Annotated in this window: 93 protein-coding genes and 1 riboswitch; of the genes, 72 read left to right on the forward strand and 21 right to left on the reverse strand. The window is 55.3% G+C overall.

What is annotated here, in order from left to right:
- Positions 1-103 precede the first annotated feature (103 nt).
- The 5 genes from J2Z70_RS19395 (at position 104) to J2Z70_RS19415 (ending at position 5,002) form a co-directional block, all read left to right on the forward strand.
- Positions 104-559 carry a chemotaxis protein CheX gene (locus tag J2Z70_RS19395; protein ID WP_036727095.1) on the forward strand — a complete coding sequence of 152 codons (456 nt, stop codon included), beginning with the start codon at positions 104-106 and terminating at the stop codon, positions 557-559.
- A 28-nt stretch (positions 560-587) separates the two neighbouring features.
- Positions 588-1,364, forward strand: coding sequence for an SDR family NAD(P)-dependent oxidoreductase (locus J2Z70_RS19400; RefSeq protein ID WP_209875965.1), 777 nt, complete (start codon positions 588-590; stop codon positions 1,362-1,364).
- Positions 1,365-1,549: 185 nt separating this feature from the next.
- Positions 1,550-3,037: a DEAD/DEAH box helicase gene (locus tag J2Z70_RS19405; RefSeq protein WP_209875967.1), complete on the forward strand. Its 1,488-nt coding sequence runs from the start codon at positions 1,550-1,552 to the stop codon at positions 3,035-3,037.
- Complete coding sequence (locus J2Z70_RS19410; RefSeq protein ID WP_209875969.1) at positions 3,034-3,780, forward strand: ABC transporter ATP-binding protein; 747 nt, start codon at positions 3,034-3,036, stop codon at positions 3,778-3,780. The genes J2Z70_RS19405 and J2Z70_RS19410 overlap by 4 nt, the downstream gene beginning before the upstream one ends.
- A gap of 1 nt (position 3,781) precedes the next feature.
- Positions 3,782-5,002 carry an ABC transporter permease gene (locus J2Z70_RS19415; protein WP_209875978.1) on the forward strand — a complete coding sequence of 407 codons (1,221 nt, stop codon included), beginning with the start codon at positions 3,782-3,784 and terminating at the stop codon, positions 5,000-5,002.
- Positions 5,003-5,213: 211 nt separating this feature from the next.
- On the opposite strand, the gene J2Z70_RS19420 is transcribed toward J2Z70_RS19415, so the two are convergent.
- Together J2Z70_RS19420 and J2Z70_RS19425 are read right to left on the reverse strand one after the other, a co-directional pair.
- Positions 5,214-5,327 (reverse strand): YjcZ family sporulation protein, encoded by a 114-nt coding sequence (locus tag J2Z70_RS19420; protein WP_209875980.1) that lies wholly within the window; start codon positions 5,325-5,327, stop codon positions 5,214-5,216.
- 152 nt (positions 5,328-5,479) lie between these two features.
- The gene (locus J2Z70_RS19425) at positions 5,480-6,781 is read right to left on the reverse strand and encodes an aminotransferase class I/II-fold pyridoxal phosphate-dependent enzyme (protein WP_209875982.1); all 1,302 of its coding nucleotides are present in this window, start codon (positions 6,779-6,781) and stop codon (positions 5,480-5,482) included.
- A 224-nt stretch (positions 6,782-7,005) separates the two neighbouring features.
- Between J2Z70_RS19425 and J2Z70_RS19430 the strand changes: the two genes are divergently transcribed.
- The 3 genes from J2Z70_RS19430 to J2Z70_RS19440 all read left to right on the forward strand — a co-directional run bounded on the left by J2Z70_RS19430 (position 7,006) and on the right by J2Z70_RS19440 (position 9,133).
- On the forward strand, positions 7,006-7,791 hold the full coding sequence (locus J2Z70_RS19430; protein ID WP_036727103.1) for a helix-turn-helix domain-containing protein: 786 nt from the start codon (positions 7,006-7,008) through the stop codon (positions 7,789-7,791).
- A gap of 412 nt (positions 7,792-8,203) precedes the next feature.
- Entirely contained in the window at positions 8,204-8,953 is a 750-nt protein-coding gene (gene gpmA, locus J2Z70_RS19435; RefSeq protein WP_209875984.1) for a 2,3-diphosphoglycerate-dependent phosphoglycerate mutase, read from the forward strand.
- A 36-nt stretch (positions 8,954-8,989) separates the two neighbouring features.
- Positions 8,990-9,133: a DUF2569 family protein gene (locus J2Z70_RS19440; RefSeq protein ID WP_342593033.1), complete on the forward strand. Its 144-nt coding sequence runs from the start codon at positions 8,990-8,992 to the stop codon at positions 9,131-9,133.
- Positions 9,134-9,306: 173 nt separating this feature from the next.
- Here J2Z70_RS19440 and asd read toward each other — a convergent pair whose 3' ends face one another.
- Together asd and J2Z70_RS19450 are read right to left on the reverse strand one after the other, a co-directional pair.
- Entirely contained in the window at positions 9,307-10,098 is a 792-nt protein-coding gene (asd, locus tag J2Z70_RS19445; RefSeq protein ID WP_036727108.1) for an archaetidylserine decarboxylase, read from the reverse strand.
- 90 nt (positions 10,099-10,188) lie between these two features.
- The gene (locus tag J2Z70_RS19450; RefSeq protein ID WP_209875988.1) at positions 10,189-11,286 is read right to left on the reverse strand and encodes a YheC/YheD family endospore coat-associated protein; all 1,098 of its coding nucleotides are present in this window, start codon (positions 11,284-11,286) and stop codon (positions 10,189-10,191) included.
- A 220-nt stretch (positions 11,287-11,506) separates the two neighbouring features.
- Here J2Z70_RS19450 and J2Z70_RS33905 point away from each other — a divergent pair, with 220 nt between their 5' ends.
- The 5 genes from J2Z70_RS33905 (at position 11,507) to J2Z70_RS19475 (ending at position 20,322) form a co-directional block, all read left to right on the forward strand.
- Complete coding sequence (locus J2Z70_RS33905) at positions 11,507-16,621, forward strand: WIAG-tail domain (protein ID WP_209875990.1); 5,115 nt, start codon at positions 11,507-11,509, stop codon at positions 16,619-16,621.
- Positions 16,622-16,974: 353 nt separating this feature from the next.
- A complete protein-coding gene (locus tag J2Z70_RS19460) occupies positions 16,975-17,820 on the forward strand; it encodes a glycosyltransferase family 2 protein (RefSeq protein WP_245368360.1) in 846 nt (281 codons plus the stop codon).
- Entirely contained in the window at positions 17,817-18,809 is a 993-nt protein-coding gene (locus J2Z70_RS19465; protein ID WP_245368361.1) for a glycosyltransferase family 2 protein, read from the forward strand. Before J2Z70_RS19460 ends, J2Z70_RS19465 begins: the two co-directional genes overlap by 4 nt.
- On the forward strand, positions 18,806-19,543 hold the full coding sequence (locus J2Z70_RS19470) for a glycosyltransferase family 2 protein (RefSeq protein WP_209875994.1): 738 nt from the start codon (positions 18,806-18,808) through the stop codon (positions 19,541-19,543). Before J2Z70_RS19465 ends, J2Z70_RS19470 begins: the two co-directional genes overlap by 4 nt.
- A gap of 47 nt (positions 19,544-19,590) precedes the next feature.
- Positions 19,591-20,322: a sugar phosphate nucleotidyltransferase gene (locus J2Z70_RS19475; RefSeq protein ID WP_036727118.1), complete on the forward strand. Its 732-nt coding sequence runs from the start codon at positions 19,591-19,593 to the stop codon at positions 20,320-20,322.
- A 687-nt stretch (positions 20,323-21,009) separates the two neighbouring features.
- On the opposite strand, the gene J2Z70_RS19480 is transcribed toward J2Z70_RS19475, so the two are convergent.
- Positions 21,010-21,534, reverse strand: a complete 525-nt coding sequence (locus J2Z70_RS19480; RefSeq protein WP_209875996.1) for a GNAT family N-acetyltransferase — start codon at positions 21,532-21,534, stop codon at positions 21,010-21,012.
- A 272-nt stretch (positions 21,535-21,806) separates the two neighbouring features.
- Here J2Z70_RS19480 and J2Z70_RS19485 point away from each other — a divergent pair, with 272 nt between their 5' ends.
- The 9 genes from J2Z70_RS19485 (at position 21,807) to J2Z70_RS19525 (ending at position 29,454) form a co-directional block, all read left to right on the forward strand.
- Positions 21,807-22,100, forward strand: coding sequence for a nucleoside-diphosphate sugar epimerase (locus J2Z70_RS19485; RefSeq protein ID WP_081751236.1), 294 nt, complete (start codon positions 21,807-21,809; stop codon positions 22,098-22,100).
- Positions 22,101-22,133: 33 nt separating this feature from the next.
- A complete protein-coding gene (locus J2Z70_RS19490) occupies positions 22,134-22,469 on the forward strand; it encodes an alpha-helical endospore appendage domain-containing protein (protein ID WP_036727122.1) in 336 nt (111 codons plus the stop codon).
- Positions 22,466-22,753: a hypothetical protein gene (locus tag J2Z70_RS19495; RefSeq protein ID WP_036701531.1), complete on the forward strand. Its 288-nt coding sequence runs from the start codon at positions 22,466-22,468 to the stop codon at positions 22,751-22,753. Before J2Z70_RS19490 ends, J2Z70_RS19495 begins: the two co-directional genes overlap by 4 nt.
- A gap of 19 nt (positions 22,754-22,772) precedes the next feature.
- Positions 22,773-23,162 carry a FliH/SctL family protein gene (locus J2Z70_RS19500; RefSeq protein WP_209875998.1) on the forward strand — a complete coding sequence of 130 codons (390 nt, stop codon included), beginning with the start codon at positions 22,773-22,775 and terminating at the stop codon, positions 23,160-23,162.
- 189 nt (positions 23,163-23,351) lie between these two features.
- Positions 23,352-23,879, forward strand: a complete 528-nt coding sequence (locus tag J2Z70_RS19505) for a GNAT family N-acetyltransferase (RefSeq protein WP_245368362.1) — start codon at positions 23,352-23,354, stop codon at positions 23,877-23,879.
- A gap of 156 nt (positions 23,880-24,035) precedes the next feature.
- Positions 24,036-24,134: riboswitch (purine riboswitch) on the forward strand.
- Between the two features lie 61 nt (positions 24,135-24,195).
- A complete protein-coding gene (locus tag J2Z70_RS19510; RefSeq protein WP_209876000.1) occupies positions 24,196-25,533 on the forward strand; it encodes a 5'-deoxyadenosine deaminase in 1,338 nt (445 codons plus the stop codon).
- A gap of 310 nt (positions 25,534-25,843) precedes the next feature.
- Positions 25,844-27,742, forward strand: coding sequence for an LTA synthase family protein (locus tag J2Z70_RS19515; RefSeq protein WP_209876002.1), 1,899 nt, complete (start codon positions 25,844-25,846; stop codon positions 27,740-27,742).
- A gap of 9 nt (positions 27,743-27,751) precedes the next feature.
- On the forward strand, positions 27,752-29,164 hold the full coding sequence (gene wsfD / locus J2Z70_RS19520; protein ID WP_209876004.1) for a glycan biosynthesis hexose transferase WsfD: 1,413 nt from the start codon (positions 27,752-27,754) through the stop codon (positions 29,162-29,164).
- A gap of 116 nt (positions 29,165-29,280) precedes the next feature.
- A complete protein-coding gene (locus J2Z70_RS19525; RefSeq protein WP_076082320.1) occupies positions 29,281-29,454 on the forward strand; it encodes an aspartyl-phosphate phosphatase Spo0E family protein in 174 nt (57 codons plus the stop codon).
- A gap of 154 nt (positions 29,455-29,608) precedes the next feature.
- Here J2Z70_RS19525 and J2Z70_RS19530 read toward each other — a convergent pair whose 3' ends face one another.
- Positions 29,609-30,385, reverse strand: coding sequence for an AAA family ATPase (locus J2Z70_RS19530; protein ID WP_209876006.1), 777 nt, complete (start codon positions 30,383-30,385; stop codon positions 29,609-29,611).
- A gap of 253 nt (positions 30,386-30,638) precedes the next feature.
- Here J2Z70_RS19530 and J2Z70_RS19535 point away from each other — a divergent pair, with 253 nt between their 5' ends.
- From J2Z70_RS19535 to J2Z70_RS19585, 11 genes are all read left to right on the forward strand, one after another.
- Positions 30,639-31,736: a CgeB family protein gene (locus J2Z70_RS19535; RefSeq protein ID WP_425355120.1), complete on the forward strand. Its 1,098-nt coding sequence runs from the start codon at positions 30,639-30,641 to the stop codon at positions 31,734-31,736.
- A gap of 32 nt (positions 31,737-31,768) precedes the next feature.
- Entirely contained in the window at positions 31,769-32,902 is a 1,134-nt protein-coding gene (locus J2Z70_RS19540) for a CgeB family protein (RefSeq protein WP_209876010.1), read from the forward strand.
- 197 nt (positions 32,903-33,099) lie between these two features.
- Positions 33,100-34,638, forward strand: coding sequence for a glycosyltransferase family 4 protein (locus J2Z70_RS19545; RefSeq protein WP_209876012.1), 1,539 nt, complete (start codon positions 33,100-33,102; stop codon positions 34,636-34,638).
- 51 nt (positions 34,639-34,689) lie between these two features.
- Positions 34,690-35,784: a non-hydrolyzing UDP-N-acetylglucosamine 2-epimerase gene (gene wecB / locus J2Z70_RS19550; RefSeq protein ID WP_036727134.1), complete on the forward strand. Its 1,095-nt coding sequence runs from the start codon at positions 34,690-34,692 to the stop codon at positions 35,782-35,784.
- Positions 35,774-36,760 carry a polysaccharide biosynthesis protein gene (locus J2Z70_RS19555; protein ID WP_036727136.1) on the forward strand — a complete coding sequence of 329 codons (987 nt, stop codon included), beginning with the start codon at positions 35,774-35,776 and terminating at the stop codon, positions 36,758-36,760. The genes wecB and J2Z70_RS19555 overlap by 11 nt, the downstream gene beginning before the upstream one ends.
- Entirely contained in the window at positions 36,757-37,596 is an 840-nt protein-coding gene (locus J2Z70_RS19560; protein WP_036727137.1) for a dTDP-4-dehydrorhamnose reductase family protein, read from the forward strand. The genes J2Z70_RS19555 and J2Z70_RS19560 overlap by 4 nt, the downstream gene beginning before the upstream one ends.
- Positions 37,593-38,588: an NAD-dependent epimerase/dehydratase family protein gene (locus J2Z70_RS19565; protein WP_209876014.1), complete on the forward strand. Its 996-nt coding sequence runs from the start codon at positions 37,593-37,595 to the stop codon at positions 38,586-38,588. The genes J2Z70_RS19560 and J2Z70_RS19565 overlap by 4 nt, the downstream gene beginning before the upstream one ends.
- Entirely contained in the window at positions 38,585-39,301 is a 717-nt protein-coding gene (locus J2Z70_RS19570) for a glycosyltransferase (RefSeq protein ID WP_036727141.1), read from the forward strand. The genes J2Z70_RS19565 and J2Z70_RS19570 overlap by 4 nt, the downstream gene beginning before the upstream one ends.
- A gap of 73 nt (positions 39,302-39,374) precedes the next feature.
- Positions 39,375-39,950, forward strand: coding sequence for a class I SAM-dependent methyltransferase (locus tag J2Z70_RS19575; protein ID WP_076082334.1), 576 nt, complete (start codon positions 39,375-39,377; stop codon positions 39,948-39,950).
- A 25-nt stretch (positions 39,951-39,975) separates the two neighbouring features.
- Positions 39,976-40,698, forward strand: coding sequence for a glycosyltransferase family 2 protein (locus tag J2Z70_RS19580; RefSeq protein WP_209876015.1), 723 nt, complete (start codon positions 39,976-39,978; stop codon positions 40,696-40,698).
- Positions 40,695-41,738 (forward strand): glycosyltransferase family 4 protein, encoded by a 1,044-nt coding sequence (locus J2Z70_RS19585; protein WP_209876017.1) that lies wholly within the window; start codon positions 40,695-40,697, stop codon positions 41,736-41,738. The genes J2Z70_RS19580 and J2Z70_RS19585 overlap by 4 nt, the downstream gene beginning before the upstream one ends.
- Positions 41,739-41,850: 112 nt before the next feature.
- Here J2Z70_RS19585 and J2Z70_RS19590 read toward each other — a convergent pair whose 3' ends face one another.
- Entirely contained in the window at positions 41,851-42,921 is a 1,071-nt protein-coding gene (locus tag J2Z70_RS19590; RefSeq protein ID WP_209876019.1) for a glycosyltransferase family 4 protein, read from the reverse strand.
- A gap of 216 nt (positions 42,922-43,137) precedes the next feature.
- On the opposite strand from J2Z70_RS19590, the gene J2Z70_RS19595 reads away from it, so the two are divergent.
- Positions 43,138-43,854: a YhcN/YlaJ family sporulation lipoprotein gene (locus tag J2Z70_RS19595; RefSeq protein WP_209876021.1), complete on the forward strand. Its 717-nt coding sequence runs from the start codon at positions 43,138-43,140 to the stop codon at positions 43,852-43,854.
- A gap of 193 nt (positions 43,855-44,047) precedes the next feature.
- Here the strand turns inward: J2Z70_RS19595 and nagA are convergent, their stop codons facing one another.
- The 8 genes from nagA to J2Z70_RS19635 form a co-directional block, all read right to left on the reverse strand.
- Positions 44,048-45,241 (reverse strand): N-acetylglucosamine-6-phosphate deacetylase, encoded by a 1,194-nt coding sequence (nagA, locus tag J2Z70_RS19600; RefSeq protein ID WP_209876029.1) that lies wholly within the window; start codon positions 45,239-45,241, stop codon positions 44,048-44,050.
- Positions 45,229-45,957, reverse strand: coding sequence for a glucosamine-6-phosphate deaminase (gene nagB, locus J2Z70_RS19605; protein ID WP_209876031.1), 729 nt, complete (start codon positions 45,955-45,957; stop codon positions 45,229-45,231). The genes nagA and nagB overlap by 13 nt, the downstream gene beginning before the upstream one ends.
- Positions 45,957-46,835, reverse strand: a complete 879-nt coding sequence (locus J2Z70_RS19610) for a MurR/RpiR family transcriptional regulator (RefSeq protein WP_209876033.1) — start codon at positions 46,833-46,835, stop codon at positions 45,957-45,959. The genes nagB and J2Z70_RS19610 overlap by 1 nt, the downstream gene beginning before the upstream one ends.
- A gap of 723 nt (positions 46,836-47,558) precedes the next feature.
- Positions 47,559-49,385, reverse strand: coding sequence for an FTR1 family iron permease (locus J2Z70_RS19615; protein ID WP_209876106.1), 1,827 nt, complete (start codon positions 49,383-49,385; stop codon positions 47,559-47,561).
- A gap of 80 nt (positions 49,386-49,465) precedes the next feature.
- The gene (locus tag J2Z70_RS19620; RefSeq protein WP_209876035.1) at positions 49,466-49,732 is read right to left on the reverse strand and encodes a hypothetical protein; all 267 of its coding nucleotides are present in this window, start codon (positions 49,730-49,732) and stop codon (positions 49,466-49,468) included.
- 49 nt (positions 49,733-49,781) lie between these two features.
- The gene (efeB, locus tag J2Z70_RS19625) at positions 49,782-51,131 is read right to left on the reverse strand and encodes an iron uptake transporter deferrochelatase/peroxidase subunit (RefSeq protein WP_209876037.1); all 1,350 of its coding nucleotides are present in this window, start codon (positions 51,129-51,131) and stop codon (positions 49,782-49,784) included.
- A gap of 4 nt (positions 51,132-51,135) precedes the next feature.
- A complete protein-coding gene (gene efeO, locus J2Z70_RS19630) occupies positions 51,136-52,050 on the reverse strand; it encodes an iron uptake system protein EfeO (protein WP_209876039.1) in 915 nt (304 codons plus the stop codon).
- Between the two features lie 201 nt (positions 52,051-52,251).
- Complete coding sequence (locus J2Z70_RS19635) at positions 52,252-53,229, reverse strand: LacI family DNA-binding transcriptional regulator (protein WP_209876041.1); 978 nt, start codon at positions 53,227-53,229, stop codon at positions 52,252-52,254.
- A gap of 481 nt (positions 53,230-53,710) precedes the next feature.
- Here J2Z70_RS19635 and J2Z70_RS19640 point away from each other — a divergent pair, with 481 nt between their 5' ends.
- From J2Z70_RS19640 to J2Z70_RS19690, 11 genes are all read left to right on the forward strand, one after another.
- Positions 53,711-53,935, forward strand: a complete 225-nt coding sequence (locus J2Z70_RS19640) for a helix-turn-helix domain-containing protein (RefSeq protein WP_019908812.1) — start codon at positions 53,711-53,713, stop codon at positions 53,933-53,935.
- Between the two features lie 163 nt (positions 53,936-54,098).
- Complete coding sequence (locus J2Z70_RS19645) at positions 54,099-54,347, forward strand: hypothetical protein (protein ID WP_036723516.1); 249 nt, start codon at positions 54,099-54,101, stop codon at positions 54,345-54,347.
- A complete protein-coding gene (locus J2Z70_RS19650) occupies positions 54,344-54,571 on the forward strand; it encodes a pepsin/retropepsin-like aspartic protease family protein (protein WP_209876043.1) in 228 nt (75 codons plus the stop codon). The genes J2Z70_RS19645 and J2Z70_RS19650 overlap by 4 nt, the downstream gene beginning before the upstream one ends.
- Positions 54,572-54,779: 208 nt before the next feature.
- Entirely contained in the window at positions 54,780-55,769 is a 990-nt protein-coding gene (locus J2Z70_RS19655) for a LacI family DNA-binding transcriptional regulator (protein ID WP_036723514.1), read from the forward strand.
- Between the two features lie 20 nt (positions 55,770-55,789).
- Positions 55,790-56,779 (forward strand): N-acetylglucosamine kinase, encoded by a 990-nt coding sequence (locus J2Z70_RS19660; RefSeq protein WP_209876045.1) that lies wholly within the window; start codon positions 55,790-55,792, stop codon positions 56,777-56,779.
- Positions 56,764-58,062: a 6-phospho-beta-glucosidase gene (locus J2Z70_RS19665; RefSeq protein WP_209876047.1), complete on the forward strand. Its 1,299-nt coding sequence runs from the start codon at positions 56,764-56,766 to the stop codon at positions 58,060-58,062. Before J2Z70_RS19660 ends, J2Z70_RS19665 begins: the two co-directional genes overlap by 16 nt.
- Before the next feature lie 24 nt (positions 58,063-58,086).
- Positions 58,087-59,013 carry an ABC transporter permease gene (locus tag J2Z70_RS19670; RefSeq protein ID WP_209876049.1) on the forward strand — a complete coding sequence of 309 codons (927 nt, stop codon included), beginning with the start codon at positions 58,087-58,089 and terminating at the stop codon, positions 59,011-59,013.
- Positions 59,014-59,056: 43 nt separating this feature from the next.
- A complete protein-coding gene (locus J2Z70_RS19675) occupies positions 59,057-59,947 on the forward strand; it encodes a carbohydrate ABC transporter permease (protein ID WP_036723509.1) in 891 nt (296 codons plus the stop codon).
- A 34-nt stretch (positions 59,948-59,981) separates the two neighbouring features.
- Positions 59,982-61,628, forward strand: a complete 1,647-nt coding sequence (locus J2Z70_RS19680; protein ID WP_209876052.1) for an extracellular solute-binding protein — start codon at positions 59,982-59,984, stop codon at positions 61,626-61,628.
- Between the two features lie 50 nt (positions 61,629-61,678).
- Entirely contained in the window at positions 61,679-63,418 is a 1,740-nt protein-coding gene (locus J2Z70_RS19685) for a family 10 glycosylhydrolase (protein WP_209876054.1), read from the forward strand.
- Between the two features lie 64 nt (positions 63,419-63,482).
- Positions 63,483-65,207 (forward strand): protein O-GlcNAcase, encoded by a 1,725-nt coding sequence (locus J2Z70_RS19690; protein ID WP_209876056.1) that lies wholly within the window; start codon positions 63,483-63,485, stop codon positions 65,205-65,207.
- Between the two features lie 406 nt (positions 65,208-65,613).
- Here the strand turns inward: J2Z70_RS19690 and J2Z70_RS19695 are convergent, their stop codons facing one another.
- Positions 65,614-66,162 (reverse strand): NAD(P)H-dependent oxidoreductase, encoded by a 549-nt coding sequence (locus J2Z70_RS19695; protein ID WP_209876058.1) that lies wholly within the window; start codon positions 66,160-66,162, stop codon positions 65,614-65,616.
- Between the two features lie 220 nt (positions 66,163-66,382).
- On the opposite strand from J2Z70_RS19695, the gene J2Z70_RS19700 reads away from it, so the two are divergent.
- From J2Z70_RS19700 to J2Z70_RS19710, 3 genes are read left to right on the forward strand one after another with little or no spacing between them, the layout of a single operon-like run.
- Entirely contained in the window at positions 66,383-66,739 is a 357-nt protein-coding gene (locus J2Z70_RS19700; protein ID WP_209876059.1) for a winged helix-turn-helix transcriptional regulator, read from the forward strand.
- A 59-nt stretch (positions 66,740-66,798) separates the two neighbouring features.
- Entirely contained in the window at positions 66,799-67,221 is a 423-nt protein-coding gene (locus J2Z70_RS19705; RefSeq protein ID WP_036723521.1) for a MarR family winged helix-turn-helix transcriptional regulator, read from the forward strand.
- A gap of 51 nt (positions 67,222-67,272) precedes the next feature.
- Positions 67,273-68,109, forward strand: a complete 837-nt coding sequence (locus J2Z70_RS19710) for an alpha/beta hydrolase family protein (RefSeq protein WP_209876061.1) — start codon at positions 67,273-67,275, stop codon at positions 68,107-68,109.
- 113 nt (positions 68,110-68,222) lie between these two features.
- Here the strand turns inward: J2Z70_RS19710 and J2Z70_RS19715 are convergent, their stop codons facing one another.
- Both J2Z70_RS19715 and J2Z70_RS19720 read right to left on the reverse strand, forming a co-directional pair.
- Positions 68,223-68,408 carry a hypothetical protein gene (locus tag J2Z70_RS19715; protein ID WP_036723496.1) on the reverse strand — a complete coding sequence of 62 codons (186 nt, stop codon included), beginning with the start codon at positions 68,406-68,408 and terminating at the stop codon, positions 68,223-68,225.
- A gap of 252 nt (positions 68,409-68,660) precedes the next feature.
- Positions 68,661-69,227: a DUF1640 domain-containing protein gene (locus J2Z70_RS19720; protein WP_209876063.1), complete on the reverse strand. Its 567-nt coding sequence runs from the start codon at positions 69,225-69,227 to the stop codon at positions 68,661-68,663.
- 255 nt (positions 69,228-69,482) lie between these two features.
- Here J2Z70_RS19720 and J2Z70_RS19725 point away from each other — a divergent pair, with 255 nt between their 5' ends.
- From J2Z70_RS19725 to J2Z70_RS19735, 3 genes are read left to right on the forward strand one after another with little or no spacing between them, the layout of a single operon-like run.
- Complete coding sequence (locus tag J2Z70_RS19725) at positions 69,483-70,481, forward strand: ABC transporter substrate-binding protein (protein WP_209876065.1); 999 nt, start codon at positions 69,483-69,485, stop codon at positions 70,479-70,481.
- Positions 70,462-71,244 (forward strand): ABC transporter ATP-binding protein, encoded by a 783-nt coding sequence (locus J2Z70_RS19730; protein WP_209876067.1) that lies wholly within the window; start codon positions 70,462-70,464, stop codon positions 71,242-71,244. Before J2Z70_RS19725 ends, J2Z70_RS19730 begins: the two co-directional genes overlap by 20 nt.
- A complete protein-coding gene (locus J2Z70_RS19735) occupies positions 71,238-71,990 on the forward strand; it encodes an ABC transporter permease (protein WP_209876069.1) in 753 nt (250 codons plus the stop codon). The genes J2Z70_RS19730 and J2Z70_RS19735 overlap by 7 nt, the downstream gene beginning before the upstream one ends.
- Positions 71,991-72,098: 108 nt before the next feature.
- On the opposite strand, the gene J2Z70_RS19740 is transcribed toward J2Z70_RS19735, so the two are convergent.
- On the reverse strand, positions 72,099-72,926 hold the full coding sequence (locus J2Z70_RS19740) for a TerC family protein (RefSeq protein WP_076083072.1): 828 nt from the start codon (positions 72,924-72,926) through the stop codon (positions 72,099-72,101).
- A 569-nt stretch (positions 72,927-73,495) separates the two neighbouring features.
- Here J2Z70_RS19740 and nifB point away from each other — a divergent pair.
- From nifB to J2Z70_RS19820, 17 genes are all read left to right on the forward strand, one after another.
- On the forward strand, positions 73,496-74,863 hold the full coding sequence (nifB, locus tag J2Z70_RS19745) for a nitrogenase cofactor biosynthesis protein NifB (protein WP_209876071.1): 1,368 nt from the start codon (positions 73,496-73,498) through the stop codon (positions 74,861-74,863).
- A gap of 6 nt (positions 74,864-74,869) precedes the next feature.
- Complete coding sequence (gene nifH / locus J2Z70_RS19750) at positions 74,870-75,736, forward strand: nitrogenase iron protein (protein WP_209876073.1); 867 nt, start codon at positions 74,870-74,872, stop codon at positions 75,734-75,736.
- 33 nt (positions 75,737-75,769) lie between these two features.
- A complete protein-coding gene (nifD, locus tag J2Z70_RS19755) occupies positions 75,770-77,227 on the forward strand; it encodes a nitrogenase molybdenum-iron protein alpha chain (protein WP_209876074.1) in 1,458 nt (485 codons plus the stop codon).
- The gene (nifK, locus tag J2Z70_RS19760; protein ID WP_209876075.1) at positions 77,224-78,783 is read left to right on the forward strand and encodes a nitrogenase molybdenum-iron protein subunit beta; all 1,560 of its coding nucleotides are present in this window, start codon (positions 77,224-77,226) and stop codon (positions 78,781-78,783) included. Before nifD ends, nifK begins: the two co-directional genes overlap by 4 nt.
- 88 nt (positions 78,784-78,871) lie before the next feature.
- Positions 78,872-80,236 carry a nitrogenase iron-molybdenum cofactor biosynthesis protein NifE gene (nifE, locus tag J2Z70_RS19765; protein WP_209876076.1) on the forward strand — a complete coding sequence of 455 codons (1,365 nt, stop codon included), beginning with the start codon at positions 78,872-78,874 and terminating at the stop codon, positions 80,234-80,236.
- On the forward strand, positions 80,226-81,554 hold the full coding sequence (nifN, locus tag J2Z70_RS19770) for a nitrogenase iron-molybdenum cofactor biosynthesis protein NifN (RefSeq protein WP_209876077.1): 1,329 nt from the start codon (positions 80,226-80,228) through the stop codon (positions 81,552-81,554). Before nifE ends, nifN begins: the two co-directional genes overlap by 11 nt.
- Positions 81,529-81,939, forward strand: a complete 411-nt coding sequence (gene nifX / locus J2Z70_RS19775; protein ID WP_209876078.1) for a nitrogen fixation protein NifX — start codon at positions 81,529-81,531, stop codon at positions 81,937-81,939. The genes nifN and nifX overlap by 26 nt, the downstream gene beginning before the upstream one ends.
- Entirely contained in the window at positions 81,923-82,489 is a 567-nt protein-coding gene (locus J2Z70_RS19780) for a DUF269 domain-containing protein (protein WP_209876079.1), read from the forward strand. The genes nifX and J2Z70_RS19780 overlap by 17 nt, the downstream gene beginning before the upstream one ends.
- Positions 82,490-82,544: 55 nt before the next feature.
- Positions 82,545-83,297, forward strand: a complete 753-nt coding sequence (locus J2Z70_RS19785; protein WP_209876081.1) for a HesA/MoeB/ThiF family protein — start codon at positions 82,545-82,547, stop codon at positions 83,295-83,297.
- On the forward strand, positions 83,294-84,436 hold the full coding sequence (locus J2Z70_RS19790) for a homocitrate synthase/isopropylmalate synthase family protein (RefSeq protein ID WP_209876083.1): 1,143 nt from the start codon (positions 83,294-83,296) through the stop codon (positions 84,434-84,436). Before J2Z70_RS19785 ends, J2Z70_RS19790 begins: the two co-directional genes overlap by 4 nt.
- Before the next feature lie 393 nt (positions 84,437-84,829).
- The gene (locus J2Z70_RS19795) at positions 84,830-85,600 is read left to right on the forward strand and encodes a Cof-type HAD-IIB family hydrolase (RefSeq protein WP_245368363.1); all 771 of its coding nucleotides are present in this window, start codon (positions 84,830-84,832) and stop codon (positions 85,598-85,600) included.
- 378 nt (positions 85,601-85,978) lie between these two features.
- Positions 85,979-87,280, forward strand: a complete 1,302-nt coding sequence (locus tag J2Z70_RS19800) for a BclA C-terminal domain-containing protein (RefSeq protein WP_209876086.1) — start codon at positions 85,979-85,981, stop codon at positions 87,278-87,280.
- Positions 87,281-87,533: 253 nt separating this feature from the next.
- Complete coding sequence (locus tag J2Z70_RS19805) at positions 87,534-89,249, forward strand: glycoside hydrolase family 13 protein (protein WP_209876087.1); 1,716 nt, start codon at positions 87,534-87,536, stop codon at positions 89,247-89,249.
- A 110-nt stretch (positions 89,250-89,359) separates the two neighbouring features.
- A complete protein-coding gene (locus J2Z70_RS33705) occupies positions 89,360-89,488 on the forward strand; it encodes a hypothetical protein (protein ID WP_281068231.1) in 129 nt (42 codons plus the stop codon).
- A gap of 303 nt (positions 89,489-89,791) precedes the next feature.
- The gene (locus tag J2Z70_RS19810) at positions 89,792-90,529 is read left to right on the forward strand and encodes a class I SAM-dependent methyltransferase (protein WP_209876089.1); all 738 of its coding nucleotides are present in this window, start codon (positions 89,792-89,794) and stop codon (positions 90,527-90,529) included.
- A gap of 41 nt (positions 90,530-90,570) precedes the next feature.
- On the forward strand, positions 90,571-91,566 hold the full coding sequence (locus tag J2Z70_RS19815; RefSeq protein ID WP_342593034.1) for an MBL fold metallo-hydrolase: 996 nt from the start codon (positions 90,571-90,573) through the stop codon (positions 91,564-91,566).
- A gap of 946 nt (positions 91,567-92,512) precedes the next feature.
- On the forward strand, positions 92,513-93,097 hold the full coding sequence (locus J2Z70_RS19820; RefSeq protein WP_245368364.1) for a TetR/AcrR family transcriptional regulator: 585 nt from the start codon (positions 92,513-92,515) through the stop codon (positions 93,095-93,097).
- 40 nt (positions 93,098-93,137) lie between these two features.
- Here the strand turns inward: J2Z70_RS19820 and J2Z70_RS19825 are convergent, their stop codons facing one another.
- Together J2Z70_RS19825 and J2Z70_RS19830 are read right to left on the reverse strand one after the other, a co-directional pair.
- Positions 93,138-94,064, reverse strand: a complete 927-nt coding sequence (locus J2Z70_RS19825; RefSeq protein WP_209876093.1) for a prolipoprotein diacylglyceryl transferase — start codon at positions 94,062-94,064, stop codon at positions 93,138-93,140.
- A 42-nt stretch (positions 94,065-94,106) separates the two neighbouring features.
- Complete coding sequence (locus J2Z70_RS19830; protein ID WP_209876095.1) at positions 94,107-94,706, reverse strand: phosphatidylglycerophosphatase A family protein; 600 nt, start codon at positions 94,704-94,706, stop codon at positions 94,107-94,109.
- A 264-nt stretch (positions 94,707-94,970) separates the two neighbouring features.
- On the opposite strand from J2Z70_RS19830, the gene J2Z70_RS19835 reads away from it, so the two are divergent.
- From J2Z70_RS19835 to J2Z70_RS19850, 4 genes are all read left to right on the forward strand, one after another.
- A complete protein-coding gene (locus J2Z70_RS19835; protein ID WP_036726066.1) occupies positions 94,971-96,092 on the forward strand; it encodes a GerMN domain-containing protein in 1,122 nt (373 codons plus the stop codon).
- Between the two features lie 191 nt (positions 96,093-96,283).
- Complete coding sequence (rph, locus tag J2Z70_RS19840) at positions 96,284-97,042, forward strand: ribonuclease PH (RefSeq protein WP_076083128.1); 759 nt, start codon at positions 96,284-96,286, stop codon at positions 97,040-97,042.
- Position 97,043: 1 nt separating this feature from the next.
- A complete protein-coding gene (locus J2Z70_RS19845) occupies positions 97,044-97,685 on the forward strand; it encodes an XTP/dITP diphosphatase (protein ID WP_036726063.1) in 642 nt (213 codons plus the stop codon).
- Between the two features lie 482 nt (positions 97,686-98,167).
- The gene (locus J2Z70_RS19850; RefSeq protein ID WP_281068232.1) at positions 98,168-100,120 is read left to right on the forward strand and encodes a glycosyl hydrolase family 18 protein; all 1,953 of its coding nucleotides are present in this window, start codon (positions 98,168-98,170) and stop codon (positions 100,118-100,120) included.
- Positions 100,121-100,345 lie beyond the last annotated feature (225 nt).

Genomic DNA, 100,345 nt, shown 5'->3' on the forward strand with positions numbered 1-100,345 from the left:
ATTAATTTTTGGTGAATAATGCCGATATATGAAGTATAATAAATTTTATTGCTTAGGACTTTTGGTATATGACTAAAGACTGGTCGAGGGGGACAGCACTTTCATGAAAGCAGAAGTAATCAATCCGTTTTTAGAGTCTGCGCGCATTGTAATTGAACAGGTGATCCAAGTCTCGCCGTCCACCGGTATGCTGGGGATTAAGGATATTGAACTGATCGATAATCATATATGGATTCAAGTGGGAATGACAGGTCAGCTCAGCGGGAATATTATCTTCGGGATTGCCGAACCGGTAGCACTTAAGATGGTGTCGGCCATGATGGGCGGTTATGTGATAACAGAGATGGATGAGATGGGCCAGAGCGCCATTTCTGAGCTGGGTAATATGATCAGCGGCAATGCCAGTACTATTCTCTCCAATCAAGGGGTATCGGTAGACATTACCCCGCCGAAGCTGATGAAGTCCGAGGGTATGTCCATCCTGCCGCGCAAAGCATTGAGTATTCCTCTTCTGATGGAAGGCATCGGGGAGCTTGATATTCAGGTTATGATCTCTTAGGCAAATAATCGGGAGTTGAACCTATTCCATGGCAGTACAAGGCAAGATTGTGGTGATTACAGGAGCTTCCAGCGGGATTGGAGCGCTTACGGCACAGATGCTCAGCGAGCGTGGGGCGGTTCCCGTTCTGCTGGCCAGGTCCAGGGACAAGCTGCAGGCTGTTGCGGCGGGCATTCAGGGGGAGCATGGGCTGTTCGTCTGTGATGTGACCGATGAAACGGCAGTTAAGCATACCTTTGCGGAGATCCTGGAGCAATACGGCAGAATTGACATTCTGCTCAATAATGCCGGTTACGGCAAGTTTGCGGCTTTTACAGAGATGGAGTCTGAAGAGTTCGCCGACATGATGGATGTTAACTATATGGGAATTGTGCGCTGCACCAAGGCTGTCGTTCCTCATATGCTTACACGCGGCAGCGGTCAGATCGTGAATGTGGCTTCCATGGCCGGCAAAATCGGAACCGCACGCTCAGTGTCCTACACGGCCACCAAGCATGCCGTTCTCGGCTTCACCAATGCGCTCCGCCAGGAGCTTCGCAAGAGCGGTATTATTGTCTCGGCTGTGAACCCTGGACCTATCGCCACCGAATTCTTCAAGACCGCCGACCCTTCAGGAAATTATGAACGAAGCGTAAGCCGGATCATGATGACGCCGCAGCATGTGTCCGCGAAGATCGTCAAGCTGATGGACAAGGGCAAAGAGGAAGTGGATCTGCCCGGTCTGGCGGGCTTCGGCATCCGGCTCTATGGCCTGTTCCCGCGGCTGGCAGACAAGCTGACCTATAACCTGATGAACAGAAAATGACCAGAGAAGTATAGGTCATAGTTACCGTCTGTGGCGTGAACGGCTTGTCCCCCTTTGGTATACAGGATGGTATGACCGTGTTAAATACGGCCCCAACTTAGATTTTATGGCCTTCCATTTGGTGGAGAGGCCTTTTTGGCATATAATGAACATATTATCTTAAGTGAAAAGGATGAAACCCTATTATGAATAAAGCTTCTTTTGCGGCTATCGGCATCCAGGAAGACCTTGCTGCCCGATTGTCTGAATTCGGCATCACCGAACCATCCCCTGTACAGGAGCAGACGATTCCGCTTCTGCTGGAAGGAAGAGATGTTCTGGCCGCATCCCAGACAGGAACAGGCAAGACACTGGCTTATCTGCTGCCGCTGCTGCAAGGGATTAACCCGGACTCGAAATCGGTGCAAAAGCTGGTGCTGGCCCCAACCCAGGAGCTGGCGATGCAAATTCTCCGTGAAGCGGAGCGCTACGGGGCACACCGGGGCATCCGGGCCATGGGACTGATCGGCGGGGCGGCGATCAAGCGCCAGATTGACAAGCTGCGGGAGCATCCGCATCTGGTGGTAGGCACCCCGGGACGCATACGTGAGCTGATCGGGCTGCGCAAGCTCAAGATGCACGAGGTGAGCACGATTATTCTCGATGAGGCAGATCAGATGTTCCAGCTTAGCGGTGCAGGCGAAGTGACGAAGATCGTCAGCAGTGCGCTGCGTACGCGGCAGCTGGTCATGCTGTCAGCCACCATTGGACCGGAGACCCGTCTGCTGGCGAACCGGGAAATGAAGAATCCGGCGGAGGTGGGCATTGATCCGGAGATGATGACCGCAGCGAGCCTGGAGCATCACTATGTGGTGTGCGAGGAGCGGAACAAGATCGATATGCTGCGCCGGGTCATCCGCCACTACAAGCCGGAGCGGGCGATTGTGTTCGTGAACGCTACAGACGATATCGCAGAGGTGACCGCGAAGCTGAACCATCTGGGGCTTCCGGCTGCTGCGCTCTATGGAGATGCGGACAAGGTGACGCGCGCAAACGTGCTGACCCGCTTCCGGGACGGCAAGCTCAAGGTGCTGGTCGCCAGTGACGTAGCGGCACGGGGCCTGGACATTGAGAATCTGACGCTTGTCGTCAGCTTCGATCCGGCCTTTGACTCTGAGCACTATGTCCACCGTGCCGGACGGACCGGGCGCATGGGCAAACGCGGCTTATCCGTAACGATCGTTACGGAGCAGCAGACGTTCATCATGCGCAAATTCGCCCGCGAGCTGGATATCCAGCTGGACGAGCGGGCCATGGCCTTCGGCAAGGCGCTGGCGGAAGGCGAGCGCAGTGATTTAGGCGGCGGGGGCGGGAACGCCCGCCGCGAAAGCGTTGCCCCGCGCGGCGGCATTGCAGCGCGCACCGGCAAGCCGCAGGTGCGGACCTCGGCGGCTGGAACAGCAGCCGGAGGGACGGGCGGCGACGCGCCGGCAGGCCAGCCGGGCGCAGCGGCTGGCGGCAGTGGCGTTACGGCGCGGCGCGAGCAGCACCGGCCGGGAGTGAGCGCCGGCACGCGCAGCGCGGCGGGGCCCGGGGGCAAGGCCCGCAGCCAGGCGGAGCGGGATAAGAACCGCAAGAATAAGGGAGCCCCGAAATGGCTCAAGAACAAAACCCCGAGAGGTGACGGTCAATGAATACAGCTTCCGTATTGGAAATTACGGGCCTCAGCGGAGGCTACAGCCTGAACAAGCCGGTGCTGCATGACATCGGCCTGCAGGTGCAGCCCGGTGAGATGGTTGGGTTAATCGGACTGAACGGTGCGGGCAAAAGCACCACCATGAAGCATATCCTGGGGCTGATGTCCCCGCATAAGGGTGAGATTACGGTACAAGGGAAGACGCGCAGCAGCGATCCCGAGAGCTACCACAGTGCGTTGTCCTTCGTGCCGGAGTCCCCTCTGCTCTATGAGGAAATGACGGTTCGTGAGCATGTGGAATTCACTGCCAGAGCGTATGGTGTGGAACGCAGTGATTATGAATCACGCACCAGCCAGCTGGCTGCACTCTTCAATATGGAGGACAAGATGGATACCTTGTCCTCCCATCTGTCCAAAGGTATGAAGCAGAAGGTGATGATTATGTGCGCGTTCGTAGCGCGCCCGGCCCTGTATGTCATCGACGAGCCGTTCCTCGGCCTTGACCCGCTGGGTATCCGCTCCCTGCTGGATTTCATGCTGGACCTGAAGAAGTCCGGAGCTTCAATTCTGCTCAGCTCGCATATCCTCTCCACGATCGAGAACTATTGTGACCGGTTCATTGTGCTGCACGGCGGTAAGGTGATCGCGGAGGGAACCCTCGCCGAGATGACCGCGAAGGCCGGGCGGCAGGGCTTGAATTTGGAGCAGCTGTTCTACGAGCTGGTTCAAGGAGGGAAATGATATGGATTTGAAGGAGCTGCGCCGGCAGCGGCGCAGCCGGTTCACAGGCAGCCTGATTCCTTATGTCGGATATATCATTCAGAGCGGGGTAGCCATGGTATTCCTGCTGGTATTGATTATGTTCTCCGCTTGGTATACAGCGCTGCTGCGCGATATTCCGCCTGGCGTACCGATCCGCTGGATTATGTTCGTCCTGCTGGTGCCTGCGGCGGTGCACAGCAGCTTCCGGACGTATCTGCAGACCCCGGATACGATCTTCCTGCTGCCGCAGGGCCACCGGATGAGAGAGTATTTCGCCCCGTCCTGGGTCAGCGGCAATGTGTGGAAGATTCTGCGCCTGGCCTTTATCCTCATTACATTATGGCCGCTGTACATACGCACCGAGGAGTCACCCCGGGGGCTGCTGGCTACCCTGCTGGTGCTCATTCTGGTCAAGCTGTTATCCAGCTACGGGTTATGGCGGGAGACGGCGATGCTCTCCCGCCCCGCTGCGGCTGGCTATAACCTGCTGCGCTGGGCGGTCGGCGGTCTAATGGTCGGGGCATGGCTATGGCAGCCGTCCATGCGCGCCCTGATCTTCATCCTGATTCTGGCCGCAGCCTATGCGGCCGCGCTGGCCGTTCCCGGACGGCATGCTGTTCCGTGGGAACGCCTGATCACCATGGAGAAGAACCAGGGGACCCGGGCGCTGATGGTCCTCAGCTGGTTCGTCGATGTTCCGGGACGCGAGCAGCGGGTCTATGCCCGCCGTTATCTGTCACGTTGGGGCAGCGGCCTGAGTTGGCAGCGGGATTCAGCCTACCGGTTCCTCTTGACCAAAAGCTTCGCCCGGGGTGACGTCTTCGGCATCGTCCTGCGGATGGCTGTGCTGGATCTGTTCCTGGTGTGGATGATGAAGGACAGCTATCTCGGCAGCGGCATCTATGTATTCTTCCTCTTCCTGATGGGCATTCAGCTGACGGCGCTGCGCAAGCTGCACAGCGAATCGTTCTGGCTGACCGTCTACCCGCTGCCGGAGGGCAGCAAGGGCAAGGGAACGATCCAGTTTGTATTCCGGGCCCATCTGGTCCTGGCGCTGCTGACCGGATTGCCGCTCCTGCTTCAGTTAGGGCAGCGCCCGCTGGAAGTGCTGGCGACCTTCGCCTGCGGATTCCTGCTGGCGTATCTGTTCAAGGCCAACTCCACCCGCAAGGAAGCGCGTATGGATGAAGACGACCTGTAGAACAGATTGCAGCAGCCGACAAGGCGTACCCGCAAGCGGGTGTGCTTATCACAAATGGCCTCAGACTCTCGCGGATGCGGAGTCTGGGGCCATTTTTAGAAGATAAGAATGTATAAAAGGGAATTCCCTCTTCATATCAGGTGGAGCAGGGAATGCTATAACACGTGGATCGGAGAGAGCACGCAGCTCCCTCCAGGGGACTCACTCCCTGTTAGACAAAGAGTGAACGGCTGATGATGACCAGCAGGATAAAGAGAACCAGGATCGCTCCAGTGCTTGTGAACCCGCCGCCGTATCCGTATCCGCCTCTAACTTCTTCGCTCATGTTCATTCCCCTTTCGCGTGTGAGTTGTTGTACTTGAGTACATCGTATTGTATGTGCGGAGGGCAGAACGTGTATAGGCCAATGCCGTAGCACCGGACAAAAAAATCAGCCCCGGCCTTCCGGGGCTGACGCAGGTATGCACAGGCGGATGATCAGGCCTTCTCCAAATCACGGATGCCCGCATAGACCAGATCGAACAGATCTTCCAGCTGATCCTCCTCGATACAGGAAAAGGCAATGCGCAGGTCGCTCTCGCCAAGGGCGATGGTGCCCAGGCCGTAGGTGTGAATCAGGTGAAGCCGCAGATCCTCCGCAGAGACAGTAAAGAGCTTCAGGCACATGAAGTAACCGGAGTTGAACGGATAATACGTCCATACATCATCGCCGTATTTACCGCTGTCCAGCAGTGCCTTCACTTTGTTGGCCCGGCCTTTCATGATGAGGAATTTCTCTTCCTTCTGGGCTGAGAATTCCGGCGCCTTCAGCGCGTCCAGCACGAAGGTCTGCGACGGATGCGCGCCGCTGGAGATGGTGGCCCGGATAATGCCCAGGGTTTTTTGTTCCAGCGCAGCCAGCAGCTCCTTGTTCTCCGAAGCGTAGGTGATGAAGCCGACGCGGAAGCCCCAGACGAATTCTTCTTTGGTGGCTCCGTCAATCTTGACCGCCAGCACGCGCGGATGCAGATTCGCCAGCTTGCCGAACAGGGATTCCTTGAGTGAATCCTCGAAAAAAAGTCCGAAATAAGCGTCATCGCTGACCACTACCACATTAACGCCTTCTTCGGCAGCACGCAGGATAGCGGCAACAATGGCCTCGCCTTCTGCAAGGCCTGGCGTATATCCGGTTGGATTATTCGGGAAGTTAAGGAGGACGATGGCTTTGCCGCGGTCCTTCTGGGCCAGCAGGGCATCCAGCAGCCCTTCGCTGTTGAAGCTCATGTCCTCCGTGAAGAGCGGGTAATTCACGGTTTCAGTCTGGCGGCGGATGCCGAAGGTCAGCTCGTAATTCTCCCAGTTTTTGTCCGGATAAATGACGGCATCCCCTTGCTCTGCGAACAGATCGGCAACGATGCTAAGCCCGTGGGTCAGCGCATTCGTGACGATTGGATTACTGAAGGACTTGCCTTCAAGCGACGGATTCTCCCGCAGCATCTTCTCCCGCCAGACAGAGCGAAGCTCAGGCTTGCCTGCTGGAGGTGCATAGCTGTACAGGTCCTTGGGGCTGAAGGCGGAGAGCTTATCCTGGATTACGCCAAGGTGCATCGGCAACCCGTTCTCGGTAGCAATGCCGATGGTGGCGTTATACTTTTTAGCATGAGCCGTTGCCTCTGCGGATTGGCTCAGAATCCCCTCTTTGGGAAAATAAATCGCTTTACCGAGACCAGAGAGCATATTGTACACATGTTCATTGCCTGCCTTGATGCTGTCATTCAATTGTCCAGCCAGTGGATTCATCAGTTTCATCCTTCCGGTATTCTTCTGGGATATATACGCTAACATTGCCTAACATTATAACACCGTGGATTGCCCCCGTCACTTAGGAATGCTGCGTTTTCATAAATAGTTTTGGAAACGAAGCGGCGTCCCGTCCCCATGCGCAGCCCAGAAGATGTACAAATGGGAACCGGACAAGGTATTATGAAAAGTAAGCTTACGCTATATCTATAGGAGGGAATCATATGCTGCATGCATCGCCATCCTCTTTTGTAATCCTCCCGGCTCTGGCGAAGATTGTCTGTGAACCGGGCTGGAAGTGGCAAAAAAGAGAGAAGCCGCTGCAAAATTACGATTTATTCTACGTCTGGAGCGGGGAGGGGACTGTTGTGCGCGGAGGAGTGCCCTATCAGGTAGGGAAGGGAAGCTGCTTCCTGTTCCGCCCGGGGGATTATACCAGCGCCACACATAATCCGCAAAAGCCGCTTGTGCTTACATATATTCATTTCGATGTTGCCGAAGAGGTGACCGAGGTGCCGGCGTTCTACCACGAGCTAAGTGAGACGGTGGAATTCGAGCATCTGCTGGCCCGTTATGTCCGGCTGTTCCTGGTGCAGACCTACGCTGCGGAGGAGGAGGGCCGTCTGATTCTGAAGCAGCTCATGATTCATCTGCTGCGGCAGGATCAGGCAAGGCCGGTCGAGCGCCATGTCAGCAACCAGCTGGCGGAGGTGATCCACGAGGTCGCCAACTATGTCAGCCAGCATCCCGGGGCGGCGCACCGGGTAGAGGATCTGGCCGCCCGTGCAGGGCTGTCCCCGCGTTATTTCTCGATCAAGTTCAAGGAGATCACCGGCTCCTCGGTCCAGTCCTATGTGATTCGCGCACGGATCGAACGGGCTCAGCATCTGCTGCTGTATGCGGGCATGAACGTCACGGAGGTGGCGGATGCGCTCGGCTACCGGGACATCTTCTTTTTCAGCCGCCAGTTCAAACAGCATACCGGGAAGAGCCCATCGGAGATTCGCTGAAGCGGCGGGATGTATCGTGCTGAGTGTGTTATAGGTACTTCGGGTGCTAGATGTGCCATGCGTGCCATGTGTGCTATGTGTGCCATGTGTGCCATGCGTGTGTGCCATGTGTGCCATGTGTGCTGTGCGTGCCATCCGTGCTATGCGGACCGTGAGGACCTTAATTTGCGAAAAAGGCACTTATTCTGCCCGCTGCGGACTCAGGGGCCGTTATTATGCAGATTGGGGCCGAAATGTAGGCGTATGGGCTAACTTAAGAGCATCTGAGTCCGCTTGCCCTGCGTGATCTGGCAGAATAGCTGAAATAGCGGCCCCCCAGTCCGCAAGGCAGGCCTGAAGTTGAAGCGGACACTGCGCTGTGACAAAATAAAGGGAAGCACAGCAAAATATACACGGGAGAAGGAGAATACTTATGTACGAAATAGTCCTGATACGGCATGGAGAGAGTGAATACAACCGGCAGAATCTGTTTACGGGCTGGAGTGATCCTGATCTGACGGAGAAGGGTGTTGAAGAGGCGAAGAAGGCGGGCAAGCTGCTGAAGGATGCCGGATATACCTTCGATCTGGCATTCGCCTCGGTGCTGAAGCGTTCGATCAAGACGCTGAACTATATCCTGGATGAGATGGATCTCCTGTGGATTCCGGTGCAGAAATCCTGGAAGCTCAATGAGCGCCATTACGGTGCATTGCAGGGCCTCAGCAAAAGTGAAACCGCCCTTCAATACGGTGAGGAGCAGCTCCATATCTGGCGGCGCAGCCTCTCGGTCCGCCCTCCGATGCTGAAGCCGGATGATCCGCGTTATGCCAGACATGATATCCGCTACAAGGAAGTGCGTCCGGGTGACATCCCGCGCGGCGAGAGCCTGGAGGATACCGTGCACCGGGTTGGAGATTTCTGGACCAACCGGATTGTGCCGCTCATCCGCAAGAAGGAGCGGGTTCTGATCTCGGCGCACGGCAACACGCTGCGGGCCCTGATCAAGTATATGGAGGATATCGACGAGACCGCGCTGCTGGATCTCAATATCCCGACCGGCGTTCCGCTGGTCTACAAGCTCGACGACGATGTGAAGCCGATCAGCCGCTTCTACCTCGGTGAACCGGAAGAGGTGCAGCAGAAAGCCCGCGAGGTGGCGAATCAGAGTAAGGTTACGGAGTAACCGGAGCGGCGCTGTGCCCAGCTTAGCATTGATTATGTGCTCGTGATGAATATTCCTGTTGCCAGTGAGCTGGAGGATGGAAGCAGTATGCGTGATCTGATTAGAGCGTTATTCACCTGTGTGATATGGACAGCCTACTTCCGGAAATCGGAGCGCGTAAGATACACCTTTATCCGGTAAAAAAGCCTGGCGAACGCAACCTATGCGCTAATCCGGAAGCTTCATTTAGAGTTCAAAAAAACCCGTCCAAGGTACACAAATTCGTGTCCTTAGGCGGGTTTTGTGCTGTGCGGAAAGTGTAATCCTGTCCTATTATCAGTTGTGACGTTCGTGCAGGATCAGGTCCGGCAGAACTAGACCGGCCGCCGCATCTCTCCCAGCAGCTCGCCCATCTTCACCTTCGTATCCGGGGCCAGCCCGGGGCGCGGGGTGAAGGTGCCGCTCTCCATCAGCAGGACTACCGTGGAACCGAATTCGAAATATGCCAGGTCGTCGCCGCGCTGCCATTCTCTGGCTGCCTCATCGGTGTAGCGGATACTGCTCACATTCATTGCGCCTACCTTGACCACGGCGGTCTCGCCATAGCTGCCGGCTATATAAGTAATCAGCCGTTCGTTACGGCTCAGGACACTCTTCATATGGCGCATGCCGAAATCATTCACGGGGTAAGCCCGTCCGCGGATATAATCGCTCTCCCTCAGCTGTCCGGTTAACGGGGAGTGAATCCGGTGATAATCGGTAGGGCTTAAGTAGAGAACGAAATAATAGCCTTTCTTGTACAGTTCGAGGTGTGGCGAGTGATTAAGCAAATCCTCCAGCGTATAATCCTGCCCCTTCACATTCATTATCGTGCCGCAGTTGATTTCGCCCATTGCCGTAATCATCGCATCTACAGGACTGGCTACGGCATGCTCACCGCTGGCCACCGGGCGCATTCCCGGCTTCAGGCGGCGGCTGAAGAATTCATTCAGTGTACGGTATTCTCCGGCAGCCTTCTCCGCCTCGGCGGCAGGAATCTGATAGGAACGAATAAATACCGGAATCATAAGGCGGCTGAGTCTGCTGTGGGATAAAGCCCCCATCAACCTGGAAAGCCATCTGTGCGAGGATAGCTCGGTCATCAGCCGCAGCAATTGTTTAACCATGCCCATCTCCCTTCCATCATGCAGCAGTGTTATCCTGTGCCAAGGGACTCCACCCGCTCTGCATTATATTGACATAGAATAGGAGACAAATCAATAAGAGTTCATTCTTAATGCTTCTTCGTACAGATATCTGGCATAGCCCATAGGCTGGCGGTAGCTGTCTTTCCATACCCCGCGCAGTCCGGCCTTCTGGAAGCCGTAACGCTGGTCGCGCCCGTTGCATTCAATGAAATACAGCTGTCCGTGCTTCGTGACACCGATGTCCAGACCGATATCGGCCAGCCCCGGCAGACTCTTCTCCAGCTCACGGGCGAGGGCGAGACTGAGTGAGAGGACGGACATACGGATTCTGGCTGCCTCTTCTCCAGGGAATGCCTGCTCCAGGGCAAAAGAGGATTTCAGGGCTTCGCCTCCTCTGGCAATGTTCGATACAAAGCCGCCTGGAGCGGCGAGCTTGGCGAACAGGCCGGTGACCTGCCACGCTCCGCCCCAGCCCCGCTGTACCGTAACACGCAGGTCAAAGGGGCGTCCGTTAATCTCTGCCAGCGGAATCCGTTCCTGGACCAGATAGGGCACAGAAGAGAGCCGGGCGCGGAGGACACGGGGAAGGGCGTCCGGGTTAACGGATCTGCTAACCTTGCGTCTTGAGCCAGAGAGAGAGTAGCTCCAGAGCCAGCGCCCTTCGCCGCTGCGGGTGAGCCGCATCACGCCGTTACCCACGCTGCCCCGGCAAGGCTTGAGGATCAGATCCGGGTAGCGGTTCATCATCTCCCTCAGGCCGGAGAGTCCGCTTGCAGTGACCGGCAGATAAGCTTGCAGTTCGCGGCTGCGCTCCAGCAGGCCGTGAATCTGATCCTTGCCGTAGCGGTTGCAGCTGTTATAGACCTGAATTCCTTGCCGGAGCAGGCGCTCGACTCCAGTGCTGCGGGGATCATAGATTGCCCGGTTGTGGATGACCTCCGGCGTAGGGACGATTTGTCTGCGGTAGCCTTGCAGACCTTTCTTCATATAGACACTGCTGAAGCCGGACGCTACGTCGATGTCGGACAGCTTCACAAAGCAAGGGGTTAATCCGTATGCAGCGGCGGCCTCTTCATAGTTGGCCAGAGATTCCTGTCCGGTTTTTAACCGGGGAACGCCCCCGTGCATAGCGGCATTTAGCAGTATCCCAACGAGCTTTTGCCCCATGTTCGTTCCTCCTGTTATCTTGAAGTACTTCCCGGCTGTTTTTATGTCTCCTGTCATTGTATGTATGTACGTGCCCGTAAGGGTTGGACGGATGCGCGGCGGCAGATGCCCTTTTTTGAAAGGAGAAGATTGGATTACCGGCTAGGGGAAGGGTGTCATCCGCCCATGCTGCTGCATATGATGCCTAGAAGATACAATAGATGGAAGGAGGAGACTGCTTGTGAAGAGTCCCAAACGAAAACAGCAGCGCAGTTCCAAAAGACCGCTCTATTACGTGGATAATCCCGATACGACTGAACTTAGCATGTTGGACAGCAGTCCCAAAACACAAAAAAACCAGGAACTGGAATGGGTGGAAGTGGCAGAGGGGGAAGACCTTGCCCTGCAGGTGAGCGGGGTGGAGATGCTGGAAGTGACCGCGCCGCTCCAGCAGACTGTGCCTGCACCGGAGGGGAATCAGGGAACGGTGACGGAAGAGGAGCGCCAGCAGGAAGGCCCTGCTGCCCTGCTAGAAGCGGAGGTAACAGCTCCACCGGAAAAAGAACGCCTGCAGCCCGTATACACCGATGATCTGTCCGATGGCGCCGTCACCGGTGCCAAGATTGCTCCACGGACCATTGACGGGTCCAGGCTAAAGCATGGCATCATCGGCACACCCTGGCTGCAGGACTATGCAGTGCAGAGCATCAACCTTGCGGACCGGGCGGTTACCTCCTCGAAGATAGCGCCGGAGTCCGTTACCGGTGAGCATCTGGCGGAGAGCAGTGTCAGCGGGGGCAAGCTGCTGGATCACTCCATCGGCGGCGAGAAGCTGAAGGATGGCAGCGTCGGTCCGGAGAAGCTGGCAGACCGGATGATCAGCGGAGGACATATTGCCGATGGTGCCATCAGCAGCCGGCATCTCAGTGAGTTCATTATCACAGCGGAGCTGCTGGATGATGGGGCAGTGACTGGTGAGAAGATTCTCAGCAGCAGTATTGACAGCCGCCATCTCAGTAACGGCAGTATTGACCGCTCTAAGCTGGCTGACGAAGCGGTGTCCGCCGACAAAATTGCCGATGGCGAGATCAGCGGTGTCAAGCTGGGTGATGCAGTGATCGAGAGCCGTCATGTGGGGGAAGGCGTCATTACCGCGAGGCATCTGGCCCCGGGTGCCATTGGACGGGAACAGCTGGCGGCGCGCCTGATCGGCAAGGACCAGCTTCAGCCCGGTATTATTGAGAGCGGGCATCTCGCAGATGGGGCAACCGGGTCCCGGCAGATCGCGGCGAAAGCTATCCGCAGCCAGCACATTAACCCGGAGAGCATCCATGCCGACCATATTGCCGAAGGTGAAGTTGGCAGCCGTCATCTGGCGGACCGCAGCATTTCTTTTGTGAAGCTGGCGGACGGCGCGGTAGGAACTGCACAGCTGATAGAGCAGGCGGTCACCTCTTCCAAAATTGCGGATCAGAGCATTCTCGCCCATAAGCTGGCTGACGAAGCCGTGATGACGCGCCATATTGCGAAATCTGCCGTGCGCAGTGCGCAGATTGCCGCGCAGGCTGTCACTTCGGCTCATCTGCAGCGCGAAGCCGTGGATAATTCTCATCTGGCTGCAGAATCTGTAGGCTCTACCCAGCTGCAGGAGCATTCCGTCCTGACCGGCCATCTGGCCAAAGGGGCAGTTACGGAAGAACAACTGGGGTATGAATCCGTTACAGGAGAGCATATTAGCCCCCAGAGTATTACCGCAGCCAAGCTGGCGGACGGCAGCATCATTACCGCCAAGCTGGCCATGGGCGCGGTCGGGAGTACGATTCTGGCAAAAGAAGCGGTCAGCGGTGAGCATATTGCGGTCTGCGCCGTGGAGGAGAAGCACCTGGCGGATGGCAGCATCAGCGGGCGGGTGCTGCAGGAGGAGGCTGTAGACGCCAGTCATCTGGCATCCGGCGCCATCGAACGCCGGCATCTGGGAGACAGCAGTGTGACTTCATCCGCGCTGCAATCCGGTTCGGTAACGGCAGATAAGCTGTCCTCCGGTGCCGTCAAGGAGGCCCATCTCACTGCTGCGATTGTACAGCCACATCATTTGGCCGACTATGCCGTCACTTCGCTGAAGCTATCGCCGGAGAGTGTCTCAACGGATAAACTCGGTGATCTGGCCGTCACTTCAATTAAGCTGGCGGACGGCAGTGTAAGCGCGGAGAAGCTGGCATCCTCAGCAGTGCAGACTGAGCATCTGTCGGCAGGCGCGGTCGGCCCGGATTCGCTTAAGGATACGTCTGTGCAAGGCAGACATTTGGCGGCTGGCAGCGTGGGCGGAGCACATATCCGGCCGATGTCGATCGGCAACGGACATCTTATTCCAAGCTCTGTCTCATCGATCCAGATTCAGGATGGCAGCATCAGCGGCACCAAGCTGGCCGAGGGGGCGGTAGCTTCCCGTCATCTCACTCCTGGCAGTGTAGGCGGAAGCGAGCTGGCTGAGGCCTCAGTGGAAGGGCGGCATCTCGCGGATGGTGGCATTAGCCTGGCGCATCTGGCAGATGAGGTCCGCAGTGCAGACCTGCTGCCCGACGGAAGCATTGGCGCAGAGAAGCTGGCAGCGGGTGCTGTAGAGTCGGTTCACTTGGCTGAAGCGAGTGTTCAGGCCGTTCATTTGGCGCAGGCAGCGGTGGAAGCCCGGCATATCGGTGCCGGAGAGATTACGCTGGCCCATCTGGCCAAAGAGACACGCAGCGCGGATCTTCTGCCGGATGGCAGCATCGCAGGCAGCAAGCTGGGGGCAGGTGTGGTAGGGGCCTTCCATTTGGCTGCAGGCAGTGTGTATGGCGGCCACCTGGCTGCGGATGCAGTAAGCAGCCGGCATATACGCGCCGGCAGCATTCAGCTCAGTCATCTGGCTTCCGATACGCGGGGCGCGGACCTGCTGCCGGATGGCTGCATAGGCGGAAGTAAGCTGGCTGAAGGCGCAGTGGATTCGCAGCATCTCCAGCCGCAGAGTGTGGACGCAGAGCATCTTGCTGGCGGAGTAATTCAGGAGCGTCATCTCGGGGCGGGAATTATCCGCCTGACGCATTTGGCTGAGGAAACGAGGAGTGCGGAGCTGCTGCCGGATGGCAGTATAGGTGGAAGCAAGCTGGCTGAAGGCGCAGTGGATTCGCAGCATCTCCAGCCGCAGAGCGTGGACGCAGAGCATCTTGCAGACAGAGTAATTCAGGAGCGTCATTTGGGCTCAGGGATTATCCGGCTGGCGCATCTGGCTGAGGAGACGAAGAGTGCGGACCTGCTGCCGGATGGCAGTATAGGTGGAAGCAAGCTGGCCGAAGGCGCAGTGGATTCGCAGCATCTTCAGCCGCAGAGCGTGGACGCAGAGCATCTTGCCGGTAGAGCTATCCAGGAGCATCACTTGGGCTCAGGAATTATCCGGCTGGCGCATCTCGCGGAGGAAACCAGAAGTGCAGAGCTGCTGCCGGATGGCAGTATAGGTGGAAGCAAGCTGGTTGAAGGCGCAGTGGGTTCGCAGCATCTCCAGCCGCAGAGCGTGAACGCAGAACATCTTGCAGGCGGAGTAATCCGGGATCGCCATTTGGGGCCGGGAATTATCCGGCTGGCGCATCTCGCGGAGGAAACTAGAAGTGCGGAGCTGCTGCCGGATGGCAGTATTAGTGGAAGCAAGCTGGCCGCGGGTTCTGTGGGCTCTATCCATTTGGCTTCCGGCAGCATCTACGGAGGTCACCTGGCGCCTGAAGCCGTGGATAGCTGTCATATCCGTCCCGGCAGCATCGGCCTGGAGCATCTGGCCCAGGATGCCCGGACCTCCGAGCTTTTGCAGGATGACAGTATTACAGGGGGGAAGATTGCTCCTCACAGCATTGGAACCAGGCATCTGGCGGAAGGGGCAGTGGGAAGCTCAGAGCTTCAGGATGAGGCGGTGGATGGTTCCAAAATCTCTTCCTTTGCCATTCAGTCCCGGCATCTGGAAGAAGACAGCGTGCAGAGCTACCACATTGTTCAGAATGCGGTGAGCGGGGATCATCTGGCGCCTGATTCAGTGGATAGCAGCCATCTCCGCGCGGGCAGCATCCAGCGTGAGCATCTGGCCGAGAATACGCTGACCTCCGAGCTGCTGGGTGAGGGCAGCATAGACGGCAGTAAGCTGGCGCCAGGAGCGGTGGGCTCTAATCATCTGGCTCCGGGCAGTATCTACGGAGGCCATCTGGCTCCCGGAATCGTTGACGGACGCCATATCCGTCCTGGTAGTATAGGCCTCGAGCATCTGGCCGGGGATGCGCTGACCTCCGAGCTGCTCCCGGACCATAGTGTTACCGGAGCAAAGCTTGCGCTTCACAGCGTCGGCACCGGGAATTTGGCTGAAGGTGCGGTAGGCAGCACTGAGCTGCAGGATGAGGCGGTGAAGGCTGCCAAAATCGCTTCCTTTGCCGTCCAGTCCCGGCATCTGGAAGAAGACAGCATCCAGAGTCATCATATTGCTCAGGGTGTAGTGAACGGAGATCATCTGGCGCCTGATTCAGTGGATAGCAGCCATCTCCGCACGGGCAGCATCCGGCGTGAGCATCTGGCCGAGAACACGCTGACCTCCGAGCTGCTGGGTGAGGGCAGCATAGACAGCAGCAAGCTGGCGCCAGGAGCGGTGGGGCCTAATCATCTGGCTCCGGGCAGCATTTACGGCGGCCATCTGGCTCCCGGAATCGTTGACGGACGCCATATCCGTCCTGGTAGTATAGGCCTTGAGCATCTGGCCGGGGATGCGCTGACCTCCGAGCTGCTCCCGGACCATAGTGTGAACGGAGCGAAGCTTGCGATTCACAGCGTCGGCACCGGCCATCTGGCTGAAGGTGCGGTAGGCAGCACTGAACTGCAGGATGAGGCGGTGAAGGCTGCCAAAATCGCTCCCTTTGCCGTCCAGTCCCGGCATCTGGAAGAAGACAGTATCCAGAGCCATCATATTGCTCAGGGTGCAGTGAACGGGGATCATCTGGCGCCCGGATCAGTCAATGCGGAGCATCTGTCCTTCCATCCGGTGCAGAGTGTCGGGAACCGCGAGGTTTTGCAGCAGTTCGGGATGACGGCGTTCATGTTCAATGGTGAGGCGGAGAGTGTGGAGGTGACGGTTTCTTTTGACGAGAGCTTCGGCCATACCGGCTATGTGCTGGTTGCCATGGCTAACCAGCCGTACTTCCATGCCTCGCTTAAGAACAGAACGGGCGGAGGAGCGACGATTGAGGTGGTACGGCTGCGCGAGACCCAGCATTTCTATGGCGTGCTGTCGTGGATTGCGCTCGGCACTCCGCTGGTCAAACCTGCTGTGGAGCATCGTGCTTTTGATTGATTGAGGGCAGAATAGATTGTACATGAGGCGCAGCCGTGGGTTGCGCCTTTTGTGCATGATTACGCCAGCATTTATAGGCTTCACGCTATTCATTTCTGCTAATTGTACAAGCAGGGAGGCCGGGAGAAGTGTTGTAGCTGCTTTAATATACTCCTGTTGCTGATGATCGGAAGTGTGCCTCCTCCTGTAAGCGCTCTCCTGTGGTGGCCTATTGCCGGGTGGAGGCGCATAGCGGCATTTGTCCAATTATCTGCGCTCAGGGAGACACTTGCCGTTACCGGGGGTGGCGGGATACATAGACTATGGTGTAACCCTCAGCCCGGGAGCAGCTCTGTGAAGGAAGGTGGATGAGCATGAAAAGAAAAGGAGCATCTGCCCGCCGCACGGGGCGGCGGGCAACCCGGACAACACGGCGGCCGGTGGCAAGGCCGGTACGGCGTGCTGCACTGCCGCCTGCGGTGAATCATCCGCAGCCTGAGGTGTCGGTTATTATTCCGGCCATGAATGAGGCGGCGACGATTGCCGCAGTGATTGCCGGAGCCAGAGGCGTTCATCCCCGCTGTGAGGTTATTGTGATTGTTAACGGTTCTGCGGATCAGACCGCAGATATTGCGCGCTCCTGCGGAGCTAACGTAATTGTGTATGAACAGCCGCTCGGACACGATGTCGGGCGAAGCGTAGGCGCGGAGGCGGCAAAGGGAGCGGTTCTGCTGTTCACAGACGGGGATCTGGTGATCCCCGCCTCGCAGCTGCGTCCCTTCGTAAACGCGGTCAGCGGCGGAGCGGATCTGGCCTTGAATGATTATTCCGGCCCGGTCCGCAGCAGATTTCCGCATCCGGTGGTGTTATCCAAGCATGTGCTGAATCTTCTGCTCGGAAGGTCTGAGCTGAAGGGCTGCTCCTTGACCGCCGTTCCTCATGCGATTAGCCGCAGGGCGCTAGATGTTCTGGGCAGCGGTCTGCTGTCGAGGCCGCCGCTCGCACATGCGCAGGCAGTACTGGAGGGTCTGGTTGTGACGGCGGTGCATAACGTGCCTGTGGGCAGGATGAATGCGGTCCGCCGGAAGCACAGCGGCAGTGATCTTCTGCAGGAGGCTATCCTCAGAGACCACCTGGATGCTGTAGCAATGGTGCTGGAACGCAAGGGCGGCCGGGCTGGCTTCGGGGACGGCATCCGGCGAAGGGAGATGGTGAGATGATGGGAGCGCGGGAAGTATCCGTCAGCGGCCGGTCTTCAGCGGGGCGTACTGCTCCTGGAAGCAGCGGCTCTACAGGCCGCTCCGCCAGACGCAGCGCAGTAGTGCGTGGAGGCGCAGCTAAGCGGCGGTCCGCGAAGCGCCGCAACAAGCCTGCGGCGGCGGGCCCTGGCCTCTCCCGGTCCAAGCGGAAGCCCGCTTCCGGGCGTAGGGGCCTGTCCCTGCCGGCATCTCAGGGTTCGCTGTCGGTCATTATCTCGGCCAGGAATGAGGAGCAGACGTTGCCGAAGCTGTTGGAGCAGGTGGAACGCCTGAAGCCGCAAGAAATTATTGTTGTGCTCAATGGATGTAATGACCGCAGCTTTCAGCGGACCCGGCTATGTGCTCAGGCAAGTATAGTGTACATTCCGGAATCTGCCGGACATGATGTGGGACGTTCTCTTGGCGCCAAGCTTAGCCGGGGAGATATCCTGTTGTTTCTGGACGGCGATATGGTGATCTCCGCCGGACAGCTGTCCTCTTTTGTGGCTGCGGTGGACCGGGGGGTGGATGTGGCGCTCAATGACCTTGATCCGCTGCTGCCGCCCTTCGGGCTAAGTGATGCGGTTACTCGCTGCAAGCTCTACCTGAATCAGGTTCTGGGCCGCCCTGATCTTGGAGCAAGCTCCATGACGGCGGTTCCGCATGCCTTATCCCGCCGGGCGCTGGAGAGAATCGGCTACCGTGAGCTGATGGTGCCGCCTCGGGCGCTGGCGCTCTCCATTCTGGGCCGCCTGCGGGTGGAGAAGGCCGGAGGGGTGAATGTGATCAAGCAGAACCGGCTGCGCCAGGGCAACACGGGTGCCGGGAATGCTATGGAGCAGCTGATTGCCGGTGATCACGCGGAAGCCCTGGTCTGTGTGATTGCCCACCAGCAGAGCAGCGGGCAGCTGTCGGCCGATAATTTGCTGGAGCACCGCCGGCAGATTGCCGCCTGGAGGAACGCGTTATGACAATGACGAGCATTATTATTCCTACGTATAACAGGCTTGGGCTGCTGCGTTCCTGCGTCGAATCGATCAGAGCGCATACCCGGTCAGCCTATGAGATTATTGTAGTGGACAATGCCTCGGATGATGGTACCGAAGCCTATTGCCGTGCCAGCAAGCTGAAGTTCATTTCCCTCCCGGAGAACCGCGGTTTTCCGCTGGCCTGCAATATTGGGCTTCAGCTGGCTGCGGGGGAGGAGCTGCTGCTGCTGAACAATGACGTCATTGTGTCGCAAGGCTGGCTGGATAATCTGAAGAGCGCTTTGTACAGTGCCTCCGATATAGGAATTGTCGGACCGGTGACGAATTATGCCAGCGGACGGCAGCAGGTACAGACCGGCTATACCGATATTGCAGGGTTCCATGCCGAGGCGCTCCGGGCCAATATTCCTGATGCAGCGAAGTGGGTGGAGACCCGAAGGCTTGTAGGTCTGTGCTTTTTATTCAAAAGACAGCTTATGGACGCGATCGGCCTGCTCGATGAACGATTCTCGCCGGGCCATTATGAGGATGACGATTACTGCTACCGTGCCCGGCTGAAGGGATACCGGCTGCTGATTGCCGGAGATTGCCTGGTTCATCATGAAGGCAGCGCCAGCTTCAAGGAGGTCTATTCCGCCTCATTGCAGGAGCTGGTGGAGCGCAACCGCAGGTTTTTTATAGAGAAGTGGCAAGTGGACCCGGCGCAGTTCATCTGAGGCCGCTGGCCGAAGGCAAAAGACGTAGAGAAAGAGGAGGAACGTAAGTGAAAGGAGTCATACTGGCAGGCGGAACAGGAACAAGGCTATACCCGCTCACCCGGCTGATGAACAAACATTTGCTTCCGGTCGGCAAATACCCTATGGTGTGCTACGGGATTGAGCGGCTGCGCCAGGGGGGGATCACCGATATTCTCCTGGTCATCAGCAAACAGTCCGCAGGACAGTACACTGACTTTTTGGGCAGCGGCGCTGAATTTGGCGTATCCCTGACTTACAAAATCCAGGAGGCGGCAGGCGGCATCGCGGAAGCGCTGGAGCTGGCGGAAGGATTCATCCTGCCGGGGGAACGGTTTGTCGTGCTGCTGGGGGATAATCTGTTCAAGGATAGTCTGGAGCCTTACGTGAAGAGTTATCTGCAGCAGCCGGCGGGGACCGCGAAGGTGCTCCTGAAGCCTGTGGAGGATGCGCGCAGATACGGGGTTCCGGTGTTTGACAGCGCCGATGCCTCCCTGATAGCTTACATTGAAGAGAAGCCGGAGCAGCCGAAGACGAAATTCTGTGTCACAGGCATATATATGTACGATGAAGCAGTATTCGATATCATCCGTCGGATTTCGCCTTCCAGAAGGGGCGAGCTGGAGATTACCGATGTGAACAACCTGTATGCTGTAGAGCGCAAGCTAAGCTATGATGTGCTGCAAGGCTGGTGGAGTGACGCGGGAACCTTCCAGTCTCTGCGCGAAGCCGGAGATAAGCTGAGAGATACGCTGCCCTGAGGGGCGGCGTTTTTTTGGTAGGTGAGGGCGATTATTGAACGCGGTGGAAGGGGGGAGAGCGGGTGAGAGGGAGAGGGAAGAGTAATTAGTTGGTCTACATAGGAAGAGGAAGAGGAAGAGGAAGAGGAAGAGGAAGAGGATTGAAGGAAACTTGAGTGGTAAAAGGTAACTAAAGGGACAAATCCCATAGAATTCGCCGGAAGTGGGCTGGCGGCTGGAAGGAGAGGGATAAATCCCTCTGAATTCACCAAAAGTCGGTGCTGGGCTAAAATGAAGAGCATAAATGCCCCTGAATCGGGTAAAAGTCGGCGTTCGACAGAAATGAAGAGCATAAATGCCCCTGAATCGGGTAAAAGTCGGCGTTCGGCAGAAATGAAGAGCATAAATGCCCCTGAATCGGGCAAAAAGTCGGCGCTGGGCTAAAATGAAGAGCACAAATGCCCCTGAATCCGCCGAAAGCGGGCGCAGGGGTCGAAAGTCGGTTCTAACTCCCCCGGCGTGCAGTGCAGCCGTTTCAGCTTGCAGCCTTTTACTTAACCCCCGTAGCATACAGCCCTGGGTTTATAGTCTCCAGCATGCAGCCTTCAACTTATCGCCCATAGTCCGCAGCTTATCGCCTCAGCATGAGCCCCGGCATATCGCCCTTAGCATGCAGCCCCCAGCTTGACAGCCACCACCTCATCACCATCAGTCACTGGCTGGCGGAGCGATTCTCCACCAGAACAAATCCTCGGTCTCGCGGTACAGCTCTGCACCCAGGTGCTGCAGGACACGGTGGGAGGCGAGGTTGTCCTTCTCGGTATCTGCAATGACCCAGCGTGCGCCGGGATGGCTGAAGATCCAGGCGGTGATCTGCCGCAGCGCTTCTGTGGCATAGCCCTGGCCCCGGTATCTCTCGTCCAGGACATAACCAACGATGACCTCCCCTTGCTCGTTCGGGCGGCCTTTGAGAATCAGGAAGCCGATGAGCTGCCGCTGCTCCCGGTGGATGATGGCCCACATGGTCAGCCAGCAGTAATTCTCTTCATCCTGTAGTACCTTCGCATGCCTGACCCGCATCGCATAGCGCATCTCTTCATCATCCATCAGGGTTGCGGTTGCCGTCACGTTCAGGCCCAGCGCCTGCTCCAGCCCGGCGTAATCCGCTAAGGCTAACGCCAGCTCGGATGCGCTCAGAGGAGATAGGTCCAGGTGTTCACCTGTAAGTTTCATAGATTGCCTCCAGTTCTAATCCGGGTACATAGATGCGGACATACACCATTAGGAAGTATTTTCAGCCAAGCATAGTCTGCCATCCTGTTCCTTGTCAATATGCTCCAGCTTGCAGCCTTCTCCGTACCTTGAAGCGGAAGCGGACACGGGGATTCGAACGTTGAAATTAATGGTCATCTTGCGGCATGTCCCAGCCCAACTTGCGGCGCTTCTCCGGCACCGTCAAGGCGGATGCCGCATATGCTGTAGCAGGGCGTTTGAGCAAAGGAGACATGAAGGTGCAGAGTAAAATTACAAAAGTCCTGCAGCACATGGCCCATACGCACGAACAAATGGCACGGATTCTCGACGCCGAACGCCACGTAGCCGTCCGTATGTCGCAAATAGTTCACGATCTGCCGGATGCGGACCCTGATTTCGGCGGATTCAGTGGGCTGGTGGAAAGCTCAGGCCAAGTCAACAAAAATATCATTGCTTATCTCAATGCACTTGCTGATCTTGAAGAGGCGATGGCTGAGGGAGTAGGCAGGGTCATCAAGGAATTAAACGGTCAGGAAGAAGAGTAAGGGTAACGTGTAACCTGAGCAAGGAGGCGGAGGATGAGCAGAGAAAAGGCATATCTGCAAATGCTGGAGTCGACCGCTGCCATCCAGTGGAACATCGCGATGATTCTCGAGGCCAAAGCGGTGGAAGCGGAAAAAGTGAAGCAGTGGACCCATCATCATATCCACGCTAGAGCGTTCGACTCCCACGAAGACCAGTTGAAGGAATCCATCTCTATTCACGAGGTAATCGTGGAAATGGTAGAGGGGCTGACGAAGCTGGAGAACGGGCTGTACAGCAATCTGAAGGCGGTGCTGGGCAGCGGGGAAGACGAGGGCGGCGATTTCGGCGGGGATGGCGAGGGCTTCAGCTTCGGGGACGACAGCAAATGAGCGGCGGGCTGCTCTCCGAACACGCCGTCAAGCTGGAGATGATCCGCTCGATCGCCCGCAGCCAGGCAGCGCTTGCAGCCATCCTCGAGAGTATTGCTGAAGTGACGGGGCAATCGGAGCTGACAGCCCGCAAGCTGAGCGACAATATCAGGATTCTTAGCGGGTACCAGAGTTCGATGTGCCGGATGATATCCGGTATTTCGCTGCATGAGCCCAAAGAAGGAGTGCCTGCAGCCCCCTGGCTGAGCAAGGTCTGCTCAGAGGGGACCGCCAGAAGTAGATGAAGTACAGGAGGCGTAGATGATGAAGAGAAAGAGACTGGGCAAGCTTGGTTCCACGGGCAAGGGCAAGAGACGCAGACCGCTGCTGTCGCGGAAGACACGGATACGCAAAGGTCCCGGACGCAAATCGCGCAAGGGTCTGCCCGGTAAGCCGGGGAAGAAATCCCTGCAGCTGCGCAAAAAAAGAAGGCTACGCCGCCGGTTACGCAGGGTGCGCGCTGTGCAGGTCATACCGGTAATCGAAACACCATTGGTGCCGCAGGTGATTCCGCTCCCCCCGGAGCTGGGCGTCCCGCCGGAACTGCCGCCGGGAGACGCCTATCAGCAGGGCTACACCGAAGCATACAACGTGGGGTTCGACGCCGGTTTCGCCAAGGGCTTCGAGGACGGGCATAAGCTGGAGCTTGGCTGACAGAGCCGCAGGAACAGCAGCGGACCAGGGCTGCGGTTATATAGGGGCTGGCGCATATTGCGCCGCCCCTATAGCACATGGGGAACTTTGGGATAAGGCGGGCTCTCGGAATTTCCGGCCGGATATGGTAGACTTCTTAACAGAATCTTTACCGGGAACACTATTCAGGCAGGAAAGCGGGGAACACACATGATGGGTAATGAGATACGAAGAGCGCGGAGTGAGGAAATCCAGGAGATCATGAATCTGATTGCCGAATGTGTACAAGTTATGCAGGCAGGCGGAAGCGATCAATGGGATGAAGGGTACCCTAACCGGGAAGTCATTAGTGAAGATATCGGTAAGGGCACCTTATTTGTCTGCCTGGAGCATGAGGCGATTGCCGGGATTCTTGTGCTGGATGAGAACCAGGCGGAGCAATATGCAGGCATTGAATGGGAACAGCAGCAGGGGCCGCATCTGATCATGCACCGGCTCGCGGTACATCCCGAGATTCAGGGCAGAGGGATTGCCCGGCGGCTGATCGCCTTTGCCGAGGAATTCGCCCGCAGCAGCGGGTATAGAAGCATCCGGCTTGATACATATGCGAAGAATGACAGGGTGCTTAAGCTGTATCCTTCGCTCGGGTACTCGCAGAGAGGCGAAATTTGTTTTCCCGGCCGTACCGCTGCTTTTCCGGTGTTTGAGAAGGTGCTGCCAGAGAATATGGAGAGATAATTTCCGCTCAAGTGAGTTAACATTACATTGAAGTCTGGATTTCTATTCTGGAAATGTTAATTCATGTCCTAAACTCACTTTATCGAATAATAATGTTAGATTTAATAACTCTTATTGACATGAAAGTTGTCTTTGAATTATGATGGGATTATTCATAAGTAATTGAATAGTCCTTTTCGTATATCCTTAATAATTGGTTTAAGGGTCTCTACCGGGAACCGTAAATTTCTGGCTACGAAAATATGCTGAGGCATATTTTTGTGGCCTTTTTGTGTTACAGGCAGCCGGATATCAACAAGACTAGGGGGAGAAGACAATGGCGAATATCCTGATCAAGCATGCGGAGATTATTACGATGAACAAGCAGGAGGACATTATATATGGCGATATCCGTATCAAGGGCGATCTGATTGTGGAGATTGGCACCGGCCTTGAAGGGAATGGGGATGAACTTGTCATAGACGCTAAGAACCGGACGGTTATCCCCGGCTTTATCCAGACGCATATTCATCTGTGCCAGACGCTGTTCCGCGGCAAAGGGGATGATCTGGAGCTGATGGACTGGCTGCGCAAGCGGATCTGGCCGCTGGAGGCGGCGCATGACGAGGAGTCACTGTACTATTCTGCCATGCTCGGCATTGGGGAATTAATCACCAGCGGCACAACGACCATCGTGGATATGGAGACGGTACATCATACGGATTATGCCTTCCAGGCGATTGCGAAGAGCGGTATCCGCGCGTTGTCAGGGAAGGTCATGATGGACCGGAAGAACCCCGATGCACCGGCGGCCCTGCAGGAGGAGACGGCGGCTTCGCTGCAGGAGAGTGTGGATCTGCTGGAGAAATGGAACGGATATGCGAATGGCCGGATTCAGTATGCTTTTTCCCCGAGGTTTGTCATATCTTGTACGGAGCCGCTGCTGCGGGAGGTGCAGAGCCTTTCGGCCCGTTACGGGGTGAAGGTGCATACCCATGCTTCCGAGAATCTCGGCGAGATCGAGCTTGTGCAGGCGATGACCGGTATGCGCAATGTCGTCTATCTGGATCACCTGGGGCTGGCTAACGAACGTCTGATTCTGGCTCACTGTGTCTGGCTGGATGAGCAGGAAAAGCGGATTCTGCGGGACCGCGGTGTTCATGTCAGCCACTGTCCGGGCTCGAACCTCAAGCTGGCCTCCGGCATTGCTGATACGCCTGGTATGTTACATGACCATATTCACCTCAGCCTGGGTGCAGACGGCGCGCCCTGCAACAATAACCTGGATATGTTCAACGAGATGCGTCTGGCAGCAGTCATCCAAAAGCCCGCGCATGGCCCGACTACGATGGATGCCCGGAGCGTCTTTCGGATGGCGACCATCGGGGGGGCGAAGGCGGTCGGGATGGAGGATCAGATCGGCAGCATCGAGGTCGGCAAGAAGGCAGATCTGGCTATCCTTAACCTCTATAATTTCCATACCTTCCCCTCCTATGATGTGGACCCGATCTCGCGGATTGTCTACTCGGCCACCCGTGCCGATGTGGAGACAACGATGGTTGACGGTGAGATTCTTATGCACACAGGGCTGCTGAAGACCATCGACAAGGAAGTCGTGCTCCATGAAGCGAACCTTTCGATTAAAAGATTACTGGGCAGCGCGCGGCTATCCTGAGCGGTAGGGGCTCCACGCCAGTTGTTCCGGACAAACTGACTATAGTGACCGGAGGCATGATTGCAGCCTGGACCAGAAGCATCTCAGATTCAAACTGTATCCTTGCAGGGGACTTCGCGCCTCTGCTTTTTTTTGTCCTAGTAAGGATAATAACCATAATGAACCTTTTCTCCCGCTCAGTTGTTTAATAGGGTGGCCCTCTTTTGATTCCCTTTACAAGTATTGCTATACTAGAGCAACGTGAGCTTTTTACAGAAATAAGGAATTAATTTTAAACCACTATTAATGAAGAGAGTAAGAGGGGATGGCAATGAGAGAGGGCAAACCTGCGTCTGCGCAGGCGCATTTCTATATCGTGGCGGGACTGCTGTGGCTGAAACTGCTGCTGCTGAGAGGGCTGTTCTTTGACCGGATTGCCTGGGAGTGGATCGCTGCGGATCTGGCGCCGGTGCTCCTGCTGCTGGGTGTGCTGGCTGTAATTACGCCTCGGCGGATGAGAAAAGGGGTCTTCTGGACCTTCAATGGCTTATTGTCGCTGCTGCTCTTCGCGGCCAGTGTGTACTTCAATCACTTCGGCTCGGTGCCTACCTATCTGGCGCTCTATGAGCTGAACCAGGTCTTTCAGGTAAAAGAGAGTGTGGAATCTACGATTGAGTGGGTCGATTATCTGTTTTTTGCCGATCTGCTGATAGTGATAATTTATTCGCTCTTCCGCAGATGGAAAAGAGGCCCTATGCGCTGGCAGCGGGGCAGCCAGCCTGCACGCAGATCCCGGAGCATCTATCTGGTGCTGCTGCTGGTGGCAATCATAGGGGGCGGCTCGCTGTCGGCGTATTCGATTCATTCGGCCCGGGGAATTACCAATGAGCTGGTTCAGGCGGAGACGGCCGGATTCCTGAATTATGAAGTGGTGGCAGCGATCAAGGCCCGGGAGGATAACGGCCTCATCGGGACCGGTGATATTCAGGAGACGATAGCCAAGGTGAAGTCACTGGAGGCTACTTATCCATACAAGGCTGTGACAGGCGGACTGCCAGAGCATTTCGGATCGCAAAAAGGGAAAAACGTCATCATCATCCAACTGGAGGCGTTCCAGAATTTCCCGCTGCATCAGTCACTGGAGGGTCAGGAGCTGACCCCGGTGCTGAATGGTCTGGCCGGAGAGGGCTTCTATTTCCCGCATGTGTATCAGCAGGTAGGTCCGGGCAATACCTCGGATGCGGAATTCATAAGCAACACCTCGATTTATCCGATCGCTTCGCTGGCCATGTCCACAGGCTTCGGGGACCGGGAGCTGCCGGGACTGCCGCGGCTTTTGCGGGATAAGGGGTATGAGGCGTACACGTTCCATGTGAATAAGGTCGGCTTCTGGAACCGGAATGAGCTGTATCCGGCGCTTGGCTTCAACGGCTACTATGACAAAGGTTCCTTCAAGAATGACCATTTCAATTCGTTCGGAGCTTCCGATGAGCAGCTCTATGCTACTGCCGTGGAGAAGCTGGCGGTGCTGCATCAGAAGGGTACGCCTTTCTACGCCCAGCTGGTGACGGCCTCCAGCCATCATCCGTTCAAGGTGCCGGACAGCTTCCGCCGCATTCAGGTGCCGGACAAGCTCCAGGGCACGATGCTGGGCGATTATCTGAGCGCGGTGAACTATACGGATTATGCGATAGGCACACTGATTGACGGATTGAAGCAGCAGGGGATGTGGGAGGATACCGTGCTGGTGCTGTACGGTGACCATTTCGGCCTGCAGCCGAAGGACGTCCCGGCGGAGCAGGTGGAGGACGCGCTGGGCATCAAGTATGATGACCGGATCAGCCGGTTCAACATTCCGCTCCTGATCCACGTGCCCGGTATGAAGCAGGGACAGGTTGTGGAGCGGACCGGCGGACAGCTGGATGTGCTGCCGACGGTAGCCAATCTGCTCGGGGTATCGCTGAAGGACGAAGGGTTCACGGCGTTCGGGCATGATTTGCTGAATGTGGACCGTAATGTGGTGGGCATGCGCTATTATTTGCCGACAGGCTCATTTTTCAATGATGAAGTATTGTTTGTGCCCGGTAAGAGCTTCTCGGACGGTGAGGCGGTCTCGCTGGATACGCATGAGCCGGTGAAGGATTTCAGTGCCTATCAGAGCGATTACGACTATATCCTGAAGCTGATGGGCTTATCTGACGAATATGTGAAGCTGCTTCCGCAGCGTTAGGAGAATGTTATGAAAAGACTATGGAAACCCGAATACCTCATCTCGCTGGCCGGCGCTGTGCTGATCCTCTATCTGTTGTTCGTGCGGCCCTTCACAGGCGTTGCCGATAACGGCGATTTTTTGCGGATGATGAATACGGTCGGACTGAATTATTTTGATGCCGGGGAGGACTATGCCGACCGCTTCTTCAGCTACAGTCATTCTAAGTTTGCTTATGATGATCTGTTCAAGGGCTTCTACCCGTCCTCGCAAATTTTGCTGGTGCTGGTGCCAAGGCTGCTTGCGGGCTTATTTCACGGCAGCTACTTCGATATCCGTCTTCTGGCAGTGGTATATGCAGTGCTGCTGCTGGCTGCCACGTGGATGATCGTCAAGCTGGGTGCGAAGAGCTCCTATGCCACGGGCCTGCTGCTGGGTGCGGGAATGCTGTTTGTGTTCTACGATATCGGCTATCTGGCTTATTTCAACTCTCTGTTCGGCGAACCCGTGTCGATGGTCTTCATGCTGCTTACGTTCGCGCTGGGTCTGAGGCTTACCGGGCAGGAGCAGCCGTCCTCCAAAGGACTTACGCTGTTCTTCATTGCTGTGCTGTTCCTGATCTGCTCCAAAATCCAGAATGCCCCGGTCGGCCTCGCCTTCGCGCTGATCTTCCTGCGCCTGCGGACGCTGAATGGAACAGGCAGCTGGCGCAAGCTGGCGCTAAGTCTTGCGGTAGCTACGGCGCTGGTATCGGTGATTATGTATGTGGCGGCGCCGAAGGAGCTTAAGCATATCAACCTGTATCAGACGGTGTTCTTCGGCATACTGAACGAATCTCCGGATGTGCGCGGCGATCTGCGCGACCTGGGACTGCCGGAGCGCCTCGAGGTACTGGCGGGGACGAATTATTTCCAGGGGGATACGGCGATCAAGCAGGATGATCCATCGCTGGGTCCGGATTTCTATGACCGTGTCTCGCATAAGGATGTGCTTTTCTTTTATATGAAGCATCCCGGCCGGTTAATAGAGAATATGAAGTATGCGGCTGCTAACAGCATGTCCATCCGTCCCTACTATCTCGGAAGCTATGAGAAAAGCGAAGGCAAGCCTGCGGGCGCGGTAGCAGGAATGTACAGCGGGTGGAGCGAGCTCAAGAACAAGCATCTGCCCCATTCCCTCGGATTCCTGGTTATTTTCTATCTGGTGTATTACGCCGGAGTGTTCTACCAATACTTCCGTACGAAGGAGATGGCGGGGCGGATTGCCGGAGAATTGATGATGCTGCTGGGACTGATCGGCCTGTTCTCGTTCCTGGTTCCGATTCTCGGTGACGGGCGCGCGGATATCGGCAAGCATCTGTTCCTGTTCAATGTCTGCTTCGATATGATGGCGGTAGCGATGCTGGGCTGGACGCTGCATAAGCTGACGAAGCTGCTGAAATAACTTATCATGTCAAACCCTTAATTGACCCCTAGCGGATTATAGAATACAATGTGTTTGGAACTTTAGTAAAAGAGTGGAAATGGCTTGATACAGCCTCATCCTATAAGGGGGCCGCTATGGGGAATGACGAATACAAGGACAAGATTGAACAGGCAAGACAGGAACTGAACAAACTGGCCTTGGAGTACGGGATGCAGGATGTCCGGGTACTCCGCCAATCGGTGAAGCTGGATGCGCTCCTGAATGAATACAGTGATTGTAATACGGAGAAAGATGATCAGCTTTATTAGAGAAATACAGAGCAGCTATGCAAATACAAGAGACACTTTGACGGTTAACGCCGCGGAGTGTCTTTTTTTAAAATTTAAGCGTTTATATGTTTCAATCCTAACGTTCTCGCTGAAACGAATGCCGTTCTTAACAGGACGGCCGAGCCGTTTCTGCTTATAAGGGATCAGGCTCATCGCCCAGCAGCTCGCGGAGCATCTTCTCCCGGTTGGTCATGAAGGCGCGGGTGACTGTGTAATGATCCGTGTCTTCCAGCGCAACAGGCGTGATACTCTCTCCCTTCAGCAGAAGAATCTCTGCACCCGGATAGGACATCAGAATGGGGGAGTGGGTGGCGATGATGAACTGGGAATTCTGCGCAGCCAGCTCATGCATCCGCGCCAGCAGTGACATCTGCCGCAGGGGAGACAAAGCGGCTTCGGGCTCGTCCAGAATATAGATGCCCTGTCCGCCAAAGCGGTGAACGAATGTGGAGAAGAAGGATTCTCCATGCGACTGCTCATGCAGCGAGCTTCCTCCATAGGAGTCTTTAATCCGGTTCCCCGCGCCCGGCTCCTCATCCAGCTCATCGATATAAGAAGCCACATTGTAGTAGCTCTCCGCACGCAGGAAAAAGCCGTCCTTCGGCCGCTTCACCCCTTTGGCAATCCGCAAATATTCGTAGAGACTGGAATGCGAGGCGCGGGTATTAAACGAGAAATTCAGCGTCCCCCCTTCCGGATTGAACCCCCAGGCAGCAGCAATGCCCTCTAACAAGGTAGACTTCCCGCTACCGTTCTCTCCTACCAGAAAAGTGACCTGCTTCTGAAAAGCAAGCCGGTCCAGGGTGCGTACCACCGGCAGATTAAAAGGATAGCTTCCAAAGGAAGGGACTGCATCGCGCAGCAGCTCGACATGGCGCAGATACAGCATAGGGCCATAGATGGAACTCATATCTTAGTGCCTCCTCAGTAGGTGTTTCCCTAATTGTAGATGATTCCCGTTGTCCCCGCAAAGTACCTGAACAAGCATCGGAGTACAGAGCATGCACTCATGGACAAGAGTGGACGGATTCTGTAGAGGTTCGGGCCAAGCGGGCGAAAGACCGGGGGCATATGCCAATTTCGGTGTGATACAGACAGATGTCCATGAGGCGGATGCTGACTCCGCATATAGTACTACTGTCTTGAGAATATAACGGGGCAGGGTGAAGGCCGTGAAAACAAAAAAGAGAGGCGGGCTTCCACAGGATTACCGGGATGGCTATCTGCAAGGGTACCATCTCGGCCTGTGCGAAGCCGTGAAGCGCCTGAATACCCTTGAAGTGGGGGAATGTCAGCCGTTAAAACTGATGTATGTTCCCCAGGGGTTTCAGGCGATCGATGCGGGAGTCGCAGAAGCGCTGCGGCTGCTGGTAAGCGAGCTGATCATCTGTCCTCCGGAAACTATGCTGGAGGTGGCATCGCGCGAATTGCCTGAGGCGGTGCTGGTGATGAACGGGCTGCATGTATTTCCGGAGAATCATCTGGAACAAATTATGGAAATAAGACAGCTGGGTATCCCGGCGGCGATCTGGTTTGTGGATGATCCTTATTTCACCGAGGATACATCCGTCATCTGCCGGCATTACGATTATGTGTTCACGCATGAACTGGGCTGTGTGGAATTCTACCGTTCGCTGGGGACGGCGTCTGTGCACTACCTTCCGCTGTGCGTCAACCCCCAGATGTTCTACCCGCGCCACACCGGACCGCAATATCACTATGATGTCGTGTTCATCGGCAACGCCTTCCGCAACCGTACGGAGCTGTTCGATGAACTGGTCCCCTTCCTGCGGGGAAAGAAGGTGCTCATCGCCGGCGGATTCTGGGAGCGGCTGGCCCACTTCGAGGAGCTGTCTCCGTACATCCGAGAGGGCTTCATCCCGCCGGAGGAGACCGCCAATTATTACAGCGGCGCGAAGCTGGTCATTAATATCCACCGGCCCTGGGAGGGAGGGATGGACAACCGGAATACGTTCCAGCTTCCGTCCCTCTCCATTAATCCCCGGACCTATGAGATCAGCGCCTGCGGGACGATGCAGCTGACCGATATCCGGCAGGATCTGGATATCCACTACAAGCCGGGCCGGGATCTGGAGACCTTCGCTTCTGCCGATGAGCTGAAGCGCAAAATTGATTATTACCTGAAGCACGACAAGGAGCGCCGGCAGTATGCGCTGCGGGGACTGCAGACCACGCTGCGCCGGCATACCTTTACTTCGCGTCTGCCTCATTTACTGGGTGTTCTTACTTCAAGAGGGTGAATTTCATTATGGATCAAAAGGAGCGAATACTCATGAACAACGAATTTATTATGCCTGCCCCGCCGTTGCCGAGAACCCCTGCGGAGGAAGAGAAGCTGCGGGGACGTCTGACCGGCTTCAAGGGAGGCTATGACGAAGGATATCTGCGGGGACGCCTGGCTGTTCTGGACGGACGCCCGGAGGAGCCGCAGCCGGTAAGGAATATCCATGTGATGTACGTGGCCTCGGGCAAAGGGTATCCGTACTCTCCGATTGATGATGCTGTGCTCTTCGCGCTGCAAAGACTGACCACTCACGTGACGATTACCGATGTGCGCCAGAATCTGGTAGAGCTGGCTTCTGCCCAGCGTCCCGACCTCGTGCTTGTGCTGGATGGCCTGGATTTGCCCCTGGAGCAGGTGGCTATTCTGCGCGGTCAGGGCATCAAGACCGCGATCTGGCTGACCGATGATCCGTATTACACCGATTTCACAATGAAGATTGTGCCTCACTATGACTATGTATTCACACTGGAGCGTAATTGCGTAGAGATCTACCGCGGCCTTGGCTGCACGGAGGTCCACTATCTGCCCTTTGCTGCACACCGTGAGCATTACCGTCCGACTACCGGACGCTCGCCGGTCAGCCGGGATGTCAGCTTCATCGGGTCTGCCTACTGGAACCGGATTAATTTCTTCCGCGATATTATGCCGGAGCTGATGAGCTATAACACGGTCATTAACGGAATCTGGTGGGACCGGTTGCCGGAAGCACCGCTCTATGGCGACCGGATTGAGATCGGCAAATGGATGTCCCCCCAGGAGACGGCTGTAGCCTACAGCGGCTCAAAGATTGTGATCAACCTTCACCGCTCGCATATCGACGATGCCGTCAACAATAACACGCTGTATATTCCGGCCGTATCGCCGAATCCGCGCACGTTCGAGATTGCTGCCAGCGGAACGCTGCAGCTCTGCGATGCCCGTGATGATCTCGGCTCCTTCTACAAGGTGGGCGAAGAGATCGACACCTTCTCCGGCCCCCGCGAGCTGATGGACAAAATCCAGTACTATCTGACGCACGAGGAAGAGCGCCGGGAGATGTCCCTCCGCGCCTTCGAACGGACACTGAGGGATCATACGTATACCAGACGTCTGAGCCAGCTGCTTAGGGTTATTTACGGGTAAGCCAGCAGGGCAATCGTAGAACAGGCTGTCAGCAAAATGTGCGTATCACAGGGGACAGGTGTCGTGCCGGCATCTGTGCCTCCTCAATATACTGGAGTACCGGGCAGAGATGTTAGCCTGTCAGCTAATATACCCGTCCCAAGCAGGAGCACTGCTGAGTGATAACAGATTGTGTGCATTCAAAATTTAGGAGGTGAATGGCTGCTCCACAGCCCTTCGCAGGGGAGCGCCGAGACACCATGGCCGACAAAGCGACGATCGTCCTCTTTTCCCATGTCTCCAACACGCGCAGTATTACGGGTGCGGAGAAGCTGCTGTTATTCTTCAGCCGGGAGCTGTCTCCTTACTTCAATTGTATCCTCGTAGCCCCGCAGGACGGGAAGCTGACACAGCTGGCCCGGAGCTACGGCCTTCAAGTCCGGCTGATGTCTATTCCGCTGGTCTATGGAGTGTACACCCCCTATGCCGGTCTTCCGGCAGATATCCGCAAGCTGCAGGAGGGCCGGGAATATCATGAGCTGACTCACTGGCTTGCGGAGCTCCGTCCGTCCTTCGTGATCACCAGCACCTGTGTGCATGCCCTGCCGCCCATCGCGGCGAAGTCACTGGGCATACCGGTGATCTGGAAGATCTCGGAGACCATTACAGACAACGAGTTCACCCCGATCAGCGTAGAGCTGATCCACAACAACAGCGATGAGATTCTGGCGATTTCACAGACAGCAGCAGCGTGCTTCCCCGAGGAGATCCGTGATAGCAAGGTGACCCAGCTTCCTCCGTCATGGAGTGACGCGGATTTGATGTTCGAGGCCTGGAGCAAGCTGCGCGGGGAACGGCGGAGTGAGCTGAAGATCGCCCCGGGGGACCCGCTGATTGGCTATGTCTCTTCCTTCATTAATAAGGAGAAGGGGCTGGAGCATTTCGTCAAGATGGCAGTTCTGGTGCATGAGCAGCATCCGGCTGCCCGCTACCTCGTAGTGGGGACTCCCGGGGATAAAAGCTACTATGAGCGCTGTGTCCGCAAGGTGAAGCTGGAGGGTCTGACCTCACGCTTCCGGTTTGTCGGGTACGAAGAATGTCTGCCGGCTGCTTACTGCGCGATGGATCTGCTTGTTGTCCCCAGCCTGATCCGGGAAGGCTTCGGCATGACGGCCCTGGAGGGCTATGCCTTCAGCAAGCCGGTTGTCGCTTATGATTCCGGCGGCCTGCGGGAGATTCTGGACGCCGCAGGCTGCGGCGAGCTGCTAGTGCCTGCGGGAGATATGGATGCGCTGGCCGGGCGGGTGAACGCGCTGCTGGCCGACCAGGCGATGGCGGCCGGCATTGGCCGGCAGGCGCGGGAACGCATCGAGGCCGTCTACGGCCCGGCGGCTTACCGCGTCCGGCTGCAAGGCTTAGCGGAGAGGTGGCATCTCCGCTACTGCCTCCAGCCGCCGCAGCTCATCGGCGGCCCGGAAGTCCCGCCCGCAGCAGCGCCGGCGGGCGGAAAGAGCGCCCCCGCGGCACAGCCGACGCGGGGCAAGACCGGGCGCCGCGCCGCACGGCTGCGGGCCGCGAAGCTGCGGCGCGGCAGGCTGCGCCGCGCCAAGTCCCGGAGCGGCGCGGCGGGAACGCGCCCGCGCCGCAAGAAGCGCGCGGCAGGCTCCGCGCGCCGTCGGGCCAGCAGCGGCGGCAAGAAGCGCCGCGCGGGCCAGGCCGGAAGCCGCCGGAGCAAGCGGCGGCGTAAGGCATCCTGAGCAGCCTGCCCGGTTCCTAAGGGCAGGCCATAATCAAAGGGGAGTGAACCCATGAAGATCATGACGATTTTGGGCACGCGGCCCGAGATCATCCGCCTTAGCGTTATCATTCCGCTGCTGGACCGGTATGCGGAGCGGCATGTGCTGGTGCATACGGGACAGAATTTCACGGCCAGCCTCAGCGGGGTATTCTTCGCTGAGCTGGGACTCCGCGCACCGGACTACGTGCTGCAGGATAAGCAGGCCGGACTCGGGGGTCAGCTGGCCGCCATGTTCGGCAGTCTGGAGAGCATTCTGCTTCAAGAGCAGCCGGACCGCGTGCTGCTGCTGGGGGATACCAACAGTGCGCTATGTGCCATTCTGGCTGAGCGGATGGGCATTCCTGTGGTGCATATGGAAGCAGGCAACCGCTGTTACGATCTGAAAGTGCCGGAGGAGAAAAACCGCCGTGTCATAGATGCCGTCTCCACCATAAATATGCCCTATACCCAGCAGAGTAAGAGACATCTGCTCAGCGAAGGGTTCCCCAGCCAGCGTATCGTGTTAACCGGCAACCCCATCCATGAGGTGATTACGCATTACGAAGAGCAGATCGCGGCCAGTGACATCCTGTCCCGGCTGAAGCTTGAAGCCGGCCGGTATCTGCTGGTAACAGCCCACCGGGCCGAGAATGTCGATGATCCGGAGTCGCTGCTCCAGATTATGTCCGGGCTCAACCTGGTGGCTGAGCATTTGGGACTCCGCCTGATCTGCAGCATCCATCCCCGTACACGCTCCAAGCTTACGGAGCAGTTCCCGCTGAGTATGAACCCGCTGGTGGAGTTTCACGAACCTTTCGGATTTTTTGACTTTGTTCATCTGGAACGCTATGCCCTGTGCGCCATTACCGACAGCGGCACCGTTCAAGAAGAATGTTGCCTGATGGGAGTGCCTACGGTGACCATACGCCGGACGACAGAACGCCCGGAAACTATCGATTGCGGAAGTAATGTAGTGTCCGGGGTAGAACAGAACAGCATTCTGCGCTGCACCGTGCTGATGACGTCGCTTAAGCCCGATTGGGAGGCGCCGGAAGGGTATCTTGCCCAAGGTGTCTCGGTAAAGGTAGTTAAATTTCTGCTTGGAGGGAACCTGCATGTTCAATAATAAACGGATTCTGGTTACAGGCGGTACCGGTTCCTGGGGGCATGAGCTGATCCGGCAGCTGCTGCCGCAGCATCCCAAAGAAATCATCGTATTCTCCCGCAGTGAGTCTGCACAGGTAGCCATGAGCCGTGAATTTGAAGATAAGCATCTCAGCTTCATCATCGGCGATATCCGTGACAAGGATGCGCTGGTGGCTGCCTGCCGCGGTGTGGATTATGTCTTCCATCTGGCCGCGCTCAAGCATGTACCCGTCTGCGAGGACCAGCCGTACGAGGCGCTCAAGACGAATGTGGTTGGCACACAAAATGTCATCGAAGCCGCGATTGCCAACAATGTGGAGAAGGCGATTTACATTTCTACCGACAAGGCGGCCAATCCGTCGAACTTCTACGGTATGACCAAGGCCATCGGTGAGAAGCTGTTCGTCTATGCCAATCTGATCGGCTCAGGCACCAAGTTTGTTACGGTGCGCGGAGGCAATGTGCTGGGTACGAACGGCAGCGTGGTCCATCTGTTCATGAAGCAGATCAAGGACAAGGGACAGGTAAAGATTACGGATATGAACATGACCCGGTTTTTTTTCACCCTGCGCGATGCCATTACCCTGCTGTTCAAGGCTTCCGATGTCAGTATCGGCGGAGAGATCTTTGTCATGACCATGCCGACCTGCCGGATCGTGGATTTGGCCGATGTGCTGATTGAAGCTTCCGGCCGGACGGATGTCAGTATGATCGAGACCGGCATCCGCCCGGGTGAGAAAATCCATGAGATCCTGATGAGCGATTTCGAGAGCCTGACTACGGTGGTCTACGATGAGCAGTACCTGGTTATTCTGCCCACACTCGATATGCCGGAGCTGAAGGAGCATTACCGTCACTTCCCCCATGTGTCCTTCAGCAGCTTCAGCTCGGAGAATCATCTGATGGAGCAGGCTGAAATCAAAGATATCCTGATCCGGGGAGGGTTCCTCCAGTGAAGCTCCTGATTCTCGGCGGAAATGGTATGGCAGGTCATATGCTGGCGGAGTATTTTCGCCGCCAGGGCAAGCACCACATCTTCCATACAACCCGGGATAAGAAGGATCTTGGAGGGTTGTATGTAGACGCCGACGACATCGCCGGTGTAGAAAAGCTGGTTGAAATCGTCTCCCCCCATTGCATTATTAATGCGATGGGGGTACTCAATCAATTCGCCGAACGGGACCGGATCGGCGCGTATCATGTCAACGGATTTCTGCCCCACCGCCTGCGGCGGGCAGCGGACCAGATTCATGCCCGGCTCATCCATATCAGCTCCGACTGCGTGTTCGAAGGAACACGCGGCGGATATACGGAGGAGGATGCCGCGGATGGAACCTCGGTCTACGCCCTCACCAAGAGTCTTGGAGAAGTGCGCGATCCCGGACATCTCACGATCCGTACCTCTATTATCGGGCCCGAGATCCGCTCCGGCGGAATCGGCCTCATGGAATGGTTTCTGGCCCAGAAAGGCCGGGTAACCGGATATGAATGCGTGATGTGGAATGGAGTCACCACCCTGGAGCTGGCCAAAGCCATCGATTCCCTGCTGGACTCGGATCTCTCCGGGCTGATTCATCTGGCCCACCCGCAGCCCGTAAGCAAATATCAGCTGCTGCAGATGATGCAGACCGCATTTCATAAAGAGGATGTTGAGATCATCCCGCAGCAGACGCCGGTTCAGGACCGGACGCTGATCAGCACGAGAAGCGATGTCACGATTGAGCTGCCTTCCTATCCCCGGATGCTTAGCGAGCTTGCCGACTTTATGCGCAGCTCAGAGCTGCTGACATGAGCGGGCGGCGTCTCCTTATTACCGGAGCTTCCGGCTTTACCGGCAGGCATGCCGTGGCCTACTTTGCCGCCGGAGGAGCGGAGGTGACTGCTGTAGTCCGACGCAAGCCAGCTGCGGAGTTGTTCCCGGACGGCGTTCAGCAGTATGTCTGTGACCTGGGGGACCGCAGGGCTGTGGCGGCAATGATTGGAGCGGTGAAGCCGGATCAGGTGCTGCACCTGGCAGGCAAGAATTCGGTCCCGGAGTCCTGGAGGGACCCGCTGCTCTACATGGAGACCAATGTAATGGCTACTCTATATTTGCTTGAGGCGCTGCGTGTCCAGCCGGCCAGCCGTATTCTGGTGGCCGGCTCCCGGCTTAAGTATAGACCGGGTGCGGCAGACCCGCCCCATCCCTATAGCCTTAGCAAGACGCTGGAGGAGCTGGTATCGCTGGCCTGGGCAACGCTGTTTGCACAGCCGGTGCTGATGGCGGAGCCCTCGAACCTGATTGGTCCGGGTCCGTCCACCGGCTTCTGTTCCCTGCTGGCACAGCATATTGTGCGCAGTGAAGCAGCAGCTGTAACCGGATCGGCTGCACCTGCTGCGTTTCGGCTCTCCTCGCGCCATGCGCTGCGTGACTTTCTGGATGTGCGTGATGCGGTCAGGGCCTATGGCTTCATTCTGGATTCGGGCGAGACAGGAAGGATCTACCGCATTGATTCCGGGACAGAGCGGGAGCTGGGGGAGGTTGCGGCGAAGCTGCTGGCCCATGCGGCAGCTCCGGTTGCGATGGACTGGGGCCCGCAGGAGGAGCACAGTCGGGGCAATCCTTCCCCGACACCTGCCGTTCCGGCGAAGCCTCCAATTGAATCTGCTGATAGTAAGGTACCGCCTGAAGAATCGGGGGACTATGCTGTTATTTCCGGCTGGATGCCGGAGATTGCGCTGGACCGTTCGCTGGCGGATATTATCGGCTATACAAGGGCCGGTAAGGAAGGAAGGTTGTTATGAAGCCCAGAGTATCCGTAGTTATTCCTTTTTACAATTGCCCTTATATTGAGCAGGCGCTGCAGAGCGCCATAAGCCAATCCTGGCAGCCTTATGAGATTATCGTAGTGGATGACGGTTCAACTCTGCATGCAGAGCGGATTACCCCTTATCTGCCCTACATTCACTATCTGGGCAAGGCCAACGGCGGCACCGCTTCGGCACTTAACCACGGTATTGCGCATGCCACGGGAGATTACGTAGTCTGGCTCAGCTCGGATGATATGTTCTATCGTGACAAGATCAATAATCAGGTTCTGTTCATGGAACAGAACCGTTTGCTGATCTCGTACACCAACTTCAATTACATTAACGGAAACTCGCAGGCTATGGAGCTGAATGCTGCGGCCGTATTCCCGAACCAGCTTGAATATCTGCGCTGCTTCCTGTACGGCAATCCTATCAACGGCTGTACGGTGATGTTCAAGCGGGAGATCTTCGGAGCCATCGGAATGTTCGATGAAGCACTGCCGTATACCCATGATTATGATCTGTGGTACCGGGCGATTCTGAACGGTTATGCACCGGTGATGCTGAACCAGTCCTTGACGGCTTACCGCCGGCATGAGGGAATGGGCACGCTCAGACACTACGATGTCATTATGGCCGAGGCTGCAGCAACCAGTGCCCGTTATCACGCTCCCTTAAGCGCCCTGATTGCTTCCATGGGCGGCTAGCTGCCGGAGCGCGCATAGCCGGCACTGCAGCACAGCCCAAGACCAAGCAACTAACGCTTAGGAGGGAGAGCATATGTACCGGGAAATTGAAGTGAAAGACTTCCTGCCGGTCCTGCTGGAGCAGCTGAAATTCTCCGAGAGTATTCTGGATATCGGCAGCGGTACCGGTACGCTGCTGGAGCGGTATGAGGCCGCTGTAGTGCTGGGGCTGGATATCCACAGGCCTTATCTGCTGCACCGCAAATACAAGTCCCCTCATATCATTCCGGTTCATGCCGATGCCGGCCATATCGATAAGCTGTTCCTGCCGGGAACCTTCTCTGCGGTCACTCTGATCGATTCTCTGGAGCATTTTTCGATGAGTGAAGGCATAGAGCTGCTGCGTAAGGCGGAGCTTATCGCTGCGAACCGTGTCATCGTATTTACACCACGGGGCTTCTTCCCGCAGGAGGGGAAGGACCATTTCAATCTGCATGGGGAGTATTACCAGAAGCACTGGAGCGGCTGGGAGCCTGAGGACTTCCTGAAGCTGGGCTACGCTGTAACCGTACTGAAGGGATTTCACCATGCGGAGAATCCTTCATTCCGGGAAGCCTTCGGTGAGAATCACGCGCCGCTGGACGCCCTGCTCGCCTGCAAGACAGTATAAATGAACTCAGGGAGGAGGCCGGGGCATGAATCAGAAGACCAAGGTCTCGGTGGTGATTCCGTTCTATAATTGTCCCTACGTGCATCTGGCGGTTGAGAGCGTGCTGGCCCAGAGCTACGCGGATATCGAGCTGATCGTGGTGGATGACGGTTCCACACTCCATACGGAGAAGCTTGAAGCCTATAAGAGCCGGATCGTGTATGTCCGCAAGACCAACGGAGGAACCGGCTCGGCGCTCAATAGGGGAATTGAGGTGGCAAACGGAGCTTATTTTGCCTGGTTAAGCGCGGACGATCTGTTCCATCCCGATAAAATCAGACGGCAAATAGAAGTCATCCGCAGCTCGGGAACCTCCTTCAATCATACGGCTTACTACTATATTAATGAGCACGGGCAACGGTTTCAGGACATCGTCCGGATGCCGGCCTGCAGCAGGCCGGCCCTCATTCAGACCATGATGTCCAGCTGTCCGGTTAACGGCAGCACGGTGCTGTTTGATATGGAGATCCTCTCCAGGGTGGGAGGATTTAATGAGAGCCTCCTGTATACACAGGATTATGATATGTGGCTGCGGATTCTTCCGCATTATGAGTGGTCTTATATAGAAGAGCCGCTGCTGGATTACCGTGTGCATAATGAGATGGGCTCGGTCCTGCACAGCGAGGCGCAGAACCGGGAGATTGCAAGGGTGCAGTTCATGCACAGGGGCAAGCTAACGCAGCTGCTGAGAAAGGAGACAAGGAATTGAGACTGACCTTCCCGGTTCTGACCTTATCCAGAGGCGGCGCGCAGCGGATGATAACTGAGCTGGCTAACCGTCTGGCTGAAATTGGCCATGAGGTCGTTGTTCTTTTGCCCAGCCATGGCTTTGTTGAATATGAGATGAAATGTCCGATTATCACTGCGCCCGCTCCGGTGCTTACCGAAGATGATTTTCCCTATGGGGATGTAATTATCTCCAATTATTATACAACCGTTCCGGTTGCCGAGCGGGCCAGCCGGCAGGGCAAAGGGCTGCATATCCGGCTGGCCTTATGCTATGAGCCGAATTTCTTGCCGGATAATAACCAGTCGTTCGCTTCCTACAGCATTACCCGCAACCTGCTTCTGCTGTCCCGCTGGCAGCAGGAGGTCATACGGATCAATCACGGCATTAAGGGCAGAATTGTTCCGGTCGGCGTTGCTCCGGATTTCAAGAATACGCATTTACGCGACAACGCAGACTGGCCGCTGATCGTCTCGGCCATCATGCGGCGTCCGGAGGGCGGATTCTCCGGCCACCGGGAACAGGAATACCTGATTCAGCAGCTCGATATGGTCAAGCGGCTTCATCCAGAGGTGGAGATCTATATCATAACTCCCCCTGCTGAATATGCCGCTTCTGATAGTCTGCAGGCCTTGCTTAACACCGGGCGTTATCAGCTTCGGACACCCGGCAATGACAACGAGCTGGCTTATCATTACAATGAGACAGATATTTTTGTCAGCGCAAGTACTAATGATGCCGGTTCGTTGCCGGGGCTGGAGGCGATGCGCTGCGGTGCCGCACTGGTTACCGTATATTCAGGGGGGAATCTTGAATACTGCGCACACGGGCAGAACTGTCTGATGTCATACCGTCATGAGAACCGTCTTGCTGCGGATATAGTGACGCTGATTGAGGACCGAGAGCTTCGACAGCGTCTGGCCGCCAGGGGAGAGCAGGATTCACTGCAGTTTACCTGGGAGAGAAGCGTGCAGATTTTCCAGGCCGAGTTGTTCGAGATGGTGTCCAGACAAGGCGTGTGATGCCTCCAGGCAGAACGCCCAACACAGAGAAACCTTCAACCCCCGGCTGGCGCTGGGGATTGAAGGTTTCTTTTGGCCTGCAGATAGGATATATGAAGCTTGCTTGCAATAGTTAGAAGATAGAGAAGGAGTTCATCATCTCGCGGAAGGAATGTGCGTATTGATCGAATCCGAAATGCGTAACCATATGCTGACGGCCCTGATAGCAGATGGCTTCACGCAGCGCAGTGTTATTCATCAGCTCAAGTCCTTCGTTCACGGCAGCCTCCACATTGCCAAGCGGATAGAATTTGCCGGTAATATTATGGGTGATGAAGGATCTGACTCCGTCGGAATCCGTACTGAGTACCGGACAGGAGCAGCAGACAGCCTCAGCTACAGCATATCCGAAGCCTTCTGTGACTGAGCTGGACAGCAGGAAGCCTCCTGAAGCGGCAATCGATGAATAATAGACAGGCATCATCTGGTTAGGCATGTTCGTGAACACATTCAGCCGGTCATTCAGGCCAAGGGCATGCAGCTCTTCATTGAATGCCGCCTTCTGGTCATCTGAGGCCAAGCTCGGATCATGGAACATCCAGAGATGAAGGTTAGGCCTCTGTTTGCGGATATGATAGGCAATCTTCAGGTACTCGCTCCAGTTCTTGTTGGGCTCCAGCCGCCCTACCCAGGCGATAACAGGATCAACGGGCGCTTCGGCTGGGATATAGCGGAATCCTTGTACATCCACGAGGTTCGGAATAACATAGCGCTGTAGCCAGGGGCAGATCTCGATAAACAGCTCCAGTAAATGATCGGTGGGGGGAATCAGTACGGCATTGCAGAAGGCTTGGAGATAAGGCACGGACTCTATAATCACGTTACGTGCTTCGCTTCGTGTTCCCAGACCCTGGGACTCGTAGATCAGGATGCCGCCATACCCCAGCCGGCGCAGGCGTTCGAGCAGCAGATAATCGGAGGTTACGATAATGGCGTCATAATGATGGGTATTCAGTACCGTTCTGATCTCTTCATCCTGGTTCGTGACAAATACCGGGAAGCTTACACTATTGTGGGTGCCGGACCCCGGCATGAGATAGAGCACATGGCATTCGATGCCGTTCTTCTGAAGGCTCTCACACCGCAGTCTGTTCAGGGTCTCAACCCCGCCGCTCGGTACATAAAACGTAAATAGAATTCTCAAGCTTACCCCTCCTGATCTGGACTCTCGCGGAGAAACACAGTCTGCTGTTATATAAGATACGCCGGAGTTCTCTTACATGTGACTGTGGAGGCGGCTCTGCCAAATCCTTTCTGGATAACCGGACAGCGGAGGAGCCATGCTAAGGGTTGTCACACTACACTACATTATTCTGTGATGGGGGATGAAGGAATGTTGCGATCAAAATTAGGCTTGTCCGTGTCTGCAGCCTTGCTGCTCGGCACCATAAGTATGACCGGCTGCGGTGCCGGCCATTCGGCAGATAGCGGCAATATGCAGACGAAAAGTGTACGGGGGACAGACGGGCGAATCCACGTGAACTCCGCACGGGACATGAACCGTGACGATGACTTCGGCAGCATGGAGATGAGCAAGGAATTGGCTGACCGTGTTGCGGCGATGCGGGAAGTCCGTTCGGCTAACGTTATTATGGTTGGCAGAAGCGCTTATGTCGCTGTAATGCTGGAGGATGCTTCGGGCAAGGTCCACACCCGGAGTACCACCCGTGAGAAAGCTACCGGAAGAGGAACTGCTGCGGGGGTGCCGGGAATGACGGGAACAGGCGGCTCCATGGCCGGCATTCCGGGAAGTCTGACAGGCACTGGAACCATTGGCGGTACAGGTATGGCAGCTCCCGAAGATTATCCGGGGAACGGCAATAACGGGCTGATGTCCAGAAGCAGTATGGGGGAGGATAAAGACATACTTCCCGGGGAGATCAAGAACAAAATCGCCGCAGAGGTTAAAAAAGGCAACACATACGTCAGCAATGTCTATGTCTCGGCGAACCCGGATTTCGTGGAACGGGCCGATTATTATGCCCGGGAATTCCGTGCCGGACATCCGCTCAGAGGCTTCGCGAATGAATTCCGCATCATGGCGGAACGGATTTTCCCTGCGCGCAGCGGACAGTAAGCAGGCGCTACAGCATAGTGCCTTGAATGAAGATAGTATTCCAGAGGGATATGAGGCTTATTCAAATGACGGCACAGCAGGGCAAAAGTGAATGACGACAGGCGCAAACAATGCAGCCCTCTCACCCGGAAAGCCGGGTAAGAGGGCTGCATTGTTTGCGTTTATATGAATACGAAGCTGTGTCTTATCCGGATCAGGCCTCCAGCTTGCGTCCGCCGATCCATACACAGCGCAGGTTCAGGTCTTGATCCAGCTGCAGAATATCGCCGCGCTTCCCTGCCTCAAGCGTTCCGATAGACCGCTGCATGCCGAGCGACAGCGCCGGATTAAGGCTGGCAGCCTGTGAGGCTTCCAGCAGGCTGAGACCAACCTCCTGAACCAGATAACGGAACCCGCTAATCATCGTCAGTGTGCTGCCGGCCAGCGCTTCGGGGTGCTCCTTCAGCGTGGCTATGCCGTCCTTGACGATCACAGGCAGATCACCGATGGCATATTCTCCGTCGCTGAGTCCGGTTGCTGACATGGCATCTGTGATCAGCAGCAGATTATGATTGTTTTTGAGCCGGGTAATGAGGCTGATGGCTGCCGGATGAACATGGATACCGTCGGCAATCACCTCAGCTCTGATCCGGGGATCAAACAGGACGGCACCGGCCGTTCCCGGCTTGCGGTGATGCAGCGGTGTCATGGCATTGAACATGTGCACCGCATGGTTCAGCCCGGCATCTGCAGCGGTAATCACCTGCTCGAATGTGGCATCTGTGTGGCCGAGCGCAGCCGTAATGCCATGCTTGCGCAGCCACTGGATAGCTTCCAGGGCAGCTTCACGCTCAGGAGCCAGGGTGACCTGACGGATCATTCCCGGATACTTGTCCTCCCATTCCTCCAGCCATTCTATATTAGCCGGAACAATGTGCTCAGGATTCTGCGCTCCTGGCCATCTCACGCTGATGAACGGCCCCTCCAGATGTACACCCGCCAGCCTTGCATAAGGCATGCCGCCTTCACGGGAACGATAAGCATCCACCTCAGCTAACACCTGATCGATGTCTGCCTTGGCAGCCGTCATGGTTGTAGCAAGCATAGAGGTCGTCCCGTGTGAGGCATGGAACCGTGTGATATCGTCAAGCGCATCTGCATCGCTGTACATGAAGTCATGTCCGGCTCCGCCGTGCACATGCACATCGACGAATCCGGGGATCAGCAGACCTTGCGGCTCCCGGGTGACTGTCTGCCAGCTCTCATAGGCTGCGGGCAGCCAGGAGGCTTCCCCGGCATATTGAATCAAGCCGTCCGCTACGGCAATTACACCCTGCTCGGTGATTCCGTCAGGAGTCAGCACCTTGCCGTACAACAATTCTCCGTGCGCACCGTTTATTTCAGCCATTTCGCGGCTCCTTCATCCAGCAGGACGACCACATTTGGGTGGCTCTGCAGCAGCGAGGCGGGACACTGGGTAGTGATTGGGCCCTCCAGCGCATTTTTAACCGCTTCCGCCTTCTCTTCCCCGCGGACAAGCAGTACAATCTGCTTCGCCTTAAGAATTCCGCCGATGCCCATTGTTACCGCCTGACGCGGCACATCCTCTACACGCTCGAAGAAGCGGGCGTTGGCTTCCAGGGTCTCTTCCAGCAGATCGACCACATGTGTTCCGCTGCTCAGGCTGGCATCCGGCTCGTTGAAGCCGATATGGCCATTGCTGCCGATGCCGAGGATCTGCAGATCCACCGGACCGTTATCCTCCAGCAGCTTGTCATACGCACGGCATTCAGCCTCCAGATCCGGGGCATTCCCGTTAGGGACATGGGTGCGGGCCAGATCGATATCAATGTGATTGAACAGATGCTCATTCATGAAGCTCCGGTAGCTCTGTGGATGATCCACAGGCAGTCCGACATATTCGTCCAGATTGTAGGATGATGCCTTGGCGAAGCTGACATTGCCCTTGCGGTGCATCTCCACCAGCTTCTCGTATACCCCGACAGGGGAGCTTCCGGTAGCCAGTCCCAGAACGGCTCTGGGATTGCTCTGCAGCAGACTGGCGATCAGGTTAGCTCCTGTGGCTGCGAAATCTTCTTCATGCTGAAATTTCAAAATGTTCATTAGATTTGACCTCCCCGTTTATGACGGTAATGTTGGACGTTCAGATAAGATTGCTCCAGCTTGGGGATGAAATCTCCAAACCGGGTACTGACCATGCCGGTGAAAAGAATATCGATAATGTGCAGCTGTGCGATCCGTGAGGCCATATCACCGCGCCGCATGCCCTGCTCAAGAGACGAGGAGAACAGCGGAATATCAGCGAGTGTAGCGAGAGTACTGCTTCCGTATGAGGTTAACGACACCGTGGCTGCGCCGCTTGCGGCCGCACAGGTTAAGGCATCCACCGTCTCCGGGGTCTCTCCTGAATAAGAGACTGCGAAGGCTACATCGCCGGAAGAGAGTGAGGAAGCGGAAGTAATCTGCATATGGGAATCGGCAAAAGCGGTACAGTTCACACCGATACGGATCAGCTTCTGATAGAAATCCTGGGCTACGATGGATGAGGTTGCCATCCCGTACAGATCAACCCGCTGCGCCCGGCACAGCAGATCAATGACCTGCTGCAGCCGGCTCAGATCCAGCAGCGAGGTGGTATCCCGGATCGAGGCCAGGTGGTTGGCCTGCATGGCCTCTACAATGAATTGCAGCGGATTGCCGGCCACGATGTCCTGATAAGAGGAACTGCCGGTCTCCGGCGAGCCATCGCTATGCGCCAGCTCAGCCGCCAGCTTGAGCTTGAAATCGGGATACCCCTTGAAGTGCAGCGCTTTGCAGAACCGCGTAATCGTCGCTGTGCTGATGCCGCATTCCTCCGCCAGCTCGGTGATGCCCATATGGACAATCTCCCCGGGCGAGGCCAGAATACGCTCAGCCAGCTTGCGTTCCATTTGCGACAGCTTGGGCTTGTCATGCTCCAGAGCATGCAGAATGGGAGACAAGCGTTCACCTTCTTTTCTATAGATTCAGATTCATGTAGCTTTCTCTACTAATAAGATGTACATGTAGAATGAATACTTAATCTGGCCGAATGCACCGCTTTCTGAAATTATTTTACACAATACATATGTTTATTAAGAAAATTATTTTCATACTCAGGATAAAACAAATTGCGGAAGGTTGCAATAGGCAGTTTGGTTTAAGGCTGATCTGGGGCTGAATTAAGGGGGAGGGAGGTGGATTTTGGATAAAGTATGTATATAATTGCGGCCCAAATGTATGTGGAAAACAACATACATTGTGCTAACGCGTAGGCACATGGGCCAAATGCGAATGTATGTGGAAAACAGCATACATTGTGCTGACGCGTAGGCACATAGGCCAAATGTATGTCGAAAACAACATACATTGTGCTGACGCGTAGACACATGGGCCAAATGTATGTGGAAAACAACATACATTGTGCTGACGCGCAGGCACATGGGCCAAATGTATGTGGAAAACAACATACATTGTGCTGACGCGCAGGTAATCCTATATGGTCCTTTTCTGCACTTGCACGCTCAGCGATTAGTGTTTGACACGGCATTCAACTTCTGTTGATTCTTTAATCTGAACTTGTAAATATTCCTTACAAGTTCGGATTAGGGCAGAGATACAAAAAGCTGCAATCTGCGTGTTTGAAGGCACACGCACAGATTGCAGCTTTTATATTATTAGTATGTTTATTTAGTGATCCCGTTGGCAGCCTTTGTCTTGTTGACTCTACGTCTGCTGCGCAGCAGCTCCCAGAGGATGAAGACGAGGACAAGCAGCTGCGGGATGGTGGTCTCCCAGGTCGGATACATGCCAAGCCAGCCGATGGAAGGCAGACTGTGGCCGTTATGGGCGGGCAGCTTGCCGGCGATCTGCAAGGCGTGAAGGCTCTCCCCGAGGAAGCGGAACACCAGATAGTAGATCAGCACTGTAGCAGCGCGGAAGAAGGCGGCAACCGGCAATCTGGCGCTCAGTGCAATCATGGCATAGCCGAGGATAATCAGGATCACAAGGGCACTGCCAATCCCGAGCAGCAGTTGAGAGGTATCAATGGCCGGTGCCATTCCTGCGTAGAAAATCGTAGTCTCGGCCCCTTCGCGCAAAATGGCCAGCGCAGCGATGAAGAACAGGTACCACAGATTGCCTTTGGCCAGAGCGCCCTGCATCTGGCGGTCCACATATTTATTCCAGGCTGCCGTGCTGGATTTCCCATGCAGCCAGCGGCCGACGGTGAGCATCATGACCACAGCGACGAGGCCGGTGATGCCTTCGATCAGCTCGCGTGCGCCGCCGGAGGCGGCTTGGGAGAGGGAATAGGTCAGCAATACGGCGAGGCCGATGCTTGCAGCCAGACCTGCCGCTGCGCCGGACCAGACCCAGCGGCGGGCCGCCGGTACTGCTTCACGGCGCAGATAGGCAAGCAGGGCGGCGAGTACAAGAATCGCCTCCAGCCCCTCGCGCAGCAGAATGAGTGCCGCATCCCATGCGGTATAAGTCTGTTCCCCGGCCAGCGGCGTCAGCTCAGAGAGCATTGTGTCCATAAGCGATAGCGCTTGGTCCAGCTTCGGAGGGCTGGAGAGCAGATAACCGGTGACGGCGGTGCTCGTGTTCTCGATGCTGGCATAGACCTTGGGTGAGGCCAGCTGGACCTGGCCTTCGGCCGAAGGCCAGGCAGCGATGAACTGTTCCATTATATCTGCAGCTGCTGCGCTGTCGCTGGCCTGGGCAGAGGCGGAAGCTTGCTTCAGATAGCTGATCAGCCCTTCAATGGAAGCCGGCTCCGCTGGCGCGCCACCGGTATCGACGGCTTTGCCTTCGCTGTAGCCGGACAGCAGCGTCACCAGCGCTTCCGCTTCCGCCTGCGCGGCCTCTCCGCGGACCGGCTCTGCCTGCAGCGCAATGCGCAGCAGGCTCATCTTCGTCTCCAGCAAGCCGTAGACGGCGGGATTGTCCGCCCGGATGCCTCGTTCCACTGGCGTCCAGCCGTTCACCACGGCGCGGTAGGCTTCCGCCGCCGCGGCCCAGTCGGCGCTGCGCGCCGCATCCCGCGTGCGCTCTGCCGCGGGCAGCAGCTTCGCCGCCGCTGCGCGTCCGGCGGCGCCCGTGTCACCGCCGCCTTCGCCTGCGGCGGCGGTGACGAACGCGTCCACGCTGCGGGCGAGCGTGGACAGGGCCGCCTTGGCGGGCGCTCCGCCGCCGCCCGCCAAGGCTTCCGCCGCGGCGGCCAGCGCGGCGTCCACCTCAGCAGCCGGACCGGCGAGTGCCGGGTCCGGCTTGCTCCCGTTCGCGCTGCGCCACAGCGCCGCGAACGATTCAACATCGGCCGCCGCCGCCTCCCAGCGGCTCTGGCCGGCCTCGACCAGCGCGCTGCCTACAGGCGGCAGCAGCTCATCCAGCGGCGCGCCTGACGCAGAAGCCGGCGCGCCGGGGAGCAGCACAAGCAGGCAGAGGAGCAGCAGCGCTGCCCTGATCGGCCGCCATGGACTCTGTGTAACCGTGATCATCATCGGGATCATTCCCTTCAAGTTTAGCGAGGAGGGGTCACTTGCAACGGACTCAGCTGCGCTTATTTTAGTAATATTAACGTTTCTGCAAGTTAAACGGACTCAGTGGAGCTTATGTACAAATAATTGGGAGGAAAACGCCCGCTGTAGCGGAAATAAGCGCCGTGCAGTCCGTTGGAGTAGCTGAATATGCTCGAAAAGAGAAAATAAAGGCCTCTCAGTCCATAACGATCAGCTACCTGTCCGTCCTCTCCGGTCCCCGAATCGCCGCAGCTCCGGTCCCCGAATCGCCGCAGCTCCGGTCCCCGAATCGCCGCAGCTCCGGTCCCCGAATCGCCGTTGCGCTTTCGGCCTCGCAATCCCCATAGCTCCTGCTTCCTCAGCGTCACCGGTCACAGCCTAGGCATTTCATCCCTCGAGCAGCAGCTCCCCGATATATCCGCCTTCCCGTACACCCGGGAAGCAGGCGAAGACGGCGCTGCCGGTGTGAACCATGTATTCATTCAGCCGGTCATTCTTCGCAAGGCGCTGCTGGATGCTGACGAACTGCTTCATCAGATCCTTTTGGAAGCTGATGAACACCAGACCGGCATCAAGCTGTCCGGTCTTGAGATCCATGCCGCTGGAATAGGAGTAGGAGCGGCGCAGAATCTTGACCGAGCCGTCCCCATGAGCGAGGGCGGAATGGGAATCCGGCGGAATGACGGGCTTGCCGCTGGCATCGGCTGCTGCCAGATTCAGCTCGGCGAATTCATCTCCGGCTCCAATCGGTGCACCGCTCTGCCGGTGCCGCCCGAAGGTGGCTTCCTGATCGCTCAGCGAGGAGCGGTCCCAGACCTCAATACGGAACCGTACGCGGCGCACCGCAAGATAGGTGCCCCCGTTCATCCAGGCCGGGCCATCGGCGCTGCCGCTCCAGACGATATTTCGCATCTGCGTCTCATCGGTGACGTCCGGATTCCCCGTGCCGTCCTTGAAGCCAAGCAGATTACGCGGGGTGCCGCCTGACGGATCGGCGCTGCCGCTGCGCTGGAAGCCTTCCTGGGTCCAGCGCAGCACCGCCGTACCCCTGGCGATACGGGCGAGATTGCGGATGGCATGGAACGCCACCTGCATATCGTCCGCGCAGGCCTGCACACAGAGATCGCCGCCGCACCACTGCGGCTCCAGGCTGTCTCCTGGGAATGCCGGGAGCTCGGTGAAGGAGGCGGGCCGTTTGCCGGAGAGGCCGAAGCGGCTGTCGAACAGGGCCGGACCTGCCCCGAAGGTAAGCGTGCACCCCGAAGGGGTGAGGCCGTCCGCCTCGCCGGTGTCAGTAGGCGGGAGATTGGGCTTGTCGTTCGCCGTGCCGATCATCGTACCCGAGGTCAGGGCAGCAGCGGCGGCAGTCCAGTCCTCCAGCAGTTTTTTCAGATCACTGACCTTGGTAGTCGTCACATCAAATGAAGCGAAGCACAGAAAATTCTGCGCAGGGGTAAGAATCCCCGCCTGATGCTTGCCGTAGAAGGGGATCGTATCCGCCTGCTCTTCATTCTGCCCGGAGGCTGCAGCGGCCGGGACTGCCCTTCCCGCTGCCTGGCGTGCCGCCATAATACCGCCCACACCGCCTCCGCCGAGCAGCAGCCCCAGACCCGAGGCACCGGTCAGCCGCAGCATATCGCGGCGGCTGAATTTGGTGTTGAACAGTTTGGTCTCCGGCACAGGAATCCCGTGATCCGCGTCAGCCTTATTCCGGGAATTCTTATCTTTCTTGTTCATATCGTCACACTCCCAGAATCGTTCCCATGTTGGATAGCGGCTCAGCCAAGGCGTCGAGGTTCTGGCTTAACCTGCGGACCTCCTCCGGTTTGAGCGTTTCGTAAGAGACGTAACCCTCCCCCGATTTGAACGGCGCCAGCTCATTCGTTAAGGCGGTGAACCGCTCGCCGATGGTTTGCTCAAGGGCCGGGTCTTTTTTGGCCAGCTCCGGCTTCAGCAGCTCATAGATCTTCTGGGCCCCCTCCACATTCGCCACAAAATCATACAAATCCGTATGGGAATAACGCTCCTCTTCCCCCGTTACTTTGGAGGAGGAGACCTCATTCAGCAGCTCAACAGCCCCAGTAACGAGCAGATTGGCATCGATTCCGGCCGTCTCCACCTTGGCGCGCAGCAGCTGCGCATCCTTCAGCAGGCGGTCCGCGACATCCGTCATGCCCTCCGTTGTATTGTTCTGCCAGAGAGCCTGTTCAATCTTATGGAAGCCGCGCCAGTCCGCAGCATCTACATCATTCTCACGGGCATCAATGTTCGGGTCCAGATCCCCAAGCGCTTCAGCGATCGGCTCGATCCGCTCATAATGCATGCGTGCCGGAGCATACAGCGTCTTGGCTTCATCCAGCTTGCCCGCCTTGACAGCATCCGTGAAGCCCTCGGTCTGCTTAACGAACGCATCGCATTGTTCAATGACGTATTTGCGGTATTCGTCGATGGCAGTGGTGAAATCTGCATTCGTCTCACCTCCGGCCTTCGCTACACTTTCTGTCCCGCTGCCTGCCTGGGCTGCAGCATTATTCCCGGAGTTGTTACCACTGTTGCCGTTGTTGCCATCGTTATTACTGTTGTCCTTGCCCGCACAGCCGGCAAACAGGAGGGAAGCCGCAAGCAAACCTGCGGGTACTGCATAGCCTATTTTCATCTGTATGGATACCCCTTTTCATTTATGAAAATGATAATCGTTATCAATGATGGACTTATCATAAATCTCCCCCTATTGGCTGTCAATAAAAATGTGATAATTATCATATTCATAATGATCCGCACAAATAAAATGCAAAAATACGCCTCCCGGCAGACGGAAGACGCAGTTCGTATATATAAATTTCCGGCTGATCGGATTCTACACCGTGGACCGCTCAATAATCCGGTAGTCCAGCTTGCGGTAGACCGGCTCGGGGCGCTCCGAGTGAATCTGCTCATGGATAATGCGGAAGGCGGCGGCCCCCATCTCATACAGGTGGTTGTCCATGGTGGTAATCTGAAGCAGCCGTCCAATCGGCTGGTTATCGAAGCCCATAACTGCGAGGTCCCCAGGGATGCTGAGGCCGGCTCTGCGCGCTTCAATAATCAGCCCGGCGGCGACATGGTCTCCCGTAATAATCATGGCTTCCGGCCGCTGTGGCATCTTCAGCAGGGACTGTGCAGCGGCTGCGCCGTCTTCCTCCGTTGTACAGTCATAGATCATCCATTCCTCTTCAAAAGCCAGCTTATGCTCAGCAATGAATTCGCGGTAAGCAGCCTGCCGGATCACGGCACTGCTGCCGTTACTCCTTCCTTCGCAATAACCGATGGAGCGGTACCCTTTGCCGGTCAAGTACTCCAGCCCCTCCCGAAAAGCCGCATAATGCTCAATATAGACAGAAGAATAGCGCCGCTCTCCGCTGTCCTGGCAGGTGACGACCGGACCGTAGGCCGTGTACTCCTCGATGATGTCCGGTTTCAGCGCAGTAGATACAATAACAACACCGTCAATCTCTTTATGGCGCAGCATCTCCAGCACTTTGATTTCTTCTTCCTCCAGGTAATTGCTCTGGCACAGAATCAGCCGGTATTGCGAGAGCAGCGCCTCGTGGGCAAGGCCATTCATAATAATCGAAAAATAAAAAGCATGAATATACGGCAGAATCACCGCCACCGCACCGGTACGTCCGGTAATCAGATGAACGGCGTTCATATTGCGGGTATAGTTGAGCTGCTCAATCGTTTGCAATACAGCGGCTCTTTTGTCCTTGCTGACATACGGATGATTATTGAGCACCCGTGAGACGGTCGTTACAGACACTCCGGCCATCCGGGCGATTTCTTTAATATTAGCCACGTTCGTCTGCGCCTCCTGTGTGAGACTGGTATGTCATTATTCTAACATAGAAATGAACAGCTTTTCGGCCGATAAAAAGCTTGCTATGGAATCCATTTCATACTTTACACTGGGGGTGCAACAAGCCTTACCGGAGAAACCGGCGTGACCGCAAGGGCGTGACGGACCGGTAACGTTAGCTGGTTTCACGCTGCGGGCAGGAAGGATGTTCAGCAATATTTTTTTTTCCTGAGCAACCCTTTAGCAGCGTGGTTTCTATAGACATTGCCCGACGGATGCCGCCTTAATGACTAAGGAGCAGCAGCCGTTTTTTGTGTGCATTTCGGATCAGAAGTACCGGGTTTGTCCATACTCCGCGTCTGCCCCCGCCCAAATTAATGCTGTGACAGCACCATTAATCGCCCCCCCACATAGTATGGTTTGACTGTATCCCTTTACCTTGTTATACCAAACAAACCCAGGGCAAGGAGGGGTGACACCATTGAAAGGCAACGAACATCATAGCAAATTTTTGCTGACGCATCGTGAACGCGAAGTATTCGAGCTTCTTGTGCAGGACAAAACTACACGGGATATTGCCGGACTGTTATTCATCAGCGAAAAAACCGTCCGCAACCACATCTCAAACGTAATGCAAAAATTAAACGTAAAAGGCCGTTCGCAAGCGGTTGTCGAGCTGATCAAGCTTGGGGAGCTGAAAATATAGCTGCCATGCTTCAGAGGTGATGCGTTTAAGCCTTCTCTTATCCTTCGGGATGAGGGGAGGTTTTTTGTTGTTGTGTGTCAACTCTCAATTCGATTTCAAACTATGATAAAATGAATTCATTAGAACCACTTTTTATCGATGCCTACCCGGGAGGTGTGAAAGAATGAAATGGCAGCAAGTAAGAGAATTGTTTCCTGACCAATTTGTTTTGCTTTCCATTCTTGACTATCGTGAGGAAGATGATAAGAAAATTATAACGGAAGTAGCTCCTGTTCGTGCAGTATCTGAGAAGAACGCCAACCAGGAATTTTTCAGCGCCGAACCTGGAAATCTTGTCTATCACACTGCCAATGAGGAGTGCGTTATTCATCTGCGCAGAGACCCATTGATGAGAGTGAGGCGGCGATCATGAAGATAGCTTATGATGGACAACTTCTGACAACAGATATTTCCGTATGCTATCAAGGGAGAACGCTGCAAATGAAAGATATCATTATTGATACGGGTTCATCGCATACTGTGTTCAGTCCTGATGTACTCGAAGAGATAGGTGGTACGTATGAAAACGGAGACCCCGTCCCGGCGATCCAACCTCCCGAAATATTAAGTCAAGTCCGGCTGCATTTTATGGATTGACGGATAAGGGAATTGGTTGTAAAATCTGTGTAAAGTATAAACCTTTAAACTTTAGGGAAGGTTTTGATACTTTTAATAAATGCAAAGCTGACGCACAATGTCCGATTTTTCAGTCAGGCTGTAAGTTATGGCGTGCTGAGTAAATCTTTTTTATTTCTTTGAAAGTTAAATCGTTTAAACTTTTAAGTGTGGAGGCATAGATACTTAGATGAATATTCATGATGTAGCCAAGAAGTCAGGGCTCTCTGTAGTGACCGTATCCAGAGTACTTAACAATTCCCCCTCTGTACGTGAAGGCAACCGCCAGAAAGTGCTGAGAGCGATAGAGGAATTAAATTATCAGCCTAATTCAGCAGCACGGAGCCTTGTGCGCGGCAAGACCGGAGTCATCGGGATGTCGATTACCAACTTTAATGACTCTTTCTATGACCGTGTGATCCGCGTGGTGAACCGGAAGCTGGCAGAGCAGGGGTACTTTCTGGCCCTGTCCATAGCCGAGAACGATGATGATGGGGTGAACTTCCTGTTCCAGAAGGACCGCGTGGACGGGATTATCCTGCTGTCTCCGCTGGAGGAGAAGGAATATGTGGAGGAGCTGAAGCGAAAGAACATCCCGGTTGTCCTGCTGGATAACCAGTTCGAGCATGAGGATGTTCCGAGTGTCGTCGTCGATAACTATCAGGGCGGGTATGAAGCAACAAGACACCTGATTAGTCTTGGACACACCCAGATCGCCTATATCGGCGGCCCTTCGGAGTTCCTGAGTGTAACGGAGCGCAAACGGGGTTATGTCCAGGCGCTGGATGAAGCGGGACTAACGCCCTTTGGCACGGAATATTGCGGCTTTACGGTAAGCAGCGGTTATGAGGTGGCGAAGAGATGGGTCCGCGAGGATAAGCTGCCGACAGCCATTTTTTCGGGAGACGACTTTATTGCCCTCGGGGTTGTTCAAGCCCTGCGTGAGGAGGGGATTCTGGTGCCTCAGGATATCTCCGTGGTCGGCTTTGATGATCAGCAGTTCGTCGGTGAATTCTACCCGCGGCTCACAACGGTCAGACAGCCAGAGGCGCAGATGGGCAATATCGGCGTTGACTTACTGCTGAAGCTGATCAATGGGGAGGTGATGCCCCCTGCGGTAACGAAGCTTGCTCCTCAGCTTCTCATCCGTGAATCTACCGCTTCTGTTCGATTAACTTGAAATTTAGGAGTGAATGATCTGTGAAGTATTTTTTGGGAGTGGATGCAGGGGGCAGTAAGACCTACGCAATGATTGCAGATGAACAGGGGAAGCTTCTCGGTGCAGGCAAGGGCGGGAACGGGAATCATCAGCTGAACCGTGAGCAGGCGGAGAATAGCTTGCAGCAGGCCGTATCGGGAGCAATGTTGGACTCAGGGCTGACCAAGGATCAGGTGGATTACTCCTGGTTCGGTCTGGCGGGAGCGGACAGAGAGGCTGATTTTAGAATTTTACGGCCGATCATCAGCCGACTCGGCCTTCCCCGGACAGAGATTTCCTGCGATACCTGGAATGCCTTGCGTTCAGGTACAGAGAAGAATTACGGGATCGTGCTGATTTGCGGATCCGGCGTGAACTGCAGCGGTAAGAATCCGGCGGGTGCTACCTATCAATGCGGCGGATTCGGCTACCGGTTCGGGGATTTCGGCGGCGGCTATGACTTAAGTATGGAGGTCTTCCGCAGCGTCCTCAGGGCGGATGACGGAAGAGAACAGAAGACGGTCCTAAGCGAACGCTTAACTCAGTTGCTGGGCTATTCCAGTGTCCCGCAGCTAAGAGAGGATTACCTCGATCATTTCAGAGACCTGCCTCCCCAAATTGCGGAGCTGCTGTTTCAGGCGGCAGAGGAAGGGGATCCGGTGGCTACCGGGCTGCTGGTCAAGCAAGGGGATGAGCTGGGTCTGGCGGCTGCCTCGGCTGTCCGCCGGTTGGCCATGGAGGAGGAATCCTTCGACATCGTGCTTGCAGGCAGCCTGCTGACCAAGGGAGACCGCCCGGGTATCATCCGCCAGGCCATTGAACGAAGAGTGAAGCAGGCGGCGCCGAACGGCACATTAAGGATTTTAACCCGGGAGCCGGTTGTAGGGTCGGTCGTTCTGGCAATGGAAAGTAGCGGGTTGCATGTGAATGAGGAGGTTCTTGATCATCTATCACAGGGTAAGGAGGAGCAATTATCATGGGGGAAACCTTGAAGCTGGTTGTTATCGGAGCGGGGTCGTCGTATACGCCTGAATTAATTGAGGGGGTCATCCTGCACCACCAGGAGCTTCCTGTCCGCGAAATATGGCTGGTGGATATTGAAGAAGGAAGAGAGAAGTTACATACGATTACGGAACTGAGCAAGCGCATGATTGCTGAATCCGGACTGCCGATTACCGTTGCAGAGACGCTTGATCGCCGGGAGGCCATTGCCGGAGCGGACTTCGTCTGCACGCAAATCCGGGTAGGGATGCTGGAAGCACGCAAGTGGGACGAATTGATTCCGCTTCGATACGGTGTCATCGGTCAGGAGACGACGGGTCCCGGAGGCATGATGAAGGGCCTGCGGACCATCCCGGTCATTCTGGATATTTGCAGGGATATCGAGGAGCTGGCACCGGATGCCTGGCTGCTGAATTTTACGAATCCGGCCGGGATGGTGACTGAAGCAGTTCACAAATATTCATCGGTTAGAAGCGTAGGCCTATGCAACTCGCCAATCGGGTTTCAAAAGTGGCTCTCCGGGTTCTTCGGACTTCCCATAGAGAAGATCTATGCGGAGTTTGTCGGCATCAACCATCTGCACTGGGTATCCGATGTCGTGATTGACGGGAAGAGCAAGCTGCAGGAGCTTATTGATTACCCCGAGAGCTATAAGGCAAGCAATGTGCCGTTTGATTCCTGGGACCACCGGTTTCTGAACAGTCTGAAAGCTATCCCTTCCTATTACTTGAGCTATTACTATATGACTGATGCGATGCTGGCGGAACAGAAGGAAGCCGCAGCAACGGCCGGATCACGCGCTGAAGTCGTGAAGAAGGTGGAGGAGGAGCTGTTTGAGCTGTACCGGAACGTTGAGCTGAAGGAGAAGCCGGGGCAGCTGGAACAGCGCGGCGGAGCCTATTACTCGGAGGCGGCAGTGCTGCTGATGCGTTCCATTCATAATGATTCGCGCGATATCCAGACGCTGAATGTAAGGAATAACGGAATCATTGATTTCCTGCCGGACGATGCTTCGATTGAGGTGAATTGTATAGTCACCAAGCAGGGTCCGCTGCCGATTCCGCTGCGCAGGGTTCCCCAATCCGTCAGAGGTCTGCTGGCTGCCGTCAAGCAATACGAGAGCCTTACCATTGAGGCGGCTGTACACGGAGACCGGGATGTGGCCCTGCAGGCGATGGTTCATCATCCGCTCATGCCTTCGGTTACCGTAGCGGAACAACTGCTGGATGAAATGCTGGAGAAGAACAAACCGTTTTTGCCGTTATTTCAATAGAATCGTCCAGAGGAGGTCAAGCGGATGAATACGGCCGGGAAACCGAGCAGGTGGAAGAAGTTTAACAGTCAATTGGATTTGCAGTCTATGGTTTGGCCGGGAATTATCTTTGTATTCATTTTCAGTTACATTCCGATGTATGGCGTGGTTATGGCGTTCCAGCAATACGATATTTTCGGCGGTATGATGAATAGCCCCTGGGTGGGATGGATGCAATTCAGAATGTTCTTCGAGGCGCCGGAGTTCTGGAATGTGATGCGCAACACCCTTGTGATTAGCCTGTTAAAATTGATTATCTCTTTTCCTGCCCCGATACTGCTTGCCCTGATGCTGAATGAAGTCGGGCATATGGGCTTCAAACGTGTGATCCAGACCGTCAGCTACCTACCTTATTTCCTGTCCTGGGTTATTGTATCCGGTTTCGTATTTTCGCTGTTGTCCGTTGATAACGGAACGGTGAACTATCTGCTGGAACGGTTCAATCTGGTCCAGGAGCCGGTTAACTTCCTTGCCGTACCGAAATACTTCTGGTCTATTCTGGTAAGTGTAAATGTCTGGAAGGAGGTCGGATTCGGAAGTATTGTCTATCTGGCGGCGATTGCCGGCATTGATCCGACCCTGTATGAGGCTGCATCTATAGACGGAGCAAGCCGCTTTAAGCAAATTCACCTGATTACACTCCCCAGCATTACCCCGATTATCGTCATCTTTATGATTCTTGCCATCGGCGGTCTGCTCAGTGCAGGCTTCGAGGATATTCTGCTGCTTGCAACCAATCCAATCCTCAGGCCCTACTCCGATGTGATCGACACCTATGTGTACCGCGTCGGGATATTAAATGCCAGATTCTCTTATGCGACAGCGGTAGGACTGTTCAAAGCGGTAATCAGTGTCCTTCTGCTGGTGACAGCCAACAAAATCGCCCGCCGGGCAGATGTAAGTCTCTGGTAGATACCACAACAATGCTCCATAAACCTTTTAGGAGGGCCGAACAATGAGACTAAGCCTGGGCGACAAAATGATGCAGCGGAGTATTTATATCCTTTTGGCATTGCTGGCGCTACTCATGCTGTACCCGTTTTGGAACGCGCTCGTCATTTCCTTTAATCTGGGGAGCGATACGGCGCTCGGCGGTGTAACCCTGTGGCCGAGAGCCTTTACCCTGGAAAATTATTATATTGTGTTTCAGGATGACCGCCTGCTGAATTCGTTTCTGATCACCATTCTCAGAACGCTCTGCGGCACAGCATTATCCGTCTTCTTTACGGCCTTGCTAGCTTACGGCATGTCCAAGAAGACCTTACTTTTCCGCAAGCAATACATGGTGTTCTTCATGATTACGATGTTCTTCAGCGGAGGGCTTATCCCCAGTTATTTACTCATCCGTTCTTTGGGGATGCTGGATACCTTTTGGGTGCTGATTATCCCCGGCATCATCAGCGTCTGGAACATGATTGTCATCCGTACCTTCTTCAGCGCTTTGCCGGAGGGACTGGAGGAATCCGCCAAAATCGACGGCAGCAGCAACTACGGCATTTTCTTCCGGATCGTGATTCCCGTCTCCGGCCCGGTGCTGGCCACGATAGCCTTATTCACTGCAGTCGGTTACTGGAATGACTGGTTTACGGGAGCGATCTACATTACCGAGGATCGCCTGCTGCCTATACAGACGCTGCTGCGGCAGGTGATGAACTCCAACATCATGACCCAGATTGGCTCCTCGAATGCGATCGCGCTGGATCATATGAACCGGAATCGGACGATTACCACGAAGTCACTGACTATGGCTACGATGATGATCGCTACTATTCCGATTATCCTGACCTACCCTTTTCTCCAGAAGTACTTTGTGAAGGGCGTGATGGTCGGTTCATTGAAAGAATAGCAATCCCCATCTTACGTAGAAAGAAGGAAAAAGAATGCGCAAACGCCTGACATGGGTAGCTCTGTTGCTGACTTCGCTGGTGCTGCTGCTCGCTGCCTGTAGCGGAGGGGGGAATTCTGACACTTTACAGAACACAAGCGGGAACAATCTGAATACCGGGGCCGCTACAGATGACGGCAGCGGGATCAAGCCTGTCACTTTCAGCTTCTATGGCAACTACGACTGGCTCACGACATCACCATGGGGGGAGAATGAGGCGACGAAGTGGATTCAGGAGAACCGCAAGGTTACGGTTGAACCGGTCCAATCCGGAGGAGCAGCCGGAGAAAAGCTGAACACGATGATCGTCGGCGGCGATTTGCCGGATGTCATTTTTACGGACCGGGGGTCCTCAGTGGAGAGGCTGGTGCAGGCGGGGCAGCTCGTTGCACTGGATGATTACTATGAGAAATATCCGAACTTCAAGAAATATGTGAAGGAATCGACCCTGAATCTGCTCCGTTCCGACGACGGGAAAATCTATCAAATCCCGAACTGGTATACCTCCGGGCAATTCGGCAACGGCGGATGGATGGTGAATAAGGATATCTATAACGCACTCGGCCGGCCGGCGCTGGAGACCTTTGATGACTTGTATCAATATTTGCTCCTGGTGCAAGACAAGTATCCGGATGTAGTCCCTCTGGAGGTTGGGGAGAAGGGGGCAGGTCTGGAGATCATGTATGGCGGCTTCAAGGAAAACTCCACCAGCAAGTTCATTTCACTTATGGGATATCCGGATGGCGACAAGCTGTCATCGATCCTGGATGATCCCGCTTACGAGGAGATGGTGCTGTACATCAATAAGCTGTACCGTGAACGGCTAATTACACAGGATGCGCTGCAGCAAACCCAGGATGCGGTCAAGGAAAAGGTCAATACCGGCCGGGTAGCAGTCATGGTCGAATCCAATATCACTACGTATGGAGCCGAGGGACACCGGGCATTGACAGCAAGCCATCCGGACAGCGGTTATGAAATTATCTGGCCTGTCCACAAAGCAGGAGTAGACAAGACCAAAGTTTTTGTTAGCGGCTTTGAGACGCTGGGCTGGAACGTCAGCGTCATTACCAAACAAGCCAAGGACCCGGAGGCTATATTCGCTTACTTTGACTGGATTACGGGTCCGGAGGGACAGAAGGTGCTGTTCTTCGGCCCCAAGGGCTTGTACTGGGATGAGGAGGATGCGGATGGAGCGCCGATTCCAAACGAGAAATACAAGACAACGCCTGCTAACGAGCGTACGGATACGATGCGGAAATTCGAGGACTTCAACTGGGCCGGGAATACGACCTTCATTGATACGGCCAAAATGAGCCTCGAGGCGCTGCTCTCCGCGAACCAGAAATCCTGGGAGACCGTGGCCCAGTCCACCGTGACCTGGAAAACCGCGCTGGACATTACACAATTCGTAAATACCGATCCGCTTCCGGATACGGAGACCGGCATTATCGCACAGAATATCGCAGATATTTACACTCTTGCTTACGCCCAGATGGTTCAGGCGAAGTCGGATGAAGAGGTGCTGTCGGCGCTGGATACCGCCAGAAAGAACACCGCAAAAGCGGGACTGGATAAGCTGCTTGAGTTCAGAACTGAAAAATGGCAGGAAAATGTGAAGAAAATGAACCTGACGAAATAACTGCTGTACGGGCAACTGGCCAAATAAAACTATGATGCGGAGGCGAGATTATGACATTTGCATTGAGATCGAGGTTCATGGCAGTGTTAGGCATTGTGTTGGTTTCTTCGGTAGCGGGGGGTTCCCTTCCCCTTCCGGCACAAGCCGAGGAGCAGAGCAATCCCCCATTTGAGACGGAAGTGATTGTACGGACTGTTAACCAGTTCAAGAACTTGGCGGATGTACAGAATTTCATCGCGCTGTCCACAAGCTACGGGGTCGATGTCATCAGCATGAATGTGAAGCAGGATGAAGATGATGAGGTTCCGTCCGGCAGTGTATTTTATCAGAGTGATATCGCTCCTGTTGCCCAGGGCTACCAGAATTTCGATGCTTTGCAGGCTGTCATTACGGCAGCTCATGCCGCAGGCATCAAGGTTCATGCCTGGATTCCCCAGTTCCATGACCAGCAGGCCTTCCTCGCTCATGATGAATGGCAGATGCAGTCGCTGGTGAACGGGGTTCAGACTCCGTTTACGGGCTCTAACGGCAACGAATATTTCGTCAATCCGATTCACCATGAGGTGCAGCAGTATGAGCGTTCCATCATTCAGGAAGTGATCGAGAATTATGATGTTGACGGTGTTGTACTGGATTGGATCCGCTTCGATAATTACAACATGGACGTCAGTGATTATACGGTTGCCAAGTATCAGGCGCAGTTCGGGTATTCGCCGCTCAGCATTGACTTCGATACGGATTCGCCGCAGCGCCAGCAGTGGAATGAATGGCGAACCGAACAAATCGGACAGTATGTAGGCGATATCCGTGCGGATATTTCCGAATCCGCGAATCCGGATGTACAGCTCGGTGTATATATTCTGCCGCCGGAATTTACCGAGGTTGGACAGAATGTAGCCAAGTTCAAGGATGAGATCGACTTTGTCGCACCGATGGCGTACTTCGATGACTGGGAATTCAACAGTGATTGGGTATACAGCACCTCCTACGGTATCCTGAAGGATACCAGTGACGCGATTAGCGGCAGTGATGTGGACATCGTAGCTACCCTGGATAATGACTGGACCGATGATCAATATCAGGAGGTCTACAAGGGAATCCGCGAGAATTATCCGGATGTGAAGCGCCTGTCGTTCTTTGCCTATGGGGCCTGGCCGGAAGAGGAGCTGGCGAATATCCATGAACGTGAGACCTGGCCGACGCCGGGCTGGACGGCTCCGGTAGAGCAAGATTATCCGGCCCAGCTGCCTGCAGTATGGAAGGCGCGGAATATCGGTTCCATGCCGGGGAACGCCACCTACAATGCTTCCAACAAGCAATTTACACTCAGCAGCAGCTCTACGGATATTTGGGGCAATGGAGATCAGCTGAATTATATCTACCAACCCGTGAGCGGCAATGCGGAGATTGTGGTTAAGGTGCAGTCCACCAGCTGGCTGGACGGCTGGGCCAAGGCCGGCATTATGATCCGGGAGTCCCTGAGCCATAATTCCAAGCACGCGGATATGATGCTTACCCCATCGAATGGGGCCACCTTCCAGTATCGTTCAGAAACTGCGGGAACTATGGCCGATCATACGGCAACTGCCTCAGCTCCGAAATGGCTGAAGCTGACGAGAACCGGCAATACGTTCAAAGGGTCGATTTCGGCAAATGGGAGCAGCTGGCAGACGGTCGGAACCATTCAGATCCCGATGAAAAGCAAGGTGTATATCGGGATGGCCCTCAGCAACCCCGGGAATGACTCGCGGAACAAGGCTGTGTTTGGAAATGTGAAGGTTACGGATTAAGCCTAAACCTGAGAGCCGGGAGAACCAATATGAGCTATAGATTAGGGCTGAAGGAGATATGCATATGACGATGCCGTTAAGGGAAGGGCAGTATTACTTTCGGGACTATTACGATCAGGGTGAAGAGTTGGTGGTGGAAGGGCAGCAGTTGAGAATCGAGCTGACTTCAAAGTTCTCCATGACCCAGAAGTGGGAGTGGCCGCTTGCCGCCGAAGGCCCGATTGTGATCCTTGAGCCGTCTGGAGAAAATGAGGAAACACCTGAACCTGGCAATATCAAGCTGGAACTTAAATATGAGAGATCGCTTAAGGCGGATGGTTATCAGCTGGACATCCGTAAGGACGGCACAATTACCATAGCTGCCTCCAATAAGAGAGGACTACGGTATGGAATGGATGCTCTGCACCGGCTGCTGAGCGTAGGTGAAGGCAAGTGCCGGTTGCCTGTGGCGGCCATTCACGATGAGCCTTCTTTTCCAGTCCGCGGCATTATTGAAGGCTTCTACGGCACGCCGTGGAGCTTCGAGGACCGGATGGATGCTGTGCGTTATCTGGCGGCTCACCGGATGAATACCTTCATGCATGCTCCCAAGGATGATCCCTATCACCGCGAGCTATGGCGTGAGCCTTATCCTGAGAATCTGTTCGAGCAGATTCGTGAGCTGAAGCAGGAATGTGATACGCAGCTGGTGGACTTCTATTATTGCATTAGTCCGGGGAACGATCTGCAGTTTCGCAGTGAAGAGGATTTTGCCAGTCTGGAAGCGAAGCTGGCAGCGATGATCGCCATCGGGGTCCGGCATTTCGCCCTGCTGATGGACGACATCGACTACGCCTTGTCAGGGGAGAACCTTCATTACCTTGAGCGCTCCGGACTGGCACACGCTTATGTGGCCAACCGTGTCTACGACTATTTAAGCTGCCAATTGCAGAAGGTTATGCTGGTGATGTGCCCCGCTGAGTACTGGTCCTCCTGGGATACCGAATATAAGCGGGATATCCGCGAGAAGCTGCATTCGGAGATCAAGGTATTCTGGACTGGCTCTGCCGTCTTTGCCCGGCAGGTCGGGAGCAGACCGGCACAGGAGAATTACAGCCATTACGGGCATGAGCTGTGGCTGTGGGACAACATACCTGTCAATGATGCCGACTATGACCGGTTGTTTCTGGACCCGGTCCGCGGGCGTTATTCCCGGCTTGGCCAGAGCGGACATCAGGCCGTGGTAGCGAATCCGATGGTGCAGTGGGAATGCTCCAAGATTACACTGAACACCATGGCCCACTATATGTGGAACAGTGAGCGTTATATGCCTGAGCTGTCCTGGGAGCTGTCGGTCCGCGAATTTGCCGGAGAGCTGGCAGACGATATGATGTTCTTCTGCCGCCAGAATCTCAATAGCCAGCTCTATAGCCGTGGATATGAGGAACTGAAAGTGGCTGTGCACAGCAGAGATATCCGCTGGCTTGATGCGTATTTCGACCGACTGGAGAGCGTCTCCTACCGGTTGCTTGAAATGGAGAATTCCAAGTTCCAGACAGAAGCAGAACCCTGGCTGCAAAGAGCCCTGGCGGATGTAGAGCTGTGGAGAGCCTTGCGGCGGAAGGTAATAACCGGGGGAACTGAACCCGGAGCCGATGAAGAACTGCGTAAGCGGGCCGAAGCCTGCCGGGCCTTTGAGGTCCGGCTGGGGAGTGATCCCGCCTGGATGGCAGCCGAGGCCTGGGGACTTGCTGTCCGGGAAGGCAAGAAGGGATACCGGCTGATTTTGGAGGATGAGGTGGTAATCTAGCGCTTATTGATCCTGATTAATGCATAGTACCGTACACAAATCAAAGGTAATGCTGGAAATATTGCCGCCATACTCCAATGACAATACGTGTAAGCCTTCCTTTCCCCTTCGGGGTGAGGGGAGGTTTTTTGTTTGCCAAAATCACGGAAGAGTGAGTTAGATCACCGTCTGAATTTTATCAAATGATAAATTATTTCATGAATTCAAGCAGATCAAAACAGATAAGATTAAGGGCATTGCACAGCCACCGATTGTGAAGTCATTTCATGCGGAATCACAAATTATTGATCTGCCAAAGGTTAGTAGGGACGTAGTGAGTAAAGAGAGTATATTTGACTGTATAGAGCAGAGAAGAAGTACACGCTTCTATTCGGCCGACACGCTAAGTCTGGAGGAGCTGTCCTATTTATTGTGGGCCACCCAGGGGATTACTGGAATGAACGTACTCCAGATAATCCACGGCACTCTGATTAATTTCATCGTCACTCGCCTGGAAGGAAGCGCCGAACACGGCGAAGTAAGGCAAGGCGATTGCTCCAACATGGATGGCACTGGCGTGGAACGGGGCGATGAGCTCATCTACAGTAAAAGAAACGGACCCGGTTGGCTGGTAGTTTTCCTTTTTATCGCCGATGGTTATAGCTATGCCCAGCTTCTTACCCTTCAGCTTGTTCCCGTTCGAGCCGTAAGCCCAGCCGTGAGTGAACACATCGTCCAGCCATTTTTTCAGCAGCGGGGGGTAGCTATACCAGTATAAGGGGAATTGGAAAATAATCAGGTCATGCGCCTCCAATAAACGCTGCTCCCGCGGAACATCGATGCTCCAGTCCGGGTACTCCTTGTAGAGCTCGTGGACCGTAACGTCCTCCGGATGCAGCAGCAGCTCTTGTCTCCATCTCCGGTTCACTCTTGAAGCCTCTATATTGGGGTGTGCCAGGATGATCAGGGTTGTCATTAGGGATCACCTTTCCGGGGTATAATTTGTGTTGTGCAGCTGCTTTTATTATTTTGCAAGTTCCTGAAAATGTAAATACACACAATAAAGTAACAAGGTTACCTCAAGGTGTGCACTAGACTTAATAATATAAGAAAGACGGCAAAGCCGTTTCCACTTGCAGGATATTGTGGCATGCTTAGAGGAGTAGGTTCAATTTAAGACGGGTGAGGTGCCAGAGATGAAGCAATATCATTTAGGGATCGAGGCAACGCTTGAGATTATCGGCGGGAAGTGGAAGTCGCTGATCATATGTATACTGATGTCGGGGACCAAGAGGACGAGTGAACTGCAGCGCAGTATTCCGGGCATCTCGCAAAAGGTTCTGATTCAGCAGCTTCGTGAGCTGGAACGGGACGGGATCATCGGCAGAGTGGTCTATAGCCAAATGCCGCCCAAAGTGGAATATTACATCACCGAGTATGGAGTGACAGCCAATGAAATCATTGACCTGATGTGCTCCTGGGGCAGAACCAATATAGCGATCCGGCAGCAGCGGGGTGAGGAAGTCATGCTGCTTGATAAGGACGCTGAATAGGAGCAGAACTGATATACTAATCTATTGACATTAGTTTGATATCAAACTATAATTCCTTTATGGAAACCAGAGATGCTATTTCACTTATATCCAAGATCCGCGAGAAGGTTAACCGCTTCATCGTTCAAGAGATGGCGAAGCAGGGAGTAGACGGCATTGCCACCTCACACGGAGATATTCTTTATGCGCTGCTGTCTAAGCACAGACTCACCATGGCTGAGATCTCGGCACATATTCATAAGGACAAATCTACGGTTACAGCACTTGTGGATAAGCTGGTCCGGCTGGGACTGGTTAAGAAGGAGAGGGATCAGGAGGACACACGGTACGTATACGTTACTCTAACCGGGAAGGGGAAGGCACTGGAGCCGGTATTTGAATCGGTCTCTTCTGCTATGCTGAAGCAGTTCTACCGCGATATCACGGAAGAGGAGCAGACAATTTTGCTGGCGATTTTAATAAAAATCAATCATAATTTCTAAAAATTTGGTGTGATAGTTTGATATCAAACTAAATATAGAGAGGACATTATAATGATAGACTACACTGATGAATTACCGCCGCATACAGAGAAATATGTCGGTGAGCATGATCTCTACCTGGAGATTTATAAGGGAGAGGAGGCGCGGGAAGGCCAAAAACAGGAAGATAGGGTACCCCTGCTGTTTGTGCATGGTGCGTATACCGGAAGCTGGATGTGGAGCAAGTACCTTCCCCATTTCATCCGTGAAGGCTGGACCTGTTATGTGATGAATCTGAGAAGTCATTACCGGAGCCGGGTGCTGGATATGACACAGATTACCTTTGAAGATTATCTGGAGGATATCCATGAGATAGTGCAGTTAATTCAGGCTGAATGCGGAGCTGCTCCTGTCCTGATCGGGTTCAGTATGGGCGGGATCCTCAGCCAGAAGGTGGCGGAGACAGCCGGGCTGGCCGGGCTTGTGCTGATGGATTCAAGTATATGCAGAGAGGTACATGAGGAGGTCCCTTATACGGATATCGTTAAGACAGTACCGGGTAACGTAGTACCCGCACCGGTCCGCGAAGAGGAGATCAGCCTGGATGAGACGGCAGAAGACATAGCGTTTCAGCGAAAATACCTGACGATGGAGTCCGCCAAGGCGTTTAGAACCTTCTCTTATCACTTTGGGGCAGATGGGGTATCCGTAGACAGCAGAAACATTGCTTGTCCTTGTCTGGTAATCCATGCGGTTAACAGTGATGAGGATGAGCGCCGGGGCAGAGCCAATGCAGCGTATTTCCGCGCAGCCTACGCAGGTCTTTGGGGCACCACCCATACCGGCCTGCTCGTAGGACAGCGCTATCAGGAAGCGGCACAGACGATCCTGCGGTGGTTAGCAAGATAATGTAATGAATCAAGTGCAACAAATAAAAGGCCGCCTGAACCGGGATGCTCCCGTTCCTTAGCGGCCTTAACCTAATAGGTGAAGGGTGTTCTATATATACATCAAACTGTAAATTAGTGAAATTTGACAGTCTTGATGCGCGATTCCTGCTCGTAAGTTAGCGGGCTTGGCGTTGGCGGTGTGTGCAGATGGCGGTGTGCGCTGTATTCCATTCTCCGGTAATCCTCTTCTCCGGAAGCCATCCCCGGCTGCCACATCCCGGTTACCCAATTCTTCAGTTCCTTAATTCCTGCCAGCATTGCATTCATCCTCCTTGGCGATGAAATACGGTAATGAACCTCTGGGACATCTCTTTTGGTTACGCTTTCATTATAGCATACATAATCCAAAAAGCAATGAAATGTCCGCCTGATAAAGACAAATAAATAAGGAATAATGTTGTGATAACTGGGTTTGTATTTGTATAAGAGAACAATGTCCTCGTGAGATGGACTGCGTGCGGGCAACAAAAAAAGCGGCAGCCGGGAGGGCGGTCGCTTAGTGGCGGGATGTTATGCGGAAGCAGCTAAACGTTTCAATTCAGCTTCCTGATCTATAGAACGCCGGGCCAGTATATCCAGCGTTGCGTCATGTCCTCGCAGGCTTCGGTCGATCCGCTCCAGAGAATCCCGGCCAGCAACGACTTCAGTGTTGACCTCGGACACCGCCTGCTGAATAAGCGGAATCAGCTTGGTATCTTCTTTGATGCTTTCGATATCAGCCTTGACGGTAACGATATCATCCTTGATGGTAAGGATGTCGGCCTTGACGTTTTCAATTTCATCCTTGATGATCACCAGCTCGGCCGTAATTTCAGACTTGAATGCAGTGAATTCTGACTGAAGATTTTGAACATCGGCCTTGAGTCCTGAAATTTCGGATTTGATCCCTGTGATTTCAGACTTCATTCCTGTAACTTCGGATTTAACTCCTGAAATTTCGGATTTTAGTTCTGTGATTTCGGACTTCATTCCTGTAACTTCGAATTTAACTCCTGAAATTTCAGATTTCATTCCGTTAATTTCGGACTTTACTCCTTGCAGCTCGGCAAGAATCTGCTGGAGAATTACATCGCTCATAGGGCACAGCTCCTTAGATAGGGTTGGAATAGGACTGCTGCTTGAAGGGGGGATACCTGCGGAATAGGTACAGGTCATTATAGCATATTTGCGTCATTATTGGGTGCTGCTGTAAAAAGAATTCCATGAACATATTGGACATTAGAAAACGGATACTTAAATTTATAAATATACAAAATAGGACAATGGGTGTACTATGTATGTGAATAAATTCGCATGAAGCGTAACCGATAAGAGATGGGGGAATCAAGATCCATGAAGACAAGAAACTGGAAACACCTTATGAAGCTAGTCGTGCTGACTGCTGCTGTCAGTGTAGTAGCTGCCGGATGCGGTAGCGCAAATCAGGCAGGAAATGCCAAAGATACTAATACAGGAGCTGCTACAGCTGTACCTGCTGAGGCCGTTACGATATCGCTGGGACTGCTGCCATCCATCGATGCAATTCCTTTTATTATTGCCCATGAGCAGGGATTTGATCAGAAGCATCATGTGAACCTGGATATCCAGACCTTCAAGAGCGCGAAGGATCGTGATGTGGCTTTTCAGGCGGGTAAGGTAGATGGCCTCAGTGCGGATCTGGTGGCGATCTCGATCTATAATGAAGCAGGACTCGATGTCAAAATCACCAGCACGACCACAGGTGAATTCGACCTGCTGACCGGAAATGATGAAGTGAAAGAGGTAAAGGATCTGAAGGGGAAGACCGTCATCCTGTCCAAGAATACCTCAACCCAGTATACCGTTGCCATGATGCTGAAGCAGGCAGGCCTGACGGAAGCCGATATTACTGTAACGGAAGTGCCGCAGATTCCAACGCGTCTGGAGCTGCTTAAGAATCATAAGGCGGATTCGGCTGTTTTGCCGGAGCCTTTTGTCACCATGGGCCGTACTGCCGGTCTGCGCGTTCTCAGCTCCACCCATAGTGCGGGGATCAATCCGTTTGTGCTGGCTTTTCCGCAGAGTGCCATTGATGCCAAGGGTCAAGGAATCCGCGATATGTACGCCGCTTATGATGAGGCTGTCGATTATATGAAGACGCATGACCAATCGGAATATATCGACCTGATTATTAAGGAAGTGGGCTATCCCGATACGCTGAAGAATGAGATCAAGGTGCCGGAGTATCTGCCTGCGAACCAGGTGGATGTGAAGGAAGTGGAGGCTGCTTTTGCCTGGGCCCGTGAAAAAGGACTGCTGACCAAAACGCTATCGGCTGAAGATGTGATCTCCGATGTCCAGTTTAAAAAATAACGGTCTCCGCATTAATCAGCTCCATGTAGCTTATCAGAACGGGCAGCTGGCCCTGGGGGAAATGAGCCTGACCCTGCCGGAGCACGGGATTTACACGGTGATCGGCCCCTCGGGCAGCGGCAAATCCACGCTGCTGCGGGCGATTGCCGGACTGCTGCCTGGTTACGAGGGGGAACTGCTTTTCAATGGCAGATCTGTCCATGACAAGGACACGCTAATCGGGCTCGTGCCGCAGAATTATGGCCTGCTGCCCTGGAAGACGGTCAAAGACAATATCGGTATTGCAATGCGGATCGCCCGTCCGGACGGGGCAGGCCGGGGTAGGCGGGAGCAGGACCGGCAAATTATGCATTGGCTTGAATCCATGGGAATCGCCCAGCTCGCTGGCCGGTTTCCGCTCTCGCTGAGCGGCGGTCAGCAGCAGCGGGTGGCCATTGCCCGCGCCTTTGCCATACTGCCGACGCTTCTGCTGCTGGATGAGCCGTTCTCGGCGCTGGACGCCATTACGCGGGAAGGGCTGCAGCAGATTTTTATCGACAACTGGCAGGCGCATCCGGCGACCACGCTGTTCGTGACCCACGATGTGGAGGAGGCGATTCTCTTGGGACAGAAGATTATCATCATGCTGCCGGGCCAGCAGGAACCGCCGGAGATTCTCGATAACGCTACTGTATTTGCCATGAAGCATTCCCAGAAGCGGGAGAGCGATGAATACTTCGAGCAGACGAAGAGAATCCGAAAGGTAATGATGGAAAAATGGTAAAACGACGGCATTTTATTCACCTGCTGCGCCTGCTGCTTGTTTTTGCCGGAATGAATGCGCTCTGGTATGTCGCTTATCTGCTCATGAATCACGCGATTCTTCCCAGCCCGGGCGCGGTCTATAAGGCAATGTTTCAGCTTGGGGCCCATGATGTGGCGCTGAATGTCGGCTACAGTCTGATGCGCATCACTGAAGGTGTGCTGCTGGCTCTGCTGCTCGGTCTGCTGGCCGGTCTGCTAATGGGCCGCTCTCCTTTCTGGAACCGGATATTGGACCCGGTCGTCTATCTGACCTATCCGATTCCCAAAATTGCGCTGCTGCCGGTGGTTATGCTCTTCTTCGGTCTCGGAGAAACCTCCAAGGTGCTGATGATTATGCTGATCCTGCTGTTTCAGGTCATTATCTCGGTACGTGATGGTGTGAAGGCCATCCCCGAGAGTACTTATGATGTACTGACGAGTATTGGTGCCAGCACGATGCAGAAATTCTGGAATGTGACGCTTCCCGGCGCTTTATCGGTGATCCTCAGTACGATTCGCATTTCGCTGGGTACAGCGATTTCCGTACTCTTTTTCACCGAAATCTACGGCACGGAGCATGGCATGGGCTTCTTTATCATGGATGCCTGGCTGCGGCTGGACTACCCTGAGATGTATGCCGGAATTATGCTGTTCAGTCTGGTGGGATTCGTGCTGTTCCTGCTGGTGGATGTGCTGGATTACAGATTCATGAAGTGGCGGAGATAGCCGCAGAGTATAACCATTCAACACAATAAAGCCCGCTTCCCCAAATGGAGGAAACGGGCTTTTTGGTATGTTTAAAGCATAACAGAAGCGCTTAAGATCTTTCCCGGATTATTTACCGAGCTGCTTATCGACTTCCTTGACTGGGTTTTCGCCGACATTCTCTTCGGTCTTGACACTGCTCATGAACCAGCCTGTAGCTGCAATGATGATCAGAACTACATAGAAGGTCAGTTTCCACCAGGTGCTGTGTGCGAAGTCTTCGGACAATACACCCAGAGCAGGATGGGCCAACGTGATGACTGCGAGCTTAACTCCTACCCAGCCGACGATGAAGAAGGCAGCAACCTCAAGACCCGGACGGGTATGAAGCAGCTTAACGAAGAAGGAAGCAGCGAATCGCATAATAACGAGACCAATGAACCCGCCCGCGAAGATTACAAGGAACTGTCCGCCGTCGAGGCCGCCGATGTTGCGGATACCACTTGCCGGAAGAGCAACGGCCAGGGCTACGGCTGCGAGGATGGAGTCTACGGCAAAGGCAATATCTGCTACCTCGACCTTAAGTACGGTGAACCAGAAGCTGGCTTTCTTCTTATTTACAGCTCCAGGGCTTCCGCTTTCAGCGGCGTCTTCCGTGACCGGCTTAGCGAATAACACTTTTCGGAAGATGTGATTCCCCGCGATAAATAACAGATATAGCGCACCGATGGCTTGTACCTGCCAGATGTCTACCAGATAGGAGATGACGAACAGCGATCCGAACCGGAACACAAACGCTCCAGCCAATCCGTAGAACAATGCCTTCTTACGTTCCTCATCAGGAAGATGCTTAACCATAATTGCGAGTACAAGTGCGTTGTCTGCGGCAAGCAGCCCTTCCAGTGCTACGAGAACGAGCAATACCCATCCGTACTCTAATAATAATCCCCAATCCATTGCTGTTTCCTCCTCAAGTGGGTTTAGCTGCTTTTTGAGAAACTAACGGTGATACCATTAGTTTAACCAAAAATATATATAAAAAAGACCTTTACCAAACAGATTAGCCTTTGGAATAAAGGTAACCTGGTTGGTAAAGGTCTCGCTAACAATAATCTATTGCCGATAAAACCGGAGAATATCCTCACATTCTCGTATTGACGATTTTATCTAACAGCTACTCCCCTTTACGGGATTATATGAAATTTTAGGTGATTCGTTTCTGGCTAAAAGTATCATATCCGAGTTAAGAGGAGTTGTCAATGTTTTTGTGAGAACAACTATCAATAGAAATGACAGGCCTGAAAACGGAAACATGATAAGTGTGAGTCATGTAAGTTGACATATCATATGGCGAAACTGCAAACAAAAGGAAATGAAGGGTAAAACGAACGTCGGACTAATTGACGATCCCCGGTAATGAAAATATGATGAGACTAATTAAAGCGGCCAAGTGAAATTAATGTTAGATAAAATAACATTAACCAAAACAAAGGCTATTTGAACCATAAACTTTTAGGAGGTGGGAAATGATGCAGCCGTCATGTCTATCAAGTGAAGCGGAAGAGGAGATTAGCCGCCACCCTTGCTACAGCGAGGAGGCCCACCGGTTCTATGCCCGGATGCACATCCCGGTTGCTCCCGCCTGTAACATCCAGTGCAATTACTGTAACCGCAAGTTCGACTGTGTGAATGAGAGCAGGCCGGGCGTGGTCAGTGAGGTGCTTACTCCGGAGCAGGCGGAACGCAAGGTGCGGGGAGTTGCCGCTGGGCTGATGCAGCTCTCGGTCGTGGGTGTAGCCGGGCCTGGAGATCCGCTCGCGAACCCGGAGCAGACCTTCGATACCTTCGCCCGGGTCAGGAAGCATGTGCCTGATGTCTCCCTCTGTCTCAGCACTAACGGACTCACGCTGTACCGGCATGTGGATGAGATTATGGAGCTGGGCATCCGCCATGTCACGATCACCATCAACGCCATTGACCCTGAGGTCGGCCAGGCGATTTATCCCTGGGTGTTCGATGAAGGCGTACGGTACGAAGGCAGAGAGGCAGCCGAGCTGCTGATCCGCCGTCAATTACTGGGACTTGAGATGCTGGCGAAGCTGGGGATTCTGGTCAAAGTGAATTCCATTATGATTCCGGGGGTTAACGATCATCATCTGACTGCAGTGTCAGCGCGGGTAAAAGAGCTCGGGGCCACGCTGCACAATGTAACACCGCTTATTATCGCACCGGGCAGCCAGTATGAAGCGGATGGCCGTAAGGCGCCCCGTCCAAAGGAATTGCTTAATTTGCAGGAGCAGCTGGGCCGTGACGGGATGAAGGTGATGCGTCACTGCCGGCAGTGCCGGGCGGATGCGATCGGGCTGCTGGGCCAGGACCGCAATCCCGATTTTCCGCTGGAAGCGATGGAAGCCGAGCCGGTCATTAATGAAGCCGCCCGGGCGATGTTCCAGCGTGAGCTGGACACCAAGATCCGCGAGCGCGTCTTGGCCAGACAGGCCAGACGCATTCAGGCCGGCGGGCCGAAGACACGGGTCGCGGTTGCCACCAGAGGCGGCGACAAGGTGAATCAGCATTTCGGTCATGCCACTGAGTTCCTGGTCTACGACACAGACGGAACGGATGTACAGCTCCTGGGTGTCCGCAAGATCCAAGCCTATTGCCATGGCAAGGCCGATTGTAACGGTGACAAAGCAGCTACGCTGCAAGAAATTATATCAATTCTAAGTGACTGCCGTATTCTTCTCTGCTCCGGCATCGGCGAGGCCCCAAGGGCCAGCCTGAACGCAATCGGTGTCCTGCCTCTTGTCCGCAAAGGCGGCATTCAGGAAGCCATTCTCGAAAGCGTGAAGTACAGCTCTTATTTTGAAAAACTAAACATTTCGAAGGGATGATGAACAATGAGACAAATCGCGTTCTACGGTAAAGGCGGTATCGGTAAATCGACAACTTCACAAAACACCCTGGCTCAGCTGGCAACCAAATTCGAACAAAGAGTCATGATCGTAGGCTGCGACCCGAAGGCGGATTCCACCCGTCTGATCCTGAATACCAAAGCCCAGAACTCCGTGCTGGAGCTGGCGGCTGAGCTTGGCTCCGTAGAGGACCTGGAGCTTGAGGATGTGCTGCAGACAGGCTTCGGCGACATTATTAACGTAGAGTGCGGCGGGCCGGAGCCGGGGGTAGGCTGCGCAGGACGCGGGATTATCACTGCGATCAACTTCCTGGAGCAGGAGGGCGCCTATCAGGATCTGGATTTCGTCTCCTATGACGTACTGGGTGACGTAGTATGCGGCGGATTCGCCATGCCGATCCGTGAGGGCAAGGCCCAGGAGATCTATATCGTCTGCTCCGGCGAGATGATGGCGATGTACGCAGCGAACAATATCGCCCGAGGTATCCTGAAATATGCCACTAGCGGCGGCGTAAGACTCGGTGGCCTGATCTGCAACAGCCGGAATACAGACCGTGAGGATGAGCTGATCATGGAGCTGGCCCGCCGCCTGAATACACAGATGATTCACTTTGTTCCCCGCGACAACATCGTTCAGCATGCCGAGCTGCGCAGAATGACCGTAGCCCAATATAATCCTGAGCACCAGCAGGCGAAAGAATATGAAATATTGGCCGAGAAAATCCTCAATAACAAAATGCTGACGATCCCTACCCCGATCTCGATGGAAGAGCTGGAAGAGCTGCTGATGGAATTCGGCATCATTGAAGATGAAGAAGCTGCGATCAAGAAGCTGGCGGCTTCCGGGCAATAAGCTCTGGGGCCAGGAGAAAAGGAGGGTCAAACGATGGGACTGAATATTGAAGAGAATCAGAAGCTGGTTGAAGAGATTCTGGAAGCTTATCCCAAAAAGGCGCGGAAGGACCGCGAGAAGCATTTTCAGGTGGCGGATGAAAAGGCCATTGATTGCAGCACCTGTGCGGTGAAGTCCAATATTAAATCCCGTCCGGGTGTGATGACCCCGCGCGGCTGCGCCTATGCCGGCTCCAAAGGGGTGGTCTGGGGGCCGATCAAGGATATGGTCCATATCAGTCACGGGCCGGTGGGCTGCGGACAGTATAGCTGGGGCTCACGCCGTAACTTTGCGAATGGGACGCTTGGCATCGATAACTTTACGGCGATGCAGATTACCAGTGATTTTCAGGAGACGGATATCGTGTTCGGCGGGGATAAGAAGCTGGCCGTCATTATGCGTGAGATTACCGAGATGTTCCCGCTGGCCAAAGGGATCTCCGTCCAGTCGGAATGCCCGGTCGGCCTGATCGGCGATGATATCGAAGCGGTATCGAAGAAGATGTCCAAGGAGCTGGAAATGCCGATTGTTCCGGTACGCTGCGAAGGCTTCCGCGGGGTCAGCCAGTCGCTGGGCCATCATATTGCGAACGATGCGATCCGTGACTTCGTGATGGGTCGTGCCGAGCTGGCGGAGACCGGTCCCTACGATGTGAATATCATCGGCGACTATAACATTGGCGGCGACGCCTGGGCCTCCCGTATCCTCCTGGAAGAGATGGGCCTGCGCGTTATTGCCCAGTGGTCCGGTGACGGCTCTCTGAACGAGCTGGAGGTAGCCCACAAAGCGAAGCTGAACCTGATCCACTGCCACCGCTCCATGAACTATATGGTGGATCATATGGAGAAGGCCTACGGCATCCCTTGGCTGGAATACAATTTCTTCGGGCCTACGAAGACGTATGAGAGCCTGCGGGCGATTGCAGCGCTTTTCGATGCTACAATTCAGGAGAATTGCGAGCAGATGATCGCCAGATATAAGCCGGTCATGGATGCAGTGATCCGCAAATACAGACCTCGCCTGGAAAATAAGACCGTCATGCTGATGATCGGGGGCCTGCGTTCCCGCCATACCATCGGAGCTTATGAAGATCTGGGGATGGATATCGTAGCCTCTGGTTATGAATTCGCCCATAAGGATGACTATGAGAAGATGCTCCCGATGCTTGCCGAGGGAACCATTGTCATGGATGATCCTACAGCTTACGAGCTGGAAGAGCTCACGAAGAAGATGAACATTGATCTGGTGGGCTCAGGCGTGAAGGAGAAATATGTCTATCACAAGATGGGCGTGCCGTTCCGTCAGATGCATTCCTGGGATTATAGCGGCCCGTATCACGGCTTCGATGGCTTTAAGGTGTTCGCGAAGGATATGGATATGACCGTGAACAGCCCGGTATGGGCTCTGGTGAGCAGACAAGGAACAATGGAGCCGAAGGAGGCGGGCGTATGAGCAGGGATGAACTGAACATTAAAGATAATACCAGCTTGTTCAAGGAGGAGCGTTATGTGCAGCAGCGGGAGAACAAGAAGCAGTTCGAAGCGCCCTGCAGCGAGCAGGAGACCGCCGAAGCACTCGCTTACTCCAAGTCTGCCGAATATATGGAGAAGAATTTCAGCCGCCAGAATGTGGTGATCAATCCGCATAAAGCGTGCCAGCCGCTGGGTTCAGTCATGGCCGCGCTCGGATTCGAGAAGACGCTGCCGTTCGTACACGGTTCGCAGGGCTGCAACGCCTACTTCCGCAGCCATCTCAGCCGCCACTTCAAGGAGCCTACGCCGTCCGTGTCCACATCTATGACAGAGGATGCAGCCGTATTTGGCGGGATGAATAACCTGATTGACGGTCTGGAGAACAGTGTCGCCTTGTACAAACCGGAGATGGTTGCGATCTGTACTACCTGTATGGCTGAGGTCATCGGGGATGACCTGAATTCTTTTATCGGCAATGCCCGCATTAAAGGGGTGATCAGTGAGGAATATCCGGTAGCTTACTGCAACACGCCGAGCTTCGTCGGCTCACATATCACTGGCTACGATGCCATGATCAAGGGTATCCTGAGCTACCTCTACACCCGTTCGGGTATCGAGAGCAAGCCGGGAAGCGGCGCGGAGAGTGGAGAGAAGCTGAATGTGATGCTGGGCTTTGAGCCGTACACCGGGAACTTTGCAGAGCTGCGCAAGATTCTGGGTGCCTTCGATACGAAGTACACCATACTTGGAGACCACAGCGGGAACTACGATTCACCGGCAACCGGAGAGTATGAATACTACTACGGCGGCACGAAGCTTGCGGATGTTCCGCAGGCAGCCAATGCGCTTGCCACCTTGTCCCTGCAAAAGTATACGCTGAAAAAGACCCAGGAATATATCAGCGGTACCTGGCACCAGCAGCTGGCAGCGTTATCCACGCCGCTGGGCATTAAGGGCACAGATACGCTGCTGGATACGATCAGCGAACTGACTGGTCTCCCGATTCCAGCAATACTCACGGAAGAACGCGGCCGTGTCGTGGATGCGCTGATGGACAGTCACCCTTACCTGCATGGCAAGCGGGTAGCGCTGGTAGGCGACCCGGACCTGCTCATCGGCCTGATCGGGTTCTGCCTGGAGACCGGGATGGAGCCGGTGCACATTATCTGCTCGAACGGTGATGTGGATTTCAATGAAGTGAAGTTCAAGGACGAAGCTGAATCGCTGCTGGCAGCAAGCCCGTATGGCACCGAAGCTACTGTGCATGTCGGCAAAGACCTGTGGCATATGCGCTCGCTGCTGCTGAATGACAAGGTGGATCTGGCGATTGGCAGCTCCCATCTGAAGTTTGCCGCCAAGGATGCGGAGGTGCCGCTGGTGCGGGTCGGCTTCCCGATCTTCGACCGCCATCATATGCACCGTTATCCGATTATCGGGTATCAGGGAACACTCAACCTGCTCAGCCTGATCGTGAACACGATTCTGCAGCAGCTTGATGATCATAACTCCGGCTTTAATTTTGAGCTGGTGCGCTAGAGCCGTTTGTCTTTAGCCATTAATAAGATAGAAGTGCGCAAGATTCGTGTGGAACATAAGCCTCTTAAGCGAAGGAGATGAAGAGCCGATGGACCCTTTACGGCAAGATGATTTTGATTCCCAGGCTTGCGGGAGTATAGCGCCTAAGGCGAAGCCCTGTCCAAGGCCCAAGCCGGGCGAAGCTGCTGGAGGCTGCTCCTTCGACGGAGCCCAGATCACGCTGCTGCCGATTATGGATGCGGCGCATCTGGTTCACGGACCGATTGCCTGCGCCGGAAACAGCTGGGAGAGCAGAGGCGCGTTATCCAGCGGCCCCTCCCTGTCCCAATACGGCTTCGCTACGGATCTTACGGATTCTGATATTATTTTTGGCGGCGAGAAGAAATTGAAGGACAGCATTGATTATATTGCCGGGCGCTTTGCGCCTCCGGCAATATTTGTATATTCAACCTGCGTGACCGCACTGATCGGCGAAGATATGGATGCGGTCTGCAAGGAGGCGGGGGACCGGATCGGGATTCCTGTTATCCCGGTGAACAGCCCTGGCTTCGTCGGCAGCAAGAATCTCGGGAACCGGCTGGCGGGGGATGCGCTGCTGCAGTATGTCATCGGGACGGGAGAGCCGGACCCGGAGGCGGCCCTGGGGGTCAACCTGATCGGGGAGTACAATATTGCCGGTGAGATGTGGGATATTGAGAAGCTGATGAACAGCGCCGGGATCGCTGTAACCTCGCGGATTACAGGGGATGCCCGCTATAAAGAAATTACGTGGGCACACCGGGCGAGAGTGAATATGGTGGTCTGCAGCCGGGCGCTGCTGGGCCTTGCCAAGGAGATGGAGGCGAGATACGGTATCCCGTATTTCGAAGGCTCGTTCTATGGTGCGAAGGAGACGACCTATTCGCTGCGCCAGATGGCCTATCTGATGAATGACCGGGAGATGGAGCGGCGGGTGGACCGGCTCACCGAGCGGGAGGAAGCCCGCTTAAGCCAGGAGCTGCGGCCTTACCGCAAGCTGCTGAGGGGGAAGCGGGCTGTACTCTATACTGGCGGCGTCAAAAGCTGGTCCGTCATCTCGGCCCTGAAGGAGCTGGGCGTTCAGGTCGTCGGGGTAGGGACGAACAAAAGCACGGAGGATGATGTGCGGCGGATTGCCGACCGTGTGGGTGATGATACAGAATACATTCCCGAGGGCGGGGCCAGCCGGATTATTAAGACGGTAAGAGAGCGCAAGGCGGATATTATGATTGCCGGCGGCCGCAATATGTATGTGGCGATGAAGGAGCAGATTCCCTTCATTGATATTAATCAGGAGCGCCACAAAGCGTATGCCGGATATGAAGGGCTGCTGCAGCTGGCCAAAGAGCTGACCTATTCACTTGCGAACCCGATCTGGAAGCTGGCAGCAAGCCCCGCTCCCTGGGATAAGGAGGCACCGCCCTATGACCGTTAACCGGAGAAAAAAGCCCGCATCGGTCAACCCGATGAAGATCGGGCAGTCGCTGGGTGCCGTACTGGCCTTGCAGGGCTGTTACCGGGCCATGCCGCTGATTCACGGCTCCCAGGGCTGCTCCGCTTTTCCGAAGGCGCTCCTGACCCGGCATTTCCGGGAACCGATAGCCGTTCAGACCTCGGCGCTGCAGGAGATGGATGTCATCTTCGATGCCAACCGCAATCTGGAGGAGGCGCTGAATCTGGTGCTGAGCAAGCACCGCCCGGATATCATCGGCATCATTGGGACGGAATTGACCGATGTAGCCGGTGTGGATTATCAGAACATGCTTAAGACGTATAAAAGAGAGCGGAATTTGCGCGGAGGTCTCGCCTTCTCCGTGGTGCTGCCTGATTTTCGCGGATCTCTGGAATCGGGCTTCAGCTCTACGGTGGAGTCTATGATCGACGAGATGATCCAGCAGGTAGGACACCGGGGTCAAAGAAGCGTGAACACCCGGCAGATTACCTTGTTACCGGGTTCGTTCTTAACTCCGGCCGATGTGATGGAGCTGAAGGAGATCATCACCTCGTTCGGCTTCGAGGTGATTGCGCTGCCGGATATCTCGACCTCCTTGTCCGGCCATCTGCTGACCGGGTTCTCGCCGCTGACGCGCGGCGGGGTTCCGCTGGACTCTATGCTTCAGAGCCTGCAGTCCGGGCTGACGATTGCCGTGGGCGGCAGCATGGAACGTCCGGCCAGACGGCTGCATAATGCCATAGGCACTCCGTATAAGGTATTCGAAGGGGCAATGGGGCTTAAGGCGACCGATGAACTGCTGCATTTCCTGCATCAGATCAGCGGGGAGCCGGTGCCGCTGCGGTATTGCTGGCAGCGGGAGAATCTGCTCGACAGCATGCTGGACGCGCATTTTCAATTTGCCGGAATGTCGGTTGTTGCCGCATTGGAACCGGATCATCTGCATTCGGTCTCGGGGTGGCTGGAGGAGCTGGGCGTAGAGCAGAAGGCGCTGATCACTTCGTTCGAGACCCCGCTTATTGCCGGAATGGAGCGCGAGGTGTGGGTGGGCGATCTGGATGATGCCGAGGTGCTGGGCAAGGGAGCGGATCTCTGGATCAGTAATTCCCACGGGATCGCCGGGGCGCAGCGGATCGGTGCCGCATTCATGCCGGCCGGGTTCCCGATCTGGAATGAGCTTGGCGCTTACATGTCCGTCTCGGCCGGGTACCGGGGAGCAATGGAATGGAGTAATAAGGCAGGGAATCTGTTAATGCAAAGGGAGGCAGGGCACCGTGAAAGTAGCGTTCGCCACAGATGATGGAAGCCGTGTGAATGCGCATTTCGGACAGAGTCCGATGTTCGCTGTATATAATGTAACGAAAGCCGGAGCCGAGCTGGTGGAGCTGCGCAAGCTGTCTGCTGTACCGCACCAGGATGAAGCTGGAAAAATCGACAGCCGCCTGGATTCTGTAGGCGACTGTACCCTGATCTTCATCATGCAGATCGGTGCATCGGCTGCTGCGCGGGTAACCCGCCGGAAGATTATGCCGGTGAAGGTGGCGTTCGGCAGCCCTATCGAGGAGCAGCTGAAGCGGCTGGTCGAGATGCTTCAGGGCAAGCCGCCGATGTGGCTGGCCAAGGTGCTGCGGGCGGAGGAAGCGGAAGAGAATGAAGGAGGAGAAGCGGATGGAACCCATGGCTAATGAGAGTGCGGCGCTGCAGGGTACAGTGATTCCAGGAGCTGCGGCGGCGAGACTGCGCAGCCCCAGAGCGCGCAAGGAGCTGAATCCGGAGACCGCAGATGCCCTGATCCGGCGTCTGTGTCATCTTCTGGATGCCGGAGATTTCTTTGGACGTAACAGCAGCCTTCCTCCGCTGGAGAAGATCGCGAAGCTGTTCCTGGCGTCTGCCGGGGATAAGGATCAATCGGAATTCAATTGCGCGGTGTCGCCCAAGGTCCGCCAGCAGGTGCCGCTGCTGTTCCAGGCCATGGCAGGTGTCATGGAGGAGAGAACCGGCCTTATGATCCAGAGTACGGCGGAGATTAACGGCGAAGGCTTCGGCCGGGGGCTGATCTACAGCGGCAGGGTCATTCTGGTGCTCAAGAGCCTGCGGGCTGGCTTCCCCTTCCCGTTCACTTCGGCTGAGAAGACGATTTCGTACGGGGTGGAGTGCATTGAAGAAGGAATGGCCTTTCTGGAGAAATATAAGGAGCTGACTTCAGCGCACGGCCTGCTTAGCCTGGAGGGCTAGAGTAAGAAAGGAATATCTATGCGTCTTATATAAGTGGTCACAGGGGGAGTCAGGGATGGAGCAGCTTGCCGGAGGGTTGGAGCTGGAACGGTACACCCGGCAGCTGAAGCTGGTCGGGGAAGACGGGCAGAAGGCGCTGAAGGAAGCGACGGTTATGGTGGCCGGAATCGGCGGGCTTGGCGGAACGGCTGCCCTCTATTTGGCGGCGGCAGGCGTGGGTCGGCTTATTTTGTCCCATGAGGGGGTCATTGTAGCCCCTGACCTGAACCGGCAGATTCTGATGGACAGCGGGCATCTGGGTCAGGAGCGGATGAGTACGGCGGTTGCCCGGCTGAAGCAGCTGAATCCGCATGTAGAGATTGAAGGCTATAATTCCAGAATTGAATATCCTCAGGCACGCCCCTGGGTGGAAGCGGCCGATCTTGTGATCGATGCCCGCTACGACTTCCCGGAGCGTTATGCGCTGAACCGGCTATGTGTCGATACGAATACACCTATGGTGGAATCGGCCATGTATGGCTTTGAAATATCGCTTACTACGGTGATTCCCGGACTTACGCCCTGCCTCGAATGCCTGTATCCGGAGTTGCCGCCGCAGTGGGAGCCGCTCGGCTTCCCGGTTCTGGGCGCCACCTCCGGGATTGCCGGTTGTCTGGCAGCGCTGGAGGCCGTAAAATGGATTACAGGGGTAGGGACAACTTACGCGGGCGTAATGCATCGCTTCAGCTCACTCGACTTCGCCTGTTATAGCGTCCGTATTGCCCGTAATCCGAATTGCGCTTGCTGCGGAGAGGGAGGTAAACCGTGAAACGTCTCAAGCTATGTGACACGACACTCAGGGATGGTGAACAGGCGGCTGGAGTATCATTCACGAGGGCGGAAAAGCTGGAAATCGCAAAGTTGCTGTCGGAGAGCGGAGTAGAGCAGGCAGAGGTAGGCATTCCTGCCATGGGCAAGCGGGAGCAGGAGGATATTGCCGCTGTTGCTGAGCTGGGATTACCCATGAAGCTAATGACATGGAACCGCTCGGTGCCAGGGGATATTGACAAGGCCAAGGCTACCGGCGTGAAATGGAGCCATATCTCCATTCCGGTGTCGGAGATTCAGCTGCAGGGCAAGCTGGGGCTGACACCCCGGGAAGGTCTGAACAAGCTGCTGCGTACCGTGGAGTACGGGCTGCGGCAGGGTATGACTGTATCGGCAGGCATGGAGGACTCCTCCAGGGCGGATATAGGCTTCCTGATCGAAGTGGTGAATACCTTATACAAGGAAGGCATCCGCAGGTTCCGGTATGCAGATACCGTCTCAGCCCATCATCCGGGCCAGATGGCAGAGCGGGTAAGCCAGCTGCTGGGCGCAGTGCCTGAGGATGTGGAGCTGGAGGTACACTGCCACAATGATTTCGGGCTGGCCTGCGCGAATACGCTCAGCGGCATCGCCGCCGGAGCGGTGTGGGCCAGTACGACGGTGGCCGGGATCGGCGAGAGGACCGGCAATGCGGCCATGGAGGAAGTAGCCATGGCCTGGCGCTATTTGTACGGCGGGGAATGCGCGGTCCGGCTGGAGGGGCTCCAGGGCCTCGCGGACAAGGTTATTGCCGCGTCCGGCCGCAGTGTCGGCGATGCGAAGCCGGTCGTGGGACAGCTCGCCTTCACCCATGAATCCGGGATTCATGTGGACGGGCTGATGAAGGAGCAGGAGACGTATCAGTTCTTCGATCCGGCGGTGGTCGGCCGCGCGCACCGCTATGTGCTGGGCAAGCATTCCGGCAGCGGCGGCGTGGCCCATGTGCTGGAGCAGCAGGGACTTGCGGTCAGCGCCGAGACGGCCGGCCGTCTGCTGGAGAAGGTCCGGGCCTACGCGGAGGCCCGCAAGGGCACTGTGCCGGAAGTCATGCTCCTGCAGTGGCTGATGGAAGAGCAGCAGCGCGCGCAGAACGCGGTGTAGGCAGCACTAAAGAATTTAACAAAAAGCAAAAAGAAGCGGAGGGGAAATTTGGAACTGGAGGAGCGATAGCGACCGCTTTGTGTTTGGATTTCTACCACGAGGAGTGGTTGCAATTAGGAAATCCAAAATACAACAGCGGCCGGAAGTCCAAATGTTCACCGCAGTGACGACCAAGCTTTGAGTTCTACTATAAGTGCGTTTTATATATGCGGATGCTTAAGCTGGGCTGTCCTCCATGTGGAGTGCGGCGCAGCTTTTTTTGGAATACAACGGCTGATGATATCCGGGGCTGGCAGGCCGGGGGGAGAATAGACTCTACTTTGACGGAGGATTTTGTTACAATTTGAGCAGGCTGTAAATAGGCAGAGCGTATGGAGAAGGGAAGGCATCACTTTGAAGAAAACGATTTTTTTCGATATTGACGGTACGATCTATGATGAAGACAAGAATATTCCGGCTTCCACCAGAGAAGCGATAGCGGAGCTGAAGAGACGCGGGCACCATGTAGCAATTGCTACCGGAAGAGCGGATTATATGTTCGAGGGGCTGCGCGGGGAGCTGGGAATTGACTCATATGTCTCGCTGAACGGGCAGTATGTAGTCTATGAAGGGAAGCCGGTGTACAAGAACCCGATTGCGACCAGCGTGCTGGAGGAGCTGACCTTGTTCGCGGAGAAGCTGGATCACCCTGTTGCGTATACGGATACGGCGGGCATGAGAGTGAATGTGGCCGATCATGAGTACATCAATACGAGCGTTGGTTCGCTGAAGCTGGTATTTCCGACGCATGATGCGGGATATTTTCTGAAAAATGACATTTACCAGGCGATGATCTTCTGTCCGCAGGAGAGTCAGCAGATCTATGCCGAGCGGTACCCGGAGCTGAATTTCATCCGCTGGCACCCGCTGTGTATGGATGTGCTGCCCGGCAACGGCTCCAAAGCGAACGGGATCGCGGAGATGCTGAAGGTGATCGGGGTGAAGAAGGAAGAGGTCTATGCTTTTGGCGATGGCCTGAATGATGTGGAGATGCTGGGGTATGTCGGGTATGGCATTGCCATGGGCAACGGCGAGAAGGCGGCGAAGGCGGCCGCCTCCTTCATTACGAAATCTGTCCGCGAGGACGGGATCTATGAAGGCTTGAAGATGGTCGGGCTGCTGTAAATAGGAGCACTCGGTTGCTATGGTCTCACTTCATTGAACTCTTGAGGGGATATTCTTACTCCGGGATTTAGCATGGTGCTTTACTGGAAGAGTATTCGATTGCAGTTTATGCAATGGAATACTCTTTTTTTTGCATTGCAATCAAATATGATCAACGGGGCAATGAAAGCTTTTTGTCCGGCAATAGTATATGTTTTTGGTGGACGGGTGGTGAGCGGGTATGAGAACAAACTCTGGCCTGACGGGGTGAATTGAGTTTGTCCATCCTGTACAATTAACCACTTTTCCATAAAATAATTATTTGCCTACAGGATGAATGTCCATGCCCTTTCTGGGTGAACGGAGTAGGATACATAGAGTCTATAGGAGGTGTCGAATATGGGTCGTACGGAATATAAGAAGAAAAAGCGGAGCTGCACAGAGGAGCTTACCGGATGCCCTTTGCCGAGAGCGAAACGTCCCGTGAGAAAACGGAAGGACAACAATTGCAGCTGCAAGAAAAATATTATCGTCAAAAAGCAAATTGTCCGCGTTAATATTCCATTAGGTGCTTTGGGTGCAGCCGGAGCCGCAGGAGCCTTGAATGCGGCTGGAGCTGTAGAAGCACTGGGAACAGCTGGAGCAGCCGGAGCAGCAGGAGCGCTGGGAGCCGCAGGAGCAGCAGGTGCGCTCGGAGCCGCAGGAGCGGCCGGTGCGCTTGGGGCGGTTGGAGCAGCGGGAGCAGCGGGTGCACTTGGAGCCGCGGGAGCGGCTGGTGCGCTCGGAGCCGCAGGCGTAGGCGGAGCCGCAGGAGCAGGCGGGGCAGCTGGTGCCCGTGGAGCAGCCGGGGCTGCCGGGCTTCTGGGAGCAGCGGGAGCCGCCGGAGCATTGGGTGCAGCCGGAGCTCAGGGTGCACTCGGAGCAGCCGGAGCAGCCGGAGCCGCAGGAGCAGCGGGAGCAGCTGGGATAGCCGGAGCGCTGGGAGGGATTGGCCCGGCAGGGCCGGCGGGCGCACCAGGACCCGCAGGCCCTGTAGGACCCGCAGGACCTGCGGGAGCAGTAGGACCGGCAGGACCCGCAGGAGCGGGCGGAGCGGCAGGCCCTGTAGGCCCGGCAGGTCCTGCCGGAGCAGATGGAGCAGCAGGGCCCGCCGGGGCCACAGGCGCTACAGGTGCAGCAGGGCCCGCCGGGGCCACAGGAGCTACAGGTGTAGCAGGGCCAGCTGGAGCCACAGGGGCAACAGGAGTTGCCGGTCCAGCGGGTGCAACCGGGGCCACAGGAGCGGCTGGAGGAATCGCCCAGTTCGCTTATGTATATAACCTCGGAGCACAGGTAGTGCCGATTGAGGCAGATGTGTCTTTTGATACAAATGGGCTGATTACCCCGGGAATTACACATGCCCCTGGGACAACTACAATTTCGGTTGCCAATGCCGGAATCTATGAGGTTAATTTCTCGGTATCCGGTGTGGAGCCCAGCCAGTTCGCCCTATTCGTGAATGGGGCACAGGTTCCGGGAACGGTCTATGGATCGGGCGCAGGCACTCAGCAGAATACCGGGCAGGCGATCATCGCTTTATCCTCAGGTGATGTGCTGACGCTCCGGAATCACAGCTCGTCTGCCGCCGTCACACTGCAGACGCTGGCTGGCGGCACACAAGCCAATGTCAATGCTTCGATTGTGATTAAGCAGCTGGCCTAGCAGATCAACTGCAAGGATAAAGAGCAGGGTTGTAAAGAGGGCGGGGGACCTGATCGGGTTTCCGCCCTTTCTTTTTTCGGCAAGGGTCTATAAGGCTTGTAGATACGCAGTTGTTGAAGTTGCTGTTCTGGGGTTGACACTAAGGAGCAGTTATACGCTTTTTAGATAAATTGTTATTCACTTCAGCCAGTGTGGTTAAGATATATTATTATGTCTAGCACCACAGGAATCGAGAGAAGCGGAGGTATCTGAAGTGAACCCTAAATGGTGGAAAGAGAGTGTTGTCTACCAGATCTATCCGATTAGCTTCATGGACAGTAACGGTGACGGCATTGGAGATCTGCGCGGGATCTTATCGAAGCTTGATTACTTGCAGGACCTCGGGGTGGATGTGATCTGGGTCTGCCCGATTTATAAATCCCCGAACCATGACAATGGCTATGATATCAGCGACTACTGCGACATTATGAAGGAATTCGGCACGATGGATGACTTCGACCTGCTGCTGCGCGAGATGCATTCCCGCGGCATGAAGCTGATGATGGATCTGGTGCTGAACCATACCTCGCATGAGCACCCGTGGTTCGTTGAATCGAGAAGCTCGAAGGATAATCCCAAACGGGACTATTATATCTGGCGCAAAGGCAAAAACGGCGGCCCCCCGAACAACTGGGAATCCTACTTCAGCGGCTCGGTCTGGGAGCTTGACCCCCGGACGGATGAATATTATCTGCACTTGTACTCCAGGTTCCAGCCCGATCTCAACTGGGAGAATCCGGCCGTCATCGACAAGCTGCACGAGATGGTGCAATGGTGGCTGAAGAAGGGTGTGGATGGCTTCCGCTTCGATGCAATTGCCCATATCGTGAAGGCGGAAGGCTACCCGGATGCCCTGAATCCCGGCGGCACCCCCACTGTCCGCGCCTATGACATGTTCTCGAACCTGAATCATGTGCATACCCTGCTGCAGAATCTGCACGATCAGGTGCTCTATTACTACGACATTATGACGGTAGGGGAGACCTCCGGCCTCGGGCCGGAGCAGGCGCTGGATTATGTTGGAGACGGACGCCGCGAGCTGAATATGACCTTTCAGTTCGAGCATATGAATCTGGATGCCGCCTCGCCGGGCAGCGGGAAATGGGATGTGGTGCCCTGGAAGCTGACGGAGCTTAAGACCATCATCAGCGATTGGCAGACCGTCCTGCATAACCGGGGCTGGAACGCCAACTATCTGTGTAATCACGACCAGCCGCGCTCGGTCTCGCGGTTCGGCGATGACCTGTACTACCGGGTTCCGTCGGCCAAGATGCTCGCCACCTTCATTCATATGCTTGAAGGCACGCCGTATATTTATCAGGGTGAGGAGATCGGCATGACCAATGTGGCCTTCGAGTCGATCGATGATTACCGGGATGTGGAGACCTTGAACTATTATGAGGAAAAGCGCAACGCCGGTGTTCCCGAAGCCGACATCATGGCTGCTATTCATACCAAAAGCCGCGACAATGCCCGGACTCCGATGCAATGGGATGATGGCGAGGATGGCGGGTTCACCACAGGTGTCCCGTGGATCAGGGTCAACTCGAACTCCCGGGAGATCAACGCAGCCAGCAGCGTCAAGGACCCCGACTCTATTTACAACTATTATAAAAAGCTGATCCAGCTGCGTAAAAAACATCAGGTCATCGTCTACGGCGAATATGGACTGCTGCTGAAGGAGCATCCCGAAATCTATGCCTATACCCGGACGCTGGAGGACGAGCGCCTGCTCGTGGTCCTGAATTTCTTCGGGCATGAGCCGGTATTCGAGCTGCCGGAGGAATTCCAGCCGGCCGCGAAGCTGGAGATGCTGATCTCCAATTATGAGCCTGCTCAGGAGGAGGATCTCCAGCAGTTGAAGCTCCGCCCTTATGAAGCGCGCGTGTATCTCCAGCGGTTGGATAAGGGCTCTGCTAAAGCGAAGTGAAGCTATAACTCAGGATCCCATAACTTACTTCATAACCAAACGTACAGATGTGCAGCAGCCCCGGCGGTACCGGGGCTGCTGTTTGTGTTTGTTCAGGAAATTACGATTCCATGAATCGTTTCTGCTCTGTGGGGATGGTGGGGCTGAGGAAGGAGCGTGAGAAAGAACAGGAGGAAGAGCAGGAGAAAGAGCAGGAAGAAGAGCAGGGGGAGGGGCAGCAGGAGCAGGAGTGCAACTAATTTTCAGCGTATGCAGGACGGACTAGTTGAGGAGGTAAAATGTATGCGGAAAACCGAATACAATGGGCACGTGGAGGGCGAGTGGGCCGAATGTATGCGGAAAACTGAATACATATACGCCGCGAGGTAATACGTTTTTAACCCGCACTGTGATCCTAATCCTTTAAATATAAATAAATGATTATGTGTTGCAGGTCTGTGACTTCGCTGGGCTTCTACACTAAAAGGCGGTACAATAGGCGTTATTAGAGACAGGGATAAGCCCGTGCGGTGAAGCGGGGTATGGAGGGAGTTAGGAGAGAGATGAGTGAGTGGTATGAGCAATGTTTTGGCGAGGACTATCTGATTGTATACAGACACAGGGATTTCAGCGGTGCGCGTCATGAGGTGGAGAGCCTGATCCAGTGGCTTGGCCTGCCACGGGGCGCGAAGGTGCTGGACCTCTGCTGCGGCATGGGCCGCCATTCGCTGGCTCTGTCGCAGGCTGGCTATGAAGTAACAGGCGTGGATCTGTCGGAGGTGCTGCTGCGTGAGGCGCGTGCGCAGGCGGGTGCGGAGCAGGTAACCTGGCTGCGCTCGGATATGCGTGAGCTTCCGCTTAAGGGCGGTTTCGATGCTGTGGTCAATTTGTTCACTTCTTTTGGGTATTTTGAAGAGGATGAGGAGCAGATTAAGGTGCTTAAGGAGATCTGCCGGATGCTGAAGCCGGGCGGCCGGTTCCTCATTGATTTCCTGAACCCGGCTTACGTCATCCGCCATCTGGTGCCCCATTCGGTCCGCGAGGATGGAGATATCACGATTGACGAGACCCGCCGGATCGAGGAGGGGTATGTGAAAAAGGAGATCCTGCTGACCTCGAAGGCCGGGAGCGCTCCGGCCCGCAGGTGCCAGGAACGGGTGAAGCTCTACACGCTGGAGGATTTCCGCAGAATGCTTGACGCTGCCGGGCTGCGGCTGGATACCGTTCACGGCGGCTACGATGAAGAGGAATATGACACTGAAGCCTCAGCCCGCATGATCTTCATGGGAGGCAGACCTTAGAGATGGCATCAGGGAGAGGGCTTAGAGGAGGCGAAGGAAGGTTGAACAAGGAGATCATTCAAGCTTGGGACGAAGGAGTTCTTCAGGTATCTGTACCAATGGGACTGCCGCTGCGCCAGGTTAACAGCTATCTTCTGCCGGACAAGGACGGCAGGGTTACAGTCATTGATCCAGGCCCGCATACACCGGCTGCCGAGCTTGCCTGGCAGGGGGTACTTGAGGCGCTGAGCCTTACCTGGACGCAGGTGCGGGATATCGTGGTGACCCATCATCATCCCGACCATTACGGGCTGGCAGGCTGGATGCAGTCCCGCAGCGGAGCGCGGGTATGGATGAGCGAGCGGGCGCATGCCGAGGCTGCCCTGGCCTGGGGGGACGAGGCGATTCTGAATGAGGCGCTGCCGCTCTTTTTCCGGCGGCATGGCATGCCGGAGGAGTGGCTTCTGGGTATCCGGGAGCATCTGGATAGCTTCCTGCCCGAGGTGATCCCGCAGCCGGAGGTCACCTATATCAATGCCGCGGAGACGTTTGTGATGGGCAGCCGGAAATGGCAGCCCATTATCACAGGCGGGCATGCGCCGGGGCATGTGTCGTTCTACCACGGCGGCAGCGGGCAGATCCTCTGCGGCGATGCTGTGCTGCCGCAGATCTCGCCCAATGTCGGCCTGCAGCCGGGCAGCGATCCGCAGCCGCTGCTGACGTTCCTGGAGGGGCTGCGGGAGCTGCGCAGCCTGCGGGTTACGCTGGCGTTCCCGGGCCACCGGGAACCGTTCCCGGGGTTCACGGCGCGGGCGGACAGCCTGCTCCGGCACCATGAGGAGCGGCTGGATGCTACAGCCGCGCTGCTCGCAGGCGGACCGCAGAGCGGGTTCGCGGTCTGCGAGGGGCTGTTCCGCAGCCGGGTCGCGACAGCGCACCAGATGCGATTCGCCATGAGCGAGGCGCTGGCCCATCTGGCCGAGCTGGTGCGCCGAGGGCGGGCGGCCGAGACGGAGGCCGGGCCTGGCGGCGGCCTGCTTTTCACGGCTGTGGAGTAGACTGGCGCGAGGAAGCGGTGCAGGCTCCTGGCAGTAGATTACAACATACTGTAATCTGCTGCCGATAGCCCGCTGCTCATGACATGTAGTAGCTCATCATACATAGCTCATCACACGTGGCTCATCACACGTAACTCACAATTCATAACTCTTAAGCTCACAACCCGTAACTCACCACCCGTAACTCAATGGTCACAACCCGCTGCTGATGCCCCGCTGCATACAACCCGCTGACGGAAAACCGCTCATTAGCCTGTTGTTACCCTCACACTATTCTGAGAACCTAGAGAACTGGAATGCCTGGAAGAAATGGCCAATTTGTTGGTGAAAACTTGTAGCCTGTAATCAACACATCTCATCCCTGCTCCAAAGTCGGCTGTAAGCGGTGCGGTATGAGATTCAAAGGGATAAATCCCATTGATTTTGCTGAAAATGGCGGATGTGTAGAAATGAAAGGGATAAATCCCATTGAGCAGTCTGAATGAAGAGCACAAATGCCCCTGAATTCGGCGAAAGCGGGCGGGGAGCGTAAATGAGGAGCACAAATGCCCCTGAATTCGGCGAAAGTGGGCAGGGAGCGTAAATGAAGAGCACAAATGCCCCTGAATTCGCCGAAAGCGGGTGGGGAGCGTAAATGAAGAGCACAAATGCCCCTGAATTCGCCGAAAGCGGGCGGGGAGCGTAAATGAAGAGCACAAGTGCCCCTGAATTCGCCGAAAGTGGGCGGGGGAGCGTAAATGAAGAGCACAAGTGCCCCTGAATTCGCCGAAAGTGGGCGGGGGAGCGTAAATGAGGAGCACAAATGCCCCTGAATTCGGCGAAAGCGGGTGGGGAGCGTAAATGAGGAGCACAAATGCCCCTGAATTCTGCACACCTGTTGATTTTTTGACAACTGATAAATATGATGAACCCAACTAAGGGCTCAGGGGAAGGAGATGTAAGAGGGATGGCAGTGGACAGGCGGATCGGGAAGACGCGGGATGCTATTTTTAAGGCGTTTCTTAGTCTGATGGAAGAGAAGAGCTTTGAACAGATTACGGTACATGAGATTGCGGAGCGGGCTAATGTCAGCAGAGGGACTATCTATCTTCATTTTGTGGACAAATATGATCTGCTGGATCAGTGTGTTGAGCAGGAAATGACGGAGCTGCGTGACCGCTGTATGGGCGTCCAGGAGAATCTGGATTTCACCTCCTCCGGTCCCCTGCTGCGTACGGCTGAATATGTGGAGCAGCATGCTACCGTCTTCATTACCCTGATTAATAACAGCGGCATTCCTGCCTTCAGAAGCCGTCTGCATACCATGCTGATGGAGGGACTGGCGGCGCAGATCGATATGGAGGGTGTGAACCGGGGGATGAACAAGGAGATGCTGCTGCATTTTATGGCTTCGGCTGCTGTGGGAGTCATGGAATGGTGGATTACACACTCGCTGCCTATTTCGGCCAAAAAGCTGATGGAGGATATCAGTATCCTCCTCGAACGCAACCAGATGGGACCGCAGCCGCTGGACGCGCTGCCTAGACAATGAGCTGCCGGTATTGTCCAGTGGCCTGCGGTTATCCCCATTCTTAAGAATCCGGCTGGATCACCTTCATCTTGGACGGGTTGTTGATTTTGTATTTGACCGGGTGCTGGGAGAGCTTCTTGGCTACAATCTTCGCTTCAAAAGAAACAGGGTCGCCCTCCTTCAGCTCCAGCTTCTTCAGCGTGGCACTATGGCTTGACCAGACTTCGTCAATGGCCAGCTCATGCCCTTCTATCACTACATTGTCATAGATAATCACTTCGTCATCGTTATCCGAAAAGTGGTTGGGAACGGTCGTGAATTCCTTGACAACCGCTGTAACCTTGAGCTTGTCTTCCGGCAGCTGCAGGGCGGGCTTCTTTTTGGAGGCGGCTGGCTTGCGCGGCTTCTCTGCAGGAGCCGCTGTCTCCGTAGCACTCACGCCTTCCGCAGCACTCCCACTCTCTGAACGCTCCGCAGTCTCGCCCACCGCAGCACTCCCACTCTCTGAACGCTCCGCAGTCTCGCCCACCGCAGCACTCCCACTCTCTGAACGCTCCGCAGTCTCGCCCACCGTAGCACCAGCACTCCCCGCACCCCCCGCATCAGCCTCACCGCGAACCTCCGCATCACCCTCAACCGGCTGGTTCTCCAGCAACTCGGCTTCTCCGGCAGCTTCTGCCGGGTCCTCGGACCGTGCATCCGCCGCCGCTTGCGCGCGCTGGCCGAAGCTGGCGGTCTGCATTTCTTTGAGGTAGGCCGGGTGGATACAATGCTGCTGCTTATTCTCGAACTGGACCACCACCGTCTGATTATCCACAAACCCTATAATTTCACAAGGCAGGGTCAGGCCCTGCCGCTTGTACAGATAAGTCTTGACCCGGGTGGCTGAACCGGGCAGAAGATTCCATTCCTTACACCGCTCAATCCGCTCATCCTCACTCTCGAAATCCTGGACGGCCAGCGGCTCCACTACGAACGAATAGGTCATGCACATCTCGCACCTTTCCAATGATCCATATTAAGTCCGGCTTTATTCCGGCAACGTTTCCTCCAGCCGGCTGCGCCGTGCAGCCTCTTCCGCGTCCTCCGGGGCATGGGGCAGGCCCAGCTCCTCCTCGCGTTCCGCCTGCTTGCGGTGGGCGATCCGGCTGCTGGCCGCTGCGGCTACAGCACCGACGATATCATCCAGATAGGTATGAATCTGGCCGGTGGTTTTGTCATTCAGCCTCTCCAGTACGCCGGGCTTGAGCTTGTCCACGTAACCATAGTTGGTGAACCCGATACTGCCATATACATTAACGATCGAGAAGGCGAGAATCTCGTCGACTCCGTACAACCCTTCATCGTTCTCAATCATATCCTGCAGCGGCGAGAACAGCTTGCCCTCCTCCGCCAGCACGTCCAGCTGGATGCCGGTCAGGACCGCATTCTGCACTTCGCGCTTGCTGAGTACCATCTCGACGTTATGAATACATTCCTCCATGGTCAGGTTCGGATAGTATTTCTTCTGCAGCAGCATGACAAGCTCGGCAATCTCCTCCAGGGTGACCCCGCGCTTGTGCAGCCAGAACCGGGTGGCTTCGGCAACGGCCTTGCTGTTGAGGCTGTAAGGAATTTTGGCATCAGTCATGAGAAGTCCTCCATTCGTGAGTAGGTTGAATTAGCAGGTATGTACTAAATTGTACGCAAGCGGCAGACCGATGTCCAGAAACCTCCGGATTTGTATCTCGCAAGCAGGCTGAACTTGGATGAACACAGCAGTGTCCGCAGTCAAGCAGGGGTTCCGGCAGAACTTCTGTAATTTAGGATAAGCTGTTGTTATTTTTTGGACACAGGGCTCGTATACATAGCAGTACAAACTGATCTTAGCGCTAGAAAGGGGTAATGAAGATTGATGAAACCAGTGAAACACCTCCGCGGGGCGTCTGCGGCTTGCCTGCTGGCCGTTCCGCTTGTGCTCTCCGGCTGCAGTCTGTTCGGTTCAGAATCCGCCGCTGTGGACCCGCCTCCCGCCGCCGTAGAAGCGCAAATGCTGCAAGTGAGCGGGGAAGATACGCTGGATACCGGTGTATTCGGACCGGCCTCCATGGATGAGACTGATCTGTCTGCCGGGGTGAAGGATACCGGTGCGCCTGCTGTAGCCGGGGAGCGGACTACTGTGTATCTGGAGGATCAGAACGGTCTGCTGGCTCCGGTGGCTCTGTCTTTTCCAAAAAGCGAGGACACGGTCATGCTGAAAAATTCCCTCACGGCACTCGTCAGCAAGGGGGATTACGCGTCTGCACTGCCTAAGGGCTTCCAAGGCGTACTTCCTGCAGGGACGAAAGTGAACAATGTATCTGTCGGCCAGGACCATGTCGCAATTGTTGAATTCAACTCGGCGTTTAACGACTACGATCCTGCGGATGAACGCAAAATCCTTGAAGCGCTGACCTGGACACTGACCGGGCAGGATGACATCAAGGGAGTACAGCTCTGGGTCGATGGCAAAAAGCTGACTGAAATGCCGCTGCAAGGCACACCGCTGGACCGCCCGCTGTCCCGTACGATGGGCATTAATCTGCCGAAGCATAACGCACTGATGATGAACTCCAGCGCAGTCACAGTCTATTTCGCAGCTGCTTCACCGGATGGCGGCCACCAGTATTATGTTCCGGTTACCCGTTTTGTACCCGCTGGCGGGGATACGGTGAAGGCAGCTCTGAGCGAGCTGATTGCCGGACCGCAGTCCGAGAACGGCCTGGAGATGGTCATGACGCAGGGAACGGTAGTTGATTCTGTAAAAGCAGGGCAGAACGGGGTAGTCACCGTATCGCTGACCGATGATATGTTCGAAGGCAGCACAAGCATTCCCGAGGAGATGCTGGAGTCGGTCGTGCTGACGGTGGCCCAGAATACAGATGATTCGCTGGTACAGATCCGTCTGAATGGCAAGGATACGGTTACGGGTACCAACAACGTAGATTACGGCCAGCCGGTCTCCGCGCCGGAATATGTGAACGAGCTGCCGCTTTAGAGCGAATCCACCGGCCTAAAAAGATGCTTTTGTGCCTACTCTTTGATAGAATAAAGTATTGTTCATCCGAATAACGGGTCAGGAGCAGCGGTGCCGTTCTCTTCCATAGGGGGCGGCACCCGTTTCTGCGTATAAGATACGGATGAATGTATACACAAACTTTGCGCTATACGATGTAGGAGGCAGAAAAGATGAGATCAAACGGACGCAACGAAGACCAGCTCCGGCCACTGACGATAACGACCCAGACCAACAAATATGCAGAAGGCTCCGTCATCATTGAGATGGGAGATACCAAGGTCATCTGTACGGCAACCGTGGATGAGAAGGTCCCGCCGTTTCTGAAGGGACAAGGCAAGGGCTGGGTAACCGCCGAATATTCGATGCTTCCCCGCGCGACCCAGACCCGCAACCAGCGTGAAGCCGCACGCGGCAAGCTGACCGGGCGGACCATGGAAATCCAGCGCCTGATCGGACGGGCCCTGCGTTCGGTGGTGAATTTGCAGGCGCTCGGCGAACGCAGTATTACGCTGGACTGCGATGTCATTCAGGCAGACGGGGGAACGCGGACGGCTTCGATCACGGGTGCTTTTGTAGCGATGGCCTTCGCCATGAACAAGCTTGCCCTCCAGAATAAGCTGACGGTCTTCCCGATTACAGACTACCTGGCAGCTATCAGTGTGGGTGTCGTGGGCGACAAGACGCTGCTCGATCTGAATTATGAAGAGGATTCCAAGGCGAAGGTGGATATGAACGTGGTCATGACGGGCAGCGGCGCTTTCGTTGAGGTTCAGGGCACGGGCGAAGAGCGCCCGTTCACCCGCCAGGAGCTGGACCAGCTGCTGGGTCTCGGAGAGAAGGGGATCTACGAGCTGATCGCTGTGCAAAAAGAAGTCCTTGGCGCCATCGCGCTCAAAATCCCTGCCGGCCAGCCCGGTCAAGAGGTGTAGGATGAAGTCCGGCAGCGGAATTCTGATTGTCGCGACGAAGAACAAAGGCAAGGTGCGGGAGTTCCAGCATGCCTTTGCTCCCTTGGGACTTACGGTCAAAAGCATGTATGACTACCCGGATCTGCCGGATGTGGTCGAGGACGGGGCCACTTTTGCCGAGAATGCCTTCAAGAAATCCCGCGCTGTAGGGGACGCTCTTGGATTGCCGGTGCTGGCAGACGATTCCGGTCTCTGTGTAGAGGCGCTGGACGGAAGCCCCGGCGTATACTCGGCCCGTTATGCCGGCGAGGCGGCGGATGATGAGGCGAATAACCTGAAGCTGATGAGCGAGCTGGAGCGGCTGAAGCAGGGGGAGGATACCGGACAGCCGCTGCTGAGTCCTGCCCGGTTCGTCTGTGCCCTGTCGCTCTATGATCCAGCGGACGGCCGGGAATGGACGGCTGAGGGTACGGTCGAAGGCTGGATTACCTCGGAGCCTGCGGGTGCCGGCGGTTTCGGTTATGACCCGCTGTTCTATCTCCCGGAATACGAGAAGACGATGGCTGAGCTGACGCTTGAGGAGAAGCAGTCGATCAGCCACCGCGGGACGGCGCTGCGGCGTCTGACCGAGAAGCTTGCTGCTGCGCAGAGCGGCGGTAAATAGAAGAGTTGGAATCTTGGAAGCAGCCCGTAAGCAGAATATGCTCGGGGCTGCTTCTGTTTTTTTAGATAATAATCCCCCCTGATTATGGAAATTTATCCCTAGCATATCCTCCGGCTTTGTATGAGAATAAGAGTTGACTTCACCCCTTCGCAGATCCTGCATCCTTCCGCAAATCGTCGCAATCCACCCACCCTGCCCTGTACCAAACAACAACGTAGGCCGTAGCGGAGCGAGTGATCCGTATGCTGCTGAACTGCGCTTTTTTTGAGCTGTATTTCACTATTCTACCAGTCAGATTGCCAGGAGTTTAATAGTTTCACAGGGTGAAGGTCAAGGCCAATCGGGTCCGGGAGGTGAACGCTGAGCTTTCTCATTCGCGGCAAGGGAAGAACGGTCACTTAATATCCTTGATGGCAAAGACGCATGGATGTCCATGAAGCAGGCTTACAGGTTACGCATTGAACCGGGGAGGTAATCACGAAATGGCCTTTATCAAAAGCAAATCCTTTGTGCTTGGCTTGGCGGCAGTCCTTTTCCTTACTCTTTTTTCGGCTTTTGGTGCAAACAGCAGAACTGTTCAGGCAGCCGGAGACTACAAGATTGTCGGCTACTATGCTTCATGGGCCGCCTACGGGCGGGCTTATAATGTAACGGATATCGATCCTGGTAAAATGAATGTCATCAACTATGCCTTTGCCGACATTTGCTGGAACGGAATACACGGCAATCCCGACCCGACCGGGCCGAATCCGGTCACCTGGTCCTGCCAGAACGAGCAGGGACAGGCGATCAGCGTTCCCAATGGCACCGTAGTGCTGGGCGATCCCTGGATCGATGCCCAGAAAAGCTTCGGCGATGATAAATGGGATGACCCGATCAAGGGGAATCTGAAGCAGCTCTGGAAGCTGAAGGAGAAGAATCCGAATCTGAAGACGATGATCTCTGTCGGGGGCTGGACCTGGTCCAACCGCTTCTCGGATGTGGCTGCCACGGCGGCAAGCCGTGAGGTGTTCGCCAATTCCTCCGTCGATTTCATCCGCAAATACAAGATGGACGGTGTCGATCTGGACTGGGAATACCCGGTCAGCGGGGGACTTGCGGGCAACAGCTACCGCCCCGAGGATAAGCAGAACTACATCCTGCTGCTCCAAAAGATCCGGGAGAAGCTGAATGCCGCAGGAGCTGCCGACGGCAAAACGTATCTGCTGACCATCGCTTCCGGTGCCGGACCGACCTACATCCAGAATAACAATCTTAGCGGAATCGCCTCTGTGGTGGACTGGATCAACATTATGACCTACGACTTCAACGGCAGCTGGAACCCTACTACCGGCCACAATGCGCCGCTGTATTATGACCCGGCAGCCGCATCGTCAGGGCTGACCGAGCCAGCGAACTATAATATCGACAAGGCGGTGACCAGCTATCTGAGTGCAGGCGTACCGGCTAATAAGCTGGTGCTCGGCATGCCTTTCTACGGCCGGGGCTGGGGCGGGGCCCCTGCTGCGGGGAACGGGCAGTATCAGGTATCTGCCGGGATCTCCCAGACCGGAACCTGGGAGAAGGGCAACTACGATTTCAGTGATCTTGAAGCCAATTATATCAATAAGAACGGCTACACCCGTTACTGGAACAACACCTCCAAGGTTCCCTATCTCTACAACCCGTCCAACCAGACCTTCATCAGCTATGATGATGCTGAATCCATCGGCTTCAAAGCCAGCTACCTGAAAACCAAGGGTCTGGCCGGAGCCATGTTCTGGGAGACCAGCGGGGACCGCAATAAGACGCTGCAGACCAAGCTCAGCGCAGAGCTGGGCGGCGGAGTGGTCACACCAACGGCTACGCCGGTGCCGACCGCAACGGTGAAGCCATCGGCCACGCCGACCGCAACAGCTACGCCGACCGCGACAGTGAAGCCGTCAGCAACACCTATGGCAACAGTGACACCAACCGCAACGGTGAAGCCATCGGCCACGCCGACCGCAACAGCTACGCCGACTGCGACACCAGGTCAATGCACGGCCACTGCGTGGAGTTCCACCGCTGTCTACACACAGGGGCAGCAGGTCTCCTATGGAGGGCTGATCTATCAGGCCCAGTGGTGGACGCAAGGGGACCGGCCGGATCTTAGCGGAGCTTTCGGGGTGTGGCGGGTGACCGGAACCTGCGGTAACGCTACTCCGCAGCCGACAGCTACGCCACTCCCGACAGTAAGCCCTTCGGCTACGCCGACAGTAGCGCCAACCTCTACTCCTGTAGTGACGCCAGTCCCTTCGGCTACCCCAGGCGCTACTGCCTGGAAAGCGGGCACCGCTTATAGTGTCGGCAATATCGTAACTTACAGCGGGCAATCCTACACCTGCCTGCAGGCGCATACCTCTCTGGCCGGCTGGGAGCCGAATGTCACTCCTGCGCTCTGGAAGCTGAACTAAAGGCGGAGCGGATAGCAGGGAATCCAGCCATAGAGCATGACTATGCCTAAAGTACAGAACAAGGAACGGGGCTGTCCCAAAAGTAGATACTCTACTGGTGGGGAAAAATTCCATGCCTTCTTAAAGGATTAATTTGTAAGAAAGGGAGCGATTCTCCGTTATTGGAGGATCGCTCCCTTGCGTTTCTGGTCATTCGCTGCTTGCTTCAGCAGGTTGTGAGCAAGC

It is taken from the genome of Paenibacillus silagei (assembly GCF_017874735.1).
Taxonomy (GTDB): domain Bacteria; phylum Bacillota; class Bacilli; order Paenibacillales; family Paenibacillaceae; genus Paenibacillus_AQ; species Paenibacillus_AQ silagei.

What these genes read in the sequence shown, in the direction of transcription:
- J2Z70_RS19395 (WP_036727095.1), top strand. Translation starts at nt 104, where the DNA reads ATGAAAGCAGAAGTAATCAATCCGTTTTTAGAGTCTGCGCGCATTGTA.
- J2Z70_RS19400 (WP_209875965.1), top strand. Translation starts at nt 588, where the DNA reads ATGGCAGTACAAGGCAAGATTGTGGTGATTACAGGAGCTTCCAGCGGG.
- J2Z70_RS19405 (WP_209875967.1), top strand. Translation starts at nt 1,550, where the DNA reads ATGAATAAAGCTTCTTTTGCGGCTATCGGCATCCAGGAAGACCTTGCT.
- J2Z70_RS19410 (WP_209875969.1), top strand. Translation starts at nt 3,034, where the DNA reads ATGAATACAGCTTCCGTATTGGAAATTACGGGCCTCAGCGGAGGCTAC.
- J2Z70_RS19415 (WP_209875978.1), top strand. Translation starts at nt 3,782, where the DNA reads ATGGATTTGAAGGAGCTGCGCCGGCAGCGGCGCAGCCGGTTCACAGGC.
- J2Z70_RS19420 (WP_209875980.1), bottom strand. Translation starts at nt 5,327, where the DNA reads ATGAGCGAAGAAGTTAGAGGCGGATACGGATACGGCGGCGGGTTCACA.
- J2Z70_RS19425 (WP_209875982.1), bottom strand. Translation starts at nt 6,781, where the DNA reads ATGAATCCACTGGCTGGACAATTGAATGACAGCATCAAGGCAGGCAAT.
- J2Z70_RS19430 (WP_036727103.1), top strand. Translation starts at nt 7,006, where the DNA reads ATGCTGCATGCATCGCCATCCTCTTTTGTAATCCTCCCGGCTCTGGCG.
- gpmA (WP_209875984.1), top strand. Translation starts at nt 8,204, where the DNA reads ATGTACGAAATAGTCCTGATACGGCATGGAGAGAGTGAATACAACCGG.
- asd (WP_036727108.1), bottom strand. Translation starts at nt 10,098, where the DNA reads ATGGTTAAACAATTGCTGCGGCTGATGACCGAGCTATCCTCGCACAGA.
- J2Z70_RS19450 (WP_209875988.1), bottom strand. Translation starts at nt 11,286, where the DNA reads ATGGGGCAAAAGCTCGTTGGGATACTGCTAAATGCCGCTATGCACGGG.
- J2Z70_RS19460 (WP_245368360.1), top strand. Translation starts at nt 16,975, where the DNA reads ATGAAAAGAAAAGGAGCATCTGCCCGCCGCACGGGGCGGCGGGCAACC.
- J2Z70_RS19465 (WP_245368361.1), top strand. Translation starts at nt 17,817, where the DNA reads ATGATGGGAGCGCGGGAAGTATCCGTCAGCGGCCGGTCTTCAGCGGGG.
- J2Z70_RS19470 (WP_209875994.1), top strand. Translation starts at nt 18,806, where the DNA reads ATGACAATGACGAGCATTATTATTCCTACGTATAACAGGCTTGGGCTG.
- J2Z70_RS19480 (WP_209875996.1), bottom strand. Translation starts at nt 21,534, where the DNA reads ATGAAACTTACAGGTGAACACCTGGACCTATCTCCTCTGAGCGCATCC.
- J2Z70_RS19485 (WP_081751236.1), top strand. Translation starts at nt 21,807, where the DNA reads ATGAAGGTGCAGAGTAAAATTACAAAAGTCCTGCAGCACATGGCCCAT.
- J2Z70_RS19490 (WP_036727122.1), top strand. Translation starts at nt 22,134, where the DNA reads ATGAGCAGAGAAAAGGCATATCTGCAAATGCTGGAGTCGACCGCTGCC.
- J2Z70_RS19495 (WP_036701531.1), top strand. Translation starts at nt 22,466, where the DNA reads ATGAGCGGCGGGCTGCTCTCCGAACACGCCGTCAAGCTGGAGATGATC.
- J2Z70_RS19500 (WP_209875998.1), top strand. Translation starts at nt 22,773, where the DNA reads ATGAAGAGAAAGAGACTGGGCAAGCTTGGTTCCACGGGCAAGGGCAAG.
- J2Z70_RS19505 (WP_245368362.1), top strand. Translation starts at nt 23,352, where the DNA reads ATGATGGGTAATGAGATACGAAGAGCGCGGAGTGAGGAAATCCAGGAG.
- J2Z70_RS19510 (WP_209876000.1), top strand. Translation starts at nt 24,196, where the DNA reads ATGGCGAATATCCTGATCAAGCATGCGGAGATTATTACGATGAACAAG.
- J2Z70_RS19515 (WP_209876002.1), top strand. Translation starts at nt 25,844, where the DNA reads ATGAGAGAGGGCAAACCTGCGTCTGCGCAGGCGCATTTCTATATCGTG.
- wsfD (WP_209876004.1), top strand. Translation starts at nt 27,752, where the DNA reads ATGAAAAGACTATGGAAACCCGAATACCTCATCTCGCTGGCCGGCGCT.
- J2Z70_RS19525 (WP_076082320.1), top strand. Translation starts at nt 29,281, where the DNA reads ATGGGGAATGACGAATACAAGGACAAGATTGAACAGGCAAGACAGGAA.
- J2Z70_RS19530 (WP_209876006.1), bottom strand. Translation starts at nt 30,385, where the DNA reads ATGAGTTCCATCTATGGCCCTATGCTGTATCTGCGCCATGTCGAGCTG.
- J2Z70_RS19540 (WP_209876010.1), top strand. Translation starts at nt 31,769, where the DNA reads ATGAACAACGAATTTATTATGCCTGCCCCGCCGTTGCCGAGAACCCCT.
- J2Z70_RS19545 (WP_209876012.1), top strand. Translation starts at nt 33,100, where the DNA reads ATGGCTGCTCCACAGCCCTTCGCAGGGGAGCGCCGAGACACCATGGCC.
- wecB (WP_036727134.1), top strand. Translation starts at nt 34,690, where the DNA reads ATGAAGATCATGACGATTTTGGGCACGCGGCCCGAGATCATCCGCCTT.
- J2Z70_RS19555 (WP_036727136.1), top strand. Translation starts at nt 35,774, where the DNA reads ATGTTCAATAATAAACGGATTCTGGTTACAGGCGGTACCGGTTCCTGG.
- J2Z70_RS19565 (WP_209876014.1), top strand. Translation starts at nt 37,593, where the DNA reads ATGAGCGGGCGGCGTCTCCTTATTACCGGAGCTTCCGGCTTTACCGGC.
- J2Z70_RS19570 (WP_036727141.1), top strand. Translation starts at nt 38,585, where the DNA reads ATGAAGCCCAGAGTATCCGTAGTTATTCCTTTTTACAATTGCCCTTAT.
- J2Z70_RS19575 (WP_076082334.1), top strand. Translation starts at nt 39,375, where the DNA reads ATGTACCGGGAAATTGAAGTGAAAGACTTCCTGCCGGTCCTGCTGGAG.
- J2Z70_RS19580 (WP_209876015.1), top strand. Translation starts at nt 39,976, where the DNA reads ATGAATCAGAAGACCAAGGTCTCGGTGGTGATTCCGTTCTATAATTGT.
- nagA (WP_209876029.1), bottom strand. Translation starts at nt 45,241, where the DNA reads ATGGCTGAAATAAACGGTGCGCACGGAGAATTGTTGTACGGCAAGGTG.
- nagB (WP_209876031.1), bottom strand. Translation starts at nt 45,957, where the DNA reads ATGAACATTTTGAAATTTCAGCATGAAGAAGATTTCGCAGCCACAGGA.
- J2Z70_RS19615 (WP_209876106.1), bottom strand. Translation starts at nt 49,385, where the DNA reads ATGATCCCGATGATGATCACGGTTACACAGAGTCCATGGCGGCCGATC.
- efeB (WP_209876037.1), bottom strand. Translation starts at nt 51,131, where the DNA reads ATGAACAAGAAAGATAAGAATTCCCGGAATAAGGCTGACGCGGATCAC.
- efeO (WP_209876039.1), bottom strand. Translation starts at nt 52,050, where the DNA reads ATGAAAATAGGCTATGCAGTACCCGCAGGTTTGCTTGCGGCTTCCCTC.
- J2Z70_RS19645 (WP_036723516.1), top strand. Translation starts at nt 54,099, where the DNA reads ATGAAATGGCAGCAAGTAAGAGAATTGTTTCCTGACCAATTTGTTTTG.
- J2Z70_RS19650 (WP_209876043.1), top strand. Translation starts at nt 54,344, where the DNA reads ATGAAGATAGCTTATGATGGACAACTTCTGACAACAGATATTTCCGTA.
- J2Z70_RS19655 (WP_036723514.1), top strand. Translation starts at nt 54,780, where the DNA reads ATGAATATTCATGATGTAGCCAAGAAGTCAGGGCTCTCTGTAGTGACC.
- J2Z70_RS19665 (WP_209876047.1), top strand. Translation starts at nt 56,764, where the DNA reads ATGGGGGAAACCTTGAAGCTGGTTGTTATCGGAGCGGGGTCGTCGTAT.
- J2Z70_RS19670 (WP_209876049.1), top strand. Translation starts at nt 58,087, where the DNA reads ATGAATACGGCCGGGAAACCGAGCAGGTGGAAGAAGTTTAACAGTCAA.
- J2Z70_RS19675 (WP_036723509.1), top strand. Translation starts at nt 59,057, where the DNA reads ATGAGACTAAGCCTGGGCGACAAAATGATGCAGCGGAGTATTTATATC.
- J2Z70_RS19680 (WP_209876052.1), top strand. Translation starts at nt 59,982, where the DNA reads ATGCGCAAACGCCTGACATGGGTAGCTCTGTTGCTGACTTCGCTGGTG.
- J2Z70_RS19685 (WP_209876054.1), top strand. Translation starts at nt 61,679, where the DNA reads ATGACATTTGCATTGAGATCGAGGTTCATGGCAGTGTTAGGCATTGTG.
- J2Z70_RS19690 (WP_209876056.1), top strand. Translation starts at nt 63,483, where the DNA reads ATGACGATGCCGTTAAGGGAAGGGCAGTATTACTTTCGGGACTATTAC.
- J2Z70_RS19695 (WP_209876058.1), bottom strand. Translation starts at nt 66,162, where the DNA reads ATGACAACCCTGATCATCCTGGCACACCCCAATATAGAGGCTTCAAGA.
- J2Z70_RS19700 (WP_209876059.1), top strand. Translation starts at nt 66,383, where the DNA reads ATGAAGCAATATCATTTAGGGATCGAGGCAACGCTTGAGATTATCGGC.
- J2Z70_RS19705 (WP_036723521.1), top strand. Translation starts at nt 66,799, where the DNA reads ATGGAAACCAGAGATGCTATTTCACTTATATCCAAGATCCGCGAGAAG.
- J2Z70_RS19710 (WP_209876061.1), top strand. Translation starts at nt 67,273, where the DNA reads ATGATAGACTACACTGATGAATTACCGCCGCATACAGAGAAATATGTC.
- J2Z70_RS19715 (WP_036723496.1), bottom strand. Translation starts at nt 68,408, where the DNA reads ATGCTGGCAGGAATTAAGGAACTGAAGAATTGGGTAACCGGGATGTGG.
- J2Z70_RS19720 (WP_209876063.1), bottom strand. Translation starts at nt 69,227, where the DNA reads ATGAGCGATGTAATTCTCCAGCAGATTCTTGCCGAGCTGCAAGGAGTA.
- J2Z70_RS19725 (WP_209876065.1), top strand. Translation starts at nt 69,483, where the DNA reads ATGAAGACAAGAAACTGGAAACACCTTATGAAGCTAGTCGTGCTGACT.
- J2Z70_RS19730 (WP_209876067.1), top strand. Translation starts at nt 70,462, where the DNA reads ATGTCCAGTTTAAAAAATAACGGTCTCCGCATTAATCAGCTCCATGTA.
- J2Z70_RS19735 (WP_209876069.1), top strand. Translation starts at nt 71,238, where the DNA reads ATGGTAAAACGACGGCATTTTATTCACCTGCTGCGCCTGCTGCTTGTT.
- J2Z70_RS19740 (WP_076083072.1), bottom strand. Translation starts at nt 72,926, where the DNA reads ATGGATTGGGGATTATTATTAGAGTACGGATGGGTATTGCTCGTTCTC.
- nifB (WP_209876071.1), top strand. Translation starts at nt 73,496, where the DNA reads ATGATGCAGCCGTCATGTCTATCAAGTGAAGCGGAAGAGGAGATTAGC.
- nifH (WP_209876073.1), top strand. Translation starts at nt 74,870, where the DNA reads ATGAGACAAATCGCGTTCTACGGTAAAGGCGGTATCGGTAAATCGACA.
- nifD (WP_209876074.1), top strand. Translation starts at nt 75,770, where the DNA reads ATGGGACTGAATATTGAAGAGAATCAGAAGCTGGTTGAAGAGATTCTG.
- nifK (WP_209876075.1), top strand. Translation starts at nt 77,224, where the DNA reads ATGAGCAGGGATGAACTGAACATTAAAGATAATACCAGCTTGTTCAAG.
- nifE (WP_209876076.1), top strand. Translation starts at nt 78,872, where the DNA reads ATGGACCCTTTACGGCAAGATGATTTTGATTCCCAGGCTTGCGGGAGT.
- nifN (WP_209876077.1), top strand. Translation starts at nt 80,226, where the DNA reads ATGACCGTTAACCGGAGAAAAAAGCCCGCATCGGTCAACCCGATGAAG.
- J2Z70_RS19780 (WP_209876079.1), top strand. Translation starts at nt 81,923, where the DNA reads ATGGAACCCATGGCTAATGAGAGTGCGGCGCTGCAGGGTACAGTGATT.
- J2Z70_RS19785 (WP_209876081.1), top strand. Translation starts at nt 82,545, where the DNA reads ATGGAGCAGCTTGCCGGAGGGTTGGAGCTGGAACGGTACACCCGGCAG.
- J2Z70_RS19800 (WP_209876086.1), top strand. Translation starts at nt 85,979, where the DNA reads ATGGGTCGTACGGAATATAAGAAGAAAAAGCGGAGCTGCACAGAGGAG.
- J2Z70_RS33705 (WP_281068231.1), top strand. Translation starts at nt 89,360, where the DNA reads ATGAATCGTTTCTGCTCTGTGGGGATGGTGGGGCTGAGGAAGGAGCGT.
- J2Z70_RS19810 (WP_209876089.1), top strand. Translation starts at nt 89,792, where the DNA reads ATGAGTGAGTGGTATGAGCAATGTTTTGGCGAGGACTATCTGATTGTA.
- J2Z70_RS19820 (WP_245368364.1), top strand. Translation starts at nt 92,513, where the DNA reads ATGGCAGTGGACAGGCGGATCGGGAAGACGCGGGATGCTATTTTTAAG.
- J2Z70_RS19825 (WP_209876093.1), bottom strand. Translation starts at nt 94,064, where the DNA reads ATGACCTATTCGTTCGTAGTGGAGCCGCTGGCCGTCCAGGATTTCGAG.
- J2Z70_RS19830 (WP_209876095.1), bottom strand. Translation starts at nt 94,706, where the DNA reads ATGACTGATGCCAAAATTCCTTACAGCCTCAACAGCAAGGCCGTTGCC.
- J2Z70_RS19835 (WP_036726066.1), top strand. Translation starts at nt 94,971, where the DNA reads ATGAAACCAGTGAAACACCTCCGCGGGGCGTCTGCGGCTTGCCTGCTG.
- rph (WP_076083128.1), top strand. Translation starts at nt 96,284, where the DNA reads ATGAGATCAAACGGACGCAACGAAGACCAGCTCCGGCCACTGACGATA.
- J2Z70_RS19845 (WP_036726063.1), top strand. Translation starts at nt 97,044, where the DNA reads ATGAAGTCCGGCAGCGGAATTCTGATTGTCGCGACGAAGAACAAAGGC.
- J2Z70_RS19850 (WP_281068232.1), top strand. Translation starts at nt 98,168, where the DNA reads ATGGCCTTTATCAAAAGCAAATCCTTTGTGCTTGGCTTGGCGGCAGTC.